Origin of the sequence: Shinella sp. S4-D37, from assembly GCF_040812195.1 — a bacterium.
Taxonomy (GTDB): Bacteria; Pseudomonadota; Alphaproteobacteria; order Rhizobiales; family Rhizobiaceae; genus Shinella.
Window position 1 is genome coordinate 1 of the sequence record NZ_JBFNXL010000004.1, and the last position, 113,270, is coordinate 113,270.

General features: G+C 65.6%; 101 protein-coding genes and 8 pseudogenes (1 of these 109 running past the window's edge). 79 read left to right on the plus strand and 30 right to left on the minus strand.

Annotation, left to right across the window (positions count from 1 at the left end; all coding sequences use genetic code 11):
- From AB3G45_RS06845 to AB3G45_RS06880, 8 genes and pseudogenes are all read left to right on the plus strand, one after another.
- Positions 1–183: hypothetical protein (locus tag AB3G45_RS06845; protein WP_367829880.1), on the plus strand; the 183-nt coding region annotated here is incomplete at its 5' end.
- A gap of 151 nt (positions 184–334) precedes the next feature.
- Positions 335–1,069: pseudogene (locus AB3G45_RS06850) on the plus strand (4Fe-4S binding protein); the annotation flags it as partial.
- An 82-nt stretch (positions 1,070–1,151) separates the two neighbouring features.
- A pseudogene (gene nosZ, locus AB3G45_RS06855) lies at positions 1,152–3,085 on the plus strand (TAT-dependent nitrous-oxide reductase).
- A gap of 3 nt (positions 3,086–3,088) precedes the next feature.
- Positions 3,089–4,417: a nitrous oxide reductase family maturation protein NosD gene (locus AB3G45_RS06860; RefSeq protein WP_367828937.1), complete on the plus strand. Its 1,329-nt coding sequence runs from the start codon at positions 3,089–3,091 to the stop codon at positions 4,415–4,417.
- Positions 4,380–5,282 (plus strand): ATP-binding cassette domain-containing protein, encoded by a 903-nt coding sequence (locus AB3G45_RS06865; RefSeq protein ID WP_367828938.1) that lies wholly within the window; start codon positions 4,380–4,382, stop codon positions 5,280–5,282. Before AB3G45_RS06860 ends, AB3G45_RS06865 begins: the two co-directional genes overlap by 38 nt.
- Positions 5,279–6,100: an ABC transporter permease gene (locus AB3G45_RS06870; RefSeq protein ID WP_367828939.1), complete on the plus strand. Its 822-nt coding sequence runs from the start codon at positions 5,279–5,281 to the stop codon at positions 6,098–6,100. Before AB3G45_RS06865 ends, AB3G45_RS06870 begins: the two co-directional genes overlap by 4 nt.
- Entirely contained in the window at positions 6,097–6,681 is a 585-nt protein-coding gene (locus AB3G45_RS06875) for a nitrous oxide reductase accessory protein NosL (RefSeq protein ID WP_367828940.1), read from the plus strand. Before AB3G45_RS06870 ends, AB3G45_RS06875 begins: the two co-directional genes overlap by 4 nt.
- Before the next feature lie 3 nt (positions 6,682–6,684).
- Positions 6,685–7,599: an FAD:protein FMN transferase gene (locus AB3G45_RS06880; RefSeq protein ID WP_367828941.1), complete on the plus strand. Its 915-nt coding sequence runs from the start codon at positions 6,685–6,687 to the stop codon at positions 7,597–7,599.
- A gap of 76 nt (positions 7,600–7,675) precedes the next feature.
- Here AB3G45_RS06880 and ric read toward each other — a convergent pair whose 3' ends face one another.
- The gene (gene ric / locus AB3G45_RS06885) at positions 7,676–8,353 is read right to left on the minus strand and encodes an iron-sulfur cluster repair di-iron protein (RefSeq protein WP_367828944.1); all 678 of its coding nucleotides are present in this window, start codon (positions 8,351–8,353) and stop codon (positions 7,676–7,678) included.
- 202 nt (positions 8,354–8,555) lie between these two features.
- On the opposite strand from ric, the gene AB3G45_RS06890 reads away from it, so the two are divergent.
- The 9 genes from AB3G45_RS06890 (at position 8,556) to AB3G45_RS06930 (ending at position 19,768) form a co-directional block, all read left to right on the plus strand.
- A complete protein-coding gene (locus AB3G45_RS06890; protein ID WP_367828943.1) occupies positions 8,556–8,948 on the plus strand; it encodes a hypothetical protein in 393 nt (130 codons plus the stop codon).
- A gap of 175 nt (positions 8,949–9,123) precedes the next feature.
- Positions 9,124–9,654 (plus strand): YcnI family protein, encoded by a 531-nt coding sequence (locus AB3G45_RS06895; RefSeq protein WP_367829881.1) that lies wholly within the window; start codon positions 9,124–9,126, stop codon positions 9,652–9,654.
- Positions 9,655–9,788: 134 nt separating this feature from the next.
- A complete protein-coding gene (locus AB3G45_RS06900) occupies positions 9,789–11,309 on the plus strand; it encodes a copper resistance CopC/CopD family protein (protein ID WP_367829882.1) in 1,521 nt (506 codons plus the stop codon).
- A gap of 164 nt (positions 11,310–11,473) precedes the next feature.
- Complete coding sequence (locus AB3G45_RS06905; RefSeq protein ID WP_367829883.1) at positions 11,474–12,529, plus strand: imelysin family protein; 1,056 nt, start codon at positions 11,474–11,476, stop codon at positions 12,527–12,529.
- A 55-nt stretch (positions 12,530–12,584) separates the two neighbouring features.
- Positions 12,585–13,112 carry a hypothetical protein gene (locus tag AB3G45_RS06910; protein WP_367829884.1) on the plus strand — a complete coding sequence of 176 codons (528 nt, stop codon included), beginning with the start codon at positions 12,585–12,587 and terminating at the stop codon, positions 13,110–13,112.
- Positions 13,109–14,662, plus strand: a complete 1,554-nt coding sequence (locus tag AB3G45_RS06915) for a multiheme c-type cytochrome (RefSeq protein ID WP_367829885.1) — start codon at positions 13,109–13,111, stop codon at positions 14,660–14,662. Before AB3G45_RS06910 ends, AB3G45_RS06915 begins: the two co-directional genes overlap by 4 nt.
- A complete protein-coding gene (locus AB3G45_RS06920; protein ID WP_367829886.1) occupies positions 14,659–16,995 on the plus strand; it encodes an FTR1 family protein in 2,337 nt (778 codons plus the stop codon). Before AB3G45_RS06915 ends, AB3G45_RS06920 begins: the two co-directional genes overlap by 4 nt.
- A gap of 170 nt (positions 16,996–17,165) precedes the next feature.
- The gene (locus tag AB3G45_RS06925) at positions 17,166–17,849 is read left to right on the plus strand and encodes a response regulator (protein WP_367829887.1); all 684 of its coding nucleotides are present in this window, start codon (positions 17,166–17,168) and stop codon (positions 17,847–17,849) included.
- 74 nt (positions 17,850–17,923) lie between these two features.
- A complete protein-coding gene (locus AB3G45_RS06930) occupies positions 17,924–19,768 on the plus strand; it encodes a sensor histidine kinase (RefSeq protein WP_367829888.1) in 1,845 nt (614 codons plus the stop codon).
- Here AB3G45_RS06930 and AB3G45_RS06935 read toward each other — a convergent pair.
- On the minus strand, positions 19,746–20,060 hold the full coding sequence (locus tag AB3G45_RS06935) for a hypothetical protein (protein WP_367829889.1): 315 nt from the start codon (positions 20,058–20,060) through the stop codon (positions 19,746–19,748). The genes AB3G45_RS06930 and AB3G45_RS06935 overlap by 23 nt on opposite strands.
- Positions 20,061–20,432: 372 nt before the next feature.
- Between AB3G45_RS06935 and AB3G45_RS06940 the strand changes: the two genes are divergently transcribed.
- From AB3G45_RS06940 to AB3G45_RS06955, 4 genes are all read left to right on the plus strand, one after another.
- Positions 20,433–20,714 (plus strand): hypothetical protein, encoded by a 282-nt coding sequence (locus AB3G45_RS06940; RefSeq protein ID WP_367829890.1) that lies wholly within the window; start codon positions 20,433–20,435, stop codon positions 20,712–20,714.
- 35 nt (positions 20,715–20,749) lie between these two features.
- Positions 20,750–21,859: an efflux RND transporter periplasmic adaptor subunit gene (locus AB3G45_RS06945; protein ID WP_367829891.1), complete on the plus strand. Its 1,110-nt coding sequence runs from the start codon at positions 20,750–20,752 to the stop codon at positions 21,857–21,859.
- A 126-nt stretch (positions 21,860–21,985) separates the two neighbouring features.
- Complete coding sequence (locus AB3G45_RS06950; protein WP_367829892.1) at positions 21,986–25,132, plus strand: efflux RND transporter permease subunit; 3,147 nt, start codon at positions 21,986–21,988, stop codon at positions 25,130–25,132.
- Positions 25,133–25,439: 307 nt separating this feature from the next.
- Entirely contained in the window at positions 25,440–25,781 is a 342-nt protein-coding gene (locus AB3G45_RS06955) for a hypothetical protein (RefSeq protein ID WP_367829893.1), read from the plus strand.
- 72 nt (positions 25,782–25,853) lie between these two features.
- Here the strand turns inward: AB3G45_RS06955 and AB3G45_RS06960 are convergent, their stop codons facing one another.
- Together AB3G45_RS06960 and AB3G45_RS06965 are read right to left on the minus strand one after the other, a co-directional pair.
- Positions 25,854–28,298: a methyl-accepting chemotaxis protein gene (locus tag AB3G45_RS06960; RefSeq protein WP_367829894.1), complete on the minus strand. Its 2,445-nt coding sequence runs from the start codon at positions 28,296–28,298 to the stop codon at positions 25,854–25,856.
- Positions 28,299–28,312: 14 nt separating this feature from the next.
- Positions 28,313–29,488 (minus strand): ABC transporter substrate-binding protein, encoded by a 1,176-nt coding sequence (locus tag AB3G45_RS06965; RefSeq protein ID WP_367829895.1) that lies wholly within the window; start codon positions 29,486–29,488, stop codon positions 28,313–28,315.
- 426 nt (positions 29,489–29,914) lie between these two features.
- Between AB3G45_RS06965 and AB3G45_RS06970 the strand changes: the two genes are divergently transcribed.
- The 11 genes and pseudogenes from AB3G45_RS06970 to AB3G45_RS07020 all read left to right on the plus strand — a co-directional run.
- Positions 29,915–30,937 carry a LacI family DNA-binding transcriptional regulator gene (locus AB3G45_RS06970; protein WP_367829896.1) on the plus strand — a complete coding sequence of 341 codons (1,023 nt, stop codon included), beginning with the start codon at positions 29,915–29,917 and terminating at the stop codon, positions 30,935–30,937.
- 171 nt (positions 30,938–31,108) lie between these two features.
- Entirely contained in the window at positions 31,109–32,122 is a 1,014-nt protein-coding gene (locus tag AB3G45_RS06975; RefSeq protein ID WP_367829897.1) for an SIS domain-containing protein, read from the plus strand.
- Between the two features lie 84 nt (positions 32,123–32,206).
- On the plus strand, positions 32,207–33,532 hold the full coding sequence (locus AB3G45_RS06980; RefSeq protein WP_367829898.1) for an ABC transporter substrate-binding protein: 1,326 nt from the start codon (positions 32,207–32,209) through the stop codon (positions 33,530–33,532).
- Between the two features lie 13 nt (positions 33,533–33,545).
- Positions 33,546–34,511, plus strand: a complete 966-nt coding sequence (locus tag AB3G45_RS06985) for a carbohydrate ABC transporter permease (protein ID WP_367829899.1) — start codon at positions 33,546–33,548, stop codon at positions 34,509–34,511.
- Positions 34,508–35,368, plus strand: a complete 861-nt coding sequence (locus AB3G45_RS06990) for a carbohydrate ABC transporter permease (RefSeq protein ID WP_367829900.1) — start codon at positions 34,508–34,510, stop codon at positions 35,366–35,368. Before AB3G45_RS06985 ends, AB3G45_RS06990 begins: the two co-directional genes overlap by 4 nt.
- Before the next feature lie 11 nt (positions 35,369–35,379).
- Positions 35,380–36,225 carry a sugar phosphate isomerase/epimerase family protein gene (locus tag AB3G45_RS06995; RefSeq protein ID WP_367829901.1) on the plus strand — a complete coding sequence of 282 codons (846 nt, stop codon included), beginning with the start codon at positions 35,380–35,382 and terminating at the stop codon, positions 36,223–36,225.
- The gene (locus tag AB3G45_RS07000) at positions 36,222–37,085 is read left to right on the plus strand and encodes a PfkB family carbohydrate kinase (protein ID WP_367829902.1); all 864 of its coding nucleotides are present in this window, start codon (positions 36,222–36,224) and stop codon (positions 37,083–37,085) included. Before AB3G45_RS06995 ends, AB3G45_RS07000 begins: the two co-directional genes overlap by 4 nt.
- Positions 37,086–37,087: 2 nt before the next feature.
- Complete coding sequence (locus AB3G45_RS07005; RefSeq protein WP_367829903.1) at positions 37,088–38,491, plus strand: NAD(P)/FAD-dependent oxidoreductase; 1,404 nt, start codon at positions 37,088–37,090, stop codon at positions 38,489–38,491.
- Positions 38,492–38,535: 44 nt separating this feature from the next.
- On the plus strand, positions 38,536–39,642 hold the full coding sequence (locus AB3G45_RS07010) for an ABC transporter ATP-binding protein (protein ID WP_367829904.1): 1,107 nt from the start codon (positions 38,536–38,538) through the stop codon (positions 39,640–39,642).
- A gap of 49 nt (positions 39,643–39,691) precedes the next feature.
- Positions 39,692–39,862, plus strand: coding sequence for a hypothetical protein (locus tag AB3G45_RS07015; protein WP_367829905.1), 171 nt, complete (start codon positions 39,692–39,694; stop codon positions 39,860–39,862).
- 23 nt (positions 39,863–39,885) lie between these two features.
- Positions 39,886–40,026, plus strand: a pseudogene (locus AB3G45_RS07020) (TRAP transporter large permease subunit); the annotation flags it as partial.
- Between the two features lie 399 nt (positions 40,027–40,425).
- On the opposite strand, the gene AB3G45_RS07025 reads toward AB3G45_RS07020, so the two are convergent.
- From AB3G45_RS07025 to AB3G45_RS07055, 7 genes are read right to left on the minus strand one after another with little or no spacing between them, the layout of a single operon-like run.
- On the minus strand, positions 40,426–41,472 hold the full coding sequence (locus tag AB3G45_RS07025; protein ID WP_367829906.1) for an ABC transporter substrate-binding protein: 1,047 nt from the start codon (positions 41,470–41,472) through the stop codon (positions 40,426–40,428).
- Positions 41,469–42,620, minus strand: a complete 1,152-nt coding sequence (locus tag AB3G45_RS07030) for an NAD(P)/FAD-dependent oxidoreductase (RefSeq protein ID WP_367829907.1) — start codon at positions 42,618–42,620, stop codon at positions 41,469–41,471. Before AB3G45_RS07030 ends, AB3G45_RS07025 begins: the two co-directional genes overlap by 4 nt.
- On the minus strand, positions 42,617–43,996 hold the full coding sequence (locus AB3G45_RS07035) for an FAD-dependent oxidoreductase (RefSeq protein ID WP_367829908.1): 1,380 nt from the start codon (positions 43,994–43,996) through the stop codon (positions 42,617–42,619). The genes AB3G45_RS07030 and AB3G45_RS07035 overlap by 4 nt, the downstream gene beginning before the upstream one ends.
- Positions 43,993–44,289, minus strand: a complete 297-nt coding sequence (locus tag AB3G45_RS07040) for a (2Fe-2S)-binding protein (RefSeq protein WP_367829909.1) — start codon at positions 44,287–44,289, stop codon at positions 43,993–43,995. The genes AB3G45_RS07035 and AB3G45_RS07040 overlap by 4 nt, the downstream gene beginning before the upstream one ends.
- Before the next feature lie 5 nt (positions 44,290–44,294).
- The gene (locus tag AB3G45_RS07045; protein ID WP_367829910.1) at positions 44,295–45,089 is read right to left on the minus strand and encodes an ABC transporter permease; all 795 of its coding nucleotides are present in this window, start codon (positions 45,087–45,089) and stop codon (positions 44,295–44,297) included.
- 5 nt (positions 45,090–45,094) lie between these two features.
- Positions 45,095–45,988, minus strand: a complete 894-nt coding sequence (locus tag AB3G45_RS07050; RefSeq protein WP_367829911.1) for an ABC transporter permease — start codon at positions 45,986–45,988, stop codon at positions 45,095–45,097.
- 1 nt (position 45,989) lies between these two features.
- Positions 45,990–47,030 (minus strand): ABC transporter ATP-binding protein, encoded by a 1,041-nt coding sequence (locus AB3G45_RS07055; protein ID WP_367829912.1) that lies wholly within the window; start codon positions 47,028–47,030, stop codon positions 45,990–45,992.
- A gap of 274 nt (positions 47,031–47,304) precedes the next feature.
- On the opposite strand from AB3G45_RS07055, the gene AB3G45_RS07060 reads away from it, so the two are divergent.
- The 3 genes and pseudogenes from AB3G45_RS07060 (at position 47,305) to AB3G45_RS07070 (ending at position 50,787) form a co-directional block, all read left to right on the plus strand.
- The gene (locus AB3G45_RS07060) at positions 47,305–48,138 is read left to right on the plus strand and encodes an IclR family transcriptional regulator (protein WP_367829913.1); all 834 of its coding nucleotides are present in this window, start codon (positions 47,305–47,307) and stop codon (positions 48,136–48,138) included.
- Positions 48,139–48,490: 352 nt separating this feature from the next.
- Positions 48,491–48,781, plus strand: a pseudogene (locus AB3G45_RS07065) (ABC transporter permease); the annotation flags it as partial.
- Between the two features lie 248 nt (positions 48,782–49,029).
- Positions 49,030–50,787: an ABC transporter ATP-binding protein gene (locus tag AB3G45_RS07070; RefSeq protein ID WP_367829967.1), complete on the plus strand. Its 1,758-nt coding sequence runs from the start codon at positions 49,030–49,032 to the stop codon at positions 50,785–50,787.
- A 12-nt stretch (positions 50,788–50,799) separates the two neighbouring features.
- On the opposite strand, the gene AB3G45_RS07075 is transcribed toward AB3G45_RS07070, so the two are convergent.
- On the minus strand, positions 50,800–50,925 hold the full coding sequence (locus AB3G45_RS07075; RefSeq protein WP_367829914.1) for a hypothetical protein: 126 nt from the start codon (positions 50,923–50,925) through the stop codon (positions 50,800–50,802).
- A 44-nt stretch (positions 50,926–50,969) separates the two neighbouring features.
- On the opposite strand from AB3G45_RS07075, the gene AB3G45_RS07080 reads away from it, so the two are divergent.
- Entirely contained in the window at positions 50,970–51,167 is a 198-nt protein-coding gene (locus AB3G45_RS07080; protein ID WP_367829915.1) for a hypothetical protein, read from the plus strand.
- A 99-nt stretch (positions 51,168–51,266) separates the two neighbouring features.
- Here AB3G45_RS07080 and AB3G45_RS07085 read toward each other — a convergent pair whose 3' ends face one another.
- Entirely contained in the window at positions 51,267–52,241 is a 975-nt protein-coding gene (locus AB3G45_RS07085) for a LacI family DNA-binding transcriptional regulator (RefSeq protein ID WP_367829916.1), read from the minus strand.
- 33 nt (positions 52,242–52,274) lie between these two features.
- Between AB3G45_RS07085 and AB3G45_RS07090 the strand changes: the two genes are divergently transcribed.
- From AB3G45_RS07090 to AB3G45_RS07160, 15 genes are all read left to right on the plus strand, one after another.
- Positions 52,275–53,552 (plus strand): amino acid ABC transporter substrate-binding protein, encoded by a 1,278-nt coding sequence (locus AB3G45_RS07090; protein WP_367829917.1) that lies wholly within the window; start codon positions 52,275–52,277, stop codon positions 53,550–53,552.
- An 84-nt stretch (positions 53,553–53,636) separates the two neighbouring features.
- Positions 53,637–54,383, plus strand: coding sequence for an ABC transporter ATP-binding protein (locus tag AB3G45_RS07095; RefSeq protein ID WP_367829918.1), 747 nt, complete (start codon positions 53,637–53,639; stop codon positions 54,381–54,383).
- Positions 54,383–55,111 carry an ABC transporter ATP-binding protein gene (locus AB3G45_RS07100; protein ID WP_367829919.1) on the plus strand — a complete coding sequence of 243 codons (729 nt, stop codon included), beginning with the start codon at positions 54,383–54,385 and terminating at the stop codon, positions 55,109–55,111. Before AB3G45_RS07095 ends, AB3G45_RS07100 begins: the two co-directional genes overlap by 1 nt.
- A gap of 12 nt (positions 55,112–55,123) precedes the next feature.
- On the plus strand, positions 55,124–56,002 hold the full coding sequence (locus tag AB3G45_RS07105) for a branched-chain amino acid ABC transporter permease (RefSeq protein ID WP_367829920.1): 879 nt from the start codon (positions 55,124–55,126) through the stop codon (positions 56,000–56,002).
- Positions 56,002–57,045 (plus strand): branched-chain amino acid ABC transporter permease, encoded by a 1,044-nt coding sequence (locus tag AB3G45_RS07110; RefSeq protein WP_367829921.1) that lies wholly within the window; start codon positions 56,002–56,004, stop codon positions 57,043–57,045. Before AB3G45_RS07105 ends, AB3G45_RS07110 begins: the two co-directional genes overlap by 1 nt.
- Positions 57,046–57,128: 83 nt before the next feature.
- Positions 57,129–58,055 carry a dioxygenase gene (locus tag AB3G45_RS07115; RefSeq protein ID WP_367829922.1) on the plus strand — a complete coding sequence of 309 codons (927 nt, stop codon included), beginning with the start codon at positions 57,129–57,131 and terminating at the stop codon, positions 58,053–58,055.
- 3 nt (positions 58,056–58,058) lie between these two features.
- Complete coding sequence (locus AB3G45_RS07120; RefSeq protein WP_367829923.1) at positions 58,059–58,820, plus strand: SDR family NAD(P)-dependent oxidoreductase; 762 nt, start codon at positions 58,059–58,061, stop codon at positions 58,818–58,820.
- Positions 58,820–59,698 carry a 3-keto-5-aminohexanoate cleavage protein gene (locus AB3G45_RS07125; RefSeq protein WP_367829924.1) on the plus strand — a complete coding sequence of 293 codons (879 nt, stop codon included), beginning with the start codon at positions 58,820–58,822 and terminating at the stop codon, positions 59,696–59,698. Before AB3G45_RS07120 ends, AB3G45_RS07125 begins: the two co-directional genes overlap by 1 nt.
- A 32-nt stretch (positions 59,699–59,730) precedes the next feature.
- Entirely contained in the window at positions 59,731–60,735 is a 1,005-nt protein-coding gene (locus AB3G45_RS07130; protein WP_367829925.1) for a zinc-binding alcohol dehydrogenase family protein, read from the plus strand.
- 9 nt (positions 60,736–60,744) lie between these two features.
- Positions 60,745–61,077: a cupin domain-containing protein gene (locus tag AB3G45_RS07135; protein WP_367829926.1), complete on the plus strand. Its 333-nt coding sequence runs from the start codon at positions 60,745–60,747 to the stop codon at positions 61,075–61,077.
- 40 nt (positions 61,078–61,117) lie between these two features.
- Positions 61,118–62,161 (plus strand): alpha/beta hydrolase, encoded by a 1,044-nt coding sequence (locus AB3G45_RS07140; RefSeq protein WP_367829927.1) that lies wholly within the window; start codon positions 61,118–61,120, stop codon positions 62,159–62,161.
- A 25-nt stretch (positions 62,162–62,186) separates the two neighbouring features.
- A complete protein-coding gene (locus AB3G45_RS07145) occupies positions 62,187–62,663 on the plus strand; it encodes a (2Fe-2S)-binding protein (protein ID WP_367829928.1) in 477 nt (158 codons plus the stop codon).
- Complete coding sequence (locus AB3G45_RS07150; protein ID WP_367829929.1) at positions 62,660–64,759, plus strand: molybdopterin cofactor-binding domain-containing protein; 2,100 nt, start codon at positions 62,660–62,662, stop codon at positions 64,757–64,759. Before AB3G45_RS07145 ends, AB3G45_RS07150 begins: the two co-directional genes overlap by 4 nt.
- A 102-nt stretch (positions 64,760–64,861) precedes the next feature.
- Positions 64,862–65,890 (plus strand): four-carbon acid sugar kinase family protein, encoded by a 1,029-nt coding sequence (locus AB3G45_RS07155; RefSeq protein WP_367829930.1) that lies wholly within the window; start codon positions 64,862–64,864, stop codon positions 65,888–65,890.
- A gap of 3 nt (positions 65,891–65,893) precedes the next feature.
- Positions 65,894–66,595 carry a FadR/GntR family transcriptional regulator gene (locus AB3G45_RS07160; RefSeq protein ID WP_367829931.1) on the plus strand — a complete coding sequence of 234 codons (702 nt, stop codon included), beginning with the start codon at positions 65,894–65,896 and terminating at the stop codon, positions 66,593–66,595.
- Positions 66,596–66,768: 173 nt separating this feature from the next.
- On the opposite strand, the gene AB3G45_RS07165 is transcribed toward AB3G45_RS07160, so the two are convergent.
- Genes AB3G45_RS07165 through AB3G45_RS07175 form a run of 3 tightly spaced genes read right to left on the minus strand, consistent with a single transcriptional unit; the run spans position 66,769 to position 70,041 of the window.
- A complete protein-coding gene (locus AB3G45_RS07165) occupies positions 66,769–67,887 on the minus strand; it encodes an iron-containing alcohol dehydrogenase (RefSeq protein ID WP_367829932.1) in 1,119 nt (372 codons plus the stop codon).
- 4 nt (positions 67,888–67,891) lie between these two features.
- The gene (gene pdxA, locus AB3G45_RS07170) at positions 67,892–68,848 is read right to left on the minus strand and encodes a 4-hydroxythreonine-4-phosphate dehydrogenase PdxA (RefSeq protein ID WP_367829933.1); all 957 of its coding nucleotides are present in this window, start codon (positions 68,846–68,848) and stop codon (positions 67,892–67,894) included.
- Complete coding sequence (locus AB3G45_RS07175; protein WP_367829934.1) at positions 68,845–70,041, minus strand: exo-alpha-sialidase; 1,197 nt, start codon at positions 70,039–70,041, stop codon at positions 68,845–68,847. Before AB3G45_RS07175 ends, pdxA begins: the two co-directional genes overlap by 4 nt.
- 188 nt (positions 70,042–70,229) lie before the next feature.
- On the opposite strand from AB3G45_RS07175, the gene AB3G45_RS07180 reads away from it, so the two are divergent.
- The 8 genes from AB3G45_RS07180 to AB3G45_RS07215 all read left to right on the plus strand — a co-directional run bounded on the left by AB3G45_RS07180 (position 70,230) and on the right by AB3G45_RS07215 (position 77,979).
- Complete coding sequence (locus AB3G45_RS07180; protein WP_367829935.1) at positions 70,230–70,394, plus strand: hypothetical protein; 165 nt, start codon at positions 70,230–70,232, stop codon at positions 70,392–70,394.
- A gap of 27 nt (positions 70,395–70,421) precedes the next feature.
- Positions 70,422–71,921 (plus strand): ABC transporter substrate-binding protein, encoded by a 1,500-nt coding sequence (locus AB3G45_RS07185; protein WP_367829936.1) that lies wholly within the window; start codon positions 70,422–70,424, stop codon positions 71,919–71,921.
- 88 nt (positions 71,922–72,009) lie between these two features.
- Positions 72,010–72,924, plus strand: coding sequence for an ABC transporter permease (locus AB3G45_RS07190; protein ID WP_367829968.1), 915 nt, complete (start codon positions 72,010–72,012; stop codon positions 72,922–72,924).
- Between the two features lie 10 nt (positions 72,925–72,934).
- Positions 72,935–73,858, plus strand: a complete 924-nt coding sequence (locus AB3G45_RS07195) for an ABC transporter permease (protein ID WP_367829937.1) — start codon at positions 72,935–72,937, stop codon at positions 73,856–73,858.
- A complete protein-coding gene (locus AB3G45_RS07200; RefSeq protein ID WP_367829938.1) occupies positions 73,851–75,470 on the plus strand; it encodes an ABC transporter ATP-binding protein in 1,620 nt (539 codons plus the stop codon). The genes AB3G45_RS07195 and AB3G45_RS07200 overlap by 8 nt, the downstream gene beginning before the upstream one ends.
- Before the next feature lie 26 nt (positions 75,471–75,496).
- The gene (locus tag AB3G45_RS07205; RefSeq protein WP_367829939.1) at positions 75,497–76,378 is read left to right on the plus strand and encodes a dihydrodipicolinate synthase family protein; all 882 of its coding nucleotides are present in this window, start codon (positions 75,497–75,499) and stop codon (positions 76,376–76,378) included.
- A gap of 134 nt (positions 76,379–76,512) precedes the next feature.
- Entirely contained in the window at positions 76,513–77,127 is a 615-nt protein-coding gene (locus tag AB3G45_RS07210) for a thermonuclease family protein (protein ID WP_367829940.1), read from the plus strand.
- Positions 77,128–77,280: 153 nt separating this feature from the next.
- Positions 77,281–77,979 carry a metallophosphoesterase gene (locus AB3G45_RS07215; protein WP_367829941.1) on the plus strand — a complete coding sequence of 233 codons (699 nt, stop codon included), beginning with the start codon at positions 77,281–77,283 and terminating at the stop codon, positions 77,977–77,979.
- 14 nt (positions 77,980–77,993) lie between these two features.
- Here the strand turns inward: AB3G45_RS07215 and AB3G45_RS07220 are convergent, their stop codons facing one another.
- Positions 77,994–79,334, minus strand: coding sequence for a nucleotide sugar dehydrogenase (locus tag AB3G45_RS07220; protein WP_367829942.1), 1,341 nt, complete (start codon positions 79,332–79,334; stop codon positions 77,994–77,996).
- 342 nt (positions 79,335–79,676) lie between these two features.
- Between AB3G45_RS07220 and AB3G45_RS07225 the strand changes: the two genes are divergently transcribed.
- The 7 genes from AB3G45_RS07225 to AB3G45_RS07255 all read left to right on the plus strand — a co-directional run bounded on the left by AB3G45_RS07225 (position 79,677) and on the right by AB3G45_RS07255 (position 90,728).
- Positions 79,677–81,866 (plus strand): O-antigen ligase family protein, encoded by a 2,190-nt coding sequence (locus tag AB3G45_RS07225; RefSeq protein ID WP_367829943.1) that lies wholly within the window; start codon positions 79,677–79,679, stop codon positions 81,864–81,866.
- 597 nt (positions 81,867–82,463) lie between these two features.
- Positions 82,464–83,660 carry a polysaccharide biosynthesis/export family protein gene (locus AB3G45_RS07230; RefSeq protein WP_367829944.1) on the plus strand — a complete coding sequence of 399 codons (1,197 nt, stop codon included), beginning with the start codon at positions 82,464–82,466 and terminating at the stop codon, positions 83,658–83,660.
- 98 nt (positions 83,661–83,758) lie between these two features.
- Positions 83,759–84,427, plus strand: coding sequence for a hypothetical protein (locus tag AB3G45_RS07235; RefSeq protein ID WP_367829945.1), 669 nt, complete (start codon positions 83,759–83,761; stop codon positions 84,425–84,427).
- A 52-nt stretch (positions 84,428–84,479) separates the two neighbouring features.
- Positions 84,480–86,771: a polysaccharide biosynthesis tyrosine autokinase gene (locus AB3G45_RS07240; protein WP_367829946.1), complete on the plus strand. Its 2,292-nt coding sequence runs from the start codon at positions 84,480–84,482 to the stop codon at positions 86,769–86,771.
- Positions 86,772–87,106: 335 nt separating this feature from the next.
- Complete coding sequence (locus AB3G45_RS07245) at positions 87,107–88,669, plus strand: ABC transporter ATP-binding protein (RefSeq protein ID WP_367829947.1); 1,563 nt, start codon at positions 87,107–87,109, stop codon at positions 88,667–88,669.
- Positions 88,666–89,862 carry a glycosyltransferase family 4 protein gene (locus AB3G45_RS07250; RefSeq protein WP_367829948.1) on the plus strand — a complete coding sequence of 399 codons (1,197 nt, stop codon included), beginning with the start codon at positions 88,666–88,668 and terminating at the stop codon, positions 89,860–89,862. Before AB3G45_RS07245 ends, AB3G45_RS07250 begins: the two co-directional genes overlap by 4 nt.
- A gap of 50 nt (positions 89,863–89,912) precedes the next feature.
- Positions 89,913–90,728, plus strand: a complete 816-nt coding sequence (locus tag AB3G45_RS07255; RefSeq protein ID WP_367829949.1) for a glycosyltransferase family 25 protein — start codon at positions 89,913–89,915, stop codon at positions 90,726–90,728.
- Positions 90,729–90,789: 61 nt separating this feature from the next.
- Here AB3G45_RS07255 and AB3G45_RS07260 read toward each other — a convergent pair whose 3' ends face one another.
- Positions 90,790–91,914 carry a DUF2793 domain-containing protein gene (locus tag AB3G45_RS07260; protein ID WP_367829950.1) on the minus strand — a complete coding sequence of 375 codons (1,125 nt, stop codon included), beginning with the start codon at positions 91,912–91,914 and terminating at the stop codon, positions 90,790–90,792.
- 62 nt (positions 91,915–91,976) lie between these two features.
- Here AB3G45_RS07260 and AB3G45_RS07265 point away from each other — a divergent pair, with 62 nt between their 5' ends.
- From AB3G45_RS07265 to AB3G45_RS07295, 7 genes are read left to right on the plus strand one after another with little or no spacing between them, the layout of a single operon-like run.
- Positions 91,977–93,263, plus strand: a complete 1,287-nt coding sequence (locus tag AB3G45_RS07265; RefSeq protein WP_367829951.1) for an O-antigen ligase family protein — start codon at positions 91,977–91,979, stop codon at positions 93,261–93,263.
- 52 nt (positions 93,264–93,315) lie between these two features.
- Positions 93,316–94,440 carry a glycosyltransferase family 4 protein gene (locus AB3G45_RS07270; RefSeq protein WP_367829952.1) on the plus strand — a complete coding sequence of 375 codons (1,125 nt, stop codon included), beginning with the start codon at positions 93,316–93,318 and terminating at the stop codon, positions 94,438–94,440.
- Positions 94,427–95,602 (plus strand): glycosyltransferase, encoded by a 1,176-nt coding sequence (locus tag AB3G45_RS07275; protein ID WP_367829953.1) that lies wholly within the window; start codon positions 94,427–94,429, stop codon positions 95,600–95,602. Before AB3G45_RS07270 ends, AB3G45_RS07275 begins: the two co-directional genes overlap by 14 nt.
- Positions 95,599–96,630 carry a polysaccharide biosynthesis protein gene (locus AB3G45_RS07280; protein ID WP_367829954.1) on the plus strand — a complete coding sequence of 344 codons (1,032 nt, stop codon included), beginning with the start codon at positions 95,599–95,601 and terminating at the stop codon, positions 96,628–96,630. The genes AB3G45_RS07275 and AB3G45_RS07280 overlap by 4 nt, the downstream gene beginning before the upstream one ends.
- Positions 96,609–97,751 carry an NAD-dependent epimerase/dehydratase family protein gene (locus tag AB3G45_RS07285; protein ID WP_367829955.1) on the plus strand — a complete coding sequence of 381 codons (1,143 nt, stop codon included), beginning with the start codon at positions 96,609–96,611 and terminating at the stop codon, positions 97,749–97,751. The genes AB3G45_RS07280 and AB3G45_RS07285 overlap by 22 nt, the downstream gene beginning before the upstream one ends.
- Before the next feature lies 1 nt (position 97,752).
- Entirely contained in the window at positions 97,753–98,907 is a 1,155-nt protein-coding gene (wecB, locus tag AB3G45_RS07290) for a non-hydrolyzing UDP-N-acetylglucosamine 2-epimerase (RefSeq protein ID WP_367829956.1), read from the plus strand.
- An 11-nt stretch (positions 98,908–98,918) separates the two neighbouring features.
- Positions 98,919–99,491, plus strand: a complete 573-nt coding sequence (locus tag AB3G45_RS07295) for a sugar transferase (protein WP_367829957.1) — start codon at positions 98,919–98,921, stop codon at positions 99,489–99,491.
- On the opposite strand, the gene AB3G45_RS07300 is transcribed toward AB3G45_RS07295, so the two are convergent.
- On the minus strand, positions 99,478–100,410 hold the full coding sequence (locus tag AB3G45_RS07300; protein WP_367829958.1) for an NAD-dependent epimerase/dehydratase family protein: 933 nt from the start codon (positions 100,408–100,410) through the stop codon (positions 99,478–99,480). The genes AB3G45_RS07295 and AB3G45_RS07300 overlap by 14 nt on opposite strands.
- A 110-nt stretch (positions 100,411–100,520) precedes the next feature.
- Between AB3G45_RS07300 and AB3G45_RS07305 the strand changes: the two genes are divergently transcribed.
- Positions 100,521–101,696, plus strand: coding sequence for a glycosyltransferase family 4 protein (locus AB3G45_RS07305; protein WP_367829969.1), 1,176 nt, complete (start codon positions 100,521–100,523; stop codon positions 101,694–101,696).
- On the opposite strand, the gene AB3G45_RS07310 is transcribed toward AB3G45_RS07305, so the two are convergent.
- A complete protein-coding gene (locus tag AB3G45_RS07310; protein WP_367829959.1) occupies positions 101,693–102,286 on the minus strand; it encodes a transglutaminase-like cysteine peptidase in 594 nt (197 codons plus the stop codon). The genes AB3G45_RS07305 and AB3G45_RS07310 overlap by 4 nt on opposite strands.
- A gap of 338 nt (positions 102,287–102,624) precedes the next feature.
- Here AB3G45_RS07310 and AB3G45_RS07315 point away from each other — a divergent pair, with 338 nt between their 5' ends.
- The 3 genes from AB3G45_RS07315 (at position 102,625) to AB3G45_RS07325 (ending at position 104,433) form a co-directional block, all read left to right on the plus strand.
- Positions 102,625–103,368, plus strand: coding sequence for an SDR family NAD(P)-dependent oxidoreductase (locus AB3G45_RS07315; protein WP_367829960.1), 744 nt, complete (start codon positions 102,625–102,627; stop codon positions 103,366–103,368).
- A 129-nt stretch (positions 103,369–103,497) separates the two neighbouring features.
- Entirely contained in the window at positions 103,498–103,911 is a 414-nt protein-coding gene (locus AB3G45_RS07320) for a response regulator transcription factor (RefSeq protein WP_367829961.1), read from the plus strand.
- 81 nt (positions 103,912–103,992) lie between these two features.
- Entirely contained in the window at positions 103,993–104,433 is a 441-nt protein-coding gene (locus AB3G45_RS07325; protein WP_367829962.1) for a hypothetical protein, read from the plus strand.
- A gap of 223 nt (positions 104,434–104,656) precedes the next feature.
- Here AB3G45_RS07325 and AB3G45_RS07330 read toward each other — a convergent pair whose 3' ends face one another.
- The 3 genes from AB3G45_RS07330 to AB3G45_RS07340 form a co-directional block, all read right to left on the minus strand.
- Positions 104,657–105,097, minus strand: coding sequence for a hypothetical protein (locus AB3G45_RS07330; protein ID WP_367829962.1), 441 nt, complete (start codon positions 105,095–105,097; stop codon positions 104,657–104,659).
- Positions 105,098–105,178: 81 nt separating this feature from the next.
- On the minus strand, positions 105,179–105,592 hold the full coding sequence (locus tag AB3G45_RS07335) for a response regulator transcription factor (RefSeq protein WP_367829961.1): 414 nt from the start codon (positions 105,590–105,592) through the stop codon (positions 105,179–105,181).
- Between the two features lie 129 nt (positions 105,593–105,721).
- A complete protein-coding gene (locus tag AB3G45_RS07340; RefSeq protein WP_367829960.1) occupies positions 105,722–106,465 on the minus strand; it encodes an SDR family NAD(P)-dependent oxidoreductase in 744 nt (247 codons plus the stop codon).
- Between the two features lie 338 nt (positions 106,466–106,803).
- Between AB3G45_RS07340 and AB3G45_RS07345 the strand changes: the two genes are divergently transcribed.
- Positions 106,804–107,397 carry a transglutaminase-like cysteine peptidase gene (locus AB3G45_RS07345; RefSeq protein WP_367829959.1) on the plus strand — a complete coding sequence of 198 codons (594 nt, stop codon included), beginning with the start codon at positions 106,804–106,806 and terminating at the stop codon, positions 107,395–107,397.
- On the opposite strand, the gene AB3G45_RS07350 is transcribed toward AB3G45_RS07345, so the two are convergent.
- Positions 107,394–108,626, minus strand: a complete 1,233-nt coding sequence (locus tag AB3G45_RS07350; RefSeq protein WP_367829963.1) for a glycosyltransferase family 4 protein — start codon at positions 108,624–108,626, stop codon at positions 107,394–107,396. The two genes, AB3G45_RS07345 and AB3G45_RS07350, sit on opposite strands and share 4 nt — an antisense overlap.
- 53 nt (positions 108,627–108,679) lie before the next feature.
- Here AB3G45_RS07350 and AB3G45_RS07355 point away from each other — a divergent pair.
- Positions 108,680–109,297 (plus strand): annotated as a pseudogene (locus AB3G45_RS07355) (NAD-dependent epimerase/dehydratase family protein); the annotation flags it as partial.
- Between the two features lie 41 nt (positions 109,298–109,338).
- Here AB3G45_RS07355 and AB3G45_RS07360 read toward each other — a convergent pair.
- The 6 genes and pseudogenes from AB3G45_RS07360 to AB3G45_RS07385 form a co-directional block, all read right to left on the minus strand.
- Positions 109,339–110,085: a sugar transferase gene (locus AB3G45_RS07360; RefSeq protein ID WP_367829970.1), complete on the minus strand. Its 747-nt coding sequence runs from the start codon at positions 110,083–110,085 to the stop codon at positions 109,339–109,341.
- 100 nt (positions 110,086–110,185) lie between these two features.
- The gene (locus tag AB3G45_RS07365) at positions 110,186–110,356 is read right to left on the minus strand and encodes a hypothetical protein (protein WP_367829964.1); all 171 of its coding nucleotides are present in this window, start codon (positions 110,354–110,356) and stop codon (positions 110,186–110,188) included.
- Between the two features lie 91 nt (positions 110,357–110,447).
- Positions 110,448–110,897: pseudogene (locus tag AB3G45_RS07370) on the minus strand (UDP-N-acetylglucosamine 2-epimerase); the annotation flags it as partial.
- 22 nt (positions 110,898–110,919) lie between these two features.
- Positions 110,920–111,160: pseudogene (locus AB3G45_RS07375) on the minus strand (UDP-N-acetylglucosamine 2-epimerase); the annotation flags it as partial.
- 188 nt (positions 111,161–111,348) lie between these two features.
- A complete protein-coding gene (locus AB3G45_RS07380; RefSeq protein ID WP_367829965.1) occupies positions 111,349–112,494 on the minus strand; it encodes an NAD-dependent epimerase/dehydratase family protein in 1,146 nt (381 codons plus the stop codon).
- Positions 112,473–113,270, minus strand: a pseudogene (locus AB3G45_RS07385) (polysaccharide biosynthesis protein); it runs 232 nt beyond the window's last position. The gene AB3G45_RS07380 and the pseudogene AB3G45_RS07385 overlap by 22 nt, the downstream one beginning before the upstream one ends.

Genomic DNA, 113,270 nt, shown 5'->3' on the forward strand with positions numbered 1-113,270 from the left:
ATTCCCGCCGGTCTCGGCTTCGATCCGGCCAAACCCTTCCGCATCCAGCTTCTCGCGCAGCGCGAGGTCGGGCCGATCGAGAAGGGTCTTCCATACTTCGACCTCGGCTACCAGCTCCCGCAGAAATATCTGCGCGCCATCGCGCCGCCCGGCAAAGGAAGCCATCGCCGTGGCCGCCCGTGACGAAGGCTCCGCGCCAGGTGGACCTGTGGAAGCGCATCTGCAGGATTCCAAGCTGAAGAATCGTGTTCTGGCCGCCATGCTGGTGGTGCTGCCGGCGTGTTCTTCTTCCAGACCTATGCGGTCAGGAACGCCAAGGGCTTTCTACATCTTCCGCATCGGCTTCCTGGTGTTCACGCTGGTCTTCCTCGGCTGGTACGCCAATGCGCAGCTTTCGGTCGTCAACCTGATGGCGCTGTTCGGTTCGCTGGTGACCGGCTTCAGCTGGCAGGCCTTCCTGCTCGATCCGCTCACCTTCATCCTGTGGTTCGCCGTCGCCGCCGCGCTGCTCTTCTGGGGGCGGGGGTGCCTATTGCGGCTGGCTCTGCCCCTTCGGCGCCCTGCAGGAGCTGACCAACCAGATCGCCCGCAAGCTGCGCATTCCGCAATGGACGCTGCCCTGGGGCCTGCACGAGCGGCTCTGGCCGGTCAAGTACATGATTTTCCTCGGCCTCTTCGGCGTCTCGCTGATGAGCGTCGAGCAGGCCGAGCACCTTGCCGAGATTGAGCCGTTCAGACGGCGATCATCCTGAAGTTCATCCGCGCCTGGCCGTTCGTCGCCTATGCCCGTCGCGCTTCTCGTCGCGGGGGCTCTTCGTCGAGCGGTTCTACTGCCGCTACCTCTGCCCGCTCGGCGCGGCGCTGGCCATCCCCGCGCGCATGCGCATGTTCGATTGGCTGAAGCGCTACCACGAATGCGGAAACCCCTGCCAGACCTGCGCGATCCAGTGTCCGGTGGCAGGCGATCCACCGCACCGGCGAGATCAATCCGAACGAGTGCATCAACTGCCTGCACTGCCAGGTGCTCTACCAGTCCGAAACCGTATGCCCCGTGGTGATCAAGAAGATGAAGTCGCGCGCCAAGCTCGCGGCAAGCCCCGGCGGCCCCGGTCCCGCAACCCGCAGCCAAGGTTTAACGAAGGAAGGAACCGATGATGGAATCGAAGGAAAACAAGGGGCTGAGCCGCCGCGCGCTCTTCAGCGCCACGGCAGGGACGGCTGTTCTCGCCGGCACGATGGGGCCCGGCCGCGCTCGGCCTCGGCGCCGCGGGCCTGGCCACGCCTGCCCGCGCCGCGGCCGGAGCCGACGGTTCGGTCGCGCCCGGCAAGCTGGACGACTATTACGGCTTCTGGTCCCTCGGGCCAATCCGGCGAGATGCGCATTCTCGGCATCCCGTCGATGCGCGAGCTGATGCGGGTGCCGGTGTTCAACCGCTGCTCGGCCACCGGCTGGGGCCAGACGAATGAATCGATCCTCATCCACCAGCGCACGATGACGGAGAAGACGAAGAAGCAGCTTGCCGCCAACGGCAAGAAGATCCACGACAACGGCGACCTGCACCACGTCCACATGTCCTTCACCGAGGGCAAGTATGACGGCCGTTATCTCTTCATGAACGACAAGGCCAACACGCGCGTCGCGCGCGTGCGCTGCGACGTGATGAAGACCGACGCCATCCTGGAGATCCCGAACGCCAAGGGCATCCATGGCCTGCGCCCGCAGAAATGGCCGCGCTCGAACTACGTGTTCTGCAACGGCGAGGACGAAGCGCCCCTCGTCAACGACGGCTCGACCATGACGGATGTCTCGACCTACGTGAACATCTTCACCGCCGTCGATGCCGACAAGTGGGAAGTCGCCTGGCAGGTGCAGGTCTCGGGCAACCTCGACAACTGCGATGCCGACTATGAGGGCAAGTGGGCCTTCTCGACCTCGTACAATTCCGAAATGGGCATGACGCTGGAGGAGATGACCAAGTCCGAGATGGACCATGTCGTCGTCTTCAATCTCGCCGAGATCGAAAAGGCGATTGCCGCGGGCCAGTACGAAGAGATCAACGGCGTGAAGGTCGTGGACGGCCGCAAGGAAGCCAAGTCGCTCTTCACCCGCTACATCCCGATCGCCAACAACCCGCACGGCTGCAACATGGCGCCGGACAAGAAGCACCTGTGCGTGGCCGGCAAGCTCTCGCCGACCGTCACCGTGCTCGACGTCACCAAGTTCGACGCGATCTTCTACGACAATGCCGAGCCGCGCAGCGCGGTGGTGGCGGAGCCGGAACTCGGCCTCGGCCCGCTGCACACCGCCTTCGACGGTCGCGGCAATGCCTATACTTCGCTCTTCCTCGACAGCCAGGTGGTGAAGTGGAGCATCGACGAGGCCATCCGGGCCTATGCCGGTGAGAAGATCGACCCGATCAAGGACAAGCTCGACGTCCAGTATCAGCCCGGCCACCTGAAGACGGTCATGGGCGAGACGCTGGATGCCACCAACGACTGGCTGGTGTGCCTGTGCAAGTTCTCCAAGGACCGCTTCCTGAACGTCGGCCCGCTGAAGCCGGAAAACGACCAGCTCATCGACATCTCCGGCGACAAGATGGTGCTGGTGCATGACGGCCCGAACTTCGCCGAGCCGCATGACGCCATCGCCGTCGCGCCCTCGATCCTGCCGAACATCAAGTCCGTGTGGGACCGCAAGGATCCGCTCTGGGCCGAAACCCGCAAGCAGGCCGAGGCCGACGGCGTCGATATCGACGAGTGGACCGATGCCGTCATCCGCGACGGAAACAAGGTGCGCGTCTATATGACGTCGGTCGCGCCGAGCTTCAGCCAGGAAAGCTTCACCGTGAAGGAGGGCGACGAGGTCACGGTCATCGTCACCAATCTCGACGAGATCGACGACCTGACGCACGGCTTCACCATGGGCAATCATGGCGTCGCCATGGAGGTCGGACCGCAGATGACGAGCTCCGTCACCTTCGTGGCGGCCAATCCGGGCCTCTACTGGTACTATTGCCAGTGGTTCTGCCACGCCCTGCACATGGAGATGCGCGGGCGCATGTTCGTGGAACCGAAGGACGCCTGAAGAATGCGGCTGCCCGTCCTCCTGATCGGCCTTCTTCTCGCTTCGCCGCTGGCCGCGGCGGAGCGTGCCGTCGCGCCGGGCACGGGCAGCCTCGCAGCGGCCATCGCCGGGGCGACCCCCGGCGATGTGCTCGTTCTTGCCGACGGGGTCCATGCCGGCCCCGTCACCATCGACCGGCCGCTGACCATTTCCGGCTCCCGTGCTGCCGTGGTGGACGGACAGGGGCAGGGCAGCGTGATGACGATTTCCGCCGAAGACGTGACGCTGACGGGCTTCACCGTCACCGGCTCGGGCCGCGTGAACCAGGACCTTGATGCGGGGGTGAAGATTATCGAGGGCGCCGACCGTGCGCGCATCGAGAAACTGCTCGTCACCGGCAACATGCATGGCATCGACGTGCATGGCGGGCGCGATGCCGTCGTCAGCGCAAACGAGATCATCGGGACCGACAGCGCGCGCATGAACGAGCGCGGCAACGGCATCTATGTCTGGAACAGCCCGGGCACGCTCTTGGAGAACAATGTCATCCGCTACGGCCGCGACGGCATCTTCTCCAATGCCAGCGCCGACAGCATCTACCGGGGCAACGTCATGCGCGACCTGCGTTTTGCCGTGCACTTCATGTACACCCGCAACACCGAGGTCTCCGGCAACATCTCGATCGGGAACCATCTCGGCTTCGCCATCATGTTCTCCAACAAGGCGAAGATCCTCGACAATCTCAGCCTCGGCGACCGCGAACACGGGCTGATGCTGAACTATGCCAACAATGCCGACGTCACGGGCAATCTGGTGCGCGGCGGCACGAAGAAATGCCTCTTCATCTACAATGCCCACAAGAACCTCATCTGGAACAACCGCTTCGAGGGCTGCGGCATCGGTATCCATTTCACCGCCGGTTCCGAGAAGAACGTGCTGACCGGCAACGCCTTCATCGCCAACCGCGAGCAGGTGAAATATGTCGGCACGCGCAACATGGAATGGAGCCATGAGCGCAGGGGGAATTTCTGGTCCGACCATCCCGCCTTCGACCTCAACGGCGACGGCATCGCCGACAGCTTCTATCGCCCCAACGATCTGATGGACCAGATCCTCTGGTCGCAGCCCGCGGCAAGCCTGCTCATCGGTTCGCCCGCCGTGCAGCTCGTGCGCTGGAGCCAGCGGGACTTTCCCGCCACGCTGCCCGGCGGCGTGCGCGACAGCGCGCCGCTGATGCGGCCCCTTGCCATATCCGTCCCGCCCGAAATCCTCGGCTTTGAGGCCGAGGCCGCCGGTCGCTGGGCCGAAGGAAATCATGATGACACCGACCCTGACAATCTCTCGGCTCACTAAACGCTTTGGCGATGTGGAAGCGCTGAAAGCCGTTTCGCTGACGCTGGAGGCGGGGCGGCGCGCGGCCCTGCTCGGCCATAACGGCGCGGGCAAATCGACCCTGATGAAGATCGTCCTTGGCCTCGTTCCCCATGACGGCGGCGAGGTTTCGGTCTGCGGCGCGGCGCCCGGCTCGCCCGCGGCGCGCACGCAGGTGGCCTATCTGCCGGAAAACGTCGCCTTCCACCCGGCCCTGACCGGGGAGGAGCAGCTTCGCCACTATCTCGCGCTGCGCGGCGAAAGCCCGAAGCAGGCCATGGCGCTTCTTGGCCGTGTCGGGCTGGAGAAGGCGGCGCGGCGGCGGATCGGCACCTATTCCAAGGGTATGCGCCAGCGTGTCGGCCTCGCGCAGACGCTGATCGGCCGTCCGCGTCTGCTCGTGCTGGACGAGCCCACGTCGGGCCTCGACCCGGTGTCGCGGCGGGATTTCTACGATCTCCTCGACGGCCTCGCCGCCGAGGGGACCGCGATCCTGCTCTCCTCGCATGTGCTGACCGAGGTGGAGGCGCGCACCGACCGTATCCTCATTCTCTCGGGCGGAAAACTGGTGGCGGAAGGCACGCTTGCCGATCTGCGCGCCCGCGCGGCACTGCCCGTCTCATTTCTCGTTCGCCCCGCTTCCGGCCACGCGCCGGCGCTGACGGCGGCCTTTCCCGAGGCGGTTGCGAGCGCAGACGGGCTCCTGCGTCTTTCCTGCACGCAGGCGGAAAAGCTGCCCCTGCTTGCCCGCATGGCCGCGCTCGGCGGCAAGGTCGCCGATCTCGATGTGATCCCGCCGAGCCTTGAGGATATCTACAGCCATTTCAGCAGGAGGGATGGGCAATGAACCGCATCCTCGCCACCGCGATCTCGGAATTCCGCATCGCCTTCCGCAATCGCTGGGTCTCCATCGCGACGGGCATGATGATGCTGTTCGCGCTGGTGCTCGCCGCCGCCGGTGCCGCCCCCACGGGAGGCGTCGGCGTGGACCGGCTCTCGGTGACGGTCGCCTCGCTCACCTCGCTTGCCGTCTATCTCGTGCCGCTCCTGGCGCTCCTGATGAGTTTCGACGCCGTGGCGGGCGAGGTGGAGCGCGGCACGCTGCCGCTGCTTCTCACCTATCCCGTCTCGCGCCTGCAGATCCTCATCGGCAAGCTCCTCGCGCATCTTGCGATCCTCGCCCTCGCGGTCACGCTGGGTTACGGCGCGGCGGCGCTGGTGGCCGTCTGGTCCGATGCCGAGGCGATCAGGGGGCTCGGCGCGCTGTGGCGGCTGATCTGGTCTTCGGTCCTGCTCGGGGCCACCTTCCTCGGCGCGGGCTACGCCCTTTCGGCCCTGGCGCGCCGGCCTTCCGGGGCCGCCGGTCTTGCGGTCGCGCTCTGGCTCGTGGCGGTGGTGCTTTACGATCTCGCGCTGCTTGCGCTGATCGTCTCGGATGGCGGCGGGGCCTTTACCACGCAGGCGCTGCCCGTTGCTCTGCTTGCCAATCCCGCCGACGCCTTCCGCGTCTTCAACCTCTCGGCGGCGGAAGCCGTTGCGGCGGCCGGCGGCATCGGCGGTGCGGCGGGCGCCATTGCGCTCTGGCAGTCGGCCGCCTCGCTCTTCCTCTGGCCGCTTGCCGCCATCGCGCTTGCGGTTGCGGCCTTCCGCAAGGTGACGCCATGAAAAATCGCATTCGCCCCGTTCTGCTCGTCGCGGCGCTCGTGCTGCTTTCCGCCTGCCGGGAAGAGGCGGTTCAGAGCACAGTGCCGCAGGACATGACGCCCGAGACCCTCGGCCACTATTGCCAGATGAACCTCCTGGAGCATCCCGGCCCCAAGGCGCAGGTCTTTCTGGAGGGCAACGCCGCGCCTCTGTTCTTCAGCCAGGTGCGCGACGCCATCGCCTATATGCGCGGCCCCGAGCAGGTCGCGCCGATCCTCGCCGTCTATGTGACCGACATGGGCAGGGCGGGCGCGACCTGGGACCGGCCCGGCGACGGCAACTGGGTCGTCGCCGACGAGGCCTTCTACGTCCTCGGCTCGGCGCGGGCCGGCGGCATGGGCGCTCCGGAGGCGGTGCCCTTTTCCAGCCGGGAGCGCGCCGAGGATTTCGCCCTCGCCGAGGGCGGCCGCGTGCTGACGCTCGCCGATATCACCGATGACATGGTTCTCGCCCCGGTCGAAGCCGGTGCGGAACAGGGGAGCGAAGACGACGCCGATTTCGACGGCCGCCTGCGTGCCCTGCCCAACAAAGCCGGAGGTTGACCCATGCCTATCACCCGACGCCGCCTGATCACGATTTCCGCCGCCCTGGCCATCCTGCCCGCCACCGCCCGCGCCTCTGCGAGGGAAACGACCCGCCAATGGACGGGGCAGGCGCTGGGCGCGCGCGCCTCGATCCGGCTCGACCATCCCGACGGCGGGGCCATCGCCGCCCGCGTCATGGCCGAGATCGACCGGCTGGAGGATATCCTCAGCCTCTACAGGCCGCAGAGCGCATTGTCCCGCCTGAACCGCGACGGGTCTCTTGCCACCCCGCCTTTCGAATTGCTGGAATGCCTGTCGCTGGCCGGTGCCGTGCACCGCGCGAGCGGCGGCCGGTTCGATCCGACCGTGCAGCCGCTCTGGGCGCTTTGGGCCGAAGCCGCGGCAGGCGGCACAAGGCCCGCTGCCAGGACGGTCGAGACGGTGCGGCGGAAGACCGGCTTCACGAAGGTGGAACTGGACGCCGCGGCCATCACCCTCAGGCCCGGCATGGCGCTGACGTTGAACGGGATCGGCCAGGGCTATGTCGCCGATCGGGTCGCCGCCCTGCTGGAGGCCGAGGGGCTCAGCGACATCCTCGTCGATACCGGAGAACTACGCGCGCTCGGCGGCAGGCCGGACGGCGAAAACTGGCCGGTGCGCCTGGAGACGGGCGAGCGCCTGTCGCTGCGGCAGCGCGCGCTCGCCACCTCCGCGCCGCTCGGCACGACCTTCGATCAGGCGGGCCGCGACGGCCATATCCTCGATCCCGCGACCGGCATGCCGGCGGTATCGGCGTGGCGTTCCATCTCGGTCTCGGCGCCCTCCGCCGCCATCGCCGACGCCCTTGCCACCGCCGCCTGCCTGATGCCCGAGCCGGAGGCGATCCGGCGCATGCTCGGGCATTTCGAGGGCGCCCGTCTGGAAGCCGGCGCGTAGCCGCGCCTTCGGGTGCCGCAACGGCGACAGGGCGAAACGGCACCCGGAATATCCGGATGCCGTCTTCATCTTCGGGTTATGCGCCGGCGGCCGCGTCCGGCGTCTCGAAGCGCGGGAAGAGGACGGCGTTCTCGATATGCATGTGCGCCACGAGATCGTCGGTGAGTTTCCGCAGCCCCGTATAGAGTGCGGTCCACGAGCCGCAAGCCCCCTCCGGCAGCGCCATGCCATGGGCGGCATGCTCGATATCCTGAAGAAGCCTGGCGGTATCGGCATGCTCATGACGCATTTGCGCGATGGGGTGGGATATCCGCGTGTTTTGACCCTGCCGCATCAAGGGGAAGAGGATTTGCTCTTCGCTCGTCATGTGGTCTTCCAGTTCGTCCCTCAGTGCGACCAGTGCCCGGGCAAGCCCGGACGGGGCGACCGGATGATCGCCGTGGACGCGCTCGACCTTCTCGGCAAGCGGTATCAGGAAGGCCAGTTCGCGGCGATGGGTCTCATGATAGCGCGAGAGAAGGTGGTCGATGAGCGGTCCGGTCTCCCGCGGCGCTTCGAGACCGGCCGCCCGCCGGAGCGCCTCCAGTTCGGCAAGCAGATCGGCCGGCGACAGTCCGGCCCGTGCGGCCGCATCGCGAAGCGGGATGTCGCCCGCACAGCAGAAATTGATGGCCGAGCGCCGGAACAGCTCGGCCGCACCCGGCAGTTCGGCGGCGATGGTCGTCACGGTGGTTTCGAGAGAAAGCGTTTGCATGCTCGATCCTTTGAAAGGTGGATGGGCCCCCAATTTGCAGAATCGGCACGCGCCGTCTTTGCGCCGGGCCGAACAAAAGATCGCATGCGGGAAACGGTATCGCGACCCTGCTTGTCGCATCGCAAAGAGTGCGACAATTCGGCGGGCCGGGAGCCTTTTCATTGCGCGGCATGATTGGTAAGCCTTGGTGCGAGAGGTTTCGATGAAGACGCATCTGCAACAGTGCCGGAACGGATGGGTGGCCTTCGCCGTCGCCGTGCTGATGGCGTTGCAGGTTCTTCTCAGCCCCCTGGCTCAGGCATCCGCGGCCGGCAACTCCCCGGTGGATGCCTACGGCAATCCCCTCTGCATCACCCACCTTGACGAGCAGAAGCCGGCGTCGACGCCGGGCAAGGAGCGTTCGCCCGCGCCCGATTGCTGCACGCTGGCCTGCGGTATGGCCGCGGGTCTCGTTTCGCCCCATCGTCCCGTCCTCATTCCGTTCAATCCGCTCGCACAACCCTCGCAGCGGATTTTCGACGGTTACGAGGACCATGTGCCCCTGGCGCATGACTCTCTGCCCGGACATCCTCGCGGCCCCCCGACGCTCGCCTGATCGCCGGGCAATGCCGGCAAGCTGACCAAGCCTATGTCGCGTCGCGGGTTCTCCCCGTCCGATCGCCGCCCGGTCATGCCCTCAGCCGCCTGCCGCACGCCGTCGCGACCCCACTTCCTTTCCTTTTCCACCATACCTTGCCGGCAGGGATGACCGGCTCCATCGGAGAATGACAATGCTGAAAAGAACACTTGCAACCATTGCCGCCATCGCGCTCGGTTCGAGCGCCGCCCTTGCCCATGTTTCGCTGCAGGTGAAGGAGGCGCCGGTCGGTTCGACATACCGCGCCATCTTCCAGGTGCCGCACGGTTGCGAGGGCAATCCGACCAACGTGGTGCGCGTGCAGATCCCCGAAGGCGTGATCGCGGTGAAGCCGCAGCCGAAGGCCGGCTGGACACTCGAAAAGGTCAAGGGCGCCTATGCCAAATCCTACGACTACCACGGCACGCCGACCGGTGAAGGCGTGAAGGAGATCGTCTGGAGCGGCGGAACGCTCGGCGACGACGAATATGACGAGTTCGTGCTGAGGGTCTATCTGACGAAGGATTTGCAGGCGGGCGAGACGCTTCATTTCCCGGTGGTGCAGGAGTGCCCGGACGGTCTCGCCGAGCGCTGGATCGAAATCCCAGCCGAAGGCCAGTCGGATGACGATCTCGAGCTTCCCGCGCCCGGCGTGAAGCTGATCGAGGCCGCCGGCGGCCACTGAAACCCGAAACGGCCGGCGCCATCGGGCGCCGGCCCCTCCACCCTTCGGAGATTGTCGTGCGGGACCATCTTGACCGATCCCTTTTCCGGGTCATTCTGACCGGCATCGCGTGGTGCTGCCTCACTGTCGCGGCGATGGCCCATGCCGCGTTGACGGGGGCGGTGCCGGCCGACGGCGCGGTCGTCAACGCGCCCCCGACATCCCTGTCCCTGTCCTTCAGCGAGCCGGTGTCGCCGCTCGTGCTGCGGCTCGTCCTGCCCGATGGGCGGACGAGAGCGCTGGAGACATTCGTCCTGCGTGACCGCACGCTAGAAATCGCGGCGCCCGGCGACCTTGGTGCAGGAACCCATGTGCTTGTCTGGCGTGTCGTTTCCGAGGACGGGCATCCCGTTGCAGGGTCGACGATTTTTTCGATCGGTTCGCCGAGCAGCGCGCCGCAGGTGGCCGGGGAGGCGGTCGACTGGCCGGTCAGGACCGCGCTATGGCTTGCCCGCATCGCCATGTATGCCGGTCTGTTCTTCGGGATCGGCGGCCTTTTCGCCGTCCGATGGCTGATGCCCGGCGGGGCCGATGGAATGCCGATCATAAAGGCGGCCCTGGTGCTCGGCATGTCGGCGACGGCGATTTCCCTCGGGTTGCAGGGGCTCGATGCCCTGGGCGCCCCGCTCTCCGGCCTTACGGATCGAACGGTGTGGAAAGCCGGCCTCGGGACGCGTTTCGGCCTGACCGTCCTGGTGCTCTCCTTCGCGTTCCTTCTGGCGATCGCAACCGCTTCACGGACGATCGCGGCGGGCCGCGCGGCGTCCCTCGTGGCCATCGTCGCCGCAAGCGTGGCACTGGCGTTGAGCGGTCACGCAAGCTCGGCCGCGCCGCAAGGACTGATGCGGCCGGCAGTCTTCGTGCATGTGGTCATGATTGCCGTCTGGATCGGTTCTCTCCTGCCGCTGGCCTGCGCCTTGCGGCGCGGAGGCGATGCGGGGCGGCAGGCGCTTGGCCGCTTTTCCCGCCTTATCCCGTTCTGTGTCGTCGCCCTGACCGCGGCAGGCCTGCTGCTGGCCGTCGTGCAGGTTGGGGAATTTGGCGCGCTCTTTTCGACGGCCTACGGCAATGTACTGCTCGCGAAGACGGCGCTCCTCGCCGCCCTCTTCCTTCTCGTCGCGTTCAATCGCTGGATGCTCACCAGACCGGCCGAACGCGGAGAGCAGGGGGCGGCCCGGCGTCTTGTCCGCGCGGTTGTCGTCGAGACCATGATCGTTCTTGCCGTTTTCGCCGTCGCCGCCGCGTGGCGCTTCACGCCGCCGCCCCGTGCGCTGGCGTTTGCGGCGGTGGAGCCGGTTTCCATCCATATCCACTCGGACAAGGCGGTGGCCGAGATCGCCTTCACCCCCGGACGTGCCGGTCCGGTCGAGGTTTCCGCCACCATTCTGGCACCGGACTTCACGCCCGTTACCCCCAAGGAGGTGACCTTCGTGCTTTCCAGTCCGCAGGCAGGCATCGAGCCGATGCGCAGGAAGGCGGCCTTGCAATCGGACGGTGCATGGCGCGCCTCGGACGTCGTCGTGCCGGTGGCCGGACAATGGCGTGTGAGGGTCGACATTCTCATCAGCGACTTCGAACTCATACGGCTGCAGGACACGGTCGAGATCACCCGGTAACGCGGCGTTCAAAAAACCTTCCTCGATTTATCCACATTTGCGCCAGCGCAAAGAGCGTCCTTCCCGCGACCGATAACCATTCGCAACGGCGGTTCACCCGGCGGCAGGGTGTTCCTTCCACGAGCCTCGATGCCGCGTTTGGAAATTGTCTGGGGGATTTCGCTATGGATACAAAGGGATTGGTCGTGGCCGTGGCGCTGGGCTCGCTGCTCGTGATGCCCGTGGCCGGCGTTGCGGCGGATGGCGCGGAAGGCCGGGGCCTTGCCAATGTCAAGCAATTCACGCTCGATCACAGCCGCCGGCTTGTCGCGCAGGCGGAATTGCTGGAGGCCGGCCTTGCCGACTACCACGGTGTGATCGCCGCGCACGGCGGGGACTATGCGGCGGCCTGGGATGCCGATGGCGCCCGGCTCGCCGAACAGGTCGGCGCCATCCGCGCCCTGTGGCTGGAGGCATCCAACCACTACGAGACGATCGAGGGGATCGTCGCCGGCATCCCCGAGACCGCCAGGTACGACCTGATCCTGGACGCCGGCAATCCGGGCACGGACAGCGAGGACGTCGCGGAATACGACCTGTCCCTGCCGGACGGCACGGTGCTGAAGCGGCCGGGAAACCTCTTCCACGGCATCACCGAGCCGCTGTTCTGGGGCATGGAGGAGACGGGCATCAAGCTTCCGGCGGACCTTGACGGCGACGGCACGGTGACGCGCGGGGAAATGCTCTTCGACGCCAATCTGGGCCTCGGCGCGGCGCGGGCGCTGACCTTCTGGGCCAAGGCGCTTGAGGCCGACATGGCGGCGTGGAAACCCAACCGCGAGGACGCCTTCACCTCCGTCGTGGTGATGACGCCGACGGTCGGCGACTATTTCGGCGAATGGAAGGAATCCCAGTTCATTTCCGGCGAGATCGGCGCCTTCGTCGCCCGGAGCCGCCTGTCGGACGTGCAGGGCATCATGAGCGGTTGCCGCAGGATGTATACCGAAGCGCTTTCGCCGGTGGTCGCCGCGGGCGACGCGGACCTCGACAGCCGCATCAAGGCCGGCTTCGAGGAGCTGCTGGCCCTGGTGGAGGACACCCATGCCCGCGAGGCGGCCGGCACGTCCTTCGGGGCCGAGGAGGCCGACGCGCTGGGCAACGAGGCGCAGGACATCGCAGACCGGATCGTCGCGCTGGTGCTCCAGGCCGCCGCCAAGGCCGAGGTCGAGATCCGCGGTTGACCGAGACCGCGGGACACGCGGCCGGCAGAGCCTTGCCGGCCGGAGGAGCGGAGCCATGAGTAGCCTCGAAACCCTTCCGGAACCTGCCTGCCGGCGTATTGTTCTGGAATATGGCGCCAGGCGTGCCGGCATCCGGCGCGCCCTGGCGCTGTCATTCCTCTTCGCCATCCTCTTCGGCACCGGCCTGCATCTCGAATTCCTCGCCGGGTGGAACTGGAATGCCGGGGAAGCCGTCCTTCTGGCGCATCTGGCCGCCGGGCTGGTGTTCACGGTGCTCTTGCTGACCTGGATCGGCGGGCACATGGCGCGGGGGCTACCGAAAAGCCAGCGCCCCCTGTTCACCGCGCTTAGCTGGCTGCTCCTTGCGAAATTCGTCCTCGTCGTCGGGACGGGGCTGCTGATGGCGCTACCGGTAGCGGCCTATCTTAGCGGCCGGGTCTGGTTCTGGAGCTTCGAGGCGACCTATCGCCTGACCTTTCTCCACCTGTGGGTTTCGTTCGCCGCCGCCGCCGGCTTCATCGCCCATCTCGCCATGCGGCACTGGGCGCTGCCGGCAGAGCGGCGGGCGCGGCGCGCGCCATGAAATACCAGTTCAAGGACCATCTGCCGCCGGTAGCGCTCGGCGTCCTGCTCGCCGGGATATTCATCCTCGGCGCGGGCGTCCTGGCGCCTGCTGCGCCCGAGCCGGGCGTGGAGCTGGCCGACGTGCCCTTCTACCGGCTGCCCTTCGGCCCCGACGCGGAAGGCCGCGCGCGGCCCTTCTGGCCGTCGCGGCTCCGGACGGAGGACGGCCGCTTCGCCGATCCCGCGTCGATCCGGTCGGCGACACGCTGCGCGACCTGCCACCGGCGGGAGTTCGAGGAATGGGCGCCATCGCTTCACGCCATCGCCGACCGCGACGCGATCTACGAGCGCGCGGTCAAGGCCAACGAGGCGCTGCACCGCGACGGCGCCGAGAAGGCGCGCTTCTGCGAGGGGTGCCACGCGCCCGGCGAGGTCCTGTCGGGCCGCACCAACCGCTTCAAGTCCGTCATGCCCTCGGAGGCGGCGACGGAAGGCATCACCTGCGTCATGTGCCACACGGCGGTGCATGCCGACCCGCGGGAGGGCAACGGTGCCCTGACGCTGGCGCTGAACACCGGCATCGACGGATTGTCCGATGCGATGATCCTCGCCGCGCCGCGCGATCATGCCCGCGCCTTCGGGGCGGAGAAGACCAATGCGCTGATCGCCAGCGCGGATTTCTGCGGCGGCTGCCATACCGAGGCCTATGACGGCTCGATGTCGAAGGCGACGAGCCGCCAGCATGTGCAGACCACCTTTGCCGAATGGCAGGGTAGCTGGTATGCGCGAAACGGCGTGACCTGCCAGGATTGCCACATGGCGCCCGATCCTGCCGCCTATGTCCGGCAGATCCGGGCCGGCGACCTCGCCAAGCCGGAACGCTACGCGCATAATTTCGTCGGGTCGAACTACCTCATGTTCGACACCGGCCTCGGCTCCAACCTCACTTTCCTGCGCGGCGGCATCCTGCCGGGCCTCGCCGATGCGCGCAACACGGCGCTGATCGCCCGGCAGGGCGAGGCGACCCGCGCACTTCTGCGCTCGGCCGCCGGGCTTGCCCTGCGCGGGGCGAGCGTCGAGGACGGAACGCTGCGCTTCACCGTGGCCGTGCAGAATCTCGGCGCCGGCCACAACCTGCCGACCGGCGTGATCGACCAGAAATACATGTGGCTCGAAGTCGCCGTGCGCGATGCGTCGGGCGCTGAGATCTACCGGTCGGGCGCCTTCGACGCCGCGCGCGGCGAGACCGACCCCGGCGCCGTGATCTGGCGCGAGGACTTCAACGACGCCGAGGGCAGGCGCATTCCCGATCACCTGACCTTCAACACGGCGACCGTCACCCACCTGCGCAAGGGCGTGCCGCCTAAGGGCGAGGACGCCGTCGCCTACGAGGTGCCGCTTCCGCCGGGGGCCGGCGGGGGGCCGTTCACTCTCGAAACCCGGCTCTGGTATCGCGTCGCCACCCAGGAATTCGTCTACAACACGTTGAAGACGGACCTGATCGTTCCACCCTTCGAGCTTGCGGCGGAGCGGTTCACCCTGCCTGCCGGGAAAGAGGCAAATCCATGATCGCTCCCGCCCTTCGCGCGCTCCTTCTCGCGCTGGCCGCCCTTTTCGCGGTCCTCGGGCCGGCGGTCGGGGCGGAGGCGCCCTGGCGCGACGCGGAGGCGTTGCGGGGGGAAAGCGCGCAGATCCAGCGGCGTCTGTTCCGCACGCCCGACACGGCCCTCCGGGCGGATGTCGCGGCGCGTCTGGAAAGGGTCCGCCGGCTCTGGGAAGAGCGTCTGCGGGCCGCCTATGCGCAGGCCGTGCCCTCCGCGGTCCCGTCGATGGACGAGGCGGTCGAGGCGTTTGCCGATGCTGCCGGGCGCTGGGACTCCGCCGCCTCGGCGGCTGCGGGCGCGCGGCTCTGGACCCGGCTGCTCGACGGGGCTTTTCGCGCGGGGCTTGCCCGGCTCGATGCGGGAGAGGCGGCGGCTGCGGCCGGCTGGCTCAACATCCGCGAATATGCCCGCACCTCCCGCGACACGGCCGCCAGCATCGCCCTGCGCGAGACGCTCGCCGGGCGGATGACGCCGGCGGAGGCGCGGCGCGTGATCGAGACGGAGCTGCTCGGCGTCTATGCCGGCGAATTGCGCAAGGCCGTCGCCGAGGCGCGCGGCCATCGCGCCGCCGGCTACGGTATCCAGCTCGCCGGGGCGCTGGCGCGGGCGGGCGGCCTGCACGCGCTCCTGTCGGAGAGCCTTGCGGCGCGGCTGGGCGCGCAGCCGGCGGGCCGGATCGCGCAGGCTTTCGCGCGGCTGGCGCCTCCGGACCGGCTGGAGGGCGCCGATCTGGAGGCGCTGCTCGCCGATATCGAGACGCGGCTTGCCACCTATGCGCCGGCGAGCCTTTCCCCGGAGGATCTGGACCGCAGGGTGCGCCTGCTGGCCCGCTTCGTGGCGCTGGTGCCGGTCGAATACGGCAAGGGCGTGCGCGACGGGGAGATCGTCATTCCCTTCGAATATTTCGAGGCCGGGCTTTTCCGCGACCGGGCGGCGATGCTGTTCGGCGACCTCGGATACGACCTGGCGGCCCGCGCGCCGCAATCCTTCGACAGGCTCTCGGCCATCCTGAAGGAAATGAAGGCGCTGATCGCGGACAGGGGCGACGGCGCGCGGGTCGAAAGCCTTGCGCAGGAGGCCGCGGGGCTGGTCGCCGCCGCTTATGGGAGCGATCTCTCGCAAGGGGGCTACGCGGCGGCGCTGTCGCTGCTGCCGGATATCCTCGACGAGGTGCGGCTTGCCGCCGAGGGCGGCGACTGGGAGGAGGCCGAGTTGAAGCGGCTGGAGGCCTATGCACTGTTCGACCCGGATATCGAGCAGCGCCTTATGCCCCGCGCGCCGGCCCTGGCACTGAGGATGGAGGCGGATTTCTGGGAAGGCAGCGTGGAGAATCCCGGCCTGGGGCGCATCCTGGCCGATCGCGGCCCTGACGGCGCCTTGAGGAGCGCCGTCGACCGCATGAAGACCGCGACGGGGGAGGCAGGACGCATCCTCGATACGAAGCTTTCGGGAACGGGGGCCTTCCTGCAATCGCTGGCGATCCTCCTGCGCGAGGGGCTGGAGGCGGTCCTTGTGCTTGCCTGCATGATCGGCGCGCTGAAGGCGAGCGGCCTTCCGGCACGCGGGGCCGGCGGCTGGCGTCTGCCGGTGGCGGGCGGCGTACTGGCCGCGCTCGGCGGATCCTTCGCCCTGTGGCTGGCCGTCGGCCGGCTGTTCACCCTCGGCACGCTCCAGCGGGAGCTTCTGGAGGGGCTTTCGGCGCTGGCGGCGGCGGCCGTGCTGCTCTACGTCACCCACTGGATGTTCCGCAAATCCTACGTCGGCGACTGGATCGGCGAGATCCGCCGGAAGGCGGCGGTGGCCGCGAAGGGGAGGGACGGCGGCTATCTAGGATGGCTCACCCTGTTCTCGCTGTCCTTCCTCGTCGTCTTCCGCGAGGGGTTTGAAACGGTTCTCTTCTACGAGGCGTTGCTGATCGACGCGCCGGCCCTGCCGGTGCTCGGGGGGCTTGCCGCCGGCGGCGTCCTGGCGGTCGCGGTGGGCTTTGCCATGCTGGGCCTGGAGGCGAAGCTGCCGATCGCGGCCTTCTTCCGCCTGACCGGCGGGCTGCTCGCCGTCCTGTGCGTCATGCTGGTCGGCAGCGGCGTGCGCGGCCTCCAGACGGCGGCGCTGGTTTCGGCGACGCCGGTGGCCTGGTTCCCGGCCCAACCCTGGCTGCAGCTCCATTTCGGCCTCTATCCCGTGGCTGAGGCGCTGCTCGCCCAGTCGGTCGTGGCCGGTTTCCTGATAGTTTCGCTGCTGCTCCGTCTCGTCAAACGCCGGAGGAAACATCTTCATCTCGCAGTTCGACGCGACTGACTGCCGTCTTCATGGTCGTGAGCCAATGCACGCGAGATACCTAACCGGCGGAGACCTTCCGTCCATCTGGCCAGACCTCAGCCCGGTTCTTGCCCCCATGAACATGGCTGTCAGAGAATGCGCGTTTCAGTCATATATTGGGATCGTGTTTGCAGGCAGGAGGAAATCGCATGGTATCCGCGCACGCGGCCGATGGGACCGGCACGCTCATCTCGGTCCTGGTCATCGAGGACGATGCGCCGACGCGCTGGCGGATCGTCGATGCCCTTTCGCGTGGCGGAGAATTCGACGTTGCCGAGGCGGCCACGGTCGCGGAGGCGCGCCAACGGCTCGGGGCAGGCGATCCCGATGTGCTCCTGACGGACCTACAGCTTCCCGACGGGAACGGAATGGAACTGATCCGCGATATCCGCCAGCGCAACCAGACGACGGAGATCATGGTCATCTCCATACTCGGGGACGAGCAGAGCGTGATCTCGGCCATTCTGCTCGGTGCGAACGGATATCTGCTCAAGGATGCATTCCCGGCCGATATCGCCGACACGGTTCGCGATCTCATGCGCGGTCATTCGCCGATTTCCGCCTCCATCGCCCGTTTCATCGTCCGGCGCACGCAGGGAAAGCCGGGGCAGGCGAGGCCGTCGGATCTCAACACGGCGAAGCTTACGCCGCGCGAGATCGACATCCTCTGGGGCATCGCGAAAGGCTTCAGCTATGCCGACATTGCCGATCATCTGGGTATTTCCCGGCAGACCGTTCCCGGCTACATCAAGACCATCTATCGAAAGCTGGAGGTGAACACCCGCGGCGAGGCGGTGTTCGAGGCTCTGCAGCAGGGTCTCATCAGGTTCTGAAGCCGTCCATGATCACGCATTCTTCCCTATCGAGTTCGAGCAGCCGCTGGATCGTCGGCTACTTCATCGCGCAGGTGGTCATCGCCTTCCTCTGCATCGTCCTCTTCTACCAGCCCGATCTGCCGTTGCCGCCGCCGGAATATCGCCTCATGCAAGGTGAGGTCGGCATCGACGGAAACACCTGGACCGAAACCAGCCTTCCGTATTACCGCCCTCGGGACATTTCCGATGACGTTCCGACCCTCATTCGGGCGCGGTTTGAGCGTTCTGCTGACGATGCGACGCGGACCTGGTCGATTTTCATCCCGCGGTTCACCAGCGGCCTGGAAATCATGGTGAACGGCACCGTCATTCTCGACAGCCGGCGCACGCCGTCACTGGGCCGCGTGGACAGGAACTTCGCGGTCATCGCCGCCATACCCGATACGCTGCTGCATAACGGCGTCAACGAACTCGTCGTCAGGTTGCATCTATGGGGTCCCTTGACCGGCTATCTCGCCACGCCCTATGTCGGGCCGGACGCCGAGTTGCGGCAAGCCTATGACAGTCGTGTCTTCCTTTTCGCCACGCTGCCGCTCGCGCTCGCCATCTGGCAAGCGATGGTCGGCATGATCCTCGGCCTGATCTTCCTCGCCCGCCGCCACGAGAAAGCCTATGGCTGGCTGGCGGCGGCCATGGTGGTGGGAACGGCGCAGCACTTCATTCCCTTGCCCGCATCGCCCCTGCTGCACGGTCTGCTCGGGGCTTCCGGCACGCTTGAATGCGCGCTGTCCGTGCATTTCGCCGCCCATCTCACCGGCCTGCGGATCACCCCCTGGGGCCGGGTCCTGTTCCTGCCTGCCGCGCTCATCGTCCTGGCCTCGACCTTCGGGTCGCTTGCATTGTTGCGCGTGGTCTACAGTCTGGTCGGCCTGCCGAGCATCGGCCTCTTTGTCTTCATGGTCGCGGCCATTCTGGGAAGGGCGGCGATCCGCGAGCAGGACTGCAGCTTCGCCTATCTCGGATCGACGCTGAGCATCGTCGCCGTTTTCTGGGTCCATGACGCGCTGACCGCGGTGGATGTCCTGCCTGGAGAGCGCATCCTGCTCGGGCGTATTTCCTATTCCACCGTACTGGTCGCAATCGGCCTCGGCCTGACATGGCGTTTCGTGCAGGCGCTGAACCAGGCTGACAATTTCACCGCGCAGCTTGTCGACCGGGTGCGCGAGAGCGAGGAGAAGCTTCGCGCCTCCTTTGCGCGGGAGGAGGAGCAGAATCGCAAGGAGACGCTCGCCGCCGAGCGCGGGCGGCTGATGCACGATCTCCATGACGGTCTGGGCGGCCAACTCGTCAGCATCGTCGCGATGGCCGAGCAGACGGGAAAGGCGCAGATCGGCGACGCGGCGCGCGGGGCGCTGAGGGATCTCCGCCTCGTCATCGATGCGATGGAGGATGTCGAGGGCGACCTCATGCTCGTCCTCGGTTCGTGGCGCGAGCGCATGGCGGCGCAGTTGCGCGCCCACGATATTACCCTGTCGTGGCAGGTGTTGAGGCCGGAAGGCCTGCCGATCTTTCCCGACCTGCGTCCATGGCATGTCATCCAAATCGTCCGCCTGCTCGACGAAGCCGTGACCAACGCGATCAAGCATTCAGGCGCCGGGACGTTGAAGGTGGTGGTCGACACGATCGCCGACGGTGCGGCCATCACCGGGGGCAGCATCGTCATCGAAGACGACGGAAACGGTTTCGATGCAAAGAGCATCCCCGCCGGCGCCGGGCACCGGCTGGGGACGGGGAGGGGACTGGTCAATATGAGGAAGCGTGCCGAATTCTGCGGGGCCACGCTCGGCATCGCGTCTGGCGCCACAGGCACGCGTATCGCCCTGTGGCTGCCAGTATCAATCGGTGCCGTCGCGTCTACCGACGGCCGACCCGGTTGACGGGCCCGCCACGATTCGTCGGCGTTCCGGCGCGGCAGCCGACCGGCACGCCCGGCGCGGTGCAGTGGACGACGCGCGCCGGACGGCGTGCGACGCAACCGACGGGCACGCCCGCGGCGGTGCAATAGACGACGACCGGTGTCGGCCTCACCACGCATCCCTTGGGTACACCCACGCTCTTGCAATAGACGACGGCTGCGGCCGCCGGCTCGGGAAACGGCCCGGATGCGGTGAAGCCCGTCGCCAATATCAAGGCGAGCGCGCCGCGCAGGACGACCTTTCTGGATGTCATGCTGTTTTCCTCCTGTTCGATGAGCACCCGAATCCCGATGGGTGCGGGGCGCACCATGATCGAAACCGGTGGCCGGGGCATGCCATGTTCATGGGGGGCAATGCAGGCGATACGGGCCGGACTTCCCGATTTCGTGATTTTCGAGGCGAGCCTCCCCATGAACATGGGATGGTCGAGGCGGACGTGCCTGTTAAACCTCCTCCGGCCGGTGGATGCGGCTCGGGGAACGGGGATTTCGGAGGATCACGACCGCGGCATATATGCCTCGCGGTGATCGACAGCCCGCCCCCGCCCCGGGCATGCAACCGGCAGGAATTAGAGCCGTATCGCCATCGACCGGCGAATACCCGAAAGCACCGAGGAGAGAATACCATGTCCTTCATCAAGACCACGCTGCCCGCCATCGCGCTTGCCATGAGCGCCGTCGTCGCGCCCGCCATGGCCCAGCAGGAGCTCTTTCTGTCAGCCGATGCGAACGGCGACACGCAGCTCGACAAGGCCGAATTCCGCACGTTCATCGACGGGCTCGCCCAATCCGGCAAGCCCGTCGCGCAGAAGATCAAGGCTGCGGGTCGCTACGACATGGCCTTCGGCCGCATCGACAAGAACAAGGACGGCGTCGTTTCGCCGGACGAGCTCAGTTCGCTGAAGTAATCGGCGCAATCATCCAGCCACACGGGAGAAGAACAATGTGCCGGTCTCTCAGAACCGTCGCGATCCTTCTGTTCGTCGGAGCCCTCGGCGGCGAGGCCGTCGCCGGGGATGCTCTCCGCAAAGTCGTCGTCGGGCGACCGACGGCCCAGCAGATGACGCGCTACCTACACTCGACCGGCACCTTGCAGGCGGTGAACACCGTGGATCTGGTTGCGCGCGTGTCCGGAACGCTGGAGAAGGTGAACTTTCCCGACGGCGCCGAGGTCAGGAAGGGCGACGTGCTCTTCGTGATCGAGCAGGAGCCCTACAGGATAAGCCTTGCAAGCGCGGAAGCCGAGCTTTCCCAGACCCGGGCGACCCTCACCAAGGCAAAGGCCAACCTTGCCCGGCAGGACGAGCTTGCCAGCAAGCAGGTGGCGACTGCCGCGGCCCGGGAAGCGGCCTTTGCCGACCATGAAGTGGCGAAGGCCCAGGTCACGGCGGCGGAGGCGCGGCTGAGGACCGCGAAGCTCAATCTGGACTATACCGAGATCCGCGCGCCCTTCGACGGCCTGCTTGCCGCCCGCACCATGGACGTCGGGGCCTACGTGAATGCCGCCGCTACTCCGAAGCTCGCGACGCTGATCCAGCCCGACCCGATACATGTGGTCTTTTCCGCCAGCGAGCCGCAGGTCATCGAGATCCGCAAGAAACTGGCCCAGCGCGGCATGACGGTGAAGGATCTCGGGACGATCCGGGCGGAGCTCGGTCTCCAGACGGAGAAGGATTATCCCCACTCAGCCAAGCTGGACTATATCGCGCCCGATCTCGACGTCGCGTCGGGCACGATCGCCATCAGGGCGCGCATTGACAACGCGGATCGCCTGTTCTCGCCGGGAATGTTCGTGCGCGTGCGCCTTCCCCTCGTTCGACGCCCGGTGCTCGCCATCCCGGAAACCGCGGTCGGTAGCTCGCAGCAGGGGCACCTTGTGCTCGTCGCCGATGAAGAGGACCGCATTGCCGTCCGCCGGGTCGTCGTCGGCGATCCGCTACCGGACGGGATGCGCGAGATCGTGAAGGGGCTCGCCGCTTTCGACCGGGTGATCGTCCAGGGCGCCGGCGGCGTCCGCATCGGCGAGACGGTCGCCGTGGTCGATCGTCTCTAGAGCGCAGTTCGATCCGATTAAATCAGATCGGCGCTTCAAAACCTTGTTTTTGAAGCATGATCCCATCGATCCTCGTTTTTCGCGGGTCGGATCATGCTCCAGCTCCCGTAACCCGATCGGACTGCCATGATAGCCAGGTTCTTCATAGATCGCCCCGTGCTTGCCAATGTGATTGCGCTCCTGACGATCGTGCTGGGGCTCGTATCGCTCGTCCGGCTGCCGGTCGCGCAATATCCCGACATCGTTCCCCCGTCCGTTCAGGTGACGGCCCGCTATCCGGGGGCGAACGCGGAAACGATCGTGCGCGACGTGGCGCTGCCGATCGAGCAGAGGGTCAACGGCGTGGAAGGCATGCTCTACATGCAATCCACCGCCACGAGCGACGGCGCCTACGCGCTGACGGTCACCTTCGCCATCGGTACGGACCCCGACGAGGCGCAGATCCTCGTGCAGAACCGGGTGGCCGGTGCGCTGCCCTCCCTGCCGGATGCCGTGCAGGCGCAAGGCGTGCAGACCGCGAAGCGCTCGACGGCGATCCTCGCCATCGTCGCGCTTTCCTCCTCGCAGCCCGATCACGACAGCCTGTTCATGGCGAACTACGCGACGATCAACGTCATCGACCAGATCGCCCGTGTTCCCGGCATCGGTAACGTCACCGTGTTCGGTTCCGGTCAGTATGCCGTGCGGATATGGATGGATCCGGAACGTCTTGCCACGCGGGGATTGGTGCCGGCCGACATCATCGCCGCCATAAACAAGCAGAGCCGCTCCACCTCCGCCGGACAGCTCGGCCTGCCGCCGGTGCCGGCCGGCCAGAACTTCCAGTACACGCTGAAGCTCGATTCCCGGCTCACCGACGTTCCCGCCTTCGAGGATATCATCGTGCGGGCTGCGGAAAACGGGCAGGTGCTGCGGCTGCGCGACGTGGCGCGCGTCGAGCTCGGCGCCCAGCAATACAACCAGGATTTTGCCATCGACGGCCGGCCGGCGGCCGGCCTCGCGCTCTTCCTGCTGCCCGAGGCGAATGCTCTTGAGACGATCGAGCGCGTGAAGGTCAAGATGGAGGAGCTGTCGTCGCGCTTTCCCGAAGGCATGAGCCATTCCGTTCCCTTCGACACGACGCTTTTCGTCTCCGCCGCGGTGGACGATGTCTATCACACGCTGGTGGAGGCGGCGCTCCTCGTGCTCTTCGTGATCCTCGTCTTCCTTCAGGACTGGCGCGCCACGCTGGTGCCGGCGACGACCGTGCCGGTGACGATCATCGGCGCCTTCGCCGCGCTGGCGATGTTCGGCTTCTCGATCAATCTCTCCACCCTGTTCGCGATCATTCTTGCGATCGGCATCGTGGTGGACGACGCGATCATCGTCGTGGAGGCTGCCGCCAAGCACCTGGAGGCGGGAAAGGGGCCGCGAGAGGCGGCGGCGCTCGCCATGCAGGAGCTGACGGGGCCGATCCTCGGGATTACGCTGGTGCTGCTGGCCGTCTTCCTTCCGGCCGCCTTCCTGCCGGGCCTGAGCGGCGAGATGTACAAGCAGTTCTCGCTGGTCATCGCCGCTACCGCGCTCATCAGTGCCGTCAATGCGATGTCCCTGAAGCCCGCGCAATGCGCGCTCTGGCTGAAGGCGCATCCGCCGGGTCGAAGGCGAAACATCTTCTATCGCGGCTTCAACCGGGTCTACGACGCCTGCGAAAACGTCTATGCCGGGTTCATCCGCAACATGGTCCGGGCGAGCCTCGCCGTGACCGTCGTCGCCGTCCTGCTGGCGGGCTTCTCCGTCTATCTGCTGTCGCGCGTGCCGACCGCCTTCCTGCCGGTGGAGGACCAGGGATACTTCCTCGTGTCGGTTCAACTGCCGGAAGGCGCCTCGCTGGAGCGCACGCGCACAGCGCTCGAAGACGTGCGCAAGAGAACGGCCACGGTGGAGGCGGTGGAGACCGTGATCGCCATCAGCGGTCTTTCCGCCATCAACAGCAATGCCAGCCAGGCGAATGCCGGCGTCGCCTACGTCATCCTCAAGGACTGGAGCCAGCGCAAGAAGGGCGAGGACTTGCTGTCGCTCTACAAGTCGCTTTCGGATCTGACGGCCAGCCTTCCGGACGGCGAGGCCATCGTTCTTCCACCGCCGCCGATCCAGGGTATCGGCAATGCCGCGGGCTTCGCGATGCAGGTGGAGGCGCAGGATGGTCGCTTCGACTATGCGGCCCTGCAGGAGGCGGCGCGGTCGATCGTGGAGGCGACGGGCGGCAACCCCGCCTTCCGGCAGGCCTTCACCGCCTTCAGGGCGGATGCGCCGCAGTTCGCCCTCGCCGTCGACCGCACCAAGGCCGAGACGATGGGGCTCGATCTCGGCAGCGTCTACGACACGGTCAGCCAGTTCATCGGGTCTTCCTATGCGGGCCAAGTCAACCTGTTCGGGCGCGTCTTCCAGGTCTATGTGCAGGCCGAGCCGGACAAGAGGATCTCGCTTTCGGACCTCCAGGCCTTGCGCATCCGCGGCAAGTCCGGCGAGATGGTGCCTCTCGGCTCCCTCGCCGACATCAGGGAGGTGACCGGCCCCTCGCTGATCAGCCTCTACAATCTCTACCCCGCCGCGCAGATCATCGGCACGCAGGCGCCGGGCTACAGCACCGGCCAGGCGCTGGACGAACTGGAGCGGATCGCCGGGGAACTGCTGCCGCGTGATTTTTCGACCGAGTGGACCTCGGTCTCCTATCAGGAGCGCGAACTCGGCGGGCAGATCTATCTCGTCTATGCGCTCAGCCTGCTGCTCGTCTACTTCGTTCTCGCCGGGCAATACGAAAGCTGGTACGCACCTGTCTGCGTCATCGCGACGGTGCCGCTCGCCCTCGTCGGTACGGCGGCGACGCTGCTTGCCGTTGGCGCGGCGGTCAATCTCTATACGCAGATCGGTCTCGTATTGCTGATCGCGCTTTCGGCGAAGAACGCCATTCTCATCGTCGAGACGGCCCGACATATGCGCCTGCACGAGCGCCGCAGCATCCTCGAGGCTGCCGTCGATGCCGCGCGAAGCCGTTTCCGCCCGATCCTAATGACGTCGATCGCCTTCATCCTCGGTGTGGTCCCGCTCGTGCTCCAGACCGGGGCGGGGGCAAGCGCGCAGAAGTCGATCGGTATCGCCGTGCTGACCGGCATGCTCGGCTCCACCTGCCTCACCGTCGTCTTCGTTCCCTCGCTCTTCGTGGTGATGCAGCGTCTGGAAGAGAGATTGAAGCGGCGATCTGATGCAGAGTTGGCAAACGAGAACACCTGACGGGGAGAAATCCGCCGGCGAGGGGAAGATCAGCGAATGGAGAATATGATGCTCGGGAAAGCCCTCCTCGCAATCGGCCTGCGTCCGTGATCGGGCGCGATGCGGCAGCTTGATCCAGCCGGGAGGATCGCTTACCGGGACTGGCGCGCCGCGAATGAATTTCCGGTCGCTGCGCAATGGGCGGACAGGAGACACGCATGGACTTTCCCGATTTCTTCAGTAAGGCATCCATGGTGTATGAAACGCTGGCGGTGTTCCTCGCTGCATCGGCGAGTGGCGTCATGTGCGCAGCGGAGGCGGTGATCGGATGCTGAAGGATCGTTTGCGCCTGGTTCTCGTCGAGCAGGCCCGGGCCGGCGAGCCGGTCACCTACAGGGAGCTTGCCGATCGGCTTGGCCTGACCCCGCCGCAAACCATTCAGCGCATCGCGCAGGCGCTGGAAACCCTCATGGCGGAGGATGTGATGGCGGGTCGGCCATTGCTTGCAGCGCTTTGCGTCAGCCGGTTGCAGCAAAGGCTGCCCGCCCGCGGCTTCTTCATCACGGCCGAGGCCCTGGGCGTTCTCACGGAAGATCCCGAGGGCCCGGAGGCGCGTAGCTTCCATGAGAAGGAACTTCAGCGCGCGCTCGCCTATTACGGCCGGCCATAGGTGCACGCGTGGGCAAGTTCCAGTTTTACCCGCCGATAGGCCTCGGGGTCTGGTTCTGAGCGCCGGTCAATCCTAAAACTCCTCCCAGCTTTCATCCTGCGGCTGGGGCAGGCGGAGCGCGGCGGATTGCGCTCCCCCGGAGACGGTTTTCAGCGCAGGCGCGGTCTTCGGTCGGCCGATCGCGGCGTAGTGCGGAGCCAACGGCACGGCCTTGGCCGCCGGTTGCGTCTGCGCGTGCCCGCTCACGGCCAGTTTGAAGCGGGAGACGAGGCGTGAAAGCTCCTCGGCCTCCCGGGCCAGGCTGTGGCTCGCGGCGGTCGACTGCTCGACCATCGCCGCGTTCTGCTGGGTGACCTGATCCATCTGGTTGACCGCCGAATTCACCTCGCCGAGGCCGGTCGACTGCTCGCGCGCCGAGGCGGCGATCTCGGTGACCAGGCCGGTGATCTCGCCGACCTGCACGACGATCTTCTCCAGCGCCGTGCCGGTGCGGCCGACGAGGTCGACGCCCTGGTCCACCTGCTGGGTCGAGGTCGAGATCAGGCCCTTGATCTCCTTGGCGGCTTCCGCCGAACGCTGCGCCAGCGCGCGCACTTCCGATGCGACGACGGCAAAGCCCTTGCCCGCTTCGCCGGCACGCGCCGCCTCGACGCCGGCATTGAGCGCCAGAAGGTTGGTCTGGAAGGCGATTTCCTCGATCACGCCGATGATCTGGCCGATCTGCTGCGAGGATTTCTCGATCTCTGCCATCGCGGCGACGGCTTCGCGCACCACCTGGCCCGATTCCTCGACGCCGATGCGGGCTTCGCCGGTCACGGTCGAGGCCTGCGACGCGCCGTCGGCGGTGGTCTTCACCGTCGCGGTGATCTGGTCGAGGGCCGCGGCGGTCTCTTCCAGGCTCGCGGCCTGCTGTTCCGTGCGCCGCGACAGGTCGTCGGCGGCCTGGCTGATCTCCGCAACGCCGCTGCGCATGGAACCCGAGGCCTGCGCGATCATGTTCAGGACGTCGTGGAGCGCTGCGATCGCCTTGTTGAAGTCGTCCTGCAGCTTGCGATATTCGGAGGCGAACTCCTCCTCCAGCCGGAACGTGAGGTCGCCGGCCGCGAGCCTCTCGAGCCCCTCGCCGAGAGCGGCGACTACGGCAGCCTGCCGCTGTGCGTGGTCGGCGCTGATCATGGCGTTGCGCCGCCGCTCGGCCTCGCCCGCCTCGCGCTGCTCGCCGGCCTCGCGCTCCGCCGCCAGCCTGGCCGCGGCATTGTTGCGGAACACCTCGACCGCACGGGCGATCTCGCCGAGTTCGTCGCGGCGCCCGCGATCCTGCTGCGAGAGTTGCAGTTCGAGGTCGCCGCCCGCAAGCGCGGAGATGACCTTGTGGATGCGGGCCAGCCGCTTCAGCACGCTGTTGCTGACGTAGAACCAGGCAATGCCGGCGGAAACGAGAAGGCTGAACACGGCCAGCACGATCAGATAGAATCGCGCGCTTCCCAGGGTCTCCTGCGAGGCGGTGAGGAAGGTCTCGGAGCGCGCCTGCGTTGCCTGCACCAGGTCCTGCACGCTGCCGGTGAGGCTGGTGGCGCGGTCCTGGAAGTCGCCCACCAGCTGGTTGACGGCCGTGAGCGCCGCGATCTCCTCGTTGCGAACCTGGAAGATGGTGCGCTCGCCGCGCCCGGGCGCCGTGAGCGCCGCGATGCGGGTCGTGAGCGCCTCGCTCACGGCGTCGGACGGAAGGGAGGCGATCGCCTTGTCGATCTTGTTGGCGGAGGCCGTGAAGCGGTCGCGCAGCGTCACGAGCACGCTGCCGCTTCCGGCCAGCGACGCCTCGGCGAAGATGCCGAGCGTCTGGTTGGCCTCGGCGCGCAGCGCCCAGGCGTTGTGAAGCTGGACGAGCTGGATGTCGGCGAGCCGCTGGGCGTTGGCGGCGAGCCCGTCGGCGCCGGCCGCGCCCGCAAGCCTTTCCAGGCCCATGTGCAGGTCGAAGCCGGCATTGTCGATCACCGGCGCCATCACCTCGGTCAGTGCCGAATGGGCGGCGAGGGCGGCCCGCGTCATGCCGAGACGCTCGTCGCGCAGGCCGAACTGGGCGGTCTTCCGCTCGGTCAGCTCCTCGCCGGTGCGCATCAGGCCACCGAGCCGTTCGGCGAGCCCCGAGATGGTCGCCTCGTCCAGCCCGCGCTCGCGCAGCGTGCCGATCTGCTCCTCCAGCGCCTTGCCCTTCTCGACGATGCTGGACGCGAGGGTGGTGAGCGTCGCCGCGTCGTCGGCGATCGCGATGCCGGAGGCAAGCGCCGCCACCTCGCTCGAAAGGCCGGCGATCGACAGGGCCCGCTCCATCTGCGGCAGGCTCTCGCCGGCCACCTGGGTGAAGCTGGCGTCGATGGCAATGAAGGAGCGGTAGCTGACGAAGCAGGCCGCCAGCGTCAGGCCGGTGACCACCACGAAGGCGCCGATCAGCCGCGCCTTGATGCCGAAGCGCGCCGCATCATCCTTGGACGAACGGGAAAGGAAAGAAAATGCCATTGTCGTTCTCCTCCTCAACCGATCGCCGTCACGGCGCTGAACGTGCCGTTTGGCCGGATCACCGTCAGCCACACGTCGTCCGCGCCCTGGTTGTTGGTCTCTCCATAGCTGAGCTTCATCCCGCCGAGATCGAAGGCGCCGCCGCCCGTGACCGCCGCGAGGAACGCCTCGCGGGTCGGTTCCCCGGATATCCGTTCGAGTGCCGCGACCGTCAGCCGGCCGGCGATGTAGCCTTCCAGCGAGACGAAGCCCGGCGACCCGTCGGCATCGAGAGCCTTGAGCGCGGCCTGGTAGTCGGCCACCAGCGGGATCGACGTGTCCTCGGGAAACGGCACGACCTGGGTGACATAGACGCCGTCGCCGGCAGGTCCCAGCGCCTTGGCCAAGGCGTCGCTGCCGACGAAGGAGATGTTGATGAAGCGCGAGCGGAAGTCGATGCTGCGCGCGAGCTTGATGAAATCCGCACAGGGACCGTAGGTGCCGATCATGATGACGGCGTCGGGCTTCTGGCGACGGATCTCGATCAGCGCCATCTTCACGGCCGTGGTGTTGCGCTCGAAGGTGGCCTCGGCCACCAGCGTCATGTCGCGCTTGCCCATGGCCATGCGCGTGCCGGTGAGGCCGGCGCGTCCGAACGCATCGTCCTGATAGAAGATGGCGATCCGCTTCGCGCCGAGATCGCGGGTCAGCCGGTCCACCATTACTTCCGTTTCCTGGTAGTAGGAGGCGCGCACGTTGATGACGTTGGGCTTGTGCGGGTTGCGCAGCGATTCGACGCCCGTGAACGGACCGATGAAGGGGACGCCGGCCGCCGCGGCGATCGGCTGGGTAGCATTGGAGGTGGGCGTGCCGACCGGGCCGATCAGGGCGAAGACCTTGTCCTCGTCGATCAGCGTGTTGACGGCGGTGATCGCCCGCGATGGCTCGTAGCCGTCGTCGATGGTCTTCAATTCGAGCGTCCGGCCGCCGACGCCGCCCCGGGCGTTGGCCTCGCCGAAAGCCGCGAGGATACCCTGCCGCATGCCGATGCCGAGCGCGGCCGCCGGTCCCTCGAGGGGAGCGGCCTGTCCGAACAGGATGCGCCCGGCCCCGAGGCCGGATTGCGCGCCGGCCGCGGATGGCGAAAGCATCATCCCGGCCACACCGGCGGCTGTGAGCCTGAACACGTCACGTCTGTTGAAATGCGGCATCTCGATCCTCCTCGGCTAGAAACACCGGCTTTGCCGCAGGATAGCGGGCGGTGCCGGCATGCTCATAAGGCCGCGTCCTTTGACGGTGAGGGTGCCCGATAATGAAAACGGTGCTGGCTGCGTGTCTGCGGTCGACAAGCATTCGTCAAAGGCAGGCAATCCGCATGCGACTGCACAGACATGCCGGCCAGACAGGTGGCCTCATGCCATTCAAGTGAAAAGTCCCCAACCCGCCTGCAACCTAAGTATTATATAAAGCTTGTGTAAAGGTTAACTGCAGGTTTTTTTGTCCCGGCATCGTTACGACCACGAGCCGGAAGCGCGCCAACATCCATGTCGGGCAGGGCCTGAGGGGCCTATGCGAACCGACCACCCGAAGCTACAAGGGGCTCCACATGGGTCCTGCTTGTATGATCGAAGGGTGACATGGTTCGGAAAAGGGCGACTTTGAAGGATGTGGCGGCGCTGGCCAATGTGTCGCGCGCAACGGCCGCCCGGGCTCTCAACAGTTACGGCTATGTCGGCGACGAAACCGCCCAGAAGGTCCAGGCGGCCGCGGAGAAGCTCGGCTATCGCGGCAACCGCCTGGCGCAGGCGCTTCGCAGCGGGCAATTGCCGATCGTCGGCTGCATCCTCGGCGATATTCAGAACCCGTTCTTCGCCCGCATCGCGCACGATATCGAGGTCCTCGCCCGCGAGTGCGGGCACAATCTCGTCATCGGCAGCAGCGAGGAGGAACTGGCGCAAGAGATCTCCCTTCTGGCGAGCCTCCGGTCGCTCAGCATCCGCGGCTTCATCGTCGCGCCGACCTCGGAGGGTGACAACGCCCATCTGAAGGGCCTCATCGCCGAGAACGTGCCGCTGGTGCTGATCGACCGTGTTGCCGAGGACGTCGATTGCGACAGCGTCGTCGTCGACAACGAGGGCGGCGCCCGCAAGGCCGTCGAATACCTGATCGGCATGGGCCATAGCCGCATCGGCCTGCTGCAGGACGACATGCGCATCTTCACCTCGCGCGAGCGCATGAGCGGCTATCGGTCGGCGCTTGCCGCCGCCGGGATCGCGGCCGACGACCGCATGGTCGCCGTGTCGCAATCCACCGTGGAGCACGCGGTGGATGCGACCATACGGCTCTTCAGCCAGAAAAGCCCGCCGACGGCGCTTTTCACCGTCGACAGCCTGATGACCCAGGGTGCCCTCCTGGCCTTCCGTTCCATGGGCGCCACCATCCCGCACGACGTCTCGCTCATCGGTTTCGACGACTTCAATCTGGCGACGTTTACCGATCCGCAGATCACCGTCGTCTCGCAGCCCGTCTCCGAAATCGGCCGCGCGGCCGCCCGGGTGCTGTTCGAAAGGCTCGCCGGAAAGGACGAGCCGCCGCAGAAAATCCGCTTTGAAACCAAGCTGATAGTTCGCGGCTCCGTCAGCCGCCGCAGCGGCGGCTGAGCGCCGCGAACCCCGCCTCAAAAAAAATCGGGACGCCCACTTGCCTGCGCGAAAGTCTTGTGCGCTAAATATATGTGAGATCGATCTCACATCGCTTCAAAAGATTATTCGCGCAGGGACGCCACCTCGCTTCGGAGGCGATTTCGCGCAGCGCAAACCGGGAAGGTACAAATGCTCAATTTCGATAGAGATCGCTTTGTGAAGATACAAAGCGGCGCAGTCGCCATCGCCGACGACATGCGTGCCCTGATGCGCGGTCTGCTCGACGACGGTCTGGAACGCATCTTCTTCATGGGGACCGGCGGCGTGCAGTTCCTCACCCAGCCGGCCATCGAGCTTGCGCGTGCTTCGACGGTCTTCCCGGTTTCGGCGGCCTATCCCGCCCAGGTCGTGCTGGAGCCCCCGGCTGGCCTGAACGAGAAGGCGCTGGTCGTCCTGCCTTCGCTGTCGGGCACCACCAAGGAAAGCGTGCAGCTCCTGTCCTTCCTCAAGGAGCGCGGCGTCAAGACGCTGTCGCTCACCGGCCACAAGGACACGCCGCTCGGCCGCGACGCCGACCACAACGTCACCAATTTCGCCGAGGACGACACCTCCTCGGAATCCTTCTACCTGCAGACCCTGATCATCGTTCTCGCGCTTCTGGCCGAGCGCGGCGAATATCCCGATTTCGATGCGACGGTGGCCGAGCTCAAGCTGCTGCCGGAACTTCTGGTTTCGGTGAAGGAGGGCTACGAGGCGAATGCCGCGGCCCTCGCGAGGGACATCAAGGACGAAACCTACCACATCTTCACGGGCGCGGGCGCCGCGTGGCCGCAAGCCCACTATTACGGCATGTGCATTCTGGAGGAGATGCAGTGGATCCGCACCCGCCCGGTCCATGCGTCGGACTTCTTCCACGGCACGCTGGAACTGGTCGAGCCGGGCGTCAGCCTGTTCATCTTCAAGGGCGAGGACGCCTGCCGGACGCTCACCGAGCGTGTCGAGAATTTCGCCCGGCGCTACACCGACAAGGTGCGTGTCCTCGATGCGGCGTCCGCCAGCCTGCCGGACGTTTCCGCCAAGACCCGCAGCCTGATTTCCCCGGTCATCCTCGCGACCATGCTGGAGCGCCTGAGCGCTCATCTGGAGGTCCTGCGCGATCACCCGCTGACGACGCGCCGCTACTACAAGCGCGTCGAATACTGAGGTCCGCCCGGTCCGGCGAGGGCGCCGGACCGGGTTTTCCCGCCTTGCATGCCCCAGGAAACGAAAAAAGAGAGGAACTGCGAAATGAAGATCAACACGTTCTTGAGCACGACAAGCCTCGGGTCGCTTGTCGCGGCCGCATTCGTCATCGGCGGCGTCGGCGGCGCAGGCGCGGCCGATCCGGTCGTTGCCGATCCCGATGCCGCGGTCGAATATTCCGGCACGATCAGCGTGCTGACGAAGTTCGGCCTGCAGCAGCTTTCCCCTTTCTTCGTCGATGCCGCCCAGGAATACGAAAAGCTGCATCCCGGCGTGAAAGTGGAGCTTATCCAGGAGAGTGACGACAGCGTGAAGGGCAAGACGAAGGCGCTGGTGGCGTCCAACTCGCTGCCCGACGTCTATTTCACCTGGACGGGAAGCTGGGGCGAGAATTTCGTGCGCGGCAACCGCGCCGTCGACCTGACGCCGGTCATCGGGCCGGAGACCGAATGGGGCAAGACGCTCGCCACCGCCGCCGTCTCCGCCTTCCAGTACAACGGCAAGCTCTACGGCATTCCGCTTTATCTCGACGCCAAGTTCATGGGCTATAACAAGAGCCTGTTCGAAAAGGCGGGCGTTTCCGAGCCCAAGACCTTCGACGAGCTCCTGAGCGCCTGCGCGGCCCTCAGGCAATCCGGCGTCACGCCGGTTTCCTTCGGCAACAAGGAAGGTTGGCCGGGCGTGCACTATGCGGGCCAACTGCTCGCCTACAACGTGCCGCAGGCGACGCTCGAAAAGGATTTCGTCCCGGCCACGGCGGAATTTGCCGATCCCGGCTACGTCGCCAGCCTGGCGCAGTTCAAGAAACTGATCGACGAATGCTCCGACGGATCGGGCACGAACGGATCCTCCTATGCCTCGGCCCTGCAGCAGTTCAGCAACGGCCAGTCCGCCATGTATTACCAGGAGATCATCGAGTTCGATCAGGCAACGGCGGACGGCGCGCTGAAGCGCGAGGACTTCGGCTTCTTCAAGCTGCCGGTGCCTGCCGACGCCAAGGGCGACGTCAAGTCCATCGAGGGTGCGCCCGAAGGATACATGATCAGCGCCGCCTCGAAGAACGTTCCGCTGGCGATCGATTTCATGCGGTTCGTCACCTCGGCCGACAACGGCAAGGTGCTTTCGGCACCGCCCTACGGCCAGCCGAGCGCGACGGTGGGCGGTTACTCCGCCGATGCCATGAACCCCGCGGTCGTCGACGGCCTGAAGGTGATCGCCGATTCCTCCTATCTCATGCCCTGGCTCGACACGGCCAATCCGCCGCGCGTGGCGGCCGCCTGGCTTTCGGGCCTCCAGGCGCTGATCGGCGGCACCATGACCCCTGAAGAGGTCATGGGACGGGTCAAGGAAGCGGCGGCTTCGTCCAAGTAGGAACGGGCCGGCGATGACTGTCATGAAGCAAGACTACAAGGGTGGAGCCGTCAAAATCGGCTCCACCGGGCCGGGCCGGCCTGAAAAAGACCGGCCCGGCCCGATTGCCGGAATCCTGTCCTTCCGCTGGGTCCTGATCGCCTTCGTCCTGATCCTGTGGTTCGTCTATTACCCGATCGTCGACAACTTCTTCGTCAGTACGCGGAACCAGGACATCTTCACGGGGCAAACCGACTTCGTCGGGCTCGACAATTACCGGCGCCTGCAGGGCGACCCGGTCGTCTGGACGGCGATCGTCAACAACACGCTTTATGCCGTCATCTCCGTCATTTTCCAGGTTTTCGGCGCGTTCGTGCTCGCTGCGCTCATCGAGGGACTGAGCGAGGAGAGATGGCGCCGGTTCTGGCGTGCCGTCTATTTCATACCCTCGGCCATCTCGATCACCGTCACCGGCCTCCTGTTCTATTTCATCTACCAGCCCGATATCGGCCTTCTGGATTCGGCGTTGACGCAGATCGGGCTTGCGGACTGGTCGCGCGCCTGGCTCGGCGAGGAGGGAACCGCGATCTACGCCATCATCGCCATGAGCCAGTGGCAGGGTTTCGGATATTCCACGCTGCTGTTCGCCATCGCGATCCAGAAGATCCCGCGCGAACTCTACGACGCGGCGATCATGGACGGCGCGGGAACCTGGCGGCGCCTGTGGAACATCACCTTTCCGCTGACGCGCGAAATGACCGGCCTCATGGTGATCGTTACCATCACCGGCGCCTTCCAGGTCTTCAACGAGGTCATGGTGATGACCGGCGGCGGGCCGAACAACAGCAGCCAGGTGCTGGGCACATGGCTCTACCAGCAGGGCTTCATCGAGAACGACTTCGGCTACGGCGCGGCCATCGCATCGGTCATCTTCGTCATCACGCTCATCACCGGCTTCGCGCAGCTGTGGTACACCAAGCGACGGAGGGTCGATCTGTGAGCACGTCCTCTCACCTCCGGGAAACCGGGCGCACCGATTTCGCCGCCGTACTGGCGAAGGTCTGCCTCGTCACCTTCCTCGTCAGCCTCGGCATCGTCGTGCTCTATCCGCTGTTCTGGATGGCGCTGAACGGCTTCAAGACCAATGCCGAGATCTTCGGCAATCCGTTCGCGCTGCCGGGCGGCTTCAGCATCGCCAACTACATCTCGGCCTGGAACCAGGGCATCCGCAACTACATCGCCACGAGCATCATCGTCACCCTGGGCTCGGCCGTCTGCACGGTGCTGGTCAGCGCCTGGACTGCCTATGGCCTCACCCGCTCGAAACTGCCGGGAAAGCCGTTCTTCGTCGGCATCGTGCTCGGTGGCCTCATGCTCAGCCCGACCGTCGCGGTCATCCCGCTCGTGCGCATGATGCAGGAGCTTGGCCTCTACAACACCTATTGGGCGCTGATCATCCTCTACACCGCGTTCCGCATTCCCTTCACGACCTTCCTCATTCGCGCCTACATGCTCGGCCTGCCGCGGGACCTCGACGAGGCGGCCATCATGGACGGAGCGAGCGAGGGCCAGATCTTCTGGCGGGTGACGCTGCCGCTGTGCAAGCCGATCCTGGTCTCCTGCGTGATCCTGCATGTGCTCTTCGCGTGGAACGAATATCTCTTCGCCATGATCTTCACCAGCGGCGCGGACCTCCAGACGCTGCCCGTCGGCCTCACCTCCATCATGGCGAAGCACGGAACGAACTACGCCGTCGTCTTCGCGGCGATGACGCTCTCGGCGCTTCCCATCGTCATCACCTTCTTCGCGGCCCAGCGCTTCTTCATCCGCGGGCTTGCCGAAGGCATCGGAAAATAGGGCAGGGCATCATGTTGAACCGCAAGCAGCTCATCGGCGCGAACTTCTCCTTTCAGCACCATCCCTTCCGCTGGACTGCCGAGCACCTGCGCGCCATGGGGTTCGACCGGATGGAACTGTGGGGGATCGCCCCTCATCTCGACCTCTTCCACGACAGCCGCGCGCAACTGGCGGAGGTGAAGGCGATCCTTGGCGACAACGGGCTCTCGGTCCGTTGCTTCACGCCCGAGCAGGTCCTCTATCCGGTCAACATCGCTTCGGGCGACAGGTCCTATCGCGAGGCGAGCGTCGGGCGTTTCCTGCGTGCCGCCGACATCTGCGCCGAGCTTGGTGCGGATTATCTCTTCCTGACGCCCGGCCGGGGCTTCGAATGCGAAAGCCGGGACGTCGCCTTCGCGCATTCGGTCGAGTCCATCAACCGGATCGCGGCGCATGCCGGAAGCCTTGGCGTGTCCTGCCTGCTGGAACCGCTCCAGCGCGTCGAAAGCAACATCGCCACCAATGCGGATGAGCTTCACGCCCTGTGGCGCGCGCTCGACGGCGAGCATATCGACGTGGTTCTCGACCTTGTCGCCATGGCGACGGCGGGCGACAGCGTCGCGGGCTATTTCGAGCGGTTCGCGAAGCGGATCGCCCATGTCCATGTCGTCGACGGGACGCCGGCGGGGCATCTGGCCTGGGGGGACGGCACCTTGCCGCTCGGCGACCATGTTGCCGAACTCGGCGCGCATGGCTTTACCGGCACGCTGACGTTCGAGCCCTTCGGCAACGGAAGCTATGCGCTCGATCCCGTTTTCACCTGGCGGCGGTGCCTCGATGCGGTTTCCCCTTATTTCGATCGAGCGGAACAAGCATGAAGAACACCAATCCTACCCTGATTGCCGTCGGCGACAATTGCCTCGACGCCTATCTGAGCAAGGGCTTCGTCACCGTGGGCGGCAATGCCCTGAATGTCGCCGTACAGTGGCGCCGGCAGGGTCTCGATGCCCGCTATTTCGGCGCGCTCGGACCGGACGAGGAAGCGGAGATCATGTTCGGCTCCATCGAGGATGCGGGCCTTTCCCGGGCCGATGTCGAAATACGCCCGGGCGCTTCCGCCGTCACGCTCCTGACGGACGACGCCGGCGAGCGGCGCTTTCTTCTCGAATCCCTCGGCGTCGGCAAGGATTATGTTCCGAACGCGGAACGCTACGCGGCGCTGCTGCAGGCGGACTGGGTGCATCTCGGCACCAATTCCAGCGAGCGGCTGGTCCGCCGCCTCGTTGCCGATAGCGTGCCGTTCAGCATCGATGTCTCCACGCGGCATTTCGACCTCCCGCTCGAAGGCGTGCCGCTGGTGTTCGCCTCCGGCCCGGAGGATCCGGCAGAGCCGGTCGAGCCGCTGATTGCGCGAATCAAGGCGGCGGGTGCGCGACAGGTGGTGATCACCTGCGGCAGGCGCGGGTCCTTCCATGACGATGGCGGCACGCTGTTTCAGGCCGGCTCCGTGCCGGTGGCCGTGGTCGATACCTGCGGCGCGGGAGACAGCTTCATCGCGACCTTCCTCGTTGCGCGCTTCTTCGAGGACCAGCCCCCGCAGGCCGCCCTTGAGCGTTCTGCCGAAAGAGCGTCGGAAACCTGCACCCATCTTGGCGGCTTTCCCCAGCCGATCCGGGCGATCCCCCAATGGCTGCTCGGCAAGTACGACGGCGTCATCCGCACGGCACAGAGGGCCTGAGCATGAAGATCATCACGATGAAGCCGCCCGTCGCGGCAGCGAAAACGGACCGCTCCTTCTGGCTGCAAAGCATCGATGCGGATGCCGCCACCCCGCCTTTGCAGGGCGCCGCGAATTGCGACGTGGCGATCGTCGGCGGCGGCTATGCCGGTCTCTGGACGGCGCTTCGCATCAAGGAACAGGCGCCTGAGACACGCGTCACGGTGCTGGAAGCGGATTTCTGCGGCTCCGGCGCCTCCGGCCGCAATGGCGGGCAGGTCCATAGCTGGTTTGCGGAAATCGACATGCTGCGCGCGCTGGTCGGCGAGGATGACGCGCTCATGCTGTGCCGGGCGACCGCCGACGCCATCGAGGAGTTGAACGGCCTGCAGGCCTCAGGCGCCATCGACATGGATCTGAGGCTCGACGGCTGGCTGTGGACCGCAAGCTCCACCGCGCAGGAGGGCGCCTGGGCACCGGCCGAGGCCCTCTGCCGCAGCCTCGGTGAAGAGCGCTTCCAGCCGCTCCGGCGCGACGACATCCTGCGCCGGACGGGGTCCGCTGCCTCCTATGTCGGCATCGCCGAGGCGAGGGCGGGAACCGTCCAGCCCGCAAAGCTCGCGCTCGGACTGCGCCGGCTCGCCCTTTCCCGGGGCATCGTCATCCACGAGCGCAGCCCGGTTCTCGAAATCGCCCCGGGGCCCAGGCCGCAACTGCGCACGGCCAGGGGCACGCTGTCGGCCGGCAAGGTGGTGCTCGCCGCAAATGCCTGGCTGTCGGCCATTCCGGAATTGCATCCCTATCTCTACGTGGTCAGCAGCCAGGTCATCGCAACGGCGCCGGTGGCCGATATCCTCGATCGGATCGGCTGGATCGATGGCGCTTCGATCTGCGATGCGCAGCATCATGTGCTCTACTACCAGCGCACGCCCGCCGGCCACGTCATCTTCGGGCGGGGCACCGGCGGCATCGCCTATCGGGATCGCGTCGATGCGCGCTTCAACCGTGGCGACGACGCGGGAGCGGACAATGTCCGGGAGATGCACCGGGTCTATCCGCAGCTCAAGGACGTGCCTATCCTCCATGACTGGAGCGGCCCGATCGACTGCACGGCGGAGCACCTGCCGGCCTTCGGCCATCTGGAGAACCACGCGAACATCTTCTACGCCATGGGTTTCAACGGCACGGGCATTGCGCAGGCGCCCGTCGCGGGCCGCATCATGGCAAGCCTCGTTCTCGGCCGCGACGATGCCTGGAGCCGCTGCGGGCTGGTGGGCATCGGGAACCGCACGCGGCTGCCGCCCGAGCCGCTGCGCTATGTCGGCGCCCGGCTGGTGCGCGGCGCCATCAGGCGGAAGAACGATCTCGAGATCATCGGAAGGAAGCCGGGTCCGGTAACGCGCTTCCTGGCCGGGCTCGCTCCCTGACGGGTTGCCCCTACGGATGAAATCAAACCAATGGAATGAGAACGATGGTCGATTTGTCGCTGAGAAACATTCGCAAGGCCTATGCCGATTTCGAAGTCCTGCACGGGATCGACCTCGATATACGCTCGGGCGAATTCATCGTCTTCGTCGGTCCCTCCGGCTGCGGCAAGTCCACCCTGCTGCGCTCGATCGCCGGCCTTGAGAGCATCACCTCCGGCGACCTCGTCATCGACGGCGAACGGATGAATGCCGTCGCGCCCTCCAAGCGCGGCATTTCCATGGTGTTCCAGTCCTACGCGCTCTACCCGCACATGACCGTCTACGAGAACATGGCCTTCGGGCTGCGCATTGCCGGCACGCCGAAGCCCGAGATCGACGCACGCGTGCGCCGGGCGGCCGCGATCCTGCAACTGGACAAGTATCTTGAGCGGCAGCCGAAGGCGCTGTCCGGCGGCCAGCGGCAGCGTGTCGCCATCGGCCGGGCGATCGTGCGCAACCCGCGCGTCTTTCTCTTCGACGAGCCCCTGTCCAATCTCGATGCGGCGCTGCGCGTCGCGACGCGCATCGAGATCGCGAAGCTGAAGCAGAGCATGCCCGACGTCACGATGATCTACGTTACCCATGACCAGGTGGAAGCGATGACGCTTGCCGACCGCATCGTCGTGTTCAGGGACGGCTATATCGAACAGGTCGGCCCCCCGGCGGAGCTTTACCGCAAGCCGGCGAACCTCTTCGTCGCCCAGTTCATCGGCTCTCCTGCGATGAACATCCTGAAGGGAACGGTCATCGACCGCACTGGAACATCGGTGCGCTGCCGGCTCGACTGCGGCGTCACGCTAGAACTGGCAGCGGAACCCGGCAGGCTTTCGAAAGGCGAGGCGGTCAGCGTCGGCATCCGCCCGGAAAACACGCGGATTGCCGAGGGCAACGGAAGCGATCCGACATTCACCGGCACGATCGATCTCGTCGAACATCTCGGCGAGGTGCAGATCCTCTATCTGGACCTACCCGGCGTCACCGAGAAATTTCTGATCAAGGTGGACGGGGAGCGTTCCTTTTCGCGTTTGCAGACCATTCATTTCCTGGCGCGCAGACAAGACATGCATATGTTTGACGCGGCCGGCGAAGCGATCTCCTGCGAGGTTGGGTGATTCGCAGCGGGATCGCGATCCCGCACATCGTCAAGGAAGCCGCCGTCAGGTGGGTAACGCGCAGCGGCGGATCGTCACCGAGAACGAGGCGGCGCTGGTCGAAAAGCCGAAGTCGAAGGGCAAGGCGGCCTTCGTCGAGGCGCTGAAGCCGGTCTGGGACAACGAGAAGGACGTCTTCGGTCCCGCGCTGCTCGCCATCATGGACAGCTGCCGCAAATAGCAGGCTATCCTCCTTCCTGTCCGCTTTCAGTCGTCCTGATCCTCGCACCGGTCTTCCTTCCGATGCTCAGGGTCTTCGAGATCGATCCGGTCTATTTCGGCGGGCTCCTGGCCATCAATCCGGCGATCGGCGCCAACACGCCGCCGCTCGGCATCCACCTGATGCCGCCCTTGCACGGCGTGAAGATCATCGCCGTCGGGCAGTGCCAGGCGAGGAAAACTGCGATTGGCTGACAGAGGGTTGGATCATATTGAGCCGAGCGGCCGTCCGCGCCACGCTCCGCTCTTTGGCGATCATGTAGAACGATCGCGGAAGGTTCAGGTTGAGGTCCGTCAGCATTGGCCAATGCCTGGCGGTTCGCACGATGGCCGGCAATGCTCGCGCAACCTGACTCGGCAACTCGGCATCAACCCCAAGACGGTCGCCGAATGGCGGAAACGGGGAACGGTCGAAGACCTCGACGGAGCCGCGCTCGACCGTCCTGACCGAGGCAGAGGAGGTGATGATCGTGACGCGCCGACCTCCTCAGAAGCCGGCGCGTCACGCAGGAAGAGCGAAAGTCCTTAGCGCTCGATCGTCCTGTTCCAGCGGCTATTCCATTCCTGTCGCTTCTCGTTGACGGCGTCCCAGTCCAGCGTGTTGGCCGTCTTCATGTAGCCGCGGAAGGCGTCAAGCTTGGCCTGGGCCTCGGGCGTTCCGGCCTTGGCCTTCTCGTTGGAGGGGATGATGTTGCCGTGGTCTAGCGCCTTGCTCTGCGCCTCGGGCGAGAGGAGGTAATGAGCGAGCTTTTGGCTCAGTTCGGGCTCGCTGTTGCCGGCCAGCACGCATTCGGTGACGGCGAGCACGATGGAGCCTTCCTTCGGCTGGGCGTATTCGACCGGAATGCCCTTGTCCTTCAGGTTGGCGACGCCCGTCGGGGTCAGCGGGAAGATCGCGGCCTCGCCCGTCTGCACCATTTCGGAGATCTTGGCCGAGGAGGGGATGAATTCCAGCACGTTCCTGCCGATCAAGTCGGCGAATTTCTCGAAGCCCGGCTCGACGTTCTTCTCGTCGCCGCCCTGGATGCGGTTGAACATCAGGAAGGCGTGCAGGCCGAAGGTGGAGGCCGACGCCGACTGGAACACCACGGCATTGGCGAATTTCTCGTCGGCGAGGTCCATCCAGGAGGTGGGCGCGGCCCAGCCGTTCTCGTCGAAGAGCTTCTTGTTGTAGGCGAGCCCCGTCATGCCCATGTCGACGCCGACCGCCATGTCGTCCTTGAGGCGGGCGGCCGGCTGGACGTCGGCGAGCACCGGATCGTCGGCGATCTTCTGGCACAGGCCCGCGCCGATGGCGCGCACCATCACGCCGTCGTCGAGCAGCATGACGTGCATCTGCGGATTGTCCTTCTGCGCCGTCGCCTTGGCGAGGATGTCGGCCGAGGTGCCGGGCACGACGACGACCTTCACGTCGTTGGCCTTCTCGAAATCGGGCAGGACGTGCTCGGTATAGGCGCGCTCGAAGTTGCCGCCGTTCATGCCGATATAGAGCGTCTTCGTCTCGGCCGAGGCGAGCGACGTGGTCGCGGCCAGCGCCAGGGTGGCGGCGGTGAGTATGGTAAGGGTCTTCATGCTGTTCCTCCTTGGGGTTGATGATCGGATGTCCCGGCCGCGAAACGCGCGATGGAGAAGGCCGAGATCGGCGTCTCCGTCTCGCCCTTCACGGCCAGATCGCTGAGAACCGCGCCCACGGCCGGCCCGGTCTGGAAACCGGCGCCGCAGAAGCCGAAGGCGTGGAAGAGACCCGGCACGCGCGCGCTTGCGCCGATCACCGGGTTGTGGTCGGGCATCTCCGCTTCCGTGCCGGACCAGAAGCGGATGACCTGCGCGTGCTGCAGGTGCGGGAAAAGGTCGATGGCGCGCCGCATCACCGAGGCCGCCGCCGTGACGGAGGGACGGGAAAAATCCGGGTTTTCCAGCGCGCTGCCGCGCCCGCCGCCCATGATGTAATTGCCGCGCGCCACCTGCCGGCCGTAGAAGCCGCCGCCCTCTTCGCCGAGGCTCACCGGCAGGCGGAAGGGCAGGGGCTCGGTGACGACCATCGAGGGATAGATGCGGGCGAGCGGCACCGGCTCGCCGAAGCCGGCGGCGAAACGGTCGGCCCAGGCTCCTGCGCAGTTGAAGAGCAGGCGCGCCTGGATCTCGATACCGTCGCCGGCAAGCAGCCCGAAGCCGCCGCCGGTGGTCTCCGCCGCGTGGACGGGGGTGTTTTCCAAGACGGTCGCGCCTCTGGCGCGGGCTGCTCGGGCGAAGGCGGGGGCGACGAGGCGGGGATTGGCCTGCCCGTCGTCGCGGCAAAGCGAGGCTCCTGCCACGTCGCCGGTCAGCCAGGGCAGGCGCTCCCGGACGGCGTTGCCGCCGATGAGCTCCAGCTCCAGCCCGAGCGGGCGCACGAGGGCCGCATAGGCCTCCAGCCGCGCGAAATGCTCCGGCGTGCGCGCGAGCTTCAGGTGGCCGCTGCGGACATATTCGCCGTCGATGCCGATCAGTTCGCCGAGCCGGCCCCAGAGCGCGTGCGAGCGCTCGGCGAGCGGAAGCTGTTCCGGCGCGCGGCCCTGCCGGCGCACGCCGCCGTAATTGACGCCGCTCGCCTGCGCGCCGCAAAAACCCTTGTCGATCAGGACGACGGAAAGGCCGGCCTCGCGCAGGAACAGAGCCGCCGAGCCGCCGACGATGCCGCCGCCGACGATGGCCACATCCGCCTGAAGCCGTGTCGTCATGGCCGCTCCTCCCCGACGAAGCCCAGCGGAATGGGCTTCACGGGGGCCTGCGCGCGCAGCCGCCCCATCGCGGCCGGCGTGTCCCGGCGCAGGCCGCAGAGCAGCTCGGCGGCGGCGGCCGCGCACATGCGGCCCTGGCAACGGCCCATGCCGACACGGGTCAGCGCCTTCAGCCGGTTGATCTCGGCAGCCTTGCCGCTCGTGATCGCGTCGACCGCTTCGCCGAGGCGGATCTCCTCGCAACGGCAGAGCGCCGTGTCGGGATCGACTGTCTCGAACCAGTCGGCGGGGAAGGGGAAGGCCTTTTCCAGCAATTGCCGCTCCCGGTAGATGCCGTCGAGCGCGCGGGAGAGACGGGTTCGCTCGGCCACGTCCACCGGGCGGCCGAGGTCGGCGAGCAGCGCCATGGCGGCGAGTTTTCCGCGGATCTCCGCCGCATCGGCCCCGGCGATGCCCGCCCCGTCGCCGGCCACGTAGACGCCGGCCCGGCCGGTGCGGCCGAGGCTGTCCGCCGCGGGAAGCCAGGCGCGGTCGCGCGGCTCGAAGCGGAAGGCGCAGCCGGCGAGATCGGCAAGCTGCGTCTCCGGCCTGAGCGCGAAACCATAGGCCAGCGCATCGCATGCGACCGTGCGGCTCTTCCCGCCGCTCGTGTAGCGCAGGCCTTCGACACGGGCCTCGCCCTCGACGCGCACGGGACGCACGCCGTAGCGGATCGGCACGCCGGCAAGCATCAGCCGCAGCCCATAGGATGCTCCGAGCGCGACGATGCGCGGCGCATGCAAGGCCAGATGTGCGAGGTGAATTTTCGCGGAGAAGGACGCTGTGTCGAGCACGGCGGCGACCGTCGCGCCGGCCTTCGCATATTGCCAGGCGACGAGATAGAGCAGCGGGCCGGAACCCATGAAGACGATGCGCTCGCCGACCGTGCAGCCCTGCGCCTTCAGCGCCGTCTGGGCGGCGCCCAGCGTATAGACGCCGGGCATCGTCCAGCCGGGGAAGGGCAGCACCCGGTCCGTTGCGCCGGTGGCGAGGAGCAGGTGGGTGAAGGGCAATTCGCCATGCGCGCCGGTCGAGAGCAGGTCGAGGCGGTCGCCACCGTCGCGGGAGACGTTCCAGACCAGCGTTTCCGGCCGGTAGTCGATTGCGCCGGCGAGCGCGTCGAAGGTCTTGTGCAGCGCCTCGGCGCGGCGGGCTTCGGAGCCGTAGCGGGCGCGGTAGCCGCGTCCGTCCTCCACCGGCGGACGGCGGTAGATCTGCCCGCCGGCGCGAAAACCCTCGTCCAGCACGACGGGACGCAGCCCCGCCTTCACCAGCGTCTCGGCTGCGCGCACGCCCGCCGGCCCTGCGCCGACGATGATGGGGGGAAGCGCGCTCATGCCATGGCTCCGGCGGTGACGAAGGCCATGCCCGGTTCGAGCAGGGTGGTGCAGGCGCGCAGGCGCCGGCCGTCGGCAGTCAGGACGTGGCAGTCCTGGCACGCGCCGATGAGGCAGAAGCCGGCGCGCGGCTCGCCGGTGAACTCGGTGCGGCGCAGACTGCCCGTGACCGAGAGGATCGCCGTCAGCACCGTGTCGCCGCGGCGGCCTGCAAAGGGCGCGCCGTCGAGGGTGAAGGGCACCGGCGCTTCGTCGAGACGGTAGCGCCGGCGGAACTGTGCGAGACCCGTCACCGCCGTCAGCCCTTGCCCACCAGCAGCCGGTCGAGACCGAACAGACGGTCGATGATCAGCATGGTGACGGTGGCCACGAGGATCATCAGCGCCGAGACGGAGGCCATCATCGGGTCGATGGATTCGCTGGCATACATGTACATGCGCACCGGCAGCGTCACCGTCGAGGGCGAGGTGACGAAGATCGACATGGTCAGCTCGTCGAAGCTGTTGATGAAGGCGAGCAGCCAGCCACCGCTCAAGCCCGGGATCAGGAGCGGCAGGGTGATGCGGGAGAACACCGTCCATTCGGACGCGCCCAGCGTGCGCGCGGCGTTCTCGGCATTGCGGTCCATGCTGCCGAGCGAAGCGAGGACGAGGCGCAGCGCATAGGGTGTCACGACGATGGTGTGCGCGGCGACCAGCCAGGCGAAGGACCCCGTGAAGCCCATCAGCGAGAACAGCCGCAGGAAGGCGACGCCGAGCACCAGATGCGGGATGATCAGCGGCGACAGGAAGAGCGCGTTCAAGGCGTCGCGGCCGCGGAAGTCGTATTGCGCGATGGCAAGGCCCGAGGGCACCGCCAGCAGCGTGGCGAAGGTCGCCGAGAACAGCGCGAGCTTCACGCTGTTGAAGAAGGAGGTCATGAAGTCGTTATGCGCGAAGACGGCTTCGAACCAGCGCAGCGACAGGCCGTTCCACGGCATGGCGAGCGTGTTCTCCGGCGTGAAGGCGACGAGGCAGACCACCGCCATCGGCGCCAGCATGAAGATCACGACCAGCGTGTGGAAGAGCAGGGCGAAGGGACCGTTCCTGACCATGGCGCTTACCCCAGCTTCTTTTTGGCCTGCCCTTCGAGCAGGCGGTTGTAGGCGACCATGATGACGAGGTTCGCCACCAGCACGATGATGGCGATGGCCGCGCCGAGCGGCCAGTTCAGCTCGATCAGGAACTCGTCGTAGACCACCGTCGCCGCCATCTTCAGCCGCCGGCCGCCGAGCAGGCCCGGAATGGCGAAGGAGCTGGCCGAAAGCGCGAAGACGATGAGGCTGCCCGAGAGGATGCCGAGCACGGCCTGCGGGAAGACGACGCGGCGTAGCGCCGTGAAGCGCGAGGCGCCGAGCGTCAGCGCCGCCGCCTCCACGGAGGGGTCGAGCTTCTGCAGCACGGTCCAGACCGGGATGACCATGAAGGGCAGCATGATATGGACGAGGCCGATGACGATGGCCGTCTCGCTGTAGAGGATCTGCGTCGTCGGCAGGCCGAGGAAATCGAGCACGCCGTTGACGAGGCCGTTGCGGCCGAGCAGCATGCTCCAGCCGAAGGTGCGCACCACGACCGAGACCAGCAGCGGGCCGATGATGACGAGCAGGAAGATCGAGCGCCAGGGCTTGCGCATGTTGGAGAGGATGTAGGCCTCCGGCACGCCGAGCGCGACGGCGATGACCGTCGTGACCAGCGCCAGCCGCAGCGTGCGCCAGAAGATCGACAGATAATAGCCGTCCGTCAGCACCTGCGTGTAATTGGCGAGCGTATAGCCGTCCTCGATACCCTTCTCATAGGTATAGACGTTGAAGGAGAGGATGACGGTCAGCGCCAGCGGCACGAGCACCAGCGCGAAGAACAGCAGCGTGGAGGGACCGGCGAGCAGGAGGGGCGCGAAGTTGCGCGGTGTCTTCTCCTCGCCCGTGGGGGCTTGCGAAAGAGCGGCGGCGGTCATCTCAGCGCGCCTTCGCCGGCAGGATGCGACAATCCGCATGGTCCCAGGAAAGGCCGACGGGCGTGCCCTCGGCCGGCGGCGGGTTGCCGAGGTTGGGCAGCGCGACCGACAGCGTGCCGGCCGGCGTCGTCACGCCGAGCAGCCACTGGCTGCCCATGAAATAGCGCGTGGAGACCGTGCCGGAGACGAGACCGGCCTCGGCCCCCACCAGCTTCAGCTTCTCCGGACGGATGAAGACGGAGACAGCGCCGTCGCCCGCCTCGGCGGGGAAGCGGATGGCGGTGTCGGAAACGCAGATCGCGCCGCCCTCGGCCTTGCCCTTCAGGAAGTTGGACTTGCCGACGAAATTGGAGATGAAATGGTTGTGCGGGTGCTCGTAGAGCCGGTAGGGCGCGTCGATCTGCGTGATCACGCCGCGCTCCATGACGACGATGCGGTCGCTGATCGACAGGGCTTCCGCCTGATCGTGCGTGACCATGATGGTGGTGATGCCGACGGTGCGCTGGATGCGGCGCAGCTCGAACTGCATCTCCTCGCGCAACTGCGCGTCGAGCGCCGAGAGGGGCTCGTCGAGAAGCAGCACCGGCGGATCGACGGCGAGCGCGCGGGCGATCGCCACGCGCTGGCGCTGGCCGCCGGACATTTCGCGGGGGTAGCGCTCGCAAAGGGGCGTGAGATGGACGAGTTCCAGCACCTCGCGCACGCGCTTCTCGCGCTCGGCCCTGGCGACCTTGCGCATTTCCAGCCCGAAGCTGACATTCTGCGCCACCGTCATGTGCGGGAAGAGCGCGTAGCTCTGGAACACCACGCCCAGTTCCCGCCGGGCGGGCGCGAGTCGTGTGATGTCGCGCCCGTCGAGTGTGATGGTGCCCGCGCTCGGCGGCACGAGGCCGGCGATCATCTGCAACGTCGTCGTCTTGCCGCAGCCCGACGGGCCGAGCAGCGAGATGAACTCGCCCTTCTCGATCCCGATGTTGAAATCGTCGACGGCCATGAAGGAGCCGTAGCGGCGGGAAATTCCGGAAAGCGTCAAAAAGCTCATTGCGTCTCCCTCTGGATTGACCTGCCGCTCCCAGGCGGGGCCGGCGCCCTGCTTGCTGCCGGGGCTTGCGACGGACGTGCCGGTTGCCATGACGCGGGCGCACGGCAACCGGGCCGCGGACGTTGCCGTTCCGTGCGCTGCAATCCCTATGTGGTGAATATTCCTCTGGCCGGAATTGCTGGCAGAAATTCCGACCTATGACAAATTGTAATTCCTGGATACGAAATATTTTGTATATTTCTTCTGAAATACGGAATTTATCGGAGATGCAGCAATGGACGAAGCGGGGAAACCGAAATCCGGCCCGTCGATCAATACGAGTCTCGTCAAGGCGATCCATATCCTGAAGGGGCTTGCCGAGGCGGGTGAGGGCGGCATGCGGCTGATCGATCTCGCCCGTGTGCTCGATCTCAGCCAGCCCTCGACCCACCGGCTGCTGAAGACGCTGATTGCCGAGGACCTCGTGGAGCAGTTGCCGGATCGCAAGGCCTATGCGCTGTCGCTGGAATTCTTCGCCATGGCCGCGCAGGCCCGCCAGCGTGACGGCATCCTCAGTCTTGCCCGGCCCTCGCTTCTGCGGCTTTCGGCAACCTTCAACGATACCGTGTTCCTGCTCGTGCGCAGCAATTTCGATGCGGTCTGCCTCGACCGTGTCGAGGGGCCCTTCCCGATCCGCTCGTTCACCGGCGATATCGGCGGCAAGGTGCCGCTCGGCATCGGTCAGGGCAGTCTCGCGATCCTGTCCTTCCTGCCGGAGGAGGAGCGCGAGGCAATCATCCGCTTCAACATGCCGCGCATCCTCGACAAGTCCGCCGTCGACGAGGTGGACCTGCGCATCCTGATCGAGGAGGTGCGCCGCACCGGCTGCGCGACCTTCAATTTCAACATGATCGACGGCATGGCGGGCATCGGCGTGCCCATCCTCGACCGCAACGGCGAGGCCGTCGCCGCCTTCAGCATCGGCACGCTCGCCTCCCGCCTGACGGAAAAGCGCCTTGCGACGGTGACCGAGCTCCTGCGCAAGGAAGCGTCGATCATATCGGGCAAGCTGAGCCCGTTCGATCCGAGCCTGCGTTATCCCGGCCAAGCTCTCGCCAACCGGGGATGAGGCGTGTTCCACGAAGCAGGATGCATACGAAGCATGTTCGGCCGGCCGCGTAGCACGGTGCAGGGTACGACATCGCTCGAAACGCCGAAGCAGGAGCCGGGATACGCAACGGCCGCGTCCATGCGCTCGACTCGCATCTGATGAGATCACCACTGAACTTCATAACCTTCGAGGCGCTGGCGAAGTGGGTACATCCCGAACTCTTCGCCTATATCGATCCGCAGGCAACGCTGGACGAGATCAACCGTCGGTCCTGAAGACCCCGCTCGAAGGGCCGTTCTGGACAAGCCTCGATCCGGTCACCGATGAACGCCTGTGATGGAGGATATCGTCAATCCGGGCGATCCGGTCCGCCATCGTCGCGACCTGGTTCCTGCTCAACCGCACGCTGATGGGCCGTGCCATTTTTGCCGTCGCCAGCAACCGCCTCGCCAACCCGTTCGACCTTGCGGGATCGGAACTGGACGTCATCGCCGCCGTGATCGTCGGCGGCGCGCGGATCACCGGCGGTTCCGGCACCGTGCTCGACGTCATCCTGATCACGCTGGTCAACAACGTGATGATCCTCGTCGGCATCCCGAGCACGTCGCAGCTCGCCGTTCTCGGCCTTTTCATCATTGCCGCGGGAGCACTCTTCCGGGTCGTGACGCTGGAGCCCGGCGGCGAGGCCGAAAGCGCGGTCCGCACGCTTCTGCGCGAGGACGCGCGCGAAGCGGCCAGGCTCTCCCAGGCGCGCGGGAGGCGAAGGGGAGACCGGTTTCCGGGCACCGTCGGTCGTGCCGAAAGCGTGTAAAAACTGCCCGGCCTTGAAAAAAAGTGCAGCAGGTGTGGTAGAAGCGGCGCCGTCGACCGTCTTATCTCATGAACGCCCCACCGAAAGCCTGCCTGCCGATGCCCGATCTCCTGAAGCGTTTTGCGTCCTACTACCGCCCGCACCGCGGCCTGTTCGCGCTGGATTTCTCCTCCGCGGTGATCGCGGGCCTCTTGGAACTAGCGTTTCCCGTGGCGGTGACGCTGTTCATCGACCGCCTGCTGCCGACCGGCCGGCTCGATCTCATCGCGCTCGCCGCCGTCGGCCTGTTCCTGATCTATGTCGTCAATGCCGGCCTGCAGGTCATCGTCACCTATTGGGGCCACATGCTGGGCATCCGCATCGAGGCCGAGATGCGCCGCAAGGCCTTCGACCATCTGCAGAAGCTCTCCTTCGGCTTCTTCGACAACCAGAAGACGGGCCATCTCGTGGCGCGCCTGACCAAGGATCTGGAAGAGATCGGCGAGGTGGCCCATCACGGGCCGGAGGATCTCTTCATCGCCATCATGACGCTGATCGGCGCCTTCCTCCTCATGCTCTGGGTGCATGTGCCGCTGGCGCTGATCACCGCCGTCATCGTCCCGCTGACGGCCTTCGTCACCACCCATTACGGCGTGCGCATGACCACGACCTGGCACGCGATCTACGGCCGCGTCGCCGATTTCAACGCCCGCATTGAGGAGAATGTCGGCGGCATCCGCGTCGTGCAGGCCTTCGCCAACGAGGATCACGAACGCCGGCTCTTTGCCGAGAGCAACCGCAACTACCTCGTCACCAAGCTTCAGGCCTACAAGGTGATGGCCGCCTCCATGTCGCTCTCCTACCTTTCCATGCGCTTCGTGCAGGTGGTGGTGATGCTGGCGGGCGCCTGGTTCGTCACGCGCGGCGAGCTTTCGGCCGGCGGCTTCGTCGGCTTCCTGCTCTTGGTCGGGGTGTTCTTCCGGCCGATCGACAAGATCAACTCGATCATCGAGACCTATCCCAAGGGCATCGCCGGCTTCACGCGCTACACGCAGTTCCTCGACACCGAGCCCGACATCAGGGACCGCGAGGATGCCCGGGAGGTCGGACGGCTAGCCGGCGATATCGAATACCGCGGCGTCGGCTTCGGCTATCGTTCCGACCGGTCGGTCTTCGACGGGCTAGACCTTGCCGTGCGGGCGGGCGAGACGATCGCCTTCGTCGGCCCGTCGGGCGCCGGCAAGACGACGATCTGCTCGCTGTTGCCGCGCTTCTACGAGGTGACGGGCGGGGCGATCAGCATCGACGGCATCGACATCCGCGACATGACGCTGAAATCGCTGCGCTCCAATATCGGCATCGTGCAGCAGGACGTCTTCCTGTTCGCCGGCACGATCCGCGAGAACATCGCCTATGGCCGGCTGGAGGCGAGCGAGGCGGAGATCGTCGAGGCCGCCCGCCGCGCGCGTCTCGACGACGTGATCGCCGGCCTGCCCGACGGCCTCGATACCCTGATCGGCGAGCGCGGGGTGAAACTCTCCGGCGGGCAGAAGCAGCGCCTCGCCATCGCCCGCATCTTCCTGAAGAACCCGCCGATCCTCATCCTCGACGAGGCGACCTCGGCGCTCGACACGGAGACGGAGCGCGCCATCCAGCAATCCCTTGCCGAACTTTCGGCCGGCCGCACGACGCTCGTCATCGCCCACCGTCTCGCGACCATCGCGAATGCCGACCGAATCCTCGTCGTCGATGACGGCCGCATCGTCGAAAGCGGCAGCCACGCGGACCTCATCGCCAGGAAGAACGGGCGCTACCGCAATCTTCAGGCGGTCCAGGCCGACAGCGGCTCCGTTCATTCTCTCCAGAGGCCGGTCTGACCCGCGGCGCGCCTACGGTGCCGCGATCTCCAAGTCGGCGGTGAAGGTCGCGCCTGAAACCATTCTTCCCTTGCCGCGTTGCAACCTGATCCCCCGAAGAAGAGCAAGTGCGATGTCCGATGACAGCACGAAGATCATGGGGGCGACATTCTCGATCCGGTCCAACCTGCAAGGAGCCCGCCATGGCGATCATTCCGAATGAACCCAATCCCGGCCCGAACCCGGTGCCCGACCTTCCCCCGCTCGGTGAGCCGACGCCGCCGATCAAGGAGCCGGAGCCCGATCGCCTGCCCGACGAGGAGCCCAATCCGAACCCGGACGAGAACGACGATCCGGCCAAACAGACCGGCCGCCTATGCGTGTGGGCAGGGAAGGCGTAAGCGCGCGGATCGTCGGCATCCTCGCGTGCAACCGGCGAACGCGGCCGTTCGCGCCGCATTTCGGCTTCTGGTCGCACCGGGTCCTGGAAAGGGAGATCGTCAGGCGCCTGCCGGCGCGGTGCTCTCGCGGACGACGAGCTCGACCGGCAGGATCGTCTCGGTGGGAATGTCCTCGGCGTTGTTGCCGTTCATGAGTTGCAGCAGCACGGTCGCCGCCGTCCGGCCGGCGCTGTGCTGGAGGATGCGGACGGTCGTCAGCCTGGGGCGGATCAGTTCGAGGAACGGCATGTCGTTGAAGCCGGTGACCGAGACCTCGCGCGGACAGTCGATGCCGTGCTCGCGCAACTCGTCGATGGCGCCGAGCGCGAGACGGTCGTTGGCGCACAGGACGGCGGTGAATTTCCGGCCCGCCCCCAGCAGTTCGCGGATGCAGCGCGCACCCTCCTCCTCGTCGAAGCGCCGGGCCGTCGCCACGAGTTCCGGGCGGAATTCCAGCGAAAGGGCCGCGGCGGCCTTGCGGAAGGCGGCCAGGCGAAGCTGGCCGGTCGACAGGTCCTGCGGGCCGGCGAGATGCGCGATGGCGCGATGCCCGAGATCGCGCAGATGGCGCAGCATCTCGCAGATGCCGGCATCCTCGTCGTTGACGATGTAGGGGATCTGCGAGTTCTCGACCATGCGGTTCAGCGTCACCACCGGCAGGCCTTCCGCCGCCGCGCGGGCGATGGACGGATCGCTCCTGAGCACCGCGGCGTGGATGATGCCGTCGACGCCGCGGTCGCGCAGAACGTCCACGAGGCGGCTTTCCCTGTCCCGCTCGCTGTCGGTGTTGACGATGATCGACGCGTAGCCCAGCGGCTCGAGGACGCTTTCGATGCCGCGCAGGATCGGCGGGAAGATCACGTTGGTGATGTCGGGGATCATCACGCCGACGGTCATGGTGCGGTTGGTGCGAAGCCCCGCGGCGATGCGGTTCGGCCGGTATTGGTCCTGGACGGAGAAGCGGCAGCGCCGCAGGACGAACTCTGCCGGGCGCGTAATCCATCCTGGCGTCGCGATGGCGGGTGCCCGGATCACTGATGCAATCGATCGCTAACGGGAGGAAGGCGTATGAGATTGAACACATTGCTCGCGGCAACGGCCGCGGCGGCGATAACGGCCGGTGCGGCGCAGGCGGAAAACCTGAAGATCGGCGCGTCGCTGCCGATTACCGGGGGGCTGTCGGTCAGCGGCGAGAAACACAAGCGCGGCTACGAGCTCTGCACGAAGCTGATCAACGAAGCCGGCGGCATCCTCGGCCGGCAGGTCGAGCTGATCGTCAGCGACAACCGGTCCGACACGGCGACCGCGATCAACCAGTACGAACGCTTCATCAATGTCGACAAGGTCGAGGCCGTCTACGGCACCTTCTCGAGCCGCCTGACCTTCCCGGTCGCCAGCATCCTTTCGAAATACAACATGGTGCATGCCATCCCCTCGGGCGGCGCGCTGCGCATCTACGAGCAGGGCTACAAGAACCTGTTCTACTTCCAGGTCAACGCCGCCGAATATACCGGCAGGGACGTCTCCGCAGTGATCAGGCAGCTCATTCCTGCGGGCGAGGCGCCGAAGACCGCGGCCGTGGTCTCGGCCGACGACTTCTTCGCCAATGCCATCGAGGCGGGCCTGCGGGGGCAGAAGGTGACGGATCCGGCGACCGACAAGGAGATCGCGGACCTCGCGCCCGGCTATCTCGCCGATCTAGGCATCGAGGTCCTGATGCAGGAGAAATGGCCGGAGGAAGGGTTCAACGACTGGCTGAACCCTGCCAATTCGATCAAGCGCTCCGGCGCCGAGATGGTCATCGGCCTGACGGCCTCGGCGGAGGAGGCCGTGCAACTGACGCGCAGCCTCAAGACCGTCGGCGCCACGCCCAAGCTTGTCTATCTCAGCCAGGGCGCGCAGACGGAGTTCGTCGAGGGCGTCGGCAAGGAAGCGGCGGACGGCGTGTTTATCCACACCACCTGGCACAAGGACGTGCCGTTCGAGAGCACGCTGGCCGGCAAGCCGTTCAACAATGCCGACTTCGTCAACGCGTTCACCGCCGAATATGATGTCGAGCCGGACGAGGACAGCGCCATTCCGTTCGCCGTCTGCCAGGGCATCGAGCAGGCGATCCTCGGGGCGGGTACGACCGACAATGCCAAGATGGGTGAGTGGCTGCACGCGCGCACCAAGGACGATCCCGTCCGCACGGTGCTCGGCCGCTTCTCCTGGGACGAGATCGGCCTGCCGGTGGAGAAATCCCACATCATGACGCAGTGGCAGGACGGCAAGCTGACCTTCGTCTACCCGACCGGCGAGTTCGAGGGCGTGTCGCCGTTCAGCTATCCCAAGAACGGGTTCTGAGAAGACAGGCGGCGGAAGGGTGCCCGGCGGGGCATCCTTCCCGTCGCCGGCCATTGTCGGCGTAACCCGCAAGAGGAGACGGGCATGCTGGAAGTGAAGAACCTCTGTAAGCATTTCGGCGGCATCAGGGCCGTCGACGGTGTGACCTTGACGGTCGAGAAGGGGTCGATCACCGCCCTGATCGGGCCGAACGGCGCCGGAAAGACCACCGCGTTCAATTGCATCAGCCGGACGGCGGCGCCGACCTCGGGCGAGGTCTGGCTCGACGGCGAGCGGATCGACCATCTGCGGCCGCACAGGATCACGGCCAAGGGCCTCAGCCGCACCTTCCAGATCTCGCGCAACCTCGGCGACATGACGGTGATCGAGAACGTCATCGTGCAGTCGCGGGTGGAGGGCCTGCGCGGCCTGTTCCGCCCGGCCATGTCGCCGGAGGAGAAGGACAAGGCGATGGCGATCCTCGATTTCCTCGGCATCACCCGCATCGCCCACGAGGACGGCCACAACCTTTCCTATGGACAGAAGAAGCTCATGGACCTTGCCGCGCTTCTCATGTCCGGCCCTAAGATCATCCTGCTCGACGAGCCGGCAGGCGGGGTCAACCCGTCGCTGATGGAGGAGATCATCGGCCATATCCGCGCCCTCAACGACAAGGGCCTGACGGTGCTGATCGTCGAGCACAACATGGACCTGATCATGCGCCTTTCGCACAAGGTCGTGGTCATGGCGCACGGCAGGGTCATCTGCACCGGCACGCCCGACGTGGTGCGCAAGGATCCCCAGGTGCTCGACGCCTACCTTGGCGGCGTGCTGGAAGACGAGGCGGCCTGATGACGAAGCTTCTGGAAGTCACCAACATCACCGCCGGCTACGGCGACGGCCCTTCCATCATCGACGGCGCGCACCTGACCGTCGAGCCCGGCAAGGTCCATTGCATCATCGGCCCGAACGGCGCCGGCAAGTCGACGCTGCTCAAGGCGATCTGCGGCATGCTGTCGATCCGCAAGGGCGACGTGGTGCTCAAGGGCGAGCGGCTGAACGGGCTGCGGCCCGACCAGATCCTGCGCAAGGGCATCTGCTTCGTGCCGCAGGAGCGCGCGTTGTTCGCCAAGATGACCGTGCGCGAGAACCTGTGCATGGGCGGCTTCATTCTCGATGACAAGAAGGAGCTGGAGCGCCGCATCGACGGCATCCTCGAGCGCTTCCCGATCCTTCGCGAGCGCGCCGACCAGCATGCCGGCACCATGTCCGGCGGCCAGCAGCAGACGCTCGCCATGGCCCGCACGCTGATCATCAAGCCCGATATCGTCGTGCTCGACGAGCCGTCGCTCGGCCTGGCGCCGAAGGTCGTCCAGGAGATGTTCGACATCATGAAGATGATGTCGGCGGAAGGCGTGACCGTGCTCCTCGTGGAGCAGAACGCGCTGATGGGGCTCAAGAACGCCGACTGGGGCGTGGTGCTCGATCTCGGCCGGACGCTTTTCGAAGGCCCGGCCGCCACGGTGCTGGCCGATCCGCGCATCCAGGAACTCTACCTCGGCGGCAGGAAGGCCGCCTGACGAGGAAAAGACATGGCAGAGATATTGCAGATACTGATCCTGGGCCTGGCGCTCGGCGGCGTCATCGCCCTCATGGGCTCCGGCCTGTCGCTGGTCTTCGGCGTGATGCGCATCGTCAATCTCGCCCATCCCGCGCTGATCATCGGCGGGGCCTACATCGCCTATCTGGCCTTCAAGAGGTTCGGCCTCGATCCGATCGCCATGCTGCCCGTCGCCGCCGTCACCATGGCCGCCGTCGGCGTGGTGCTCTACCGGCTGCTGTTCCAGCGCGAGGCGAGAAGCGCCAAATATTCCGAGATGACGGTGCTGCTGACCTTCGCGCTGGCGATGATGGTGGAAGGGCTGCTCGGCGGCCTCTTCACCAACACGCAGCGGGTGACGTCGCCCGACTACGCCACCGCCGCCTTCTTCATCGGCGACGTCTTCATCCCCAAGGGGCAGCTCTATGCCGGCCTCGTCTCGCTGGCGATCATCGCGGCGCTGTCCCTCTTCCTCAAATATTCGTGGCTCGGCTATGCCATCCGCGCCACGACGCAGAACCGCGAGGCGGCCGAACTCCTCGGCGTCAACGTGCAGTTCATCAGCGTGCTCGCCTTCGCCATCGGCATCGGCCTTGCCGGCGCCGCCGGATCGCTGGTCAGCTTCGTGTTCAGCTTCTTCCCGGCCAAGCACTGGGAGTGGATCGCCATGCTGATGTCGGTGGTGGTGCTGGGCGGCATGGGCAGCATCCTCGGCACGGTGGTGGGCGCGCTCGTCCTGTCCGTCATCGCCGCCTTCGTCGGCACCTGGATCGGGGCCACCTGGTCGACGCTGACCTTCTTCCTCGCCCTTTTCATCATTCTGCTGGTGCGGCCCCAGGGGCTGTTCGGCGAAAAACCGGAGATGGCGTGATGGCCGTGACCCTTCAGGATTCCAGCGCCGGCGCCGTGATCGAGGCGCGCCGCGCCCACAACGAGAAACTGTCGCGCAAGGCCGACCAGACCCGGGCGACGTGGTTCCCGCTGGCCCTGCTCGCGCTGCTCGCCGCGCTGCCGCTGCTGCAGTTCACCGGCAACTACAATTACGTGCTGCATCTGGTGCTGTTCACCGCATCCTATGTCGCCATGGCCTCGGGCTGGAACATCCTCGGCGGCTTTGCCGGCTATGTCTCGCTCGGCCATGCCGTGTTCTTCGGCGTCGGGGGCTATTTCTCCGGCATGCTCCTGGCGCGCTACGGCATTTCCACGCTGCTCACCGCGCCGCTCGCCGGTCTCGTCGCGGCTATCCTCGGCTATGGCGTCGGCATGGTCACGCTCAAGGTGCGCGGCCCGAGCTTCATCATCTCGTCGATCGCCCTTTTGATGATCGCCCGCATCCTGTTCGACAACTGGCATTTCATCGGCGGCGCCAACGGCCTGACGCTGCCGCCGAACGACCTGTCGGTGCAGTGGGCCAAGGTGCCTTACTATTATGCGATGCTGGGTATCGCGGCCTTCACCGTGTGGTCGGCCTACAAGATCAAGCACTCGAAGTTCGGCCTCGGCCTTCGCGCGCTCTCCAAGGATGAGATCAAGGCGGAGAGCGCCGGCATCGACACGCGCTTCTACAAGGTGGCGGCCTTCGCCCTCTCGGCCTTCTTCGTCGGCATGGCGGGCGCGGTGTGGGGCGAGTACCTCACCTATCTCCGGCCGAACATCTTCCTGCTCATCCTGATCTCGGCGAACATGGTGCTGATGTGCATCCTCGGCGGCAAGGGCACGATTGCCGGGCCGGTGATCGGCGCGATCCTGATCGTCGCCCTCAACGAGCTCTTCGTCGCGACGATGGGGGCGTCCGAGATCAACATCCTCGGCACCGGCCTGGTGATGGCGATCGGGCTGATCTTCTTCCCGCTCGGACTGGTCGGAACCCTCGCCAGAAGCGGAAAGCTGCCCCGCATCCTCAACTGGGACTAGGCATCCCACCGGAAAACACCCGCATCCGCAGGCCGGCAAGGCGCGGCCTCTCCCATGGACGCATGAACGCAGTGGAGGACGAAATGGACTATGTCAGCACCGGCCCCAGGCTCATCACCAAGGAAGCCGACGTCACGCCCACCGTGCTTGCGGCGATGGCGGACACCGCCGATCCGCGGCTGAAGGAAATCATGACCGCCATGGTGGATCATCTCCACCGCTTCATCCTCGAGACGCGCCTGACGGAGGCGGAATTCGAATATGCGCTGCGCTGGATCGTCAAGATCGGCCAGCGGACGAACGAGTTCCACAACGAGGTGGTGCTCGCCGCCGATGTGCTCGGCGCATCCACGCTGATCGACCTCATCAACAATGACGGCATGCAGGGCGAGACGATGTCGGCGCTGCTCGGGCCGTTCTATCGCGGCGATGCGCCGGTCTGTGCCAACGGCGACTGCATCGCCCGCTCGCAAACGCCCGGCGCGCCGCTTTTCTTCTCCGGCAGGGTGATCGGGACCGACGGCGCGCCGGTCGCAGGCGCCGTGCTCGACGTGTGGCAGGCGTCGCCCGTGGGGCTCTACGAGAACCAGGACGAAACCCAGGAGGACTGCAATCTTCGCGGCAAGTTCACGAGCGAGGCCGATGGCCGCTATCATTTCCGCTCGGTCAAGCCGGCGGGCTATCCCGTTCCGACCGATGGTCCGGTGGGCGTGCTGCTGCGGGCCCAGAACCGCGAGCCGATGCGGCCGGCGCATGTCCATTTCATCGTTTCCGCGCCGGGGCACAAGACATTGATCACGCAGATCTTCTCCGACACGCCCGAGGCGCTGGCGGCGGATGTCGTGTTCGGCGCCAAGCAGCAGATCGTCGGCAACTTCGTCATGCATACCGAGCCGCATCCCGATTATCCGGATGCGAGCCTGCCTTTCTACACCTGCGAATACGATTTCAAGCTGGTGGCCGGCACATCGACGCTCCCTGTCCCGCCGATTTCGGGAAAGAAGAGCTGAGCCATGGCTGCACAAGACTCCCGTCATCCGCTTGTGGGCAAGGTGGCCGTCGTCGTCGGGGGCTCCGGCGGCATCGGTCGCGAGACCTGCCGGATGCTCGCCGCCACCGGTGCCACCGTCGTCGTCGGCTACCGTTCGGGCAGGCAGAAGGCGGAGGAGATCGTCGGCGAACTGGCCGGCGAAGGCCATGTCGCGCTGCCGGTCTCCATTGAGGAGACCGCGACGATCGAGGCGTTCCGGGATGGAGTGCTGGAAAGGCTCGGCCGGGTGGACATCCTGGTCAACACGGCCGGCGTCACCGAACCGGTGGCGCATGGCGACCTCGATGCCCTGACCGACGCGATGATCGACCGCATCTTCATCAACAACTGGCGCGGCGTCTTCGCCACGATCCGCGCCTTCGCGCCGGCGCTGAAGGCGAGCGGCGACGGCCTGATCGTCAACGTCTCGTCGATCGCCGCCTTCACGGGCATCGGCTCGAATGTCGCCTATTGCGGCGCGAAGGCGGGCATCGACATCATGACGAATTCGCTCGGCCGGGCGCTCGCACCCGAGATCCGGGTCATGGCGGTGTCGCCCGGGGCCGTCGACACGCAGTTCGTGCCTGGCCGCGGCAAGGAATTTTCCGACAAGGTCGCCGCGACGACCCCGCTGAAGCGCATCACCAGCCCGCTGGACGTCGCCGAGGCGATCGTCTCCTGCGCCACGCACCTGAAATTCTCGACCGGCAGCCGGATCGTCGTCGATGGGGGAAGGCACCTGTAATGCAGCCGAAAGTCATCATCACCTGCGCCGTGACCGGCAACCTGACGACGCGGGAAAACCACCCCGGCCTGCCGGTGACGCCGGAGGAGATCGCCGATGCCTGCCTGGAGGCGGCCGATGCCGGGGCGGCCATCGCCCACATCCATGTGCGCGACCCCGAGACGGCCAAGCCCTCGATGGAGCTGAAGCACTACCGCGCGGTGGTCGAGCGTATCCGGGCGAAGAACAGTGCCCTGATCCTCAACGTGACCACGGGGCCGGGCGGGCGCTACCATCCGAGCGACGAGAACCCGGCGGTGGCCGGCCCGCGCACGACGCTGATGCGGCCGGAAAAGCGCGTCGAGCACATCACCGCGCTGAAGCCCGACATCGCCACGCTCGACCTCAACACCATGACCTTCGGCAACGAGGTGGTGATCAACACGCCCGACAATGTGAAGATCATGGCCGACCTCATCAACGCGGCCGGCTCCAAGCCGGAGCTGGAGGTCTTCGATACCGGCCATATCGTGCTCGCGCAGGACCTGATGAAGGCCGGCGTGCTGACGTCGCCGGCGATGTTCACCATCGTCACCGGCGTCAAATACGGCTTTCCCTCCACCACGGACGTCATGGCGACCGCCGCGCGCATGCTGCCGCGCGACGCCGTCTGGACGGGCTTCGGCGTCGGCCGCATGTCGTTCCCGATGGCGATGCAGGCCTACCTGCTCGGCGGGCATGTCCGCGTCGGGCTGGAGGACAATTCCTACATCGCCAAGGGCGTACTGGCGAAGGGCAATGGCGAGCTCGTGGAGCGCGCCCGCGACCTCATCGAGAAACTCGGCGGGCAGATTGCCGGTCCGTCGGAGGCCAGGGAAATCCTGGGGCTTGCGGCCTGACCGGCGCAGCTGAAGCAAAGGAGACGGAAGAGATGAACATTCAAGCAAGCGCCAAGGCAGGCAATGCCCTCAGGGTTTCCCAGACGTCGCCGGATCTCGACAACCTCCTGATCGATGTGGTCGAGGTGGCCGTACCGCGCCCCGGCCCCGGCCAGGTGCTGGTCGAGATCGTGGCGGCGGGGGTCAATCCCAGCGACGTCAAGGCCTCGCTCGGCCACATGCCGCATGCCATCTGGCCGCGCATACCGGGCCGCGACTTCGGCGGCATCGTGCGCGAGGGCCCCTCGCAGATGATCGGCATGGAGGTCTGGGGCGGCGGCGGTGAGCTCGGCATCAGCCAGGATGGCAGCCATGGCAAATGGATGGTGCTCGACCAGAAGGCCGTGCGCGCCAAGCCGAAGAATTTTTCCATGGAGGAGGCCGGGTCGGTCGGCGTGCCGTTCATCACCGCCTATGAGGGCCTGCGCGAGGCCGGCGGCGCCCAGCCGACCGACGTCGTCCTCGTCTGCGGCGGCAACGGCAAGGTCGGGCAGGCGGCGATCCAGCTCGCCACCATGGCCGGGGCCAAGGTCTTCGCCGTCGAATACAACGGGCAGCCGCTGCGGGGCCACGCCAACGGCCCGGTCACGATGCTGAACAGCGCCGTTGACGATGTCGCCGCCGTCGTTCGCGACATGACCGGCGGCCACGGCGCCGATATCGTCTTCAACACGGTGGGCAGCCCCTATTTCGAGATCGCCAACAAGGCGATGGCCAAGCAGGCGCGGCAGATCTTCATCTCGACCTTCGACCGCGCCGTGCCCTTCGACATCTTCAACTTCTTCCGCGGACGCCACAAATATATCGGCATCGACACGCTGGCTTTGTCCTCCGTCGACGGCGCGCGGATCTTCGACCGGCTGAAGCTGAAGTTCGAGGAGGGCCTGCTCAAGCCGTTCCCGATCAACCCCGACTGCTGCTACGACCTCAAGGACGCTGCGAAGGCCTATGCCTCGGTGCTGCGCGGAACGCCCGAGCGGGTGCTGCTCAAGCCGTAAGGAGGCACCATGCAGGTCACCCGCTACAGCGAGGCGAAGCCCTATGAGGCGCCCGAACACTACGACATGCGCTGCCTGCGCCTGCAGGGCAAGGAGGCGACGGCGACGGATGCGATCTGGATCGGCCTGTCGCATCTCCTGCCGGGCGGGCGCACCTCGCTCAAGGCGGCGGCGATGGAGAAGATCTACATCGTCGTCGCCGGTGAGGTGACAGTCGAAACCGTCGATACCGCCGTCACGCTCGGCGTGCTCGACAGTTGCCGGCTGGCGCCGGGCGAGGCGCGCGCGCTGGTCAACCGCACCAATGCGCCGGCCTCGATCCTTCTCGCAATGCCGACCTGAAACCGACGACCGGAATGCGGCGACCCCGGAAGGACAGGGAATGAACGGGACTGAGAACAGGCTGCTCAGCGTGATGGAACACTGGCTGCCGCGCATGGAGGTCGCCGGCATCCCGTCGGCGACGGCAAGGGCGGTGATCGACAGCGCCGGCACCTGGGAGAACTGGCTTGCGGCCTGGAGCGCCGAAGGCGACCGCCATGCCGCGTTGGGCGAGGCGGCGCTTGCGCGCGGGCGCTGGATCACCGCCGGCGAGGCTTTCGCCCGTGCCAGCCTGTTCTACCATTTCGGCCAGTTCATGGCTTTCGACGACCTTGACGCGAAGGCGCGCGTCGCGGCGCTGAAGGTGGCGGCGTTCCGAAAGGCCGCGCCGCTGCTGGCGCCGCCCGGCGAACCCATCGCGGTGCCGTTCGAAGGCGGCGTGCTGCATGGTTATCTCCGCCGGCCGGACGGGGCGGGGCCACATCCGCTGGCGCTGATCGTTCCCGGCTCGGATTCCACCAAGGAGGAGTTCCCGGCGTTCGAAGGGCATTTCCTTCGTCGCGGCATGGCGACGCTGTCGCTTGACGGCCCGGGGCAGGGCGAGGGCCGGTCCCATGGCCCCTTGCGCGCCGATATCGCCCCGGCCATCGCCGCGACGATCGAGGCCATCGCGGGGCGGCCGGGCCTGTCGGGCGCCGTCGGCCTGGTCGGCATGGCCTTCGGCGGCTTCCTGGCGCTGCGGGCCGCGGCGGCGCTGGAGGGGCTTGCGGCCGTGGTCTCGATCAACGGCTTCCACGATCTCGGGGCGCTCTGGCCGACCCTGCCGAAGGTCTACCAGGACAACATGACCTTCGCGCTCGGCGGTGACGACGTCGTGACGCGCGCCGGCCGCTTCACCCTGGCGGGCATCGCGGTTCCGGCGCTCGTCCTGCATGGCGGCCGCGACAGGATCTTCCCGCCGTCGGAGGCGCAGAAATGCGCCGATATCTGCCGGGCGGGGGCGGAACTGCACGTCTTTGCCGCCGGAAACCATGTCTGCAACAACATTCCCTGGCTGTACCGCCCGCTCGTCGCCGACTGGCTGGCGGAGCGGCTGGGGGCTTAGGGCCGCCCGCCGCGGAGGAAAGACCATGCGTTCTCCCATCTCGTTCCGGGTCAACGGATTGGCGACGCAGGTGGACGGTGCCGGCGACGAGCCGCTGCTTTTCGTGCTGCGGAACCGGCTCGGCCTCAAGGCGACCCGTTTCGGCTGCGGGCTGGAGCAGTGCGGCGCATGCGTGGTGAGCGTCGACGGGCAGGCGCGCCATGCCTGCACCCTGCCGGTCTCCGCGCTGGCCGGGGCAGAGGTGACGACCCCCGAGGGGCTGGGGGACGATCCCGTCGGGGCGGTGCTGCTCGACGCCTTCGAGATCGAGCAGGCCGGCCAGTGCGGCTACTGCATCTCCGGCATCCTGATGCGCCTCCACGCGCTGTTCAAGGCAGAGGGCCGGCCGAGCCGCGCGGCGATCCTCGCCGCGCTCGACGGGCATCTGTGTCGCTGCGGGGCGCATGGCGGGATCCTGCGCGCCGTCGCACGCGCCGCGGCCCGTCTCGGCGGGGAGGCATGACCGTGGACAACGTGCTGCCGAAGAGCCTTCGCGACAATCCGGAACTCGGGTGCTGGGTCTCCTTCGATGCGCCGGGTGTCGTCGGCATCCGCTCGGGCAAGGTCGAGCTCGGCCAGGGCATCCTCACGGCCCTTGCCCAGATCGCCGCCGACGAACTGCCTGTCGATCCCGCGCTGGTCGCGCTCGTCCCTTGCGATACCGACCGGTCGCCGGACGAGGGCATTACCGCCGGCAGCCAGTCGGTGGAGGTCTCGGGTGCGTCGATCCGCCTGGCTGCGGCGCAGGCGCGCGCGGCGCTGCTCGGCGCCGCCGCCGCCCGCCTCGGCGCCGAAGACGCCCGCCTGTCCTGCCGCGACGGGAGCATCCTTGTCGACGGCGCGCCGACGAGGCTCGACTTCTGGTCGCTCGCATCCGATGTCGACTGGCGGCAGCCTGTCGGCGGGAATGTGCCCGTGCGGCCCGCCGGGCGCGACCGCGCCATCGGCGCCAGCCATCCGCGCATCGACATGGCGCAGAAGCGCGCCGGTGCCGGCTTCATCCACGATCTTTCCCTGCCGGGCCTCCTGCATGCCCGTGTCGTCCGGCAGCCGTTCCGGCTCGCCCGCCTCGCCAACGTCGACGAAGCCTGGCTGGAGCGTCGCCATCCCGGCCTCACGGTCCTGCGCAGGAACGACTTCCTCGCCCTCGTCGGGCCGGACGAATACGGCGTTCACGCCGCCCATGCCGAGGCGGAAAGATTCACCGCCTGGGAGGAGTTGCCCGGCCTCTGGCAGCCGGCGCAAACGGCGGGCGAGACGGTCACCCGGCTCGGATCGGCGGCGCCGTCGGCCGGCAAGGGCGGCATCGACGTGCGGTATTCGCGCGCGCATGTCGCGCATGCGTCGATCGGCCCGTCCTGCGCGCTCGCCCTGTTCGATGCCGGCCGCTTGACCGTATGGAGCCATTCGCAGGGGATTTTCCCGCTCCGCGCGCAGATCGCGGCATGCCTCGGGCTCGAATCCTCCGCGGTGCGCGTCGTCCATGCGCACGGCGCCGGCTGCTACGGCCACAACGGCGCCGACGATGCGGCGCTCGACGCGGCCATCGTCGCGCTGGAAATGCCGGGCCGGCCGGTGCGCATCCTGTGGTCGCGCGAAGACGAGCTCGGTCGCGGCCCGCTGGGGACGGCCATGTCGACCGGGGTAGCGGCGCGGGTCGACGCCGCCGGCCGGGTGGTGTCGTGGAGCCTGTCGGTGGTGAGCGCGCCGCATGCCCAGCGCCCGGGCTTCGGCGGCCATGTCAATCTCAGCTCGGCCGAAGCGCTCGACAGCGCCCGCCTGCCGGCGAGGGTCGAGGACCTGCCCGATGCCGCCGGCGGCGGGGCCGCGCGAAACGCGGTGGCGATCTACGATTTCCCGGGCCAGCAGGTGTCCGTCCGGCTGGAGACGGGCAGCCGCATCCGCACCTCCTCGCTGCGGTCGCTGGGCGCGCATCTCAACGTCTTCGCAATCGAATGTGCGATGGACGAGCTGGCGGACCTGGCCGGGGTCGATCCGCTGGACTTCCGGCTACGCCACCTCAGTGACGCGCGCTGCCGCGCCGTTCTCGAAGGGGCGGCCGAGATGAGCGGCTGGCCCGGCAGCCGTCCGGCCGGCGAGGGGCGGGCGCTCGGCATCGCCGCCGCCCGCTACAAGAACAAGGGCGCCTGGCTTGCCGCCGTCGCCGAGGTCTCGGTGGACGAGGCGGTCAGGCTGGAGCGGCTGTGGCTTTACGCCGATATGGGCCTCGTCATCAACCCGCAGGGCGCGCGCAGCCAGATCGAGGGCGGAGCCATCCAGGCGGCGAGCTGGACGCTCAAGGAGGCGGTGAAGGTGGAGGACGACCGCGTGCCGGCCTTCGACTGGAGCGCCTATCCGATCCTGAAATTCTCCGAACTGCCCGAGATCGAGACGCGGTTCGTCATCGACCCGGCACGCCCGCCGCTGGGCGCCGGCGAGGCGGCACAGGGGCCTGTGGCCGCCGCCATCGGGAATGCCGTGTCCCGGGCGCTCGGCCTGAGGATGCGCGACCTGCCGCTGACACGGGACCGGCTGGTCGCCGTGCTCATGGGAGCCTGACAGGCATCGGCGCCCTGGATATTTGTAATGTTATCGACGATAATGCTGGTATTTCAATGTGAAATGTCATTATAAAGATAACAACAATATCTGAGGTGCGTGATGCTGGCCATTCTTGCCGACGATCTGACGGGGGCGCTGGATACCGCCGCGCCGTTCGCGGCGCGCGGCATGCATGTCGAGGTGGCCCTGGCGGCGGCGGCCATCGGCGAGGCGCTCGGCGAGGCGCCGCAGGTCCTGTCGATCAATCTCGCGTCGCGGGAGATCGACGCGCGGGCCGCGCGGCGGCAGGCGGAGGCCGCGCTCGCGGCGCTGCCGGCAGGTACGCGTCTCTTCAAGAAGGTCGATTCGCGCCTCAAGGGGCACATTGCGGACGAACTCGATGCGTTTTCCTATGCGGCGGCCCTGGTGGTGCCGGCGATCCCGACCTTCGAGCGGATCGTCGCGGACGGCTGCGTGACGGGCTTCGGGGTCGATACGCCCATTCCCGTCGCCGAAAGGCTCGGGCGCCATGCGGCCCGCGCAACCATCCCCGACATCGCAAGCCAGAGCGAGATCGGCCCCTGGCTTGCGCGGGCGGACGAGACGGGTATCGACCTTCTCGTCGGCGCGCGCGGCCTTGCGGAGGCGCTTGCCGCGCGAATGGGCGGGCAGGCGCCGGCGCGGGCGGCGGAAATCCCCGCAGGCCCGGCCTTGTTCGTGATCGGATCGCGCGATCCGATCACCCTTGCGCAGGTCGCGGCGCTGCGCGACGATAGTGCCCTGCGCTACCTGCCGGCGCCGAACGGCCGCCTCGGTGCGGCAGGCGCCGAAGACGGGCTGCTGACCCTGGTGCAGGCGGTGCCGGGCGAAGGCGCGGCAACTGCCGAAGAGGTCTCGCAGGCGCTTGCCGAGAGCGTTTGTCCGGACCTGACGGATGCGGCCTCGGTGCTGCTTCTTTCCGGCGGCGCGACGGCGGAAGCCGTCCTTGGGAAAATGGGGATCGCGCGTTTCCGCCTGCTTGGCGAATGCCTGCCGGGGCTGGGCTTGGCGCACGCCAAAGGACATTGCATTATCGCCAAATCGGGAGGATTTGGGCCGCCGGATACGCTGAGAGAGATCGCGGGCCGGCTGCGCCGCAAGACAGGGTAAGAGATGGGACTGGAGAACGGAACAGCACGCAGAAGCCTCGGCGACCTCGTCTTCGAGCGCATGCACCGTGCCATCAAGTCCGGTGCATACAAGCCGGACGAGCGCCTGCCGACCGAGCATGACCTGGCGATCGAGTTCGAAGTGTCGCGGCCGATCATCCGGGAAGCTCTGCGGCGGCTGCGCGAGCAGGGCTTCATCTATTCCCGGCGCGGGGCGGGCAGCTTCGTTCGCGCCGTCGGCATGCGCGAGCCGCTCGGCTTCGGGCAGCTCGAAAATGTCGCCGACCTCCTGAACTGTTACGAGTTCCGCCTGACCGTCGAGCCGGCGGCCGCGGCCGCCGCCGCCGAGCGCCATGATGCCGGCGCGCTGGCCGCGATCCGCCAGGCGCTGGAACTGATGCGGGACGCCACCAACCGGCAATCCCACCGGGAGGATGCGGACTTTCAGTTCCATCTGGCAATCGCCCGCGCCGCGCAGAACAGCTATTTCTTCACCGCCATGGAGGCGCTGAAGGACCATATCGCCGTCGGCATGCGGTTTCACGGCGCCTCCGTGAAGCGCGAGGCGGCCGGCCTTGCCCGGGTCTTCGCGGAGCACGAGGCGATCGCCGAGGCGATCTCCGCCCGTGACGGTGCGCGGGCGCGGCAACTCATGCACGAGCACCTGACCGGCTCGCGGGACCGTCTGTTCCAGGCGACGAAGTAGACGTGCAAAACCCCGGCAGAGCCAGGGTTTTCAGGGCCTTAAGCCGTTTCGTGCCTTTACCGGGATTGTTCTAGAGCATTTCCAGCCGAAGCGAGATCGCTTCGGCGTCGGATAATGCGGTAAAAACAAGAATCTAGAGCATTTCTGGTGAGCCGGAATTTACCGGAAATGCTCTAGAAAGCCGCGCGATAGATGGCGAGCACGTCTTCCACGCTCATGTCGACGGGATTGTTGTCCATCAGGCGGCGGTTGGCGTGCGCTTCGCCGGCATAGAGCGGCAGGTCGTCCGCTTTCGCGCCGTGGGCGGCCAGCGACATCTCGATGCCGAGGTCGCGGCAGAAGCCGCGCGCGGCGTCGCGCAGGCCTGCCGCCGCAAGGCCGCCGCCGAGACCCAGCGCTTCCGCGACCTCCGTCGTCTTCTCCGCCGCAACGGGCTGGTTGAAGGCGAGGACGTGCGGAAAGATGACGGCGTTCGCCAGGCCATGCGGCAGGCGAAGGCGCGTGCCGAGGGGATAGGCGATGGCATGGCCGGCAGCGGTGTTGACCGGCCCGAGGCAGATGCCGCCATAGTAGGAGGCCAGCATCATGCCTTCGCGCGCTTCCGTGTCCGTGCCGTCGCGCACGGCGCGCGCAAGATACTTGCCGACGAGGCGGAAGCCCATGCGGGCAAAGCCGTCGATCATCGGGTGCGCGCGGCGATTGGTGAAGGCCTCCACGCAATGCGCCATGGCGTCGACGCCCGTCGCCGCCGTCACGGCCGACGGCACGGAATAGGTCAGTTCCGGATCGAGCACGGCGAGATCAGCGATCATGTGCGGGCTTTCGACCGCGATCTTGTTGCCCTTGCCGGGATCGGTGATGAGCGAGCGGATGCCGGCCTCCGAGCCCGTGCCGGCCGTGGTGGCGACCTGGGCAAGGCGCGTGCGGCGGCCGGCGACCCGGTTGGGGCCGGCGACGTCGGCAAGGGTCTGTTCGCCGTCCCAGAGCACGGCGACGAGCTTGGCGACGTCGAGGACCGAGCCGCCGCCGAGGCCGACGACGAGGTCCGGCTTGTGCCGGCGCGCGGCTTCGAGGGCAGCGTGGAGCGTGGCGGTGTCGGGTTCCCCGGGGATCGCGTCGAAGACGGCGAGGCGGCCGGCATGCTTCAGGCGGTCGACGAAGCCGGCGGTGACGGGCGTCGCGATCACCAGGACCGAGGCGGCGTCGGCGGCCCAGGCGCCGACCTCGCCGATCGTACCCGCGCCGATGGCGAGCCGGCGGGGCTGGTGGAGCGTGATGGGGGCGATGGTCATGGCGTCATCCTCGCTTGGCGGCGCCCGACACCAGCTTGCGGGCGTAGGCGATGGCGGAATTCATGTTGCCGTGGTCGGCGATGCCCTTGCCGGCAATATCGAAGGCCGTGCCGTGATCGACCGAGGTGCGGTCGATCGGCAGGTCCACGGAGACGTTCACGGCGGTGTCGAAGGCGACGAGCTTGACCGGGATATGTCCCTGGTCGTGATATTGCGCGACGACGAGATCGAAGGCGCCGGCATAAGCGCGGTAGAACACCGTGTCGGCGGAGATCGGCCCGTAGGCGTCGATGCCTTCCGCGCGGGCGGCCGCGACGGCGGGCGCGATCTGGTCGTCGTCCTCCGTGCCGAACAGGCCGTTCTCGCCGCAATGGGGATTGATGCCGGCGACCGCGATCCGGGGCGCCGTGTACCCGATGCGCTTCAGGTGGGCGTCGCCGGCGCGGATGGTGGCCAGCACCCGCTCCGTCGTCGAGCGGCGGATCGCCTCCTGCAGCGCGACATGGGTGGAGACGTGGATGACCTTCAGGCGGTCGGAGGCGAGCAGCATATAGGCCGCTTTTGCACCGGTGAGGCTGCGCAGCATGCCGGTATGGCCGTCATAGTGGTGACCGGCAAGGTTCAGCGCTTCCTTGTTGATCGGCGCCGTGACGATGCAGCCGATGGTGCCGGCCTGCGCATCGCGCACCGCCTTCTCGATGAAGCGGAAGGCCGCGTCGCCGGCGACGGGGCTGAGTTGCCCCCAGGCGAGCGGCGCGCCCTCGATGGGCAGGTCCACGACGTGCGGCGCGAGGTCGACCGTGACGCCGAGGGCCTCGCGCGCCGCTTCGAGCGTTGGAAGGTTGCCGTAGATGCGGATCGTCGCGCGCTCCTGCGGCGTCATGCCGGCCAGCGCCCGCACGGAGATCTCCGGGCCGACGCCGCAGGGGTCGCCCATGGTGATGCCGATGATGCTGCTCATGAAAGTCTCCGTGTGTCGGCGTGTTCCCAGCCGGGGGCCAGGCGGACATGTTTGATTGCGCGCCGGTGATAGGTGTAGGCGAGGTGGAGGGTGCCGTCCGCCTCCGCCAGCAGCCAGGGATAGGACATTTCCTTGTTCCGGCCGTCGGTCGAATCGTTGGAGAGGCAGGTGCCAGGCCCGTCCTCCACGAGCAGCCGCACGGGGAAGGTGTTGCCGCCGTCCGCCGAAAGGCAGAGCGCGACGGGTGCGCGCGGGACGCCCCAGACCGGAACGCAGCCCCCCGCGGGGTCGGCATCCGGGCGATCGTCGCTCTCGCCGAGTTCGTCGTAGAGCGAGGCGCGGCGGTCCGCCGACTGGGCGGCACTGACCGGATTGCAGATCATCGCGACGCGCCCGTCGTCCAGGCGGATTACGGCGATGGATGAATTGTTGTTCGGCACGTCGCTCGCCGCGGGTGCGGACCAGGATTGCCCGCCGTCCTGGCTTTCCGTCCGGTAGACGAAATCGGCCTGGCGCCGGCGGAAGAAGGCGGCGAGGCGTCCGCCGCCCAGGGCCACCGGCGACATGTGGACGCAACCGGTGGAGCGGGAAAGCTCTTCGAGCCGCCAGGTCTTTCCGCCGTCCGTGGAGATGCCGAGGGCGGCGGTGTCGTGGCTGCCGTTCCATTTCTGGCCGGGGCGCTGGACGCAGCGGAAGATCGGCAGCAGCCAGGCGCCGTCGTCTTCGCGCACCACCAGCGGCGCGCGGACGAAGCAGCCACGCGGCAGGTCGAGGTAGCGGCCTTCTTCGGCATTCAGGACGCAGGCATCTGTGCCGCGGCGGATCTCGGCCATGCGGATCCGGCATTCGTCCTGGTTGCCCGAGGGCTGCGAGGTGTGGAAGAGCCAGAGCCTGCCATCCGGCGCGGTGAAGAATACCGGGTTCTGCTCCGAATGCGCCGGGTCGAAGCTCAGGCGCTGCGGCAGGCCCCAGGCGGATGCGCCTTTCGGCAGCACCGAGGCGAAGATCGAAATGTCCGACTTGCCTTCCAGCGTGCCGCCGAACCAGGCGCAGGCGAGTGCGCCATCGTCGAGCCGGTGCAGGAACGCGGCGTGATTCTGGATCATCGGCGACGCCAGCAGCGCCTCGTCGCGCCCGGGCGACACGCTCTGAAGCTGGCCATTCATGCGACGGGCGATTTCCTCGGGGTCCATTGGCTCCTCCTGTATGAGGTTGAAGATCACTGAAATTACAAAGTTGTCAAGTTTTAGAATGTTACTGATTTCCGCAGCCTGATTTTTTGTGTGATCTAATACATTGGTTTATATATGTAAAAATATGCGAATAGGTCGTAATTAAATTTACATCGGAAATTAATTTGACAAACTTATGCGAAAAGTGGATGGTCTGGGCAAGCCGGCAGGAGGATGCCGGGGAGGAGGATTTCATGCCGGACGCCGGCAACCCCCGGACCGCGACCATGGCCGTGATCTTCGCGGCCGTCATGCGCGCCCTCGTCGGCGTGAGGGCATTCGCCGCGCGATCCGGAAAGCCGACAACCGCCTGAACACGATTTCACCAGGGAGGAAATGCCGTGAAGAGAATGCTTGTTTTGGGTGCCCTCATGCTGGGCTCCGCTCTGTCCCCCGCCTTTGCCGGCGCGGGGCCGATCAAGATCGTGCTGCCCGAGGAGGCCGACCTGCTCGAGCCCTGCATGGCGACCCGTTCCAATATCGGCCGCGTCATCCTGCAGAATGTCAGCGAGACGCTGACGGAACTCGACGTTCGCGGCGACAAGGGCGTGATGCCGCGCCTTGCCGAGACATGGGAGCAGAACGCCGACGGCAGCTGGCGCTTCCATCTGCGCGAGGGCGTCAAGTTCTCCGACGGTACGGCCTTCGACGCGAAGGACGTCAAGCACAGCTTCGATCGCATCATGAGCGACAAGAACGCCTGCGAATCGCGCCGCTACTTCGGCGGCATGACCGTGACGCCCGCTGTCGTCGACGACTTCACCGTCGACTTCAAGGCCGACCCGGTCCAGCCGATCCTGCCGCTCTTGATGTCGCTCGTCACCATCGTGCCTGAGGAGACGCCGCTGGAATTCGTTCGCGAGCCCGTCGGCACAGGCCCCTACAAGCTCACCAACTGGACGCCGGGGCAGCAGATCGTGCTGACGGCCCGCGACGACTACTGGGGTGCCAAGCCCGACGTTACGGAAGCGACCTACCTCTTCCGCGCCGATCCGTCCGTCCGCGCCGCCATGGTCCAGACCGGCGAGGCCGACCTCTCGCCGTCGATCGCGCAGCTCGACGCGACCAATCCGGCCACCGACTTTTCCTATCTCGACAGCGAGACCGTCTATCTGCGCATCGACCACAATATCGAGCCGCTGAACGACGTGCGCGTCCGTCGTGCGCTCAACGTCGCCATCGACCGCCAGGCCTTCCTCGGCACGCTGGTTCCCGACGGCGCGCTGCTCGCCACGGCCATCGTGCCGCCGCCGACGCTTGGCTGGAACCCCAACGTCAAGGTCTTCCCTTACGATCCGGAAGGGGCGAAGAAACTGCTTGAGGAAGCCAGGGCCGACGGCGTGAAGGTCGATACGCCGATCACCATCATCGCCCGTTCGGCGAACTTCCCGAACGTCACCGAGATCATGGAAGCCATCCAGGCGCAGCTGCAGGAAGTCGGCTTCACGGTCGAGCTGAAGTTCGTCGAGGTCGCCGAGCACGAGCAGTACTATTCCAAGCCCTTCAAGGAAGGCCGCGGCCCGCAGCTCGTCGCCGCCATGCACGACAATTCCAAGGGTGACCCGTCGTTCTCGATGTTCTTCAAATACGCGACCGAAGGGACGCAGTCGGGCTTCTCCGATCCCAAGGTCGACGACCTGATCAAGCGCGCCTCGGCGGCCGTCGGCGACGAGCGCGCCAAGCTCTGGTCGGAAACGATCGCCTATGTGCATGACGAGGTCGTTGCAGACGTCCTGCTCTTCCACATGGTCGGATTCTCGCGGGTCTCCGAACGGCTCGATTTCAAGCCGACCATGGCGACGAACGGGACGCTGCAGCTCTCGGAGATCAAGATCAAGTAGACTTGTCCTGGCGAAGCCGGCATTTGCCAGCCACAACAACAGTCAGGGCGGCGGGATGATCCCGCCGCCCGATTTTCCCGAGGACGCCATGCTGAAATTCGTTCGAAAACGCGCCGTGGCCAGTCTGATCTCGCTCGTCGGGCTGATCGTGATGGTCTTCTTCCTCTCGCGCCTGACGGGCGATCCGGCGGCGCTCTTCCTGCCGGTCGAGGCGTCCGCGGAGATGAAGGCGCAGTTCCGTGAGCTGCATGGCCTGAACGACCCGCTGCTGATGCAGTTCGCCCGCTACGTCGGCGATGTCATGACGGGCGATCTCGGCGAATCCCTGCGCAAGGCCCGTCCGGCGCTCGATGTCGTGCTGGAGGCCTTCGTCTGGACGCTCTGGCTTGCCGTCATCACCATGACCCTGGTGACGGGTGCCGCCATCGTCGTCGGTTCGCTCGCCGCCTTCCGCGCCGGCGGCTTCTTCGACCGCCTGTCCTCCGTCATCTCGCTGCTCGGCGCGTCGATCCCCGATTTCTGGGTGGCGATCGTCGCGATCGTCGTCTTCTCCGTGAACCTCGCCTGGCTGCCGACCTCGGGCACCGGCTCGCTGCTCCACTGGGTCCTGCCGATCGCCGTGCTGTTCATCCGCCCGTTCGGCATCATCGTCCAGGTGGTGCGCGGCTCCATGATCGGCGCGCTGTCGTCGGCCTATGTCAAGACCGCGCGGGCCAAGGGCGTCCGGTCGGGACCGATCATCTTCGTGCACGCCCTGCGCAACGCCATGCTGCCGGTCATCACCGTCATCGGCGACCAGGCCGCGAGCCTCCTGAACGGCGCGGTGATCGTCGAGACGATCTTCGGCTTTCCCGGCGTCGGGAAGCTGATGATCGATTCCATCCTGCAACGCGACTTCAACGTGGTGCTCGCTGCGATCCTCGTCACGGCGCTCGCGATCTTCCTCATGAACCTCCTGATCGACCTTGCCTATGCGCTGCTCGATCCGCGGATCCGGCATTGAGGAGGCGGCCATGACCTTGCAGACGTCCGATATCCTGCCTGCCGAAGAGCCGCATGTCGCCAGGCGCCTGTTCCGCATGCTGCTTGCCGACAAGTTCGCGCTCTGCGCGGCGATCTTCCTCGTGCTGATCCTCGTCTTCGCCATCGTCGGGCCAAGCTGGCTCGGGGACCTTGCGACCAAGCAGAACCTTCGCGGCCGTAACGCGGCGCCCTTCGACTGGGAGCGCGGCTGGGTGTGGTGGATGGGCGCCGACGCGCTCGGCCGGCCGCTCCTCGCGCGCATCGTCGTCGCCACGCAGAACACGCTGATGGTGGCCGCCGGCGCGGTCGCGCTGTCCACCGTCGTCGGCACCGTGCTCGGGCTTGTCGCCGGCTTTTCCGCGCCGCGCGTCAACCAGGTGATCATGCGCCTTGCGGACGTCATCATGTCCTTCCCGTCGCTGCTGATCGCGGTCATCGTGCTCTACATCCTCGGCTCGTCGATCCTCAACCTGATGCTGGTCCTCGCCATCACCCGTATCCCGGTCTACCTGCGCACGACGCGGGCCGAGGTGCTGGAGATCCGCGAGCGCATGTTCGTGCAGGCGGCCCGCGTGATGGGGGCGTCGAACAGGCGCATCCTCTTCCGCCATATCCTGCCCGTGGTGCTGCCGACGCTGACGACGCTCGCCACGCTCGACTTCGCCTATGTGATGCTGGCCGAAAGCGCGCTCTCCTTCCTGGGCATCGGCATCCAGCCGCCGGAGATCACCTGGGGCCTGATGATCTCGCAGGGCCGGCAATATCTCACCAATGCGTGGTGGCTGTCCTTCTGGCCGGGGCTCGCAATCATCCTCACCACCCTGTCGCTCAACCTCCTGTCGAACTGGCTGCGCATCGCGCTCGATCCGGTGCAGCGCTGGCGCCTCGAAATGAAGGGTCGCAAGAATGGCTGACCATCTCCTCGAAGTGCGCAACCTGTCCGTCGAGTTCCACACCGCTGCCGGCGTGGTGAAGGCGGTGCGCGACATCTCCTACCATCTGGACCGCGGCGAGACGCTGGCGATCCTCGGCGAAAGCGGCTCCGGCAAGTCCGTCTCCTCCTCGGCGATCATGAACCTGATCGACATGCCGCCGGGTCGCATCAGCGGCGGCGAGATTCTGCTCGACGGCGTCGACCTCCTGAAGATGCCGCTGCATGCGCGGCGCGCGGTGAACGGCCGGCGCATCGCCATGATCTTCCAGGACCCGCTGAGCCATCTCAATCCGGTCTATACGGTCGGCTGGCAGATCCGCGAGGCGCTGACCGCGCACGGCACGGACGGCGCCACCGCCGGAGCCGAGGCGCTGCGTCTCCTGACGCGCGTCGGCATTCCCGAGCCGGAGCGGGCGCTCGCCAGGTATCCGCATGAATTCTCCGGCGGCCAGCGCCAGCGCGTCATGATCGCGATGGCCCTTGCGCTGCGCCCCGATCTCCTCATCGCCGATGAGCCGACCACGGCGCTCGATGTCACCGTGCAGGCGGAGGTGCTCGCTCTGCTGGAGGAGTTGCAGCAGGAGACCGGCATGGCGGTTCTCATCATCACGCATGATCTCGGCGTCGTCGCCGAGGTCGCCGACCGCGTGGTGGTGATGGAGAAGGGCGTGCTGGTCGAGGCCGGCACGGTGCGCGAGGTCTACAGGAACCCGCAGCATCCCTATACGAAGAAGCTCATCGCCGCCGCGCCCGGCAAGGGCGCCATGCATGAGCCGGCCGACCGGGCGGACCCCGTCCTCAGCGTGCGCGACGTGCGCAAGCGCTACGGTTCCTTCGAGGCCCTGAAAGGGGTTTCCTTCGATCTCATGCCCGGCGAGACCATGGCCGTCGTCGGGGAGAGCGGGTCGGGCAAGTCGACGCTGGCGCGCATTCTGCTCCGGCTCGACGAACCGGACGGCGGCACCGCGCACTGGAAGGGCCGCGACCTCTTCACCATGTCGCCCGCCGAGCTCTACAAGCTGCGCCGCGACCTTCAGATGGTGTTCCAGGACCCGACGCAGTCGCTCAATCCGCGCATGACGGTCTACCAGCTCATTTCCGAGGCCTGGGTCATCCATCCGGATATCCTGCCCAGGGCGAAGTGGCACGAGCGCGTCGCCGAACTCCTGGTGCAGGTGGGGCTTGGCCCCGAGCATATGAGGCGCTATCCCCACCAGTTCTCCGGCGGCCAGCGCCAGCGCATCGCCATCGCCCGCGCCCTGGCGCTCGAACCGCAGCTCATCATCTGCGACGAGGCCGTTTCCGCGCTGGACGTTTCCGTGCAGGCGCAGGTCATCGCGCTGCTCGACCGGCTGCGCAAGGAAATGGGCATCGCCTTCATCTTCATCGCGCACGACCTGCCCGTGGTGCGCGACTTCGCCGACCATGTCATGGTCATGCAGAAGGGCAATATCGTCGAGTTCGGCACCGTGCGCGAGGTGTTCGAAGCGCCGCGGCAGGCCTATACCCGCGCGCTGCTTTCCGCCGGCCTCGACCCCGATCCCGACGTCCAGGCCGCCCATCGCGCCGCCCGCCTTCAACGCGTCTCGTAAGCGCGCCCGACCCAAAGGAAGATTTCATGAGCAAGCAAGCCTTCGTGGCCCTCGTAACCTGCTTCAACGCGGACGAAACCATCAACTACCAGGCCACGCGCGCCCAGGTAAGCCGCCAGGTGGCGGCCGGCAACAACATCATGTGCGCCGGCACGAACGGCGATTTCTCGGCGCTGACCTTCGAGGAGAAGGTGCGCCTGACGGAGGAGGTGGTCGACGAGGTGGGCGGCCGCGTCAAGGTGATCGTCAATGCCGGCATGCCCGCCACCTTCGAGACCGTGAAGCTGGCGCGTGAATTCGACCGCATCGGCGTCGACGGCATCGCCGTGATCACGCCCTTCTTCATCGCCTGCACGCAGGACGGCCTGATCCGCCATTTCTCGACGGTGGCGGACGCGGTGAAGACGCCGGTCTACCTCTACGACATTCCGGCCCGCACGCAGAACCACATCGAGCCGGAAACCGCCCGAAAGCTGGCCGGCCACGGCAATATCGCCGGCATCAAGGATTCGGGCGGCGCGAAGGAGACGCTGGAAGCCTATCTGCAGGTGGCGAAAGAGGTCGAGGGCTTCGAGGTCTATTCCGGCCCTGATCACCTGGTGCTGTGGGCGCTGCAGAACGGCGCCGCCGGCTGCATTTCCGGCCTCGGCAATGCCATGCCGCATGTCCTTTCCGGCATCCTGAAGGGGTTCAATGCGGGCGATCTCGCCGGGGCGGAAAAAGAGCAGGCGACCTTCGCAGCCTTCCGCACCGATCTCTATGCGCTCGGCTTCGCCCCCGCCATGGTCAAGCGCGCCCTCTACCTGCAGGACGCCTCCGTCGGCGCCAGCCGCCAGCCGGCCCTGCTGCCGAATGACGAGCAGGACGGCCGGATCGCGGAAATCCTGCGGCGATACGCGCTGCTTTGAGGCGCCCAACGATCCGGTGGCTGCACGCGGAGTAACGCTTGCAGCCGATCGTTGCGGCGGCATGTTGCGTACAACGTGGAAAATACATTACGAAGGCACGGGCGACCTTTTGTTCTCAAAAGAGGGGACGGCGCATGCGCGCCTTCGTGCGGAACGGCGGCAATATCCTTCCCGTCGCGGCTCTTCTGGTCCTGGCGCTTCTTGCGCCCCGGTCCCAGGCGGAAGGGCTTCGTCCCGGCCTGGTATCGTCCGATCCGCTATGGACCGACAGGCCGGTCCGCATCGACCCGAGGAAGCAGGCCTTCGAAAGGATCGAAGGCGAGCAGAAAGTCGGGCGCTTCATCCTGCGCCCGACGAACCGGGTCCAGACCTTCGACAGCGCCTCGTTCCGGGACGCAGGCCACCTCTATGTCCTGTCGGATGTGGTGGCCGCCGATCCGAGGCAATTGTGCCGCCGGGACGGCGGGAGCCCCGTCGCCTGCGGCCAGCAGGCCCGCCTCTTCCTGCGAAGGCTCATCATGAACCGGGCGCTTCGCTGCCTGGAGGATTTCCGGCTGGGGACGGTCGTCTTCGTTACCTGCGCGATCGGCGAGGTCGACCTTGCGGAAACGATCGTCTCGAAGGGGGCTGGATGGGCTGCAAGACCGCGTCTTGCGGCCCGGCAGCAGGAGGCGATTGCAAGCAAGGCGGGATTGTGGATTGATGCCGGGTGCCGCGCCGAAGGGCGTTGCAAGGCCCGGAGGCGGTAGAATGTATCCTTGCGACTTCAGCATGTTTCCAAAGCCGGCCCTTCGTGCCGGCCCGCGGGCCGCATGAGATCACTCCTCCGTCGCATTTTCCGCCGTCCCGGTCCCGATACTCCGGAAACGATGCCGCGGCGAGCGCGGATCGCGATCACGCCCGTGCGAAAGCAGATTTACGCCGTCGGCGACATCCATGGCTGCTACACCGCACTCCTGGCGCTCGAGGCGAGAATTCGCGAGGATGTGTCCGCGACGAAGGCTGAAAGGCCGCTCATCGTCTATCTGGGGGACTATGTCGATCGCGGCCCGGCGTCCGAGGCCGTTCTCCAACACCTGTCCGAGGCCGGCCATCCGGACGGCATCGAGCGGATTGCGCTTTGCGGAAACCACGACGACGCGTTTCTCCGGTTCCTGAAGCGGCCGGCCGAGAATATCGCCTGGCTGGATTTCGGAGGCGATGCCACCCTGCGCTCATACGGGCTCGGCCACCTTGCCAATTCCAGGCGGCGGCGCGATTTCCTGAACATTGCCGCTCTTCTCGAGGAAACGATCCCCGCAAGGCACATCCGCTTCCTCGAGCAGCTCCCGCTTCTGGCCCTCCACGATGCCCAGCTCTTCGTGCATGCCGGCATCCGCCCCGGCGTCGCGCTCGATGAGCAGACGGAGGAGGATCTCTTGTGGATTCGCGAGCCCTTCCTTGCCGAGGGGCCGAACCTGCCCCTCACCGTGATCCACGGTCACACGGCGAATGTCGAACCGGTGGTCGCCCGGGGGCGGATCTGTGTCGATACCGGATGCTACGCGACCGGCCGCCTCACGGCCGCAAAACTGACGGAGACCGGTGCCGTCTTCCTCTAGGCGTTCATCCCCGATCAGGCTTTGACGATGTTGCTGCCCTCGATGCCGCGCCGTGCGAAGGCGTTGCGCGTATCCACGATCAGCCGCGCGCTTTCGGCGACGAGCCGGTAGTCGAGCGCGTCATGGTCGGTGGCGACGACGACGGCGTCGACCGAAGAAAGCTGCTCGGCCGAGAGCGCCGTCGAAGGGCGGCCGGCAAAATGACCGTAGGCCCGCGTTTTCGGTATGCTGTCGACGAACGGATCGTGGAACAGCACCTCGGTGCCGCGCTTGGCGAGGATCTCCATGAGTTCGAGCGAAGGGCTCTCGCGAATGTCCGAGACGTTCTTCTTGTAGGCAAGGCCGAGGATCAGGACCGTTGCGGAGCCGAGCGAGACCTTTTGCGTGCGGTCGAGGGCCTGTTCCAGGCGCGAAACGACATAGCGCGGCATGGCCACGTTTATCTCGCCGGCAAGCTCGATGAAGCGTGTGGGCAGGCCGAATTCGCGCGACTTCCAGGTAAGGTAGAAGGGATCGATCGGAATGCAGTGCCCGCCGAGGCCCGGGCCCGGATAGAAGGGCATGTATCCGAACGGCTTTGTCGCGGCGGCGTCGATGACCTCCCATACGTCGATGCCCATCGCATCGTAGACGACCTTCAGCTCGTTCACGAGCGCGATATTGACCGCGCGAAAGACGTTTTCCGTGATCTTCACGGCTTCCGCCACCTTGGGGGAGCTGACGGCGACCACCTTCTCGACGACGGCGCCGTAGAAGGCCTTCACCAGCGCCGACGCCTCTTCGCCTTCGCCCGCGACGATCTTCGGGATGGTGACGGTGCGGAAATTCGCATTGCCCGGATCCTCGCGCTCGGGCGAGAAGGCGAGGAAGAAATCCCTGCCGCTCGCAAGCCCGCCGCGTTCGAGGATCGGCTTCAGGACCTCTTCCGTCGTGCCCGGCCATGTCGTCGATTCCAGCACGACGAGCTGTCCGGGGCGCAGCCGTGCCGCGATCGCTTCGGCCGTGGCGACCACGAAGCCGAGGTCCGGTTCGCGCTGACGGGAAAGCGGGGTGGGAACCGCGATGGCGATCACGTCGCACTCGCCCAGGCGATCGAAATCGTCGGAGGCGGTGAACCGCCCGCCCGCGACGTGGGCCGCCAGTTCGTCCGAACCCACGGCGTCGATATAGGACCGGCCGGCGTTGAGCATCTCGACCTTCGCGCGGTCGATATCGAAGCCGATGGTGGTGAAGCCCGCCTTGGCGGCGGCGGCGGCAAGCGGCAGACCGACATAGCCAAGGCCTATGACGCCTGCTTTCGCCGTTCTTTGGGCGATGCGGTGCGCCAGTGTTTCAGCCACCAAATTCTGCGTCATTCGTCGTGCTCCCGGGTCTGCCGCGCATGCGGCATACCAGTCAACAATCTGGGAGAACAAATCAAGGGAGAGACGGCAGAAACGTTCGCTCGAACGATCAGGCGGCAGGGGCGAGCGAGCGTGCGCGCCAGCTTATCTCGCCAGCTCGATCAGGAGAATGCCGGACCAGAAGCACATGACGATACCGACCCATTTCATCACGGAAGGCTGGGTCGCAAACATCAGCTTGAGATCATCCATTCGAACCTCATCGGGCGGTGATTCGTGAATGTTGACAGAGTGCGTCCGAAAGGTAAACGTTCCGTTCATCCGCGGGGTATGGGCAAGCGGATCGAGGGGCGAATGAGGGCGCTTTCGGAAAATGGGCGGCCGGCGATGTGGCGTCGGGCGAAGGCGCTGGAATGGGGCTGTTTCGCCGCGATTTTCCTGGCGCTCGTCACCAATGGCGCCAATTCTGCATTGCCGCTGGCCGCGTGTCTTTTTCTGGTCGGGGGGCTTTGCATCGCCGCGCTCCTCCTTCTGGGGTGGCCGGAGCGCGTGCGCGCTCTGTTCGTGGCCGGTCTCTGCCTCTTTCTCCTTTTCACGGCCTGGATCGGCATTCAGCAATTGCCGGTGCCAGAAGGGCTCGCATCGCGGGCCTGGGCGCGTTTGCCCGAATTCGGCATCGCGGCATGGGCCCGCATCTCCATCGCGCCGGCCGAAGGGCAGGCGGGGTGGCTTTCGCTGGCCCTGCCGTTCCTGACATTCCTCACGGGTCTCCTGGTCTTCCGCACCGACGCGCGGGCTTGCGCTGCCTTCCGGCGCGTCGCGACGGCGGCCGGCCTGCTGGCCCTTGTGTGCCTCGTCCAGTTCCTCGTCACCCCCGACAGGCTGCTCTTCACAGAAAGGCCCACTCCCGGCGACAGCTACACGTTCGTCTTCGTGAACCGCAACACGGCGGCGACCTGCCTTGGCCTCATCATGCTGATGCTGCTGGTCAACGTGCGGGAGGAATGGCGCACTTTCGACCGGACGCGGCTTCTCGCCTGGATCATGAACGGCGTTCCGCTTCCCGCATCCGTCAGGCTGTGGCCGCTGGCCTTGCAGGCCGGCCTTCTGCTCGTGGTGGTAACCTGCCTTGCCCTGACGAAATCACGCGCCGGCATCGGGGCCTCCGCTGTTGCGGCGGCGGTTTCGCTGGGCCTCATGTTCTGGTTCGGCGGCGGGGGCGGCACATCGGGGTTCTCGCGCCGCCGGCGCGGCTTCTGGAGGAAGATGGCGCAATCGGGCGCCTGTGTAGCCGTCGTGCTTCTCGTCGCCGGCCTTCTGGCGCCACGCACGATCCTGCGGAGCGAGATCCAGGGCGCGGAGGACGCCCGCTTCTGCATCCTGGAAGGGCTTGTCGCTGCCGCGCGCGACAACGGGCTGAAGGGGGGCGGCTTCGGTGCTTTCCCCTTCATCTTCAATCCCTATCGCGATCCCGCCTGCGGGATCCGCTCGGTATGGGACAAGGCGCATAACAGCTATCTGGAAGGCTTCATCACCCTTGGGCTCCTCTTCGTTCCCCTGGTGCTGGTCGGGTTTTACGGATTGGTACGCGCCTATAGCGCGGGGTTGCGCGAACGCAGGAGCATGATCGCCTATCCGGCCGCCGGCCTTGGCGGCTTCTGCCTCGTCGCGCTGCACAGCGCCCTGGATTTTTCGCTGCAGATCCCCGGCATGGCCGCCTTCTATGCCCTGTTCGCGGCCCTGACGATCACGGTTTCCCTGGGGCGGCGCGGCAAGGGTGACGGAACGAGGGGAGAGGCGCAAACGCCCGTCCGGACAAGCGGGAAAGGCGGGATCGCGGCCGCCGCGCTCTGCGGTCTCGCGCTCCTTTCCATTCTTGTCGCGGCAAGTCGCGCAAGGGATGCGGTCTCCATCGGCGAAGCGCGCTCCTTTGCGCGCGCGCTCGATGCCGGCAAGCCTGTCGACACGGCCGCGCTTCGCGCCCTCGTTGCCGGCAGGCTTCCCGCCAACTGGCTGGAAACCTGCAACGGCGAGGTCTTGCGCGCTTCCCTGACGGTCCTGCTTGCCGATCTCGATAGAATTGATCGGGACCAGGCCTATGATGCATGGGCGGAACGGCTCGGGCAGGCGGAAAGGCAGGTGCTGCATTCGCTGACCTGCCTGCCCGGCGACGGCAATCTCTGGCTGCGCCTGGCGATGCTGAGGCAGGCGGGCGGCGAGGTGCCGCAGGAACAGGCATCGCTGATGGCGCTGTCGCAGCAGTTGGACCCGTCGCAAGAGCGCCAGCTCGTCGGCCGGCTCGCGCACTGGAACCGCCTGTCCTCCGCCACGCTCGCCCTGTCCCGCGAGGAGGTGGCCGCGGACGTGCGGAACGGCCTCAACTATCTGTCCGTGGCGGATATCCGAGCGGTTCTGCGCGCGCCGTCTCCCGCCATGGCGAGCATAGTCCGGGAAACCGCGCCCCTCGTTTCCGCCGCCCGCCGCGATCTTCTGAAAAAGAACGGCTTTGAGTGGTTGGCGATCGAAGCAGCTGCAGGGCGGTGAATGCGCGGCGAATTCAACCCTTGTTGATGCTCGGCAAAGTTTTTCTCTGGCGTTTCGGCTTTTTCGTTTCGTGAAAATCAAGTTTATTTTAGGATTCATCCCATTATCCCGCGATGAACATAAGTATCAGTTTGACTTCCTCCTATATATTTATTGATTTTTTTGCGGTGCCTATGCGTATCATTTTGGCGCCTTGGGCCCGATCCCAGCGCCCGGAACTCTACTTTTCATCATGTTCATTACGTGCCTATGCACGTAATGCGGAAAAAACTCCCGCTTTAGTGGGTATAAGTGGCCGTTAAAAGGATTCTAAAAAACGGCCAGGTTGTCGTTTGCAACGGGTCGTTAATCAAATTGTCGGATTTTAGGCGAAGAATCGCCAATTCGCATATGGCAGGATAACGCAGCTGCGGAATGTATCTTTGCACAATGGCGCGCAGCAGTATTTACCAATTCGCCTTTCTCAAAGAAAAACCGGCATATGTGTTCTTGCGAATGTCATGAAATTTTGCCATAGCTGGTATTGGGGCGATCATGAACGCAGTGGTTGTTGGGTGGTGGCGCGCTGTTTTCGCAGGGCGGTTTCGGGATTCATATATGCTTGTCAATTTGAGGCTGGGTGTGGGGCTTGCCCTGGTTGCGGCAATCTTGTCCGGGTGCACGGCGACACCCCGGGCGGGACCGGACGATTACGCGATCGAGGCGAATGCTTACGTCAAGGTGAGCACGAAGGGCCGCAAGGTCGGCATCGAATATGCCCTGCTCGACATCGATTCCAGTATTCTTGCCTACTTCGGCAAAGAGGAGCCGACGAGCCTCGGCGGTTTCGGCGGTGGCAAGGGCGGCCCTCCGGCCCTGCCGCTCGGTATTGGCGACATCGTGACGGTCTCGATCTTCGAGGCGCAATCGGGCGGCCTCTTCATTCCGGCCGATGCCGGCAGCCGGCCGGGCAACTTCATCACGCTGCCCGAGCAGACGATCGATCGCTCCGGTACGATCAGCGTTCCGTATGCTGGCCGGATAAGCGCCGCGGGACGATCCGTCGATGACGTTCAGGCGGAAATCGAGGATCTTCTCGCCAATCGCGCGATCGAGCCGCAGGTCGTCATCACGACGATCAAGAGCCGCTCGAGCCAGGTCTCCGTCCTGGGGGATGTCCGCGCGCCGGCGAAATTCGAGTTGAGCCCGGCAGGCGACCGCGTGCTCGACATGATCTCGCAGGCCGGCGGCCTCAGCGCGCCGGGCATCGAGACCTATGTGACGCTGCAGCGGCGCGGCCGCACGGCGACCGTGCTCTACGACCATCTTGCCGATACGCCGGCGGAGAACATCTACGTCGCGCCCGGCGACACGATTTTCGTCAACCGCGAGCGGCGGACCTATCTCGCCTTCGGGGCGACCGGCCTCAGCGGCCGCTTCGATTTCGAGGAGTCCGGCCTGACCCTCGGCGAGGCGCTCGGCAAGGCCGGCGGCCTCCTGGACGGGCGGGCCGATCCCGCACAGGTGATGCTCTACCGCGTCGTCTCCAGGCAGACGCTCGTCAAGCTGGGTGTCGACGTCCACAAGTTCGCCTCCGATGAGGTGCCGGTGATCTTCCGCGCCAACCTGCGCGATCCGGCGGCCTTCTTCGCGGTCCAGAAGTTTGCGATGAGCGACAAGGATATCGTCTACGTGTCCAACTCCGACTCCGTCGAATTGCTGAAGTTCCTCAATCTCGTGAATTCGGTTTCGGCGACTGCGGCAGGTGTCAGCGACGACGTGGTCGATACCCGGAATGCCCTGAGGGCCCTTTGATCGACGCGGCGGAGCTTTCCCGCCGCGCAACCCATGCGGACGACGTCGAGGCGGCGTCGGAAATAAGACAGGAACGAAACGCAAAACAGGAGGCGAAAATGTCTGGCAAGTTGTTCACAGTAAAGTTCGGAAGCTTCGTCGCGAGCGTTGCCGGGGCGACCCTTCTCATGTCGGGCGGTGTTCTGGCGCAGGAAACGGCGACGCAGCCGGGAAACGCGGCCGAGACGGCGTGCTTTGCCGGTCCGGCCAAGCTTTCGGACGCGGAAGTGCAGGCGTTCCTGGCGTCGCCCGCCTCGCTGCTTTCCGGTTATCCGTCCGGCGGTCTGCCGATGTCCACCCGCGTGCGCTCGCTCGCCGGCTCCGACGCCCGCGCGCTCGATCCGATCCTCGGTCTGGTTCCCTCGGCGACGTCCAGCCAGGTGTCCGCGATCGGCTCGGGCCTCGCCCGCGTCGCGCGCGCCTGCCAGACGGTCAACCCCGAATATGCCGCAACGATCCAGGAGAAGGTCGCCTTGCTCGGCAACGACGCGCTTGAAGTCGCCTTCGAGGCATCGGCGCAGGAAGTCCAGACGGCGGCTGTCGGTTCCGCTGCCGGTGCAGGCGGCGGCGCGGTCGGCGGCGGCGGCGCGATCGGGGGCGGCGGTTCCGCGGGCGGGGGCTCGGCCGGCAGCGGCGGTTCGACCTCGGCAGGCAATTCGAGCGGCAGTTTTTCGGTCGGCGGCGGTGGCGGTAGCTACACCGAAACGGAGGTCGTAAGTCCGAACTGAGCGGATTTCGTCCCCTTCCTCGTCTTGTTTCTCGTATTCCGGCAGGGGTGCAATGCTGCAGATGCAATCGCGTGTCGACGATACACAGGCACCGGGCGAATGGCCGGGGGGCGTCGTCGACCATTCGATCGACTTCGACCATCTGATCGCGGCCGCGAGGCGGCAATGGCGGGTGGTCGTCGGCGGCCTTGTCGGCGGGCTCGTCCTCGGGGTCCTCTATATCCTGACGGCGGTTCCCCTTTATACCGCCCGGACGAGCGTACTGATCGACCGCGAAAACCGGGCCATCGCCGATCAATTGTCGGCGCTGAGCGGCGTGCTCGATGACGAAGCCATGGTCCTCAGCCAGGTCGAGCTTCTGAAATCCGATACGATCAGCCTGGCCGTTACCGACAAGCTGAAACTTGCCGAGGACCCGGCCTTCAACGCTGCGGGTGGATCGTTGATCGGCACGGCCGTGTCCTTCGTCCGGTCCAGCGTCAATGTCGGCGCCTGGTTTTCCTCCGCCGCCGACCCGGTGGGGGCGGAGGAGGCCGGGCGGCAGGCCGCTTCACGCCGCGTCCAGGCGAACATGACGGTCATCCGCGTCGGGCGGACCTATGTCCTCGATATTTCGTATGTCTCGGCCTCGCCGGCCTTGTCGGGGAAAATCGCCCGCGCCATCGCGGAGGCCTATCTCACGGACAAGCTGGACTCCAAATATGAGGCGACCCGGCGGGCCGGGGACTGGCTGCAGGAGCGGATAGAGGAGCTTCGCCAGAAGTCGCTGGAAACGGACCTCGCCGTCCAGAAGTTTCGCACCGCCAACGGCCTTGTCTCGACCGGCGGCCGGTTGGTGACCGACCAGCAGCTCGCCGAGCTCAACAGCGCGCTGATCGTCGCGCAGGCCGACACCGCAAAGGCGCAGGCCAACCTTGCGCGGATTCGGGACATCATCGCCAAAGGCCAGACCGACGCGATCGTCACCGACGTGCTCGACAGCTCCATCTCCAACACGCTGCGCGAGAAATTCCTGGAAGCCTCGAAACGCGAGGCGGAGATTGCCGATCGTCTCGGGCCCAGCCATGCCCAGGCGATCCGCCTGCGGGGCGAGATGCGGGAATACCAGCGCCTGATGTTCGAGGAACTCGGCCGTATCGCCGAGAGCTATCAGAGCGATCTCGACGTCGCCAGGGGGCGGGAAAAGTCGCTGACGGAGAGTGTGGCCCAGGCGACCGGTATCAGCGCGACGGCCAACGAGACCCAGGTCCAGCTGCGCGAACTCGAACGTGAGGCGGAAACCTACAAGAACCTTTACCAGACCTTCCTGCAGCGCTATCAGGAGGCGATCCAGCAGCAGTCCTTCCCCGTCACCGGCGCCCGCGTCATCTCGCGTGCGACCGATCCCGACCGGCCGAGCCATCCGCGCAAATCCTTGGTGCTTGCGCTCTCGCTCATCCTGGGTGTGGGTGCCGGCGCGGGCTTCGGTGCCTTCCGCGAGTTCCGCGATCGCTTTTTCCGGACAGGCGATCAGGTGCGGGACGTGCTTGGCCAGGAGTTCCTGGGGCTCGCCCCTCTTGTCGACGGTGACGGCGTGCGATCGGTGGAGGAGGTCGAGGGCGACGGTTTCCATCTGCGGGCGATCCGCAAGCCGACCGCGATTTCGAACTATGTGATCGACCATCCGCTGTCCGCCTTTGCCGAGACGCTCCGCAGCGCGAAGATCGCGGCCGATCTCGGCATGCCCGGCAAGCAGGCCAGGGTGATCGGTATCGTCTCGGTTCTCCCGGGCGAAGGAAAATCGACGATAGCGGTCAACTTCGCCGAATTGCTGGCGAGCCAAGGCGCACGAACCCTTTTGATCGACGCCGACCTGCGCAATCCGGGGTCGACGCGGGCGATCGGCCGGCATGCGGATGCGGGTCTCCTCGAAGCGGTCCTGGAAGGGCGCTCGATCAAGGATCTGCTCATGATGAACCAGAAGACGAAGCTGGCTTTTCTCCCGGCCGTCGTCAAACGCCGCGTTCCGCATTCCTCCGAGTTGCTTGCCTCCATGGGGATGGCTCAGGTCCTGACGGCAGCCACGCAGAATTTCGACTATGTCGTCCTCGATCTGCCACCGCTCGGCCCCGTTGTGGACGCCCGCGCCATCAGCTCAAGGATCGACGGTTTTCTCTTCGTCGTGGAGTGGGGCAAGACGGCACGCAAGGTCGTGCGGCAGACGCTCGCGACGGAACCCCTGATCGCCGAGAAGTGCCTGGGTGTCATCCTGAACAAGGTCGATACCGAGAAGATGAAGCTTTATCGCGAATACGGATCGTCTGAATATTACTATTCCAGGTATTCTTCCTACTATCGAGAGTGACCGCGGAAAACAACGCCATTGGTCGCGTAAAGAAAATTACGGATATGATGTTTGCCATTGCTTGCAAATCGAGGGGGACGAAAAGGGCGTTGCCGGACCGGCGCGCCGGATGGCGCAGCCTGCATCCAGTTCGTGGGCGAAACGAAAAATGACGATCGGGAACTCCATATCCGTCGCTTTGTGCACGCTTTTCCGGCACCTGTCGCCGCGCCGCCGACGGGCAATCGTGCCTCTTTTGGTACTCATGTTCATCGGCGCGCTGGCGGAACTCTTCACCATCGGGGCCTTGCTGCCCTTCCTCGCCGCGATCGCCTCGCCCGGGGATACGCCGATCCTTGCGGCGATGCGCCCCCTGCTGGACCTCCTCGGCGCGCGCGCCGGGCGAGGTGCTGTTTGCGCTGACCGCGCTCTTCGCCTGCGCGGTGCTGGGGGCGGGCATCGTGCGGCTTGTGCTGCTCTGGGCGAGCCAGAAGTTCGTCTACGGCATATCCTACGAGTTGGGGGTGAAACTCTACGCGGATACCCTTCATCAGCCCTACGCCTACCACATCCGGCGCAACAGCAGCGACATCGTGGCCTCGATCAACAAGGTGCAACTGGTCACCAATGAAGTGCTGGCGCCGCTGATGACCGCTACCGTCGCGGCTGTCCTCGCCACGTTCATCGTCACGGGACTGATCGTCATCGATCCGGCGGTGGCGCTCAGCGCGGGCGGCGGTTTCGTCCTGACCTATCTCGTCATCTCCTTCGCGACCCGCCGCCGGCTTCAGCGCAACAGCGTGATCATCGCCCGCACGCAGGGCGAGCGGGTGAAGGCGATGCAGGAGGGGCTCGGCGGCATCCGCGACGTGCTGCTCGACCGTTCCCAGCCGGTCTTCGTCGAGGCCTACGAGCACGCCGAAGCCGGTTTCCGTGATGCGCGGGCGGTCAACGCGCTGTTCGGCAACGCGCCGCGCTTTCTGGTGGAAGCGGCGGGTGCGGTGCTGATCGCGCTGGTGGCGGTTTCCATGGCCGGGCGACCCGGCGGCATTGTCGCGGCGATCCCGGTCCTGGGCGCGCTGGCGCTCGGCGCACAGCGCCTGCTGCCCCTGATCCAGCAGATCTATCACGGCTGGGCCTACGCGACGGGCAACCGGCAGAACCTGCTGGACGTCGTCGCCCTGCTCGAACGGCCCGTGCCGGAGGCGGCAAGGGCTGCGACCGCGCTTTCCTATCGCGAGGCCATCTTGCTGACCGGCGTCGGCTATGCCTATGAAAGCGGGCGCACCCGGGCGCTTTCCGGCATCGACCTGACGATCCCCAAGGGCGCGCGCATCGGCATCGCCGGCAAGACCGGCAGCGGCAAGTCGACGCTGATGGATATCCTGATCGGTCTCCTGGAGCCGACCGAGGGCGAGATGCGCATCGACGGCGTGCGCCTTTCGAGCGAAAACCGCGCGGCGTGGCAGAAGAACATCGCCCATGTGCCGCAGGCGATCTTCCTCGCCGACGCCAGCGTCGCGGAAAACATCGCCTTCGGCGTGAAGCGGGAGGAGATCGACCACGACCGCGTGCGCCGGGCGGCGGAGCAGGCGGAGCTTGCTGACGTGATCGCGAAGCTGCCCGAAGGCTACGACACCCGCGTCGGCGAACGCGGCATCCAGCTTTCCGGCGGCCAGCGCCAGCGCATCGGCATCGCCCGCGCGCTCTACAAGCAGGCGAGCGTGCTGGTGTTCGACGAGGCGACCAGTGCGCTCGACGCCGACACCGAGAGCGCCGTCATGGGAGCCGTTGAAAGGCTCGACCGCACCCTCACCATCCTCATGATCGCCCACCGTCTATCGACGCTCGAAGGCTGCGACCGGGTGGTGCGGCTGGAGGAGGGGCGGGTGGTCGCAACCGACGAGGTGCAAGTATGACTCGGAAAACGCCAACGACGGGCGCCGCACCTGTTCTGCTCTGCATCGTGATCGGCGGTGAGGGATACGGTGTGCGCCGGACATGGTCCAATGTCTTTTCCGGCTTTGTGAGCCGAGGCTGGAATGTCATCGTTGCCGTGCTTGATCCCGATCAGGCGGACGCGTGGCGGACAGCACATCCCGGTGTGAATGTGGTGCCTTCACCACGAAAAGGCCAGATGACGCAGATCTCGCCTGGCCGCTGGATCAAGCTTGTTTCCATGGTGAAGCGGGCGTGGAAACAACTCAACCATATCAGCTGGTTGACACGGTTGGCAGGGGAGAGCGGTGCGGCCGTGGTGATGATCCATAGTCCGCCGGAAAGCCTGCTCACCGGTATCATCGCCCGGCGCCTCGGTCTGCGCGCCCTGTGGCTCGTGCCGAATTCGGTCGGCGACGACGTACCCTTTGATCTCAACCGGCGCATATACCGCTCGATCTTCCATCTTGGAAAGGTGGTCCCGGTTTCCAATTCGCGCTACACGGATTCCACCTTCGGGCCGGGCCGGTTCGAGCGCCATGCCGTTCATCTCGGGATCGATACGGATACCTTCCGGCCGGGCGGTGATCCCGCGCCTGTGCGGCAGATGTTCGGCATTCCGGCCGATGCGCCCGTCATCGGCGTCTTCGCGCGCATGACGCCTTCCAAGGGGCAGGATCGCCTAGTGGAAGCGTTGGCCCGGTGTGGCACACCCTTTCACCTGCTGCTCTGTGGCGGTCCGCTCGACAGCCCCTATGCCGAGGACATTCGCTGCTCCGTCGCGGCGTGCGGCCTGCAGGATCGGGTTCATCTTGCGGGACTGCAAGCAGACCTGCTGCCTTATTACGCGGCTTGCGACATCATCGCCAACATGCGCGTGGATCCGGAACCCTTTGGGCTCACCGTCGTCGAGGCGATGGCATGCGGCAAGCCGGTTCTCGCCCATCGCCTCGGCGGTCCATCGGAAACCGTTCTGGACGGCATTACGGGTTGGCTATTACCGGATGTTGAGATTGCGACGATCGCATCGGCCCTCGGCAGGATCGCGGCGCTGCGCTGCGATTGGCCATCGATGGGCGCAGCCGGTACAGCCCGCGTGCTTGAATCCTTCCAGAAGAAGAATTTCATTGCGCGTATAGAAGAGATTGCAAGGGGCGCTATCGTATATAAGTGAGCTGTCGATCCGAAAGTAACTGAATAATTTGAATTTGCCCGGGAAACTTCATGAAGAATCAGCCTGAATGCAAGATTTACGTCGTGTCACTCCTGCGTGCGACAGACCGCCGGAAGAGGATCTTGAGCCAGATGCTATCCCTCAGCCTGGATTTTTCCTTTGTCGATGCCATCGATGCCAAGAAAATTGATCCGGAAGAACTGCTCGCGCATGTCGATGCATCAGCTGTCATGCTCAGGAGAGGCCGTATGTTGACCGCGCCTGAGATTGGCTGTGCGCTATCACACAGAAAAATTTACGAGGATATTGTACGGAGTGGGCGGAGCGGCGCAATAATTCTTGAAGACGACATACAAATTGGAAGCGGATTTGAAGATGTTATGAAGTATTTTTGCCGTGCTGGGCCGTCGATCGCGGTAGAGCGCGCCATTTATCACCTGGGTGCCCTTTCCAGGCCGTATGGCCGTTATCTGATGCTTCGTAAGCGAAGCCGGAGGACTGCCGGTGGCAATGCCTATTTCGCTGAATGGATAGGCGGCATTTCGCCGGAAGCATGTGGGACCTTTGGCTACTACGTGACCCGTGCTGCAGCGGAAAGCTTCCTCGCTGAAGAAAAGCTCAGAGATGTCGCGGATGCGTGGTCGCTTTGGGCGAACCGGGTTTCCGGGAAGATATTCGTTTCCGTTCCGGCCATTGTCCACCATCCCGAGGACCTATCCGACAGCGAGATAGAACCGGATCGGCGATACCTTCTCGAACTGCAGAAAGCAGGCAGGATTTTCTCATTGGCGAGGAATGTTTATTATGGTGTGCGGGCGAGATCCCTCAGATACTTCGTCAAACCTTTTGTGGAGAGGTTGCTATAGCGCCGGAGAGATCGTCCGGGGCAGGGTGGGCATCTACGGTACTGGCAAGACGCGCCGGTTCTTATCCCATGCTCATCCACCCCGTACCGTTCCAGAACTGCGGCGCATGTACGGTCGTGTTGTAGATGATCAACCCTTCGGCGGGTGCGGCAATGGCGTCCCGCTCGGCCTCGCTCATGCGCGGCGGCAGGAAGCCGCGGGTGGTGCTGGCGATCTCCATCTGGGCGGATGCGTGTGGCGTTGCCGTGCCGACGCCGACATTGGCACCGAGAAGCGCGATGCGCCCGGATGTGTCGAAGCGCAGGCGTTCGTTGCCGGTGGCGACCCCGCCCTGATAGAATTTCATCGGAAGGCCGGCAGAAAAGGTGGCGAACACCAACTCATTCGCCGTGTCGGAGGCACCGGGATTGCCATACTGGAACCCTCCGACCTGCGTGCCGGAATTATTGTAGATTTTCAGTCCTGCCCACTTGGTGGCCTCAGTGGCGCGGAGGCCGATCATGGCATTGGCGCCGGTTACGAAAAGCTGCATGGACGAAAGCGGGCTTCCGCCGATGCCGACCTCGCCGGTCGTCCTGTTGACCACGAGAGCCGTCTTCCATGCCGCTCCGTCCGGAGAAACCTTGACGGAGAAATCGTCGGTGCCGGCAAGGCCCATTTCCACGCGTCCCGACCAACCGGTCTGGAACAGCAGGGAAGCGGTGTCATCGGGCGTGGCCTTGTTGAGCTTGAGTTGGTGGCCCGCGCCGGCATGGGTGAGCAGCGTTGCTTCGGCGGAAACGGCAAGACGGTTCACCGTGTCCGCGTCCGTGGCGATGCCCAGTTGCGGCAGCCGGTCGGGCTCTGCTGCGATCTCGGTCCAGCTCCCGTCGCGGAACACATGCAGGGCCTCGCCGGCCGCATCCCAGAGCGTCCAACCGGGACGCGGCGCATAAAACGCCCATGCGCCGTCCTGAAACGCGGCGATCTCGCCGGCATGGGGTGCGAAGGCGCCGGAGGGCGTGCCGCCCACCAAATGACGCTCACCTTCTTCGGGGCTTTCCGGCGGCATATCCACGCCGAAGCCGGCAACATGCAGATGCAAAAGGGCATCAAGCATGCGCAGCACCTCATTGTGGGTGACATGCTTCTGTGCCTGAGAGGGCAGGATATAGGGGAGAGCGAGGAGGGTGGTCTGTTCGGACATGAAAGGGCTCCTGAACGGTTAGGGAGCTGCAGTATAGGCTGGGCAGGAGAGGCGGGGACGATATGAAAGCCGTATTTCATCGCCCGCTTGGGCGCGGGACACGCAGTGGCATTACCAGCATCGGCCATATGGCCGATCATCTTCACCTCGCCGTCCTTTTGATATCTTTTCCCGGATACCCGTTGGTCGTGGCGGCGGCGAGCCTCATCGGCTTGGAAAGTAGCGTGATTTCGCTGGTCATGCGTAGTGTCAACGTGGTATTGGCGACTGCTCTGATTGTGTTGTGCTATAACAGCCGCCGAAATCGCTCCGCAAACACAATTATCTGCCTTTTCCTTATCTTCTGGTCGGCTTATATTTTTAGGATATTCTTCGATACACTCCTTTTCCCTGCCCCCTTGGGTAAAGAATTATCGTTTTATTGGATCTGGGCGATTGGTGGATGTTTCCTGCCTATGCTGGGTTTGGCGCTGAAACCTTGTGGCGCGAAGCAGGCAGATCAATATTTCCGTTGGTTTTATCTCGCAACATTGCTTACCGGCATCTTAGCCATTTTCAGTGCTTCAGGTGCAATGGAGAACGATACCTATGGCCTATATGAAACGGGCCGAATGCGGATATCGGACGACAGGCTCAATCCCATTTCGCTTGGTCACTTCGGTGCAATGCTCATGGTCCAGTCGATCTGGGCCATCGTGTTCTTTCGAGTGTGGTCCGGAGTATATTGGAAATGTATACTGTTTTTTGGATTTATTTCTGGACTATATTTGCTAGCTTCAGCCAATTCTCGAGGGCCTGTCGTTGCGTCTCTCGCATGCATTGTTGTTGTTGTTATTTTTTCTCCTCCGCGATACAAGAGTTTAATTCTATTATTTTCAGTATTTTTCGGAATTTCTATCATGTACATCTCAATATATCTTGAGGATGCGCATAATATTTCTGCTTTTTCCAGGGTATTTGGTGGGTCTCCGTCACAGCAGGCCGAGCAATCACTGCGGCCATATCTTTATAGTCGCGCCTTGGATGTTTTTGCGCAAAACCCCTGGCTCGGTGGTGCTCTGGAGGATTCTGTCACTCTTTCCTACCCGCATAATGTAATTTTGGAATCATTAATGGCTGTTGGGCTATTTTTTGGTGGTATTATTATTTTTTGTTTTTCATCTTTGTTATATTACTCTTTTTTCTTTATTAATTACTTTATAAGAAGTGGATGGTTCTGCCTTATATTTATTCAGTACTTTATAGGGTCTCAATTTTCTGGATCTATTTATGGTTCTACATATCTGTGGTGTTCTGTTGGTTTGCTTATTTCATTGTCGCAAGGTTTTATTTTCATAAAAGGAAAATAGAATAGCGAATTAAAGCCAACGGAATATGTGAGCGTACGTAAGTAATGTTGGAATGTTTTCGATGCAGGAAAGTAGGAAAATTATCTTTCAGCCGGCGCTACCTCGCTATCGCCTCGACTTCTTCGAACGGGTCGAGCGTCGTTTCGGTGAGCGTTTCACGGTTTATTACTCGCAAACGGACATGGGCGCACTTACCGCATCCATCTCCGATCGGCGATGGGCGAGGCGGCTTTCCCCGATGCGGGCGCTGCTCCCGGGGCTGGAATGGCAGCCGGGGGTTCTTTCAACGCCCGTTCGGCGTGGCGATATCGTGGTCGTCTGCGGGGCCCCGCGAACGATCTCCAGCATGGTGATGCTGATCTGGGCGCGCCTGCGTGGGGCGAAAACCGTCTGGTGGGGGCATTACTGGAGCAGCACCAGCAAGGCGCACCGCTTTTTCCTGCGCCGCCAGTTGATGCGGTTTGCCTCGGCGCTTCTTTTCTACACCGACCAGGAGGTGGAAGAGTACAAGGTTTCCCACGGAAAGCATGATCGCCGCATCGTCACGGCCCTGAACAACGGCATCGACGTCGATCCTATCGCGGCCCTTCGCACGCCCTACGATCCGGCCAAACGCGACAAGGCCGTCCTGTTTATCGGGCGGCTGACGGCAAAGGCTGAGTTGCCGTTGTTGCTCAAGGCGCTTGCCGATCCGCGGCTGGGCGATGTCAGGCTGGAGGTCATCGGCGACGGCGAGGAGCGCCGATCGCTGGAAACGCTTGCGGGGACGTTGGCGCTGGGCGATCGGATCGTCTGGCACGGCGGCACCACGGACGAGGCGGCCATCGCGCGCATCGCCAACAATTGCCGCCTGTTCGTCTATCCGGGCGGAGTGGGCCTGAGCCTGCTGCACGCCATGGCCTACGGCCTTCCGGTGGTGGTCCACGACGATCGCCGCGCCCAGATGCCTGAAATCGCGGCATTCTATCGCGCGGAAAACGGTCTTTCCTTCCGGCGTGGGGATAGCGCGGCGTTGGCGAACGCGCTGGTGCTGGCGTTCGAGCGGGTCACGGTCGACCGGACATGGTCTGATGCCGCGATCGGGGTGACCGAAAACGACTTCAATACGAAGGAGATGGCCGAGCGCTTCTGCGAACTGATGGCGCATCTGGAGCGGGGTGATCGTGACGCATCATAACCCACCCCTCGTCGTGCTGAACGCATCGAACCTGCATGCTGGCGGCGGTGTCCAGGTTGCGATCTCGTTTCTACAGGAGGCAGCCGCCATGCCTGCGGCCGGTCTCAGGCTGTCCGTGGTCGCGTCCACGCCGGTGGCAGCCGGCCTGTCGCGGCTCGGCGTGAATCGCTCCGTCTTCGAGCGCTTCGAAATCCTCGATATCCGTGCATGGCGCGGAACGGCTAAATTGCGCAAGCGGCTGCGGGGCGCCGATGCGGTGTTCACCATCTTCGGCCCCCTTTACCTTCTGCCACGGCCGCGCCTGAGCGTCGTCGGCTTTGCCCAGGCCTGGATCATCTATTCGGACAACGAGGTCTATGGCCGGCTTTCCGTTCTCTCGCGACTGAAAACAAGGATACATTACTTTCTGAAGGAACAGGCCTTCCGGCTCGGAACGGACTTCGCCTTCGTCGAGGCGGAGCATGTCCGGCAAGGATTGCTCGCCCGGCGCCTGTTCGCCGGCGAATGCATGGCGGTCGTTCCGAATTGCGTCAGCGACCTTTACATGCATCCGGAGTTTTGGGCCAAGGTCGATATGCCGGCCGGGCGGGCAGGCTTCACGCTCGGCATCGTTTCACGGGACTACCTCCACAAGAATTTGGACATGATTCCGGAGGTGAAGGCCATTCTCAGTCGGGACCACGGCTTCGACGTCGATTTCGTCGTGACTTTCAACGAGCGCGAATGGGCTCGCAAGCCTGCCGCATTCCGCAGCGCGGTGCTGAACGCAGGGTCGCTCGATGTAGAGCAGTGCCCGTCGTTCTACGACCAGTTGGACGGCGTTTTCTTTCCCAGCCTGTTGGAGTGCTTCTCGGCGACGCCGCTAGAGGCCACGGTCATGCGAAAGCCGCTTTTTGCCTCCGATCGCCCTTTCGTTCGCGACTTCTGCAAGGATTTCCCCTGGTATTTCGATCCCGGCTCACCCGTCGACGCAGCACGCGTCATTGCCGGTTTCCTGCGGTCCGATCGCGATGTGGCCCGGCTGGAGGCGGCGCGCAGCCACATTCTCTCGCTCCCCAGCGCGCGTGAGCGGGCCATTTCCTATCTGGCGTGGGTGGAACGCCTGCTCACCGGTGCCGCACAGCAGCGGCTCGACGCGCTTTCTCCAATGAGGTCCCCATGAAAAACGAGTGCGTTCTCATCACCGGCGGCACTGGGTCCTTCGGCAAGACCATGCTTGCCGATCTCCTGCGGCGCGGCTGCGGGGAGGTCCGCGTCTTCAGCCGTGACGAGGAGAAGCAGGATATGCTGCGCAACACGCTGCGCAGCAGCAACGTGCGCTTCTATGTCGGCGATATCCGCGACCGCGAAAGCGTCAACCGGGCGATGGCCGGGGCCACCCGCGTCTTTCATGCCGCGGCGCTGAAGCAGGTGCCGTCCTGCGAGTTCTTCCCGCTGGAGGCGGTGCGCACCAATATCCTCGGCTCGGACAACGTCATCCAGTCGGCCGTCGCCGCGGGCGTGCGCTCCGTCGTATGCCTCTCCACCGACAAGGCCGTGCTGCCGATCAATGCGATGGGCATCTCGAAATCGATGATGGAGAAGGTGGCCTCGGCCATCGCCCGCTCCATCGGCAGCGCCGCGCCGACGACCGTCTCCATCGTGCGCTACGGCAATGTCATGTATTCGCGCGGCTCGGTCATCCCGCTCTTCATCAACCAGATCAAGGACGGCAAGCCGGTCACGCTGACCGAACCGGCCATGACCCGCTTCCTGATGCCGCTGCGCGATTCCGTGGCGCTGGTGCACCATGCCTTCATCCATGCCCGGCAGGGCGATCTTTTCATCCGCAAGGCGCCGGCCTCGACGATCGCCGATCTCGTCACCGCGCTGGCAGGGCTTTTCGGCGTGCCGGACCACCCGGTCGAGCAGATCGGCTGGCGGCATGGCGAAAAACTCTATGAAACGCTCGCCACCGCCCAGGAACTCGGCCGCAGCGAGGACATGGGCGACTATTACCGCATCCGCCTGGACGACCGCGACCTCAACTACAAGGCCTATTTCACCGAGGGAGACGGGGAAACCGCGCACCACGAGGACTACCACTCGCACAACACCGAGCGGCTCGATATCGACGGGGTCAAGCGGCTGCTCATGAGCCTGCCGGAAGTGCGCGCGGAGGTCGAGGCATGGAAAGGGCAGGCCGCATGAGGATCGTCGTCACCGGCGCCGGCGGCCTGCTCGGCCGGCACGCCGCCCTCCGGCTGCATGCGGAAAATTGCGCCGCCCGCTTCAAGGGCGAGGCGGAGCCCTTCGATCTCGTGCCGGTCGACCGCGCCGCCTTCGCCGATCCGTCGCGCCTTCGCGCGGAGCTCGCCGGCGCCGGCGCGGTCCTGCATTTCGCCGGCATCAATCGCGCGCCGGATGAAGAGGTCGAGCACGGCAACCCGGCCATCGCGACGGCGCTCGTGTCGGCGTGCCGCGACGCGGGCGTCGTGCCGCACATCGTCTACGCCAATTCCACCCATGCGGGCGGCGATACGCCCTACGGTCGCGGCAAGCGCCGGGCGGGCGAGATCCTCGCCGGCGCGGGCGGCGACTATACGGACCTGGTCCTGCCGCATATCTTCGGGGAGGGTGCACGGCCCGACTACAACAACGTCACCGCCACCTTCATCGACCGGGTGATCGGGGGCGATATGCCGAAGGTCAATCCCGATGGCCGGGTGGAACTGCTGCATGCCGGTGCCGCCGGCCGGGCCGCGATCGACGCCGCCCTCAGCGGCACGGGCGGCCGCATCGCGCCGCAGGCCCGCCCCGTTGCCGTCCCCGATCTCCTGGAGAAGCTGCGCGGCTTCCATGCGGACTATGCCGCCAACGTCTTTCCCGACCTTGCCGATCCGTTCGATCTGGCGCTGTTCAACAGCTATCGCGCAGCGCTCCATCCGTCCGGCTTTCCCCGGCCACTGAAGCTCAACGCCGATCCGCGCGGCACGCTGTTCGAGGCGGTGAAGGGCGGCGGAGGCGGCCAGACCTTCCTGAGCTGGACCCAGCCCGGCATCACGCGCGGCAACCATTTCCACCTCTCCAAGGTCGAGCGCTTCCTCGTTCTGGAGGGCCAGGCGGCGATCCGCATCCGCCCGGCGCTCGGCAGGGGCGTGTGGGAATACCGAGTCGACGGCGACGCGCCGGCGGTGGTCGATATGCCGACGCTTCACACCCACAGCCTCGAGAATATCGGGCAGGGCCGGCTGCTCACCCTGTTCTGGACGCACGACCTGTTCGATCCCGCCGCCCCCGACACCTATGCCGATCCCGTCCTGGAGCCGTAAGATGCAGAAACTCAAGGTCATGACCATCCTCGGCACACGGCCCGAGATCATCCGCCTCGCCCGCGTCATGGCGCGGCTCGATGCGCATGCGGACCATTGCCTCGTCCATACCGGGCAGAACTACGACTACGAACTGAACGACGTGTTCTTCGAGGATCTCGGCGTGCGGCGGCCGGATCATTTCCTCGGTGCGGGCGGCGGTACGCTCGGCGAGACGCTGGGGCGGATCCTCACGGGCAGCGAGCGGGTCATTGCCGGGGAACGGCCGGATGCCGTCTTGATCCTCGGCGACACCAATTCTGCGATCTCGGCGATCATGGCGCGACGCATGAAGGTGCCGGTCTACCATATGGAGGCGGGCAACCGCTCCTTCGACCGCAACGTGCCGGAGGAGACCAACCGCAAGCTGGTTGACCATATCGCCGATTTCAACCTCGTCTACACGGAACATGCCCGTCGCCACCTCCTGTCGGAAGGCATCGCGCATCGCCGCATCCATCTCACCGGCTCGCCGATGCGCGAGGTGCTGGACCATTACCGGCCGCGCATCGGGGCCTCCGACATCCTCGACCGGCTCGGCCTTCAGCCGCGCGGCTATTTCATCGTCTCGCTGCATCGCGAGGAGAATGTCGACAGCAGCCCCCGGCTCGCCGCGCTGACGGCGACGCTGAGCGCGCTTGCCGCGCGCTACGACATGCCGGTGGTGGTCTCCACCCATCCGCGCACCCGCAAGCGGCTGGAGGCGCTGGGGGCGGCGGACACGGATGCGCGGGTGCGCTTCCTCAAGCCCTTCGGCTTCCACGACTACAACCATCTGCAGATGCGGGCCTTCTGCGCCGTCTCGGACAGCGGCACGATCGCGGAGGAATCCTCGATCCTCGGCTTCCCGGCGATCACGCCCCGTGACGCCATCGAGCGCCCGGAGGCGCTGGACGCGGGCGCGATCCTGATGACGGGCCTCGCCCCCGACGCCATCCTGCACGGCGTGGAAGCCGCGACCGCCTTCTTCGCCGAGCGGGAAGCCGCCGGCATCCCTCATCCGGTCCCGGCGGATTATTGCATCGCCAATACGTCCGAACGGGTCGTCAGCCTCATCCTCGGCACGGCGAAGCTTTCCAACGCCTGGGACGGCATTCGCGAGAACGATCTAACGTGAGGCAGGGCGCCATGTATGGAAACCACGGCAAGCGGCTGTTCGACGTCCTTCTCGCCCTTCTCATCGCGCCGCCGGCGGTGCTGATGTGCCTCGGCTGCATCGTCGCCATCCGGCTGGAAGGGACGGGGCCTGCGATCTTCCGGCAGGTCCGGGTCGGTCGCGGGCGGCGGCCCTTCGTGCTCTACAAGCTGCGCACCATGTCCACCGGAACAGGCGACCGGGCGAGCCATGAGGTCTCCCCGGCGCACATCACCCGCGTCGGCCATATCCTCCGGCGCACCAAGCTGGACGAGCTGCCGCAGCTTGTGAATGTCCTCCGGGGAGACATGAGCTTCGTCGGCCCGCGACCGTGCCTGCCGGGCCAGGTCCTGCTTGTCGAGGAACGCGACCGTCGCGGCGTCTATGCCCTTCGTCCCGGCATCACCGGTCCGGCCCAGCTCGCCGGGATCGACATGTCGACGCCGGTCGAGCTGGCCGAGGCGGATGCGGCCTATCTCGACCGGATCGATCTCGCCGGAGACCTGAAAAGCATGTTCCTTACGGTATTGGGCCGGGGCAGCGGCGATGCCGTCAAACGCGCCTGACCTCCGCCGCCAGGAAAGCGAGGCTTTCCGGCATCCGCTCCGCCGGCCGCCAGCCGAAGTGGCGTTCGAGACTGCCGTCGTCCGCGGCCTTGAGGCGGTCGACCGCTCCGCTGACAAGCTCCGGACGCCCTGCAGCCGCGCCGGCCAAGCGCAACCAGGAAAGCGGAAAAGGCACCAGGCGGGCCTTGCGGCCTGTCACGCCTCCCATCATTCTGACAAGATCACGGGTCGAGACGGGCGTTCCGTCGCTCGGCTCATAAGCCCTCCCGGCGGCCGAGGTCCATGCGGCGTCGTCGGCTGCCACCATCGCTTCCATGAGCGTCACGAGGTTGTGCAGCGAGATATAGTGCCGAGGGGCCGTGGCGGAGCCGAGGGGAAGGGGTATTCCCTTGTCCACAAGCCGGGCCAGCATCCCCATGCTGTTTCGCATGCCCGGGCCATATACGGCCGGCGGCCTCAGGAGGACGACCTCGTGGTTTTCCCGCGGCAGACTGAGGAATATCCGGTCGGCCGCGGATTTCTCCCTGCCGTAACCGCGGGCATTGCGAGGCTCCGTCTCGGCAATGCGGGCGGCAATCGAGCTGCCGACGAGCACACGGCGAATTCCCGCGGCAATGACGAAGTCCCGCAAATTCCGTGCTATCCTTTCGGTTTCCGATGGCCCACTCGTCACCGGCGCGGCAGCGGGCCGCACGCGCGCTGCCAGGGCGACGACCGTGTCGACGCCAGTGCCGAGCGCTGGATCAAGGGAGGTCGCGGCGAGGTCGCCGGTGCTGATCCATGCGGCCTCCTCCAGCCCCTCCGGCTTCCGGCTTCTATAAAGGGCAGAGACGCGATGCCCCGAAGCGAGAAGTCTCCTCACCAGGACCTGACCGATAAAGCCGGTTGCCCCTGCAACCAGTACATGCTTTGGGTGCATAGGGTCCTCATTTCCCGTTTTTGGATTTATGCGTTTTCCCGGAAATTATTTCAATGAAAATACTTTTTGTATCCCAGTATTTCTTTCCGGAGCAAGTTTCCAACAACCGGATGGCGGAGAACCTTTCGAGGAACGGTCATGTCGTCAACGTATGTTGCGCTGTTCCGAACTACCCTGCTGGGGACTTCCTCGATGGGTACTCGAACACTGCGAGACGGGAGGATCAATTCGGAGATGTGAAAATCAGAAGAGCTTGGACTATCCCGCGCGGCAAGTCTAAGCTAACGCTGTTGCTCAATTATCTAGCCTTCCCCCTGGCCTCCAGTATCGCTATTCTGACACGCAAACAGCGGCCGGACGTCGTATTCGTAAGCCAATTGTCGCCCGTATTCATGGTGATACCGGGGATTGTCCAGAAATGGAAAACCGGAAGCGGCCTCGTCTACTGGGTACAGGATATCTGGCCGGAAAGCGCGACGATCACCCTTGGCATCCGCTCGAAAATCTTCACGGCGATCCTGAACGCGATCTGCGGCTGGCTCTACCGGCGGGCCGATATCGTTCTCGTGCAGAGCGCGGGCTTCATCGAGATGATCGCCCGGTTCGGCGTCCCGCGCGAGCGCATCCGTGTCCTGTCCAATACCGCGCCGGCGCTCTATCGCCCGCTCGCCCCGCAGGACGCCCCGGAACATGCCGCCGCCATCCCGCAGGAGGGCTTCCGGCTGATGTTTGCGGGCAATATCGGCGAGAGCCAGGACTTCGACACGCTGGTCGCCGCCGCGGCCCTCCTCAGCGACCGGAAAGACTTGCACTGGATCGTCGTCGGCAGCGGGCGCGATGAGGAGCGTGTCCGGGGCCTTGTCCGGGAAAAGGGGCTGGAGGACAATATCCGCTTCCTGGGGCGCTATCCGGAAGAGGCCATGCCCGCTCTCTTCGCCCATGCCGATGCCATGCTGGTGAGCCTGAAGGATACGCCGATCTTCGCCTTGACGGTGCCCTACAAGACGCAATGCTACATGGCCTGCGGCAAGCCGATCGTCGCTTCGCTGAACGGCGAGGGGGCGCGTATCGTCACCGAGGCGAAGGCCGGAATTTCCGTTCCCGCAGGCCGGCCGGGCGAACTTGCCGATGCCGTCGTCCGGATCATGAACAGCACGCCGGACGAGCGGGCGGCCTACGCTTCAAATTCCAGGCGGTATTTCGAGGAGAACTATGCATCCGCCAAGGTCTATGGCGACCTCGAGCGCGCCCTGGAGGACGCCGCAAGCGGTCGTCCTCGATCCTAAAGAGCATGCCACAGGCGGGGGTTCTCGGCGGACTGGATCTTTACCCAGCTGAGGTTCACACGCTGCCAGCTCTTGATGGCGGAGGTGCGGTTGTCCAGAACCAGATCCCCCTTGGAGGTCTTCACGACCAGGACGGCATGCCCTTCACCCGAGGCGGTGCGGGTGACGGCGATCCGGAGGGCGCGGGGCGACCAGCCGAGCGAAATCAGCTTGCGGCGCTTCGTCAGCACGAAATCTTCGCAATCGCCCTGGGCGACGTCGGCTTGCCAGCTGTCGCGGCTGCCGGTCTCGTTTACCGGACGGATCGAACGGTTGACCTGGCTGTTGACGCGGCGCAATTCGTGTTCGCTGCGAGCGGTGAGCTGGGCGATGGGCGCGCCAGAGGCGTGCGTGCAGTCCGCCGGGTTTCTGCTGCAGAATTTGATGTAGGCAAAGGGGGCGAGCGTCGCCTGGCGTGCGACGAGATACTGCACCCCGGAATTCTCGCGGAAGTCCCGTGCCATGCTGCCCGGCCCGAACGCGGCCGCGCTCTGGACGCTCACCAGGAGCGACAGGGTCGATACAGCAACAGTTGCGATCTTCTTGAACATCTGACATTCCCCGTTCGGTGCCGGCCGTAGGCCGTCTTTTCGAATGCACGCCCGGTCCTTGCCGGGTTCGGAAGGGGCTTCATGCCGCGGCGGTCTGTCCACTGCCGTCCGATACCGCTCTTCTACGTCACGGCCGATTGCAGGCCGCTTAAGCGGAAACCGACAATTTTATCGATAGTGCATTTTCGTTCGCAATCGCGTTTTGCGTGCGGCCGGCGGGGCGAGCGACCCGCGGGCACCATTCGGCAGGTCGAGGAACACATGTTGTTCCGCGCCGCCCGCTAATCCCGTTCCCGCCGGGTGGTTATCTCCTGCCTATCGAAACGGAGTTCGGAAAAATGGGTTCTTTAGAGGGCAAGGTCGCCGTCATCACCGGCGGCAATAGCGGGATCGGCAAGGCGACCGCACGACTTTTCGTAGAGGAAGGCGCGCAGGTCGTCATTACGGGAAGGCGGCAGGACGTCGTCGACGATGCCGTGCGCGAGATCGGCGCGGGCGCGAGCGGATTCTGCGGAGACGTCGCCGATATCGATTTTCACACGCGCCTGGCGGCGGACGTCCGCAGCCGTTTCGGAGCCATCGACATCTACATGGCGAATGCCGGGATTATCAATCTTGCGGGGTCCCACACCGTCAGCCCGCAGGAATACGACCGGCACTTCGCCGTGAACAGCCGCGGCGTCTTCTTCGGCGTGCAGGCGGTCGCGCCCTTGATCCGTGACGGCGGCAACATCATCGTCACGAGCTCGCTTGCGGCAACGAAGGTCCTTCCGCACCATACCCTGTATGCCGGCACCAAGGCCGCTCTTGCCGCCTTTGCCCGCAACTGGGCCGTCGAATTCCGGGCGCGGCATATCCGCGTCAATATCCTGAGCCCCGGCCCGGTGGAGACGGAGATCCTCGGCAAGCTGGGGATTGGCGAGGCGGATCGGCCGGCTCTCGATGCGCATATGGCGAACACCATCCCCGCGGGACGTTACGGCCGGCCGGAAGAGCTTGCCCGCGCGGCACTGCTGCTGGCGTCGAACGATTTCGTGAATGGCGTGGAACTGCATGTCGACGGCGGGATGTCGCTGGTCTGACCGGCGTCGCTTGCGCAGGACCGGTCGATGCGCCGCCGCGTCGACCGGTTCCTTGTAAAACCTTCGTATAGGTATGGGCGGGCTTTTGCGGTGCTATGATCGAACTTGGTCGCCGGATGCTCTGGTCGGTTGGCACCGCTGGAATTTCCCTGGAGGAGTTCGCGCAAGCCTATGCCGGCAGCAACACGGAAAACAATCGCTATCGTTGACGATGATCGTCTCCTTAGGGAGGCCCTTCAGGATCTGCTGGAGGCGGAGGGGTTCGAAAGCCATCTCTATGCCTGCGCCGAGGCGTTTCTGTCGCAATTCGATGCCCGGCCCGTGGATTGCATCGTGGCGGATGTCAGGATGACCGGCATGTCGGGCATCGACATGCTTGGCATCCTGCAGGCGAAGCCGCATTGCCCCCCGGTCCTCATCATGACGTCCTATGGCGATGCGAGAATGGAAGGCCGCGCGCTTTCCGGCGGAGCGACGGCGTTCCTGGCCAAGCCGCTCGATAGTCGGAAGCTCATCGCCTGCATCCGGAAAGCCGTGGCCTGACGCGTCACTAAACCTTCGTTTGGGAGGTGCCGGTGACCATGCGGTGCTAGCCTTCGTGCCGGTCAAACACAGGAGGCAGAAATGCAGGCGATCAAATATCTCGTGCTCGCGATGGTGTGGTTCAACGTCGTGTTGGCGGGCTGGCTCTCGATCCACATGCTGTACGATCCGGAAGGGTGGTACTATTTCGTCCCCGGCGTCACCGATACGGGCTTCTTCAACCAGCACTTCATCCGTGACATCGGGATCATCCAGGGATTCGTCGCCATCGCGTTCGTTCTCGGCCTTTCCCGCAAGGAAAGGCGGGTCGAGCTGTGGTCCGCCGCGACGCTCTGGCTGATCGCCCACGGGGCGTTCCATATCTGGGAGGTGATCGTCGGGATCTGCTCCCCGTCGGTCATCGTCCGAGATTTTCCGGCGGTCAGCCTGCCGGCGGCTTTCGGGATCATCGCGACCCTGTGGGCCTGTAGCCGGCGGCAGCGTGCTCCGCTTTCCGTGCCGGCGGCATCGATCGGCCTTTGACCGGCACTGTGCGGATAAAACCATGGTTTATGATCCCTCCCGGCGGGAACCGTGATAGATTGGACGCAGTGCATATGCGCGCACGTACCGCCATCGGCCGTGCCGTCCCGCGAGGGGACGGCACGGCCGATGGCGGTACGTGCGCGCATATGCACTGCGTCCAATCTATCACGGTTCCCGCCGGGAGGGATCATAAACCATGGTTTTATCCGCACAGTGCCGGTCAAAGGCCGATCGATGCCGCCGGCACGGAAAGCGGAGCACGCTGCCGCCGGCTACAGGCCCACAGGGTCGCGATGATCCCGAAAGCCGCCGGCAGGCTGACCGCCGGAAAATCTCGGACGATGACCGACGGGGAGCAGATCCCGACGATCACCTCCCAGATATGGAACGCCCCGTGGGCGATCAGCCAGAGCGTCGCGGCGGACCACAGCTCGACCCGCCTTTCCTTGCGGGAAAGGCCGAGAACGAACGCGATGGCGACGAATCCCTGGATGATCCCGATGTCACGGATGAAGTGCTGGTTGAAGAAGCCCGTATCGGTGACGCCGGGGACGAAATAGTACCACCCTTCCGGATCGTACAGCATGTGGATCGAGAGCCAGCCCGCCAACACGACGTTGAACCACACCATCGCGAGCACGAGATATTTGATCGCCTGCATTTCTGCCTCCTGTGTTTGACCGGCACGAAGGCTAGCACCGCATGGTCACCGGCACCTCCCAAACGAAGGTTTAGTGACGCGTCAGGCCACGGCTTTCCGGATGCAGGCGATGAGCTTCCGACTATCGAGCGGCTTGGCCAGGAACGCCGTCGCTCCGCCGGAAAGCGCGCGGCCTTCCATTCTCGCATCGCCATAGGACGTCATGATGAGGACCGGGGGGCAATGCGGCTTCGCCTGCAGGATGCCAAGCATGTCGATGCCCGACATGCCGGTCATCCTGACATCCGCCACGATGCAATCCACGGGCCGGGCATCGAATTGCGACAGAAACGCCTCGGCGCAGGCATAGAGATGGCTTTCGAACCCCTCCGCCTCCAGCAGATCCTGAAGGGCCTCCCTAAGGAGACGATCATCGTCAACGATAGCGATTGTTTTCCGTGTTGCTGCCGGCATAGGCTTGCGCGAACTCCTCCAGGGAAATTCCAGCGGTGCCAACCGACCAGAGCATCCGGCGACCAAGTTCGATCATAGCACCGCAAAAGCCCGCCCATACCTATACGAAGGTTTTACAAGGAACCGGTCGACGCGGCGGCGCATCGACCGGTCCTGCGCAAGCGACGCCGGTCAGACCAGCGACATCCCGCCGTCGACATGCAGTTCCACGCCATTCACGAAATCGTTCGACGCCAGCAGCAGTGCCGCGCGGGCAAGCTCTTCCGGCCGGCCGTAACGTCCCGCGGGGATGGTGTTCGCCATATGCGCATCGAGAGCCGGCCGATCCGCCTCGCCAATCCCCAGCTTGCCGAGGATCTCCGTCTCCACCGGGCCGGGGCTCAGGATATTGACGCGGATATGCCGCGCCCGGAATTCGACGGCCCAGTTGCGGGCAAAGGCGGCAAGAGCGGCCTTGGTGCCGGCATACAGGGTATGGTGCGGAAGGACCTTCGTTGCCGCAAGCGAGCTCGTGACGATGATGTTGCCGCCGTCACGGATCAAGGGCGCGACCGCCTGCACGCCGAAGAAGACGCCGCGGCTGTTCACGGCGAAGTGCCGGTCGTATTCCTGCGGGCTGACGGTGTGGGACCCCGCAAGATTGATAATCCCGGCATTCGCCATGTAGATGTCGATGGCTCCGAAACGGCTGCGGACGTCCGCCGCCAGGCGCGTGTGAAAATCGATATCGGCGACGTCTCCGCAGAATCCGCTCGCGCCCGCGCCGATCTCGCGCACGGCATCGTCGACGACGTCCTGCCGCCTTCCCGTAATGACGACCTGCGCGCCTTCCTCTACGAAAAGTCGTGCGGTCGCCTTGCCGATCCCGCTATTGCCGCCGGTGATGACGGCGACCTTGCCCTCTAAAGAACCCATTTTTCCGAACTCCGTTTCGATAGGCAGGAGATAACCACCCGGCGGGAACGGGATTAGCGGGCGGCGCGGAACAACATGTGTTCCTCGACCTGCCGAATGGTGCCCGCGGGTCGCTCGCCCCGCCGGCCGCACGCAAAACGCGATTGCGAACGAAAATGCACTATCGATAAAATTGTCGGTTTCCGCTTAAGCGGCCTGCAATCGGCCGTGACGTAGAAGAGCGGTATCGGACGGCAGTGGACAGACCGCCGCGGCATGAAGCCCCTTCCGAACCCGGCAAGGACCGGGCGTGCATTCGAAAAGACGGCCTACGGCCGGCACCGAACGGGGAATGTCAGATGTTCAAGAAGATCGCAACTGTTGCTGTATCGACCCTGTCGCTCCTGGTGAGCGTCCAGAGCGCGGCCGCGTTCGGGCCGGGCAGCATGGCACGGGACTTCCGCGAGAATTCCGGGGTGCAGTATCTCGTCGCACGCCAGGCGACGCTCGCCCCCTTTGCCTACATCAAATTCTGCAGCAGAAACCCGGCGGACTGCACGCACGCCTCTGGCGCGCCCATCGCCCAGCTCACCGCTCGCAGCGAACACGAATTGCGCCGCGTCAACAGCCAGGTCAACCGTTCGATCCGTCCGGTAAACGAGACCGGCAGCCGCGACAGCTGGCAAGCCGACGTCGCCCAGGGCGATTGCGAAGATTTCGTGCTGACGAAGCGCCGCAAGCTGATTTCGCTCGGCTGGTCGCCCCGCGCCCTCCGGATCGCCGTCACCCGCACCGCCTCGGGTGAAGGGCATGCCGTCCTGGTCGTGAAGACCTCCAAGGGGGATCTGGTTCTGGACAACCGCACCTCCGCCATCAAGAGCTGGCAGCGTGTGAACCTCAGCTGGGTAAAGATCCAGTCCGCCGAGAACCCCCGCCTGTGGCATGCTCTTTAGGATCGAGGACGACCGCTTGCGGCGTCCTCCAGGGCGCGCTCGAGGTCGCCATAGACCTTGGCGGATGCATAGTTCTCCTCGAAATACCGCCTGGAATTTGAAGCGTAGGCCGCCCGCTCGTCCGGCGTGCTGTTCATGATCCGGACGACGGCATCGGCAAGTTCGCCCGGCCGGCCTGCGGGAACGGAAATTCCGGCCTTCGCCTCGGTGACGATACGCGCCCCCTCGCCGTTCAGCGAAGCGACGATCGGCTTGCCGCAGGCCATGTAGCATTGCGTCTTGTAGGGCACCGTCAAGGCGAAGATCGGCGTATCCTTCAGGCTCACCAGCATGGCATCGGCATGGGCGAAGAGAGCGGGCATGGCCTCTTCCGGATAGCGCCCCAGGAAGCGGATATTGTCCTCCAGCCCCTTTTCCCGGACAAGGCCCCGGACACGCTCCTCATCGCGCCCGCTGCCGACGACGATCCAGTGCAAGTCTTTCCGGTCGCTGAGGAGGGCCGCGGCGGCGACCAGCGTGTCGAAGTCCTGGCTCTCGCCGATATTGCCCGCAAACATCAGCCGGAAGCCCTCCTGCGGGATGGCGGCGGCATGTTCCGGGGCGTCCTGCGGGGCGAGCGGGCGATAGAGCGCCGGCGCGGTATTGGACAGGACACGGATGCGCTCGCGCGGGACGCCGAACCGGGCGATCATCTCGATGAAGCCCGCGCTCTGCACGAGAACGATATCGGCCCGCCGGTAGAGCCAGCCGCAGATCGCGTTCAGGATCGCCGTGAAGATTTTCGAGCGGATGCCAAGGGTGATCGTCGCGCTTTCCGGCCAGATATCCTGTACCCAGTAGACGAGGCCGCTTCCGGTTTTCCATTTCTGGACAATCCCCGGTATCACCATGAATACGGGCGACAATTGGCTTACGAATACGACGTCCGGCCGCTGTTTGCGTGTCAGAATAGCGATACTGGAGGCCAGGGGGAAGGCTAGATAATTGAGCAACAGCGTTAGCTTAGACTTGCCGCGCGGGATAGTCCAAGCTCTTCTGATTTTCACATCTCCGAATTGATCCTCCCGTCTCGCAGTGTTCGAGTACCCATCGAGGAAGTCCCCAGCAGGGTAGTTCGGAACAGCGCAACATACGTTGACGACATGACCGTTCCTCGAAAGGTTCTCCGCCATCCGGTTGTTGGAAACTTGCTCCGGAAAGAAATACTGGGATACAAAAAGTATTTTCATTGAAATAATTTCCGGGAAAACGCATAAATCCAAAAACGGGAAATGAGGACCCTATGCACCCAAAGCATGTACTGGTTGCAGGGGCAACCGGCTTTATCGGTCAGGTCCTGGTGAGGAGACTTCTCGCTTCGGGGCATCGCGTCTCTGCCCTTTATAGAAGCCGGAAGCCGGAGGGGCTGGAGGAGGCCGCATGGATCAGCACCGGCGACCTCGCCGCGACCTCCCTTGATCCAGCGCTCGGCACTGGCGTCGACACGGTCGTCGCCCTGGCAGCGCGCGTGCGGCCCGCTGCCGCGCCGGTGACGAGTGGGCCATCGGAAACCGAAAGGATAGCACGGAATTTGCGGGACTTCGTCATTGCCGCGGGAATTCGCCGTGTGCTCGTCGGCAGCTCGATTGCCGCCCGCATTGCCGAGACGGAGCCTCGCAATGCCCGCGGTTACGGCAGGGAGAAATCCGCGGCCGACCGGATATTCCTCAGTCTGCCGCGGGAAAACCACGAGGTCGTCCTCCTGAGGCCGCCGGCCGTATATGGCCCGGGCATGCGAAACAGCATGGGGATGCTGGCCCGGCTTGTGGACAAGGGAATACCCCTTCCCCTCGGCTCCGCCACGGCCCCTCGGCACTATATCTCGCTGCACAACCTCGTGACGCTCATGGAAGCGATGGTGGCAGCCGACGACGCCGCATGGACCTCGGCCGCCGGGAGGGCTTATGAGCCGAGCGACGGAACGCCCGTCTCGACCCGTGATCTTGTCAGAATGATGGGAGGCGTGACAGGCCGCAAGGCCCGCCTGGTGCCTTTTCCGCTTTCCTGGTTGCGCTTGGCCGGCGCGGCTGCAGGGCGTCCGGAGCTTGTCAGCGGAGCGGTCGACCGCCTCAAGGCCGCGGACGACGGCAGTCTCGAACGCCACTTCGGCTGGCGGCCGGCGGAGCGGATGCCGGAAAGCCTCGCTTTCCTGGCGGCGGAGGTCAGGCGCGTTTTGACGGCATCGCCGCTGCCCCGGCCCAATACCGTAAGGAACATGCTTTTCAGGTCTCCGGCGAGATCGATCCGGTCGAGATAGGCCGCATCCGCCTCGGCCAGCTCGACCGGCGTCGACATGTCGATCCCGGCGAGCTGGGCCGGACCGGTGATGCCGGGACGAAGGGCATAGACGCCGCGACGGTCGCGTTCCTCGACAAGCAGGACCTGGCCCGGCAGGCACGGTCGCGGGCCGACGAAGCTCATGTCTCCCCGGAGGACATTCACAAGCTGCGGCAGCTCGTCCAGCTTGGTGCGCCGGAGGATATGGCCGACGCGGGTGATGTGCGCCGGGGAGACCTCATGGCTCGCCCGGTCGCCTGTTCCGGTGGACATGGTGCGCAGCTTGTAGAGCACGAAGGGCCGCCGCCCGCGACCGACCCGGACCTGCCGGAAGATCGCAGGCCCCGTCCCTTCCAGCCGGATGGCGACGATGCAGCCGAGGGCACATCAGCACCGCCGGCGGCGCGATGAGAAGGGCGAGAAGGACGTCGAACAGCCGCTTGCCGTGGTTTCCATACATGGCGCCCTGCCCTCACGTTAGATCGTTCTCGCGAATGCCGTCCCAGGCGTTGGAAAGCTTCGCCGTGCCGAGGATGAGGCTGACGACCCGTTCGGACGTATTGGCGATGCAATAATCCGCCGGGACCGGATGAGGGATGCCGGCGGCTTCCCGCTCGGCGAAGAAGGCGGTCGCGGCTTCCACGCCGTGCAGGATGGCGTCGGGGGCGAGGCCCGTCCATCAGGATCGCGCCCGCGTCCAGCGCCTCCGGGCGCTCGATGGCGTCACGGGGCGTGATCGCCGGGAAGCCGAGGATCGAGGATTCCTCCGCGATCGTGCCGCTGTCCGAGACGGCGCAGAAGGGCCCGCATCTGCAGATGGTTGTAGTCGTGGAAGCCGAAGGGCTTGAGGAAGCGCACCCGCGCATCCGTGTCCGCCCGCCCCCAGCGCCTCCAGCCGCTTGCGGGTGCGCGGATGGGTGGAGACCACCACCGGGCATGTCGTAGCGCGCGGCAAGCGCGCTCAGCGTCGCCGTCAGCGCGGCGAGCCGGGGGCTGCTGTCGACATTCTCCTCGCGATGCAGCGAGACGATGAAATAGCCGCGCGGCTGAAGGCCGAGCCGGTCGAGGATGTCGGAGGCCCCGATGCGCGGCCGGTAATGGTCCAGCACCTCGCGCATCGGCGAGCCGGTGAGATGGATGCGGCGATTGCGCGATGCCTTCCGACAGGAGGTGGCGACGGGCATGTTCCGTGTAGACGAGGTTGAAATCGGCGATATGGTCAACCAGCTTGCGGTTGGTCTCCTCCGGCACGTTGCGGTCGAAGGAGCGGTTGCCCGCCTCCATATGGTAGACCGGCACCTTCATGCGTCGCGCCATGATTCGCCGAGATCGCAGAATTGGTGTCGCCGAGGATCAAGACGGCATCCGGCCGTTCCCCGGCAATGACCCGCTCGCTGCCCGTGAGGATCCGCCCCAGCGTCTCGCCGAGCGTACCGCCGCCCGCCACCGAGGAAATGATCCGGCCGCCGCACGCCGAGATCCTCGAAGAACACGTCGTTCAGTTCGTAGTCGTAGTTCTGCCCGGTATGGACGAGGCAATGGTCCGCATGCGCATCGAGCCGCGCCATGACGCGGGCGAGGCGGATGATCTCGGGCGTGTGGCCGAGGATGGTCATGACCTTGAGTTTCTGCATCTTACGGCTCCAGGACGGGATCGGCATAGGTGTCGGGGGCGGCGGGATCGAAACAGGTCGTGCGTCCAGAACAGGGTGAGCAGCCGGCCCTGCCCGATATTCTCGAGGCTGTGGGTGTGAAGCGTCGGCATATCGACCACCGCCGGCGCGTCGCCGTCGACTCGGTATTCCCACACGCCCCTGCGAGCGCCGGGCGGATGCGGATCGCCGCCTGGCCCTCCAGAACGAGGAAGCGCTCGACCTTGGAGAGTGGAAATGGTTGCCGCGCGTGATGCCGGGCTGGGTCCAGCTCAGGAAGGTCTGGCCGCCTCCGCCGCCCTTCACCGCCTCCGAACAGCGTGCCGCGCGGATCGGCGTTGAGCTTCAGTGGCCGGGGGAAAGCCGGACGGATGGAAGCGCTGCGCGATAGCTGTTGAACAGCGCCAGATCGAAACGGATCGGCAAGGTCGGGAAAGACGTTGGCGGCATAGTCCGCATGGAAGCCGCGCAGCTTCTCCAGGAGATCGGGGACGGCAACGGGGCGGGCCTGCGGCGCGATGCGGCCGCCCGTGCCGCTGAGGGCGGCGTCGATCGCGGCCCGGCCGGCGGCACCGGCATGCAGCAGTTCCACCCGGCCATCGGGATTGACCTTCGGCATATCGCCCCCGATCACCCGGTCGATGAAGGTGGCGGTGACGTTGTTGTAGTCGGGCCGTGCACCCTCCCCGAAGATATGCGGCAGGACCAGGTCCGTATAGTCGCCGCCCGCGCCGGCGAGGATCTCGCCCGCCCGGCGCTTGCCGCGACCGTAGGGCGTATCGCCGCCCGCATGGGTGGAATTGGCGTAGACGATGTGCGGCACGACGCCCGCGTCGCGGCACGCCGACACGAGCGCCGTCGCGATGGCCGGGTTGCCGTGCTCGACCTCTTCATCCGGCGCGCGATTGATGCCGGCGAAATGCAGGACCGCGCCGGCGCCGGCGAGCTCCGCGCGAAGGCGCGACGGATCGGCGAAGGCGGCGGCGGTCGACCGGCACGAGATCGAAGGGCTCCGCCTCGCCCTTGAAGCGGGCGCGCAATTTTCCGCATGCAGCCGGAGGGCGGCGTGCCGGCCGAGCAGGCCGCCGGCGCCGGTGACGACGATCCTCATGCGGCCTGCCCTTTCCATGCCTCGACCTCCGCGCGCACTTCCGGCAGGCTCATGAGCAGCCGCTTGACCCCGTCGATATCGAGCCGCTCGGTGTTGTGCGAGTGTAGTCCTCGTGGTGCGCGGTTTCCCCGTCTCCCTCGGTGAAATAGGCCTTGTAGTTGAGGTCGCGGTCGTCCAGGCGGATGCGGTAATAGTCGCCCATGTCCTCGCTGCGGCCGAGTTCCTGGGCGGTGGCGAGCGTTTCATAGAGTTTTTCGCCATGCCGCCAGCCGATCTGCTCGACCGGGTGGTCCGGCACGCCGAAAAGCCCTGCCAGCGCGTGACGAGATCGGCGATCGTCGAGGCCGGCGCCTTGCGGATGAAAAAGATCGCCCTGCCGGGCATGGATGAAGGCATGGTGCACCAGCGCCACGGAATCGCGCAGCGGCATCAGGAAGCGGGTCATGGCCGGTTCGGTCAGCGTGACCGGCTTGCCGTCCTTGATCTGGTTGATGAAGAGCGGGATGACCGAGCCGCGCGAATACATGACATTGCCGTAGCGCACGATGGAGACGGTCGTCGGCGCGGCGCTGCCGATGGAGCGGGCGATGGCCGAGGCCACCTTCTCCATCATCGATTTCGAGATGCCCATCGCATTGATCGGCAGCACGGCCTTGTCGGTGGAGAGGCATACGACGGAGCGCACGCCCGCGGCGACGGCCGACTGGATGACGTTGTCCGAGCCGAGGATATTGGTGCGCACCGCCTCCAGCGGGAAGAACTCGCAGGACGGCACCTGCTTCAGCGCCGCGGCA

Bases quoted from the DNA above. Each gene is read 5' to 3' on its own strand.
- AB3G45_RS06860 (WP_367828937.1), top strand. From the start codon at position 3,089: ATGCGGCTGCCCGTCCTCCTGATCGGCCTTCTTCTCGCTTCGCCGCTG.
- AB3G45_RS06865 (WP_367828938.1), top strand. From the start codon at position 4,380: ATGATGACACCGACCCTGACAATCTCTCGGCTCACTAAACGCTTTGGC.
- AB3G45_RS06870 (WP_367828939.1), top strand. From the start codon at position 5,279: ATGAACCGCATCCTCGCCACCGCGATCTCGGAATTCCGCATCGCCTTC.
- AB3G45_RS06875 (WP_367828940.1), top strand. From the start codon at position 6,097: ATGAAAAATCGCATTCGCCCCGTTCTGCTCGTCGCGGCGCTCGTGCTG.
- AB3G45_RS06880 (WP_367828941.1), top strand. From the start codon at position 6,685: ATGCCTATCACCCGACGCCGCCTGATCACGATTTCCGCCGCCCTGGCC.
- ric (WP_367828944.1), bottom strand. From the start codon at position 8,353: ATGCAAACGCTTTCTCTCGAAACCACCGTGACGACCATCGCCGCCGAA.
- AB3G45_RS06890 (WP_367828943.1), top strand. From the start codon at position 8,556: ATGAAGACGCATCTGCAACAGTGCCGGAACGGATGGGTGGCCTTCGCC.
- AB3G45_RS06895 (WP_367829881.1), top strand. From the start codon at position 9,124: ATGCTGAAAAGAACACTTGCAACCATTGCCGCCATCGCGCTCGGTTCG.
- AB3G45_RS06900 (WP_367829882.1), top strand. From the start codon at position 9,789: ATGGCCCATGCCGCGTTGACGGGGGCGGTGCCGGCCGACGGCGCGGTC.
- AB3G45_RS06905 (WP_367829883.1), top strand. From the start codon at position 11,474: ATGGATACAAAGGGATTGGTCGTGGCCGTGGCGCTGGGCTCGCTGCTC.
- AB3G45_RS06910 (WP_367829884.1), top strand. From the start codon at position 12,585: ATGAGTAGCCTCGAAACCCTTCCGGAACCTGCCTGCCGGCGTATTGTT.
- AB3G45_RS06915 (WP_367829885.1), top strand. From the start codon at position 13,109: ATGAAATACCAGTTCAAGGACCATCTGCCGCCGGTAGCGCTCGGCGTC.
- AB3G45_RS06920 (WP_367829886.1), top strand. From the start codon at position 14,659: ATGATCGCTCCCGCCCTTCGCGCGCTCCTTCTCGCGCTGGCCGCCCTT.
- AB3G45_RS06925 (WP_367829887.1), top strand. From the start codon at position 17,166: ATGGTATCCGCGCACGCGGCCGATGGGACCGGCACGCTCATCTCGGTC.
- AB3G45_RS06935 (WP_367829889.1), bottom strand. From the start codon at position 20,060: ATGACATCCAGAAAGGTCGTCCTGCGCGGCGCGCTCGCCTTGATATTG.
- AB3G45_RS06940 (WP_367829890.1), top strand. From the start codon at position 20,433: ATGTCCTTCATCAAGACCACGCTGCCCGCCATCGCGCTTGCCATGAGC.
- AB3G45_RS06945 (WP_367829891.1), top strand. From the start codon at position 20,750: ATGTGCCGGTCTCTCAGAACCGTCGCGATCCTTCTGTTCGTCGGAGCC.
- AB3G45_RS06950 (WP_367829892.1), top strand. From the start codon at position 21,986: ATGATAGCCAGGTTCTTCATAGATCGCCCCGTGCTTGCCAATGTGATT.
- AB3G45_RS06955 (WP_367829893.1), top strand. From the start codon at position 25,440: ATGCTGAAGGATCGTTTGCGCCTGGTTCTCGTCGAGCAGGCCCGGGCC.
- AB3G45_RS06960 (WP_367829894.1), bottom strand. From the start codon at position 28,298: ATGGCATTTTCTTTCCTTTCCCGTTCGTCCAAGGATGATGCGGCGCGC.
- AB3G45_RS06965 (WP_367829895.1), bottom strand. From the start codon at position 29,488: ATGCCGCATTTCAACAGACGTGACGTGTTCAGGCTCACAGCCGCCGGT.
- AB3G45_RS06970 (WP_367829896.1), top strand. From the start codon at position 29,915: ATGGTTCGGAAAAGGGCGACTTTGAAGGATGTGGCGGCGCTGGCCAAT.
- AB3G45_RS06975 (WP_367829897.1), top strand. From the start codon at position 31,109: ATGCTCAATTTCGATAGAGATCGCTTTGTGAAGATACAAAGCGGCGCA.
- AB3G45_RS06980 (WP_367829898.1), top strand. From the start codon at position 32,207: ATGAAGATCAACACGTTCTTGAGCACGACAAGCCTCGGGTCGCTTGTC.
- AB3G45_RS06985 (WP_367829899.1), top strand. From the start codon at position 33,546: ATGACTGTCATGAAGCAAGACTACAAGGGTGGAGCCGTCAAAATCGGC.
- AB3G45_RS06995 (WP_367829901.1), top strand. From the start codon at position 35,380: ATGTTGAACCGCAAGCAGCTCATCGGCGCGAACTTCTCCTTTCAGCAC.
- AB3G45_RS07000 (WP_367829902.1), top strand. From the start codon at position 36,222: ATGAAGAACACCAATCCTACCCTGATTGCCGTCGGCGACAATTGCCTC.
- AB3G45_RS07005 (WP_367829903.1), top strand. From the start codon at position 37,088: ATGAAGATCATCACGATGAAGCCGCCCGTCGCGGCAGCGAAAACGGAC.
- AB3G45_RS07010 (WP_367829904.1), top strand. From the start codon at position 38,536: ATGGTCGATTTGTCGCTGAGAAACATTCGCAAGGCCTATGCCGATTTC.
- AB3G45_RS07025 (WP_367829906.1), bottom strand. From the start codon at position 41,472: ATGAAGACCCTTACCATACTCACCGCCGCCACCCTGGCGCTGGCCGCG.
- AB3G45_RS07030 (WP_367829907.1), bottom strand. From the start codon at position 42,620: ATGACGACACGGCTTCAGGCGGATGTGGCCATCGTCGGCGGCGGCATC.
- AB3G45_RS07035 (WP_367829908.1), bottom strand. From the start codon at position 43,996: ATGAGCGCGCTTCCCCCCATCATCGTCGGCGCAGGGCCGGCGGGCGTG.
- AB3G45_RS07045 (WP_367829910.1), bottom strand. From the start codon at position 45,089: ATGGTCAGGAACGGTCCCTTCGCCCTGCTCTTCCACACGCTGGTCGTG.
- AB3G45_RS07050 (WP_367829911.1), bottom strand. From the start codon at position 45,988: ATGACCGCCGCCGCTCTTTCGCAAGCCCCCACGGGCGAGGAGAAGACA.
- AB3G45_RS07055 (WP_367829912.1), bottom strand. From the start codon at position 47,030: ATGAGCTTTTTGACGCTTTCCGGAATTTCCCGCCGCTACGGCTCCTTC.
- AB3G45_RS07060 (WP_367829913.1), top strand. From the start codon at position 47,305: ATGGACGAAGCGGGGAAACCGAAATCCGGCCCGTCGATCAATACGAGT.
- AB3G45_RS07070 (WP_367829967.1), top strand. From the start codon at position 49,030: ATGCCCGATCTCCTGAAGCGTTTTGCGTCCTACTACCGCCCGCACCGC.
- AB3G45_RS07075 (WP_367829914.1), bottom strand. From the start codon at position 50,925: ATGATCTTCGTGCTGTCATCGGACATCGCACTTGCTCTTCTTCGGGGG.
- AB3G45_RS07080 (WP_367829915.1), top strand. From the start codon at position 50,970: ATGGCGATCATTCCGAATGAACCCAATCCCGGCCCGAACCCGGTGCCC.
- AB3G45_RS07090 (WP_367829917.1), top strand. From the start codon at position 52,275: ATGAGATTGAACACATTGCTCGCGGCAACGGCCGCGGCGGCGATAACG.
- AB3G45_RS07095 (WP_367829918.1), top strand. From the start codon at position 53,637: ATGCTGGAAGTGAAGAACCTCTGTAAGCATTTCGGCGGCATCAGGGCC.
- AB3G45_RS07100 (WP_367829919.1), top strand. From the start codon at position 54,383: ATGACGAAGCTTCTGGAAGTCACCAACATCACCGCCGGCTACGGCGAC.
- AB3G45_RS07105 (WP_367829920.1), top strand. From the start codon at position 55,124: ATGGCAGAGATATTGCAGATACTGATCCTGGGCCTGGCGCTCGGCGGC.
- AB3G45_RS07110 (WP_367829921.1), top strand. From the start codon at position 56,002: ATGGCCGTGACCCTTCAGGATTCCAGCGCCGGCGCCGTGATCGAGGCG.
- AB3G45_RS07115 (WP_367829922.1), top strand. From the start codon at position 57,129: ATGGACTATGTCAGCACCGGCCCCAGGCTCATCACCAAGGAAGCCGAC.
- AB3G45_RS07120 (WP_367829923.1), top strand. From the start codon at position 58,059: ATGGCTGCACAAGACTCCCGTCATCCGCTTGTGGGCAAGGTGGCCGTC.
- AB3G45_RS07125 (WP_367829924.1), top strand. From the start codon at position 58,820: ATGCAGCCGAAAGTCATCATCACCTGCGCCGTGACCGGCAACCTGACG.
- AB3G45_RS07130 (WP_367829925.1), top strand. From the start codon at position 59,731: ATGAACATTCAAGCAAGCGCCAAGGCAGGCAATGCCCTCAGGGTTTCC.
- AB3G45_RS07135 (WP_367829926.1), top strand. From the start codon at position 60,745: ATGCAGGTCACCCGCTACAGCGAGGCGAAGCCCTATGAGGCGCCCGAA.
- AB3G45_RS07140 (WP_367829927.1), top strand. From the start codon at position 61,118: ATGAACGGGACTGAGAACAGGCTGCTCAGCGTGATGGAACACTGGCTG.
- AB3G45_RS07145 (WP_367829928.1), top strand. From the start codon at position 62,187: ATGCGTTCTCCCATCTCGTTCCGGGTCAACGGATTGGCGACGCAGGTG.
- AB3G45_RS07150 (WP_367829929.1), top strand. From the start codon at position 62,660: ATGACCGTGGACAACGTGCTGCCGAAGAGCCTTCGCGACAATCCGGAA.
- AB3G45_RS07155 (WP_367829930.1), top strand. From the start codon at position 64,862: ATGCTGGCCATTCTTGCCGACGATCTGACGGGGGCGCTGGATACCGCC.
- AB3G45_RS07160 (WP_367829931.1), top strand. From the start codon at position 65,894: ATGGGACTGGAGAACGGAACAGCACGCAGAAGCCTCGGCGACCTCGTC.
- AB3G45_RS07165 (WP_367829932.1), bottom strand. From the start codon at position 67,887: ATGACCATCGCCCCCATCACGCTCCACCAGCCCCGCCGGCTCGCCATC.
- pdxA (WP_367829933.1), bottom strand. From the start codon at position 68,848: ATGAGCAGCATCATCGGCATCACCATGGGCGACCCCTGCGGCGTCGGC.
- AB3G45_RS07175 (WP_367829934.1), bottom strand. From the start codon at position 70,041: ATGGACCCCGAGGAAATCGCCCGTCGCATGAATGGCCAGCTTCAGAGC.
- AB3G45_RS07180 (WP_367829935.1), top strand. From the start codon at position 70,230: ATGGTCTGGGCAAGCCGGCAGGAGGATGCCGGGGAGGAGGATTTCATG.
- AB3G45_RS07190 (WP_367829968.1), top strand. From the start codon at position 72,010: ATGCTGAAATTCGTTCGAAAACGCGCCGTGGCCAGTCTGATCTCGCTC.
- AB3G45_RS07195 (WP_367829937.1), top strand. From the start codon at position 72,935: ATGACCTTGCAGACGTCCGATATCCTGCCTGCCGAAGAGCCGCATGTC.
- AB3G45_RS07200 (WP_367829938.1), top strand. From the start codon at position 73,851: ATGGCTGACCATCTCCTCGAAGTGCGCAACCTGTCCGTCGAGTTCCAC.
- AB3G45_RS07205 (WP_367829939.1), top strand. From the start codon at position 75,497: ATGAGCAAGCAAGCCTTCGTGGCCCTCGTAACCTGCTTCAACGCGGAC.
- AB3G45_RS07210 (WP_367829940.1), top strand. From the start codon at position 76,513: ATGCGCGCCTTCGTGCGGAACGGCGGCAATATCCTTCCCGTCGCGGCT.
- AB3G45_RS07220 (WP_367829942.1), bottom strand. From the start codon at position 79,334: ATGACGCAGAATTTGGTGGCTGAAACACTGGCGCACCGCATCGCCCAA.
- AB3G45_RS07225 (WP_367829943.1), top strand. From the start codon at position 79,677: ATGAGGGCGCTTTCGGAAAATGGGCGGCCGGCGATGTGGCGTCGGGCG.
- AB3G45_RS07230 (WP_367829944.1), top strand. From the start codon at position 82,464: ATGCTTGTCAATTTGAGGCTGGGTGTGGGGCTTGCCCTGGTTGCGGCA.
- AB3G45_RS07235 (WP_367829945.1), top strand. From the start codon at position 83,759: ATGTCTGGCAAGTTGTTCACAGTAAAGTTCGGAAGCTTCGTCGCGAGC.
- AB3G45_RS07240 (WP_367829946.1), top strand. From the start codon at position 84,480: ATGCTGCAGATGCAATCGCGTGTCGACGATACACAGGCACCGGGCGAA.
- AB3G45_RS07250 (WP_367829948.1), top strand. From the start codon at position 88,666: ATGACTCGGAAAACGCCAACGACGGGCGCCGCACCTGTTCTGCTCTGC.
- AB3G45_RS07255 (WP_367829949.1), top strand. From the start codon at position 89,913: ATGAAGAATCAGCCTGAATGCAAGATTTACGTCGTGTCACTCCTGCGT.
- AB3G45_RS07260 (WP_367829950.1), bottom strand. From the start codon at position 91,914: ATGTCCGAACAGACCACCCTCCTCGCTCTCCCCTATATCCTGCCCTCT.
- AB3G45_RS07265 (WP_367829951.1), top strand. From the start codon at position 91,977: ATGAAAGCCGTATTTCATCGCCCGCTTGGGCGCGGGACACGCAGTGGC.
- AB3G45_RS07270 (WP_367829952.1), top strand. From the start codon at position 93,316: ATGTTTTCGATGCAGGAAAGTAGGAAAATTATCTTTCAGCCGGCGCTA.
- AB3G45_RS07280 (WP_367829954.1), top strand. From the start codon at position 95,599: ATGAAAAACGAGTGCGTTCTCATCACCGGCGGCACTGGGTCCTTCGGC.
- AB3G45_RS07285 (WP_367829955.1), top strand. From the start codon at position 96,609: ATGGAAAGGGCAGGCCGCATGAGGATCGTCGTCACCGGCGCCGGCGGC.
- wecB (WP_367829956.1), top strand. From the start codon at position 97,753: ATGCAGAAACTCAAGGTCATGACCATCCTCGGCACACGGCCCGAGATC.
- AB3G45_RS07295 (WP_367829957.1), top strand. From the start codon at position 98,919: ATGTATGGAAACCACGGCAAGCGGCTGTTCGACGTCCTTCTCGCCCTT.
- AB3G45_RS07300 (WP_367829958.1), bottom strand. From the start codon at position 100,410: ATGCACCCAAAGCATGTACTGGTTGCAGGGGCAACCGGCTTTATCGGT.
- AB3G45_RS07305 (WP_367829969.1), top strand. From the start codon at position 100,521: ATGGCGGAGAACCTTTCGAGGAACGGTCATGTCGTCAACGTATGTTGC.
- AB3G45_RS07310 (WP_367829959.1), bottom strand. From the start codon at position 102,286: ATGTTCAAGAAGATCGCAACTGTTGCTGTATCGACCCTGTCGCTCCTG.
- AB3G45_RS07315 (WP_367829960.1), top strand. From the start codon at position 102,625: ATGGGTTCTTTAGAGGGCAAGGTCGCCGTCATCACCGGCGGCAATAGC.
- AB3G45_RS07325 (WP_367829962.1), top strand. From the start codon at position 103,993: ATGCAGGCGATCAAATATCTCGTGCTCGCGATGGTGTGGTTCAACGTC.
- AB3G45_RS07330 (WP_367829962.1), bottom strand. From the start codon at position 105,097: ATGCAGGCGATCAAATATCTCGTGCTCGCGATGGTGTGGTTCAACGTC.
- AB3G45_RS07340 (WP_367829960.1), bottom strand. From the start codon at position 106,465: ATGGGTTCTTTAGAGGGCAAGGTCGCCGTCATCACCGGCGGCAATAGC.
- AB3G45_RS07345 (WP_367829959.1), top strand. From the start codon at position 106,804: ATGTTCAAGAAGATCGCAACTGTTGCTGTATCGACCCTGTCGCTCCTG.
- AB3G45_RS07350 (WP_367829963.1), bottom strand. From the start codon at position 108,626: ATGAAAATACTTTTTGTATCCCAGTATTTCTTTCCGGAGCAAGTTTCC.
- AB3G45_RS07380 (WP_367829965.1), bottom strand. From the start codon at position 112,494: ATGGAAAGGGCAGGCCGCATGAGGATCGTCGTCACCGGCGCCGGCGGC.